109 protein-coding genes (2 of these 109 cut by a window edge) are annotated in these 115,343 nt (G+C 29.6%); 61 read left to right on the forward strand and 48 right to left on the reverse strand.

The features are described 5' to 3' along the window. The 3 genes from F7018_RS05745 to F7018_RS18410 form a co-directional block, all read left to right on the forward strand. Positions 1 to 534 carry the final stretch of an outer membrane beta-barrel family protein gene (locus F7018_RS05745; RefSeq protein WP_150899059.1) on the forward strand. The gene continues 1,965 nt to the left of window position 1, outside the view, so only the last 534 of its 2,499 coding nucleotides appear in the window; its start codon lies beyond the left edge, outside the window; it ends in the stop codon at positions 532 to 534. Positions 535 to 623: 89 nt separating this feature from the next. Continuing rightward, positions 624 to 3,008, forward strand: coding sequence for an outer membrane beta-barrel family protein (locus F7018_RS05750; protein WP_150899060.1), 2,385 nt, complete (start codon positions 624 to 626; stop codon positions 3,006 to 3,008). A 125-nt stretch (positions 3,009 to 3,133) separates the two neighbouring features. After that, entirely contained in the window at positions 3,134 to 3,286 is a 153-nt protein-coding gene (locus tag F7018_RS18410) for a hypothetical protein (RefSeq protein WP_175578663.1), read from the forward strand. Between the two features lie 95 nt (positions 3,287 to 3,381). On the opposite strand, the gene F7018_RS05755 is transcribed toward F7018_RS18410, so the two are convergent. Beyond that, a complete protein-coding gene (locus F7018_RS05755; RefSeq protein ID WP_150899061.1) occupies positions 3,382 to 4,392 on the reverse strand; it encodes a 3-oxoacyl-ACP synthase III family protein in 1,011 nt (336 codons plus the stop codon). A gap of 96 nt (positions 4,393 to 4,488) precedes the next feature. Between F7018_RS05755 and F7018_RS05760 the strand changes: the two genes are divergently transcribed. From F7018_RS05760 to F7018_RS05795, 8 genes are all read left to right on the forward strand, one after another. Next, positions 4,489 to 5,880, forward strand: a complete 1,392-nt coding sequence (locus F7018_RS05760; protein ID WP_175578664.1) for a Gfo/Idh/MocA family protein — start codon at positions 4,489 to 4,491, stop codon at positions 5,878 to 5,880. A 140-nt stretch (positions 5,881 to 6,020) separates the two neighbouring features. After that, positions 6,021 to 7,931, forward strand: a complete 1,911-nt coding sequence (htpG, locus tag F7018_RS05765) for a molecular chaperone HtpG (protein ID WP_150899063.1) — start codon at positions 6,021 to 6,023, stop codon at positions 7,929 to 7,931. An 88-nt stretch (positions 7,932 to 8,019) separates the two neighbouring features. Beyond that, positions 8,020 to 8,574: a nucleotidyltransferase family protein gene (locus F7018_RS05770; RefSeq protein ID WP_150899064.1), complete on the forward strand. Its 555-nt coding sequence runs from the start codon at positions 8,020 to 8,022 to the stop codon at positions 8,572 to 8,574. Between the two features lie 72 nt (positions 8,575 to 8,646). Then, complete coding sequence (locus F7018_RS05775; RefSeq protein ID WP_150899065.1) at positions 8,647 to 9,483, forward strand: helix-turn-helix domain-containing protein; 837 nt, start codon at positions 8,647 to 8,649, stop codon at positions 9,481 to 9,483. Positions 9,484 to 9,567: 84 nt separating this feature from the next. Further along, positions 9,568 to 9,963 (forward strand): DUF4345 domain-containing protein, encoded by a 396-nt coding sequence (locus tag F7018_RS05780; RefSeq protein ID WP_175578665.1) that lies wholly within the window; start codon positions 9,568 to 9,570, stop codon positions 9,961 to 9,963. A gap of 11 nt (positions 9,964 to 9,974) precedes the next feature. After that, positions 9,975 to 10,565: an SRPBCC family protein gene (locus F7018_RS05785; RefSeq protein WP_150899067.1), complete on the forward strand. Its 591-nt coding sequence runs from the start codon at positions 9,975 to 9,977 to the stop codon at positions 10,563 to 10,565. After that, positions 10,565 to 11,494, forward strand: a complete 930-nt coding sequence (locus F7018_RS05790) for an SDR family NAD(P)-dependent oxidoreductase (protein WP_150899068.1) — start codon at positions 10,565 to 10,567, stop codon at positions 11,492 to 11,494. Before F7018_RS05785 ends, F7018_RS05790 begins: the two co-directional genes overlap by 1 nt. Before the next feature lie 317 nt (positions 11,495 to 11,811). Next, on the forward strand, positions 11,812 to 13,812 hold the full coding sequence (locus F7018_RS05795; RefSeq protein WP_150899069.1) for an LTA synthase family protein: 2,001 nt from the start codon (positions 11,812 to 11,814) through the stop codon (positions 13,810 to 13,812). Here the strand turns inward: F7018_RS05795 and F7018_RS05800 are convergent. The 5 genes from F7018_RS05800 to F7018_RS05820 form a co-directional block, all read right to left on the reverse strand. Further along, positions 13,809 to 14,369: a phosphatase PAP2 family protein gene (locus F7018_RS05800; protein WP_150899070.1), complete on the reverse strand. Its 561-nt coding sequence runs from the start codon at positions 14,367 to 14,369 to the stop codon at positions 13,809 to 13,811. The two genes, F7018_RS05795 and F7018_RS05800, sit on opposite strands and share 4 nt — an antisense overlap. 2 nt (positions 14,370 to 14,371) lie before the next feature. Continuing rightward, the gene (locus F7018_RS05805; protein WP_150899071.1) at positions 14,372 to 15,418 is read right to left on the reverse strand and encodes a peptidylprolyl isomerase; all 1,047 of its coding nucleotides are present in this window, start codon (positions 15,416 to 15,418) and stop codon (positions 14,372 to 14,374) included. A gap of 92 nt (positions 15,419 to 15,510) precedes the next feature. Next, complete coding sequence (locus F7018_RS05810; protein ID WP_150899072.1) at positions 15,511 to 16,251, reverse strand: FKBP-type peptidyl-prolyl cis-trans isomerase; 741 nt, start codon at positions 16,249 to 16,251, stop codon at positions 15,511 to 15,513. A gap of 3 nt (positions 16,252 to 16,254) precedes the next feature. Further along, positions 16,255 to 16,788: a gliding motility-associated peptidyl-prolyl isomerase GldI gene (gene gldI, locus F7018_RS05815; protein WP_150899073.1), complete on the reverse strand. Its 534-nt coding sequence runs from the start codon at positions 16,786 to 16,788 to the stop codon at positions 16,255 to 16,257. Further along, a complete protein-coding gene (locus F7018_RS05820) occupies positions 16,778 to 17,806 on the reverse strand; it encodes a DHH family phosphoesterase (RefSeq protein WP_150899074.1) in 1,029 nt (342 codons plus the stop codon). Before F7018_RS05820 ends, gldI begins: the two co-directional genes overlap by 11 nt. Positions 17,807 to 17,914: 108 nt before the next feature. Here F7018_RS05820 and F7018_RS05825 point away from each other — a divergent pair, with 108 nt between their 5' ends. After that, positions 17,915 to 18,334, forward strand: a complete 420-nt coding sequence (locus tag F7018_RS05825; protein ID WP_086030695.1) for a nucleoside-diphosphate kinase — start codon at positions 17,915 to 17,917, stop codon at positions 18,332 to 18,334. Between the two features lie 114 nt (positions 18,335 to 18,448). Here the strand turns inward: F7018_RS05825 and F7018_RS05830 are convergent, their stop codons facing one another. Both F7018_RS05830 and recF read right to left on the reverse strand, forming a co-directional pair. Further along, positions 18,449 to 18,745 (reverse strand): DUF721 domain-containing protein, encoded by a 297-nt coding sequence (locus tag F7018_RS05830; protein WP_150899075.1) that lies wholly within the window; start codon positions 18,743 to 18,745, stop codon positions 18,449 to 18,451. A 68-nt stretch (positions 18,746 to 18,813) separates the two neighbouring features. Next, positions 18,814 to 19,893, reverse strand: a complete 1,080-nt coding sequence (gene recF / locus F7018_RS05835) for a DNA replication/repair protein RecF (RefSeq protein WP_150899076.1) — start codon at positions 19,891 to 19,893, stop codon at positions 18,814 to 18,816. A 116-nt stretch (positions 19,894 to 20,009) separates the two neighbouring features. Here recF and F7018_RS05840 point away from each other — a divergent pair, with 116 nt between their 5' ends. From F7018_RS05840 to F7018_RS05875, 8 genes are all read left to right on the forward strand, one after another. Beyond that, on the forward strand, positions 20,010 to 20,795 hold the full coding sequence (locus tag F7018_RS05840) for a tetratricopeptide repeat protein (RefSeq protein WP_150899077.1): 786 nt from the start codon (positions 20,010 to 20,012) through the stop codon (positions 20,793 to 20,795). Next, positions 20,795 to 21,301 carry a 6,7-dimethyl-8-ribityllumazine synthase gene (ribH, locus tag F7018_RS05845; RefSeq protein WP_150899078.1) on the forward strand — a complete coding sequence of 169 codons (507 nt, stop codon included), beginning with the start codon at positions 20,795 to 20,797 and terminating at the stop codon, positions 21,299 to 21,301. The genes F7018_RS05840 and ribH overlap by 1 nt, the downstream gene beginning before the upstream one ends. A gap of 180 nt (positions 21,302 to 21,481) precedes the next feature. After that, the gene (locus tag F7018_RS05850) at positions 21,482 to 21,766 is read left to right on the forward strand and encodes a riboflavin synthase subunit beta (RefSeq protein ID WP_150899079.1); all 285 of its coding nucleotides are present in this window, start codon (positions 21,482 to 21,484) and stop codon (positions 21,764 to 21,766) included. Next, on the forward strand, positions 21,766 to 23,634 hold the full coding sequence (gene mutL / locus F7018_RS05855) for a DNA mismatch repair endonuclease MutL (RefSeq protein ID WP_150899080.1): 1,869 nt from the start codon (positions 21,766 to 21,768) through the stop codon (positions 23,632 to 23,634). The genes F7018_RS05850 and mutL overlap by 1 nt, the downstream gene beginning before the upstream one ends. 6 nt (positions 23,635 to 23,640) lie before the next feature. Further along, complete coding sequence (locus F7018_RS05860) at positions 23,641 to 24,366, forward strand: rhomboid family intramembrane serine protease (RefSeq protein WP_150899081.1); 726 nt, start codon at positions 23,641 to 23,643, stop codon at positions 24,364 to 24,366. 44 nt (positions 24,367 to 24,410) lie between these two features. Beyond that, the gene (locus F7018_RS05865) at positions 24,411 to 25,277 is read left to right on the forward strand and encodes a rhomboid family intramembrane serine protease (protein WP_150899082.1); all 867 of its coding nucleotides are present in this window, start codon (positions 24,411 to 24,413) and stop codon (positions 25,275 to 25,277) included. Then, the gene (locus tag F7018_RS05870; RefSeq protein WP_150899083.1) at positions 25,278 to 26,291 is read left to right on the forward strand and encodes an endonuclease/exonuclease/phosphatase family protein; all 1,014 of its coding nucleotides are present in this window, start codon (positions 25,278 to 25,280) and stop codon (positions 26,289 to 26,291) included. A gap of 64 nt (positions 26,292 to 26,355) precedes the next feature. Next, complete coding sequence (locus F7018_RS05875; protein ID WP_150899084.1) at positions 26,356 to 27,495, forward strand: geranylgeranyl reductase family protein; 1,140 nt, start codon at positions 26,356 to 26,358, stop codon at positions 27,493 to 27,495. 72 nt (positions 27,496 to 27,567) lie between these two features. Here F7018_RS05875 and F7018_RS05880 read toward each other — a convergent pair whose 3' ends face one another. The 4 genes from F7018_RS05880 to F7018_RS05895 are packed head-to-tail and all read right to left on the reverse strand — an operon-like array spanning position 27,568 to position 30,496. Next, positions 27,568 to 29,196 carry an ABC transporter substrate-binding protein gene (locus F7018_RS05880; RefSeq protein WP_246175068.1) on the reverse strand — a complete coding sequence of 543 codons (1,629 nt, stop codon included), beginning with the start codon at positions 29,194 to 29,196 and terminating at the stop codon, positions 27,568 to 27,570. Continuing rightward, positions 29,159 to 29,671, reverse strand: coding sequence for a DUF4442 domain-containing protein (locus F7018_RS05885; protein WP_150899086.1), 513 nt, complete (start codon positions 29,669 to 29,671; stop codon positions 29,159 to 29,161). The genes F7018_RS05880 and F7018_RS05885 overlap by 38 nt, the downstream gene beginning before the upstream one ends. Positions 29,672 to 29,675: 4 nt before the next feature. Next, positions 29,676 to 29,999: an antibiotic biosynthesis monooxygenase family protein gene (locus F7018_RS05890; protein ID WP_150899087.1), complete on the reverse strand. Its 324-nt coding sequence runs from the start codon at positions 29,997 to 29,999 to the stop codon at positions 29,676 to 29,678. Further along, on the reverse strand, positions 29,996 to 30,496 hold the full coding sequence (locus F7018_RS05895; RefSeq protein WP_175578666.1) for a GNAT family N-acetyltransferase: 501 nt from the start codon (positions 30,494 to 30,496) through the stop codon (positions 29,996 to 29,998). Before F7018_RS05895 ends, F7018_RS05890 begins: the two co-directional genes overlap by 4 nt. A 129-nt stretch (positions 30,497 to 30,625) precedes the next feature. Here F7018_RS05895 and mtaB point away from each other — a divergent pair, with 129 nt between their 5' ends. The 5 genes from mtaB to F7018_RS05920 all read left to right on the forward strand — a co-directional run bounded on the left by mtaB (position 30,626) and on the right by F7018_RS05920 (position 34,868). Then, positions 30,626 to 31,960, forward strand: coding sequence for a tRNA (N(6)-L-threonylcarbamoyladenosine(37)-C(2))-methylthiotransferase MtaB (gene mtaB / locus F7018_RS05900; RefSeq protein WP_150899089.1), 1,335 nt, complete (start codon positions 30,626 to 30,628; stop codon positions 31,958 to 31,960). Positions 31,961 to 32,314: 354 nt separating this feature from the next. Then, on the forward strand, positions 32,315 to 33,052 hold the full coding sequence (locus tag F7018_RS05905; protein ID WP_150899090.1) for a DUF6438 domain-containing protein: 738 nt from the start codon (positions 32,315 to 32,317) through the stop codon (positions 33,050 to 33,052). Next, positions 33,052 to 33,717 (forward strand): alpha/beta hydrolase family protein, encoded by a 666-nt coding sequence (locus F7018_RS05910; protein WP_150899091.1) that lies wholly within the window; start codon positions 33,052 to 33,054, stop codon positions 33,715 to 33,717. Before F7018_RS05905 ends, F7018_RS05910 begins: the two co-directional genes overlap by 1 nt. Positions 33,718 to 33,750: 33 nt before the next feature. Next, complete coding sequence (locus tag F7018_RS05915; protein WP_150899092.1) at positions 33,751 to 34,653, forward strand: lytic transglycosylase domain-containing protein; 903 nt, start codon at positions 33,751 to 33,753, stop codon at positions 34,651 to 34,653. Continuing rightward, positions 34,653 to 34,868 carry a hypothetical protein gene (locus tag F7018_RS05920; protein WP_150899093.1) on the forward strand — a complete coding sequence of 72 codons (216 nt, stop codon included), beginning with the start codon at positions 34,653 to 34,655 and terminating at the stop codon, positions 34,866 to 34,868. The genes F7018_RS05915 and F7018_RS05920 overlap by 1 nt, the downstream gene beginning before the upstream one ends. A 7-nt stretch (positions 34,869 to 34,875) precedes the next feature. On the opposite strand, the gene F7018_RS05925 is transcribed toward F7018_RS05920, so the two are convergent. Together F7018_RS05925 and F7018_RS05930 are read right to left on the reverse strand one after the other, a co-directional pair. Next, positions 34,876 to 35,076, reverse strand: a complete 201-nt coding sequence (locus tag F7018_RS05925; RefSeq protein WP_150899094.1) for a YwbE family protein — start codon at positions 35,074 to 35,076, stop codon at positions 34,876 to 34,878. Positions 35,077 to 35,163: 87 nt separating this feature from the next. After that, entirely contained in the window at positions 35,164 to 35,355 is a 192-nt protein-coding gene (locus F7018_RS05930) for a cold-shock protein (protein WP_150899095.1), read from the reverse strand. A 228-nt stretch (positions 35,356 to 35,583) separates the two neighbouring features. Here F7018_RS05930 and F7018_RS05935 point away from each other — a divergent pair, with 228 nt between their 5' ends. Then, on the forward strand, positions 35,584 to 36,159 hold the full coding sequence (locus F7018_RS05935; protein WP_150899096.1) for a helix-turn-helix domain-containing protein: 576 nt from the start codon (positions 35,584 to 35,586) through the stop codon (positions 36,157 to 36,159). Between the two features lie 41 nt (positions 36,160 to 36,200). On the opposite strand, the gene F7018_RS05940 is transcribed toward F7018_RS05935, so the two are convergent. The 13 genes from F7018_RS05940 to F7018_RS06000 form a co-directional block, all read right to left on the reverse strand. Continuing rightward, entirely contained in the window at positions 36,201 to 38,018 is a 1,818-nt protein-coding gene (locus F7018_RS05940) for an alkaline phosphatase family protein (protein WP_150899097.1), read from the reverse strand. A 151-nt stretch (positions 38,019 to 38,169) separates the two neighbouring features. After that, complete coding sequence (locus F7018_RS05945) at positions 38,170 to 38,847, reverse strand: phosphonatase-like hydrolase (protein ID WP_150899098.1); 678 nt, start codon at positions 38,845 to 38,847, stop codon at positions 38,170 to 38,172. Next, a complete protein-coding gene (locus F7018_RS05950; protein WP_150899099.1) occupies positions 38,837 to 40,003 on the reverse strand; it encodes a TIGR03364 family FAD-dependent oxidoreductase in 1,167 nt (388 codons plus the stop codon). The genes F7018_RS05945 and F7018_RS05950 overlap by 11 nt, the downstream gene beginning before the upstream one ends. Next, positions 39,987 to 41,255: a DUF5690 family protein gene (locus F7018_RS05955; protein ID WP_150899100.1), complete on the reverse strand. Its 1,269-nt coding sequence runs from the start codon at positions 41,253 to 41,255 to the stop codon at positions 39,987 to 39,989. The genes F7018_RS05950 and F7018_RS05955 overlap by 17 nt, the downstream gene beginning before the upstream one ends. 79 nt (positions 41,256 to 41,334) lie before the next feature. Next, positions 41,335 to 44,184, reverse strand: a complete 2,850-nt coding sequence (locus F7018_RS05960; protein WP_150899101.1) for a TonB-dependent receptor — start codon at positions 44,182 to 44,184, stop codon at positions 41,335 to 41,337. Positions 44,185 to 44,486: 302 nt separating this feature from the next. Further along, entirely contained in the window at positions 44,487 to 45,155 is a 669-nt protein-coding gene (gene folE, locus F7018_RS05965; RefSeq protein ID WP_370630563.1) for a GTP cyclohydrolase I FolE, read from the reverse strand. 70 nt (positions 45,156 to 45,225) lie between these two features. After that, positions 45,226 to 46,644 carry a histidine--tRNA ligase gene (hisS, locus tag F7018_RS05970; protein WP_150899103.1) on the reverse strand — a complete coding sequence of 473 codons (1,419 nt, stop codon included), beginning with the start codon at positions 46,642 to 46,644 and terminating at the stop codon, positions 45,226 to 45,228. A 92-nt stretch (positions 46,645 to 46,736) separates the two neighbouring features. After that, the gene (locus F7018_RS05975) at positions 46,737 to 47,666 is read right to left on the reverse strand and encodes a YihY/virulence factor BrkB family protein (protein WP_150899104.1); all 930 of its coding nucleotides are present in this window, start codon (positions 47,664 to 47,666) and stop codon (positions 46,737 to 46,739) included. Next, positions 47,663 to 48,232, reverse strand: coding sequence for a pentapeptide repeat-containing protein (locus F7018_RS05980; RefSeq protein WP_150899105.1), 570 nt, complete (start codon positions 48,230 to 48,232; stop codon positions 47,663 to 47,665). Before F7018_RS05980 ends, F7018_RS05975 begins: the two co-directional genes overlap by 4 nt. Further along, positions 48,233 to 50,353 (reverse strand): M3 family metallopeptidase, encoded by a 2,121-nt coding sequence (locus tag F7018_RS05985; RefSeq protein ID WP_150899106.1) that lies wholly within the window; start codon positions 50,351 to 50,353, stop codon positions 48,233 to 48,235. A gap of 80 nt (positions 50,354 to 50,433) precedes the next feature. Next, positions 50,434 to 50,880, reverse strand: coding sequence for a TlpA family protein disulfide reductase (locus tag F7018_RS05990; RefSeq protein WP_175578667.1), 447 nt, complete (start codon positions 50,878 to 50,880; stop codon positions 50,434 to 50,436). Positions 50,881 to 51,085: 205 nt separating this feature from the next. Continuing rightward, complete coding sequence (gene nadC, locus F7018_RS05995; RefSeq protein WP_150899108.1) at positions 51,086 to 51,946, reverse strand: carboxylating nicotinate-nucleotide diphosphorylase; 861 nt, start codon at positions 51,944 to 51,946, stop codon at positions 51,086 to 51,088. A gap of 79 nt (positions 51,947 to 52,025) precedes the next feature. Continuing rightward, a complete protein-coding gene (locus F7018_RS06000; protein WP_175578668.1) occupies positions 52,026 to 53,372 on the reverse strand; it encodes a glycoside hydrolase family 71/99-like protein in 1,347 nt (448 codons plus the stop codon). 158 nt (positions 53,373 to 53,530) lie between these two features. Here F7018_RS06000 and rlmH point away from each other — a divergent pair, with 158 nt between their 5' ends. After that, positions 53,531 to 54,004, forward strand: coding sequence for a 23S rRNA (pseudouridine(1915)-N(3))-methyltransferase RlmH (gene rlmH, locus F7018_RS06005; RefSeq protein ID WP_150899110.1), 474 nt, complete (start codon positions 53,531 to 53,533; stop codon positions 54,002 to 54,004). A gap of 157 nt (positions 54,005 to 54,161) precedes the next feature. Next, positions 54,162 to 55,001 carry a coiled-coil domain-containing protein gene (locus F7018_RS06010; protein ID WP_150899111.1) on the forward strand — a complete coding sequence of 280 codons (840 nt, stop codon included), beginning with the start codon at positions 54,162 to 54,164 and terminating at the stop codon, positions 54,999 to 55,001. A gap of 82 nt (positions 55,002 to 55,083) precedes the next feature. Here F7018_RS06010 and F7018_RS06015 read toward each other — a convergent pair whose 3' ends face one another. Continuing rightward, positions 55,084 to 55,863 carry a helix-turn-helix domain-containing protein gene (locus F7018_RS06015; protein ID WP_246175053.1) on the reverse strand — a complete coding sequence of 260 codons (780 nt, stop codon included), beginning with the start codon at positions 55,861 to 55,863 and terminating at the stop codon, positions 55,084 to 55,086. A gap of 179 nt (positions 55,864 to 56,042) precedes the next feature. On the opposite strand from F7018_RS06015, the gene F7018_RS06020 reads away from it, so the two are divergent. The 8 genes from F7018_RS06020 (at position 56,043) to F7018_RS18675 (ending at position 64,533) form a co-directional block, all read left to right on the forward strand. After that, on the forward strand, positions 56,043 to 56,615 hold the full coding sequence (locus F7018_RS06020; RefSeq protein ID WP_150899112.1) for a non-canonical purine NTP diphosphatase: 573 nt from the start codon (positions 56,043 to 56,045) through the stop codon (positions 56,613 to 56,615). Continuing rightward, on the forward strand, positions 56,612 to 57,646 hold the full coding sequence (locus tag F7018_RS06025) for a FecCD family ABC transporter permease (RefSeq protein ID WP_150899113.1): 1,035 nt from the start codon (positions 56,612 to 56,614) through the stop codon (positions 57,644 to 57,646). Before F7018_RS06020 ends, F7018_RS06025 begins: the two co-directional genes overlap by 4 nt. 1 nt (position 57,647) lies before the next feature. Beyond that, entirely contained in the window at positions 57,648 to 58,445 is a 798-nt protein-coding gene (locus F7018_RS06030) for an ABC transporter ATP-binding protein (RefSeq protein WP_150899114.1), read from the forward strand. Positions 58,446 to 58,511: 66 nt separating this feature from the next. Continuing rightward, positions 58,512 to 59,555, forward strand: a complete 1,044-nt coding sequence (locus tag F7018_RS06035; protein WP_150899115.1) for a M28 family metallopeptidase — start codon at positions 58,512 to 58,514, stop codon at positions 59,553 to 59,555. Positions 59,556 to 59,735: 180 nt separating this feature from the next. Further along, complete coding sequence (locus F7018_RS06040; RefSeq protein ID WP_150899116.1) at positions 59,736 to 60,395, forward strand: carboxypeptidase-like regulatory domain-containing protein; 660 nt, start codon at positions 59,736 to 59,738, stop codon at positions 60,393 to 60,395. Positions 60,396 to 60,400: 5 nt separating this feature from the next. After that, positions 60,401 to 61,414 carry a transglutaminase domain-containing protein gene (locus F7018_RS06045; RefSeq protein WP_150899117.1) on the forward strand — a complete coding sequence of 338 codons (1,014 nt, stop codon included), beginning with the start codon at positions 60,401 to 60,403 and terminating at the stop codon, positions 61,412 to 61,414. 70 nt (positions 61,415 to 61,484) lie between these two features. Then, positions 61,485 to 63,275, forward strand: coding sequence for a DUF885 domain-containing protein (locus F7018_RS06050; protein WP_150899118.1), 1,791 nt, complete (start codon positions 61,485 to 61,487; stop codon positions 63,273 to 63,275). 85 nt (positions 63,276 to 63,360) lie between these two features. After that, positions 63,361 to 64,533: a nuclear transport factor 2 family protein gene (locus F7018_RS18675; RefSeq protein ID WP_217701357.1), complete on the forward strand. Its 1,173-nt coding sequence runs from the start codon at positions 63,361 to 63,363 to the stop codon at positions 64,531 to 64,533. Here F7018_RS18675 and F7018_RS06060 read toward each other — a convergent pair whose 3' ends face one another. Further along, positions 64,534 to 64,947, reverse strand: coding sequence for a hypothetical protein (locus F7018_RS06060; RefSeq protein ID WP_150899119.1), 414 nt, complete (start codon positions 64,945 to 64,947; stop codon positions 64,534 to 64,536). Continuing rightward, positions 64,934 to 65,518, reverse strand: a complete 585-nt coding sequence (locus F7018_RS06065) for an RNA polymerase sigma factor (protein WP_150899120.1) — start codon at positions 65,516 to 65,518, stop codon at positions 64,934 to 64,936. Before F7018_RS06065 ends, F7018_RS06060 begins: the two co-directional genes overlap by 14 nt. Before the next feature lie 139 nt (positions 65,519 to 65,657). Between F7018_RS06065 and F7018_RS06070 the strand changes: the two genes are divergently transcribed. Beyond that, the gene (locus tag F7018_RS06070; RefSeq protein ID WP_150899121.1) at positions 65,658 to 66,041 is read left to right on the forward strand and encodes a DUF6249 domain-containing protein; all 384 of its coding nucleotides are present in this window, start codon (positions 65,658 to 65,660) and stop codon (positions 66,039 to 66,041) included. 94 nt (positions 66,042 to 66,135) lie between these two features. Beyond that, positions 66,136 to 67,467, forward strand: a complete 1,332-nt coding sequence (locus F7018_RS06075) for a hypothetical protein (protein WP_150899122.1) — start codon at positions 66,136 to 66,138, stop codon at positions 67,465 to 67,467. Positions 67,468 to 67,535: 68 nt separating this feature from the next. Here F7018_RS06075 and F7018_RS06080 read toward each other — a convergent pair whose 3' ends face one another. Beyond that, positions 67,536 to 68,174: a WG repeat-containing protein gene (locus tag F7018_RS06080; RefSeq protein ID WP_150899123.1), complete on the reverse strand. Its 639-nt coding sequence runs from the start codon at positions 68,172 to 68,174 to the stop codon at positions 67,536 to 67,538. A 279-nt stretch (positions 68,175 to 68,453) separates the two neighbouring features. Between F7018_RS06080 and F7018_RS06085 the strand changes: the two genes are divergently transcribed. From F7018_RS06085 to F7018_RS06105, 5 genes are all read left to right on the forward strand, one after another. Continuing rightward, positions 68,454 to 69,791, forward strand: coding sequence for a M28 family peptidase (locus F7018_RS06085; RefSeq protein WP_150899124.1), 1,338 nt, complete (start codon positions 68,454 to 68,456; stop codon positions 69,789 to 69,791). Continuing rightward, the gene (locus F7018_RS06090; protein WP_150899125.1) at positions 69,791 to 70,360 is read left to right on the forward strand and encodes a YdeI/OmpD-associated family protein; all 570 of its coding nucleotides are present in this window, start codon (positions 69,791 to 69,793) and stop codon (positions 70,358 to 70,360) included. The genes F7018_RS06085 and F7018_RS06090 overlap by 1 nt, the downstream gene beginning before the upstream one ends. A 106-nt stretch (positions 70,361 to 70,466) precedes the next feature. Beyond that, on the forward strand, positions 70,467 to 73,067 hold the full coding sequence (locus F7018_RS06095; RefSeq protein WP_150899126.1) for a zinc-dependent metalloprotease: 2,601 nt from the start codon (positions 70,467 to 70,469) through the stop codon (positions 73,065 to 73,067). A gap of 67 nt (positions 73,068 to 73,134) precedes the next feature. After that, positions 73,135 to 74,028 carry a TIGR01777 family oxidoreductase gene (locus F7018_RS06100; RefSeq protein ID WP_150899127.1) on the forward strand — a complete coding sequence of 298 codons (894 nt, stop codon included), beginning with the start codon at positions 73,135 to 73,137 and terminating at the stop codon, positions 74,026 to 74,028. Continuing rightward, entirely contained in the window at positions 74,018 to 74,695 is a 678-nt protein-coding gene (locus F7018_RS06105; protein WP_150899128.1) for a GNAT family N-acetyltransferase, read from the forward strand. Before F7018_RS06100 ends, F7018_RS06105 begins: the two co-directional genes overlap by 11 nt. Positions 74,696 to 74,759: 64 nt before the next feature. Here F7018_RS06105 and F7018_RS06110 read toward each other — a convergent pair whose 3' ends face one another. The 6 genes from F7018_RS06110 to gyrA all read right to left on the reverse strand — a co-directional run bounded on the left by F7018_RS06110 (position 74,760) and on the right by gyrA (position 82,624). Continuing rightward, a complete protein-coding gene (locus tag F7018_RS06110) occupies positions 74,760 to 75,497 on the reverse strand; it encodes a hypothetical protein (protein ID WP_150899129.1) in 738 nt (245 codons plus the stop codon). Positions 75,498 to 75,583: 86 nt separating this feature from the next. Further along, the gene (locus F7018_RS06115; protein ID WP_150899130.1) at positions 75,584 to 76,885 is read right to left on the reverse strand and encodes a dihydrolipoamide acetyltransferase family protein; all 1,302 of its coding nucleotides are present in this window, start codon (positions 76,883 to 76,885) and stop codon (positions 75,584 to 75,586) included. 241 nt (positions 76,886 to 77,126) lie between these two features. Next, positions 77,127 to 78,029: an oxygen-dependent coproporphyrinogen oxidase gene (gene hemF / locus F7018_RS06120; RefSeq protein WP_150899131.1), complete on the reverse strand. Its 903-nt coding sequence runs from the start codon at positions 78,027 to 78,029 to the stop codon at positions 77,127 to 77,129. Between the two features lie 28 nt (positions 78,030 to 78,057). Further along, on the reverse strand, positions 78,058 to 78,804 hold the full coding sequence (locus F7018_RS06125; RefSeq protein ID WP_150899132.1) for an EI24 domain-containing protein: 747 nt from the start codon (positions 78,802 to 78,804) through the stop codon (positions 78,058 to 78,060). Positions 78,805 to 78,867: 63 nt separating this feature from the next. Further along, complete coding sequence (locus F7018_RS06130) at positions 78,868 to 80,103, reverse strand: tetratricopeptide repeat protein (protein WP_150899133.1); 1,236 nt, start codon at positions 80,101 to 80,103, stop codon at positions 78,868 to 78,870. Positions 80,104 to 80,119: 16 nt separating this feature from the next. Next, on the reverse strand, positions 80,120 to 82,624 hold the full coding sequence (gene gyrA, locus F7018_RS06135; protein ID WP_150899134.1) for a DNA gyrase subunit A: 2,505 nt from the start codon (positions 82,622 to 82,624) through the stop codon (positions 80,120 to 80,122). A 295-nt stretch (positions 82,625 to 82,919) separates the two neighbouring features. On the opposite strand from gyrA, the gene F7018_RS06140 reads away from it, so the two are divergent. Both F7018_RS06140 and F7018_RS06145 read left to right on the forward strand, forming a co-directional pair. After that, positions 82,920 to 85,472, forward strand: coding sequence for an ATP-dependent Clp protease ATP-binding subunit (locus F7018_RS06140; protein WP_150899135.1), 2,553 nt, complete (start codon positions 82,920 to 82,922; stop codon positions 85,470 to 85,472). 284 nt (positions 85,473 to 85,756) lie between these two features. After that, positions 85,757 to 87,154, forward strand: coding sequence for a TlpA family protein disulfide reductase (locus F7018_RS06145; protein WP_150899136.1), 1,398 nt, complete (start codon positions 85,757 to 85,759; stop codon positions 87,152 to 87,154). 67 nt (positions 87,155 to 87,221) lie between these two features. On the opposite strand, the gene F7018_RS06150 is transcribed toward F7018_RS06145, so the two are convergent. Continuing rightward, entirely contained in the window at positions 87,222 to 88,022 is an 801-nt protein-coding gene (locus tag F7018_RS06150) for a TIGR00266 family protein (protein WP_150899137.1), read from the reverse strand. A gap of 75 nt (positions 88,023 to 88,097) precedes the next feature. After that, positions 88,098 to 88,553, reverse strand: a complete 456-nt coding sequence (locus tag F7018_RS06155) for a DUF4442 domain-containing protein (protein WP_150899298.1) — start codon at positions 88,551 to 88,553, stop codon at positions 88,098 to 88,100. Positions 88,554 to 88,707: 154 nt separating this feature from the next. Between F7018_RS06155 and F7018_RS06160 the strand changes: the two genes are divergently transcribed. The 4 genes from F7018_RS06160 to F7018_RS06175 are packed head-to-tail and all read left to right on the forward strand — an operon-like array spanning position 88,708 to position 91,990. Beyond that, entirely contained in the window at positions 88,708 to 89,136 is a 429-nt protein-coding gene (locus F7018_RS06160; protein WP_150899138.1) for a DUF4870 domain-containing protein, read from the forward strand. Between the two features lie 17 nt (positions 89,137 to 89,153). Then, the gene (locus F7018_RS06165; protein ID WP_150899139.1) at positions 89,154 to 89,498 is read left to right on the forward strand and encodes a PadR family transcriptional regulator; all 345 of its coding nucleotides are present in this window, start codon (positions 89,154 to 89,156) and stop codon (positions 89,496 to 89,498) included. Beyond that, positions 89,491 to 91,464 carry a PspC domain-containing protein gene (locus tag F7018_RS06170; RefSeq protein ID WP_150899140.1) on the forward strand — a complete coding sequence of 658 codons (1,974 nt, stop codon included), beginning with the start codon at positions 89,491 to 89,493 and terminating at the stop codon, positions 91,462 to 91,464. The genes F7018_RS06165 and F7018_RS06170 overlap by 8 nt, the downstream gene beginning before the upstream one ends. Before the next feature lie 19 nt (positions 91,465 to 91,483). Beyond that, positions 91,484 to 91,990, forward strand: coding sequence for a nuclear transport factor 2 family protein (locus F7018_RS06175; protein WP_246175056.1), 507 nt, complete (start codon positions 91,484 to 91,486; stop codon positions 91,988 to 91,990). A gap of 132 nt (positions 91,991 to 92,122) precedes the next feature. Here the strand turns inward: F7018_RS06175 and recG are convergent, their stop codons facing one another. Next, positions 92,123 to 94,219, reverse strand: a complete 2,097-nt coding sequence (recG, locus tag F7018_RS06180; protein ID WP_150899141.1) for an ATP-dependent DNA helicase RecG — start codon at positions 94,217 to 94,219, stop codon at positions 92,123 to 92,125. 61 nt (positions 94,220 to 94,280) lie between these two features. Here recG and F7018_RS06185 point away from each other — a divergent pair, with 61 nt between their 5' ends. Then, positions 94,281 to 95,492 (forward strand): RsmB/NOP family class I SAM-dependent RNA methyltransferase, encoded by a 1,212-nt coding sequence (locus tag F7018_RS06185; protein ID WP_150899142.1) that lies wholly within the window; start codon positions 94,281 to 94,283, stop codon positions 95,490 to 95,492. Between the two features lie 184 nt (positions 95,493 to 95,676). Here the strand turns inward: F7018_RS06185 and F7018_RS06190 are convergent, their stop codons facing one another. Continuing rightward, on the reverse strand, positions 95,677 to 96,279 hold the full coding sequence (locus F7018_RS06190) for a LysM peptidoglycan-binding domain-containing protein (protein ID WP_150899143.1): 603 nt from the start codon (positions 96,277 to 96,279) through the stop codon (positions 95,677 to 95,679). Between the two features lie 114 nt (positions 96,280 to 96,393). Here F7018_RS06190 and F7018_RS06195 point away from each other — a divergent pair, with 114 nt between their 5' ends. Further along, positions 96,394 to 96,828 (forward strand): hypothetical protein, encoded by a 435-nt coding sequence (locus F7018_RS06195; protein WP_150899144.1) that lies wholly within the window; start codon positions 96,394 to 96,396, stop codon positions 96,826 to 96,828. 44 nt (positions 96,829 to 96,872) lie between these two features. Here F7018_RS06195 and F7018_RS06200 read toward each other — a convergent pair whose 3' ends face one another. The 4 genes from F7018_RS06200 to F7018_RS06215 are packed head-to-tail and all read right to left on the reverse strand — an operon-like array spanning position 96,873 to position 99,510. Further along, positions 96,873 to 97,334: a MaoC family dehydratase gene (locus F7018_RS06200; RefSeq protein ID WP_150899145.1), complete on the reverse strand. Its 462-nt coding sequence runs from the start codon at positions 97,332 to 97,334 to the stop codon at positions 96,873 to 96,875. 13 nt (positions 97,335 to 97,347) lie between these two features. After that, positions 97,348 to 97,968 (reverse strand): trimeric intracellular cation channel family protein, encoded by a 621-nt coding sequence (locus F7018_RS06205; RefSeq protein ID WP_150899146.1) that lies wholly within the window; start codon positions 97,966 to 97,968, stop codon positions 97,348 to 97,350. Then, positions 97,969 to 99,087: a DEAD/DEAH box helicase gene (locus tag F7018_RS06210; protein ID WP_150899147.1), complete on the reverse strand. Its 1,119-nt coding sequence runs from the start codon at positions 99,085 to 99,087 to the stop codon at positions 97,969 to 97,971. A 36-nt stretch (positions 99,088 to 99,123) separates the two neighbouring features. Beyond that, positions 99,124 to 99,510 carry an acyl-CoA thioesterase gene (locus F7018_RS06215; protein ID WP_150899148.1) on the reverse strand — a complete coding sequence of 129 codons (387 nt, stop codon included), beginning with the start codon at positions 99,508 to 99,510 and terminating at the stop codon, positions 99,124 to 99,126. A 101-nt stretch (positions 99,511 to 99,611) separates the two neighbouring features. On the opposite strand from F7018_RS06215, the gene F7018_RS06220 reads away from it, so the two are divergent. From F7018_RS06220 to F7018_RS06230, 3 genes are read left to right on the forward strand one after another with little or no spacing between them, the layout of a single operon-like run. Continuing rightward, a complete protein-coding gene (locus F7018_RS06220; RefSeq protein ID WP_150899149.1) occupies positions 99,612 to 100,958 on the forward strand; it encodes an MATE family efflux transporter in 1,347 nt (448 codons plus the stop codon). Between the two features lie 60 nt (positions 100,959 to 101,018). After that, positions 101,019 to 101,597, forward strand: coding sequence for a TetR/AcrR family transcriptional regulator (locus F7018_RS06225; protein ID WP_150899150.1), 579 nt, complete (start codon positions 101,019 to 101,021; stop codon positions 101,595 to 101,597). A gap of 50 nt (positions 101,598 to 101,647) precedes the next feature. Next, positions 101,648 to 102,397, forward strand: a complete 750-nt coding sequence (locus tag F7018_RS06230; protein WP_150899151.1) for an SDR family NAD(P)-dependent oxidoreductase — start codon at positions 101,648 to 101,650, stop codon at positions 102,395 to 102,397. A gap of 42 nt (positions 102,398 to 102,439) precedes the next feature. Here F7018_RS06230 and F7018_RS06235 read toward each other — a convergent pair whose 3' ends face one another. Together F7018_RS06235 and ychF are read right to left on the reverse strand one after the other, a co-directional pair. Further along, the gene (locus F7018_RS06235) at positions 102,440 to 103,111 is read right to left on the reverse strand and encodes a DUF2461 domain-containing protein (protein WP_150899152.1); all 672 of its coding nucleotides are present in this window, start codon (positions 103,109 to 103,111) and stop codon (positions 102,440 to 102,442) included. An 83-nt stretch (positions 103,112 to 103,194) separates the two neighbouring features. Further along, positions 103,195 to 104,286: a redox-regulated ATPase YchF gene (ychF, locus tag F7018_RS06240; protein WP_150899153.1), complete on the reverse strand. Its 1,092-nt coding sequence runs from the start codon at positions 104,284 to 104,286 to the stop codon at positions 103,195 to 103,197. A gap of 164 nt (positions 104,287 to 104,450) precedes the next feature. Here ychF and F7018_RS06245 point away from each other — a divergent pair, with 164 nt between their 5' ends. From F7018_RS06245 to F7018_RS06260, 4 genes are all read left to right on the forward strand, one after another. Next, positions 104,451 to 105,017 (forward strand): RNA polymerase sigma factor, encoded by a 567-nt coding sequence (locus F7018_RS06245; RefSeq protein WP_150899154.1) that lies wholly within the window; start codon positions 104,451 to 104,453, stop codon positions 105,015 to 105,017. Positions 105,018 to 105,095: 78 nt separating this feature from the next. Beyond that, on the forward strand, positions 105,096 to 106,103 hold the full coding sequence (locus F7018_RS06250) for a FecR family protein (protein ID WP_150899155.1): 1,008 nt from the start codon (positions 105,096 to 105,098) through the stop codon (positions 106,101 to 106,103). A gap of 16 nt (positions 106,104 to 106,119) precedes the next feature. Further along, positions 106,120 to 109,050, forward strand: a complete 2,931-nt coding sequence (locus F7018_RS06255; RefSeq protein WP_150899156.1) for a TonB-dependent receptor — start codon at positions 106,120 to 106,122, stop codon at positions 109,048 to 109,050. A gap of 127 nt (positions 109,051 to 109,177) precedes the next feature. Beyond that, on the forward strand, positions 109,178 to 111,901 hold the full coding sequence (locus F7018_RS06260; RefSeq protein WP_150899157.1) for a TonB-dependent receptor: 2,724 nt from the start codon (positions 109,178 to 109,180) through the stop codon (positions 111,899 to 111,901). 97 nt (positions 111,902 to 111,998) lie between these two features. On the opposite strand, the gene F7018_RS06265 is transcribed toward F7018_RS06260, so the two are convergent. After that, entirely contained in the window at positions 111,999 to 112,349 is a 351-nt protein-coding gene (locus F7018_RS06265) for a 4Fe-4S dicluster domain-containing protein (protein ID WP_150899158.1), read from the reverse strand. A 72-nt stretch (positions 112,350 to 112,421) separates the two neighbouring features. Between F7018_RS06265 and F7018_RS06270 the strand changes: the two genes are divergently transcribed. The 3 genes in view from F7018_RS06270 to F7018_RS06280 are tightly spaced (at most 58 nt apart) and all read left to right on the forward strand, a layout consistent with a single transcriptional unit that may run on beyond the window. Then, entirely contained in the window at positions 112,422 to 113,483 is a 1,062-nt protein-coding gene (locus F7018_RS06270; RefSeq protein ID WP_150899159.1) for an acyl-CoA reductase, read from the forward strand. A 52-nt stretch (positions 113,484 to 113,535) separates the two neighbouring features. Next, complete coding sequence (serC, locus tag F7018_RS06275) at positions 113,536 to 114,600, forward strand: 3-phosphoserine/phosphohydroxythreonine transaminase (protein ID WP_150899160.1); 1,065 nt, start codon at positions 113,536 to 113,538, stop codon at positions 114,598 to 114,600. Between the two features lie 58 nt (positions 114,601 to 114,658). After that, on the forward strand, positions 114,659 to 115,343 hold the 5' portion of the coding sequence (locus F7018_RS06280; protein ID WP_150899161.1) for a D-2-hydroxyacid dehydrogenase. It continues 269 nt past the right edge of the window; only the first 685 of its 954 coding nucleotides appear in the window; the start codon lies at positions 114,659 to 114,661; its stop codon lies beyond the right edge, outside the window.

The following is a 115,343-nucleotide window of genomic DNA, read 5'->3' on the forward strand; positions in this document are numbered from 1 at the left end:
AATTTTGATGACACCAATGCTTATGGTTTAGAGTTTTCTACAAATTATAGAATTACAAAATGGTGGAGAGCAAATGCAAGCATGGATTTTTATTCTCAAAAACAATTTGGAACAAATGACATAAGTAATCCTAATGCTCCAAGAAGAGAAGTTACAACTGAAATCTTTAATGCTAGAATTAGTAATAGTTTTACACTATCAAAGAAATTACGTTTACAATTATTTGCTATGTACAGAGGACCAAGACAAGATATACAATGGGATGTAGATCCTATGACAATGGTTAACTTAGGTGCTAACTATAGTGTACTTAAAGGAAAAGGAAACTTTACTTTTAGAGTAAATGATATATTCAACACGATGAGATTCAAGTTTGATTCAACAAACCCATTTGTACAAAACGGGCGTTTTAAATGGGAAAGTAGAACTACTTATATTGGATTTAACTACAGATTTGGTGGAGGAAAAAACAAAGCGAAACGTAGAAGAAACAGAGATAACAATGAAAAAAGCGGTGGCGGTGGTTTCATGTAAAATCATTTTTCATAATATAAAAAAAAACCAAGGTAATATTGCCTTGGTTTTTTTATATTTAGCTTTCTAATAAAATTAGTTCCCCGAATATGAAAAAATTGTTATTAACTATACTTTTTGCTGTCATAGCAATTAGTAATTATGCGCAAAAACAAGAAATTACTGGTAAAGTTATAAATCCCAAAAACAAGGCTAGCATCCCCTATGCAACTATTACTTGTAAATCTGAAAATGGCACTATAATTACAGGTGCCATAACCAATGATGATGGATATTTTACTTTATCTAAACTTCCAAAAACCAAACTATTATTAAGTTTTCAGTTTATAGGATATAAAACCTTGGTTCAAAGTATTGATTTAACCGAGAAGGATATAAAATACAATATAGGTACTATTTATTTACAAGAAGATAACAACCAACTAAATGAAGTTGAAATACAAGCAGAATCTTCCACAGTAGTCCAAAAAATTGATAGAAAAATTATCAATGTAAATAATGACTTAATAGCTACAGGAGCTAGTTCTTTGGAAATGTTAGAAAATATCCCTTCTGTTGATATAGATCATCTTTCTGGTACAGTTAGCCTTAGAGGTAATGAAAATGTTAGTGTTTTAATCAACGGAAAACCTTCAAATATTAATACCGAACAACTTTTAAAACAACTTCCTTCCAACTCAGTTAAAAGTATAGAAATAATCACAAATCCTTCTGCTAAATTTAATCCAGAAGGAATGAGTGGTATAATTAATATAATCCTTAAAAAAAATACAGAAATTGGCTTTAATGGAAGTATTACAATTGGCATAAAACATAGTAAAAATACCAAACCAGATATTGCTTTAAATACAAACTATAAAGTAGGTATTACTAATTTTTATGCCAATTACAGCACTAGTTGGGGAGATTATGAAACATTCAATAACCTACAAAGAACAGATAAAGATTTATTACAAAACATTGATTTTTTAAACAACTCTAGCAGTCATTTTTTTAAAATTGGTGTAGATATAAATCTAAACTCTAAAAGTATATTATCTCTTTACACTGACCAAAATTTTGATAATAACAGTTTAGCTACAAATACACTCGTAACTCAAAATTCTAATACACAATTTAATAATCTACGTTTTTCAAAATACAAACAAAAAGACGAAACATATAATATTGATTACGTGTATAATTTTGATAAGAAAGGACAAAGTTTAGAATTAGAGTTTAATTATTCTAGTACAAACAATCCAGAAAACACAATCAATTCCGAATTAATTGATAACAGTTCAAAAGAAAACAATTATACTAATAATATATTAGATACTAGAAAATTATGGCTATTCAATATCGATTATACTATACCTATTCAATCTGGTAAAATCGAATTTGGTTTGGAATATAGAAAGCAAAACTTTTACAACAAAATAATAACCGATCAAGAAGCACAAACAAGTAATTCTCCAACACTACAACCTATTGGAAACACCTCTTTAGATTATGATCGTTCAATTTATTCAGGGTACTTCAATTTTAATAAAGAATATGAAAAAATTGCATTTCAAATTGGCTTTAGAGTGGAGCAATTTAATTTGGATGCTTCATTTTTCAATACTAACCAAGGAAATACGAATTTAAAAGATAATCTCTTCAATATTTACCCTTCAGCTTCGATAAACTATTCTCTTAGCGAAAAAGATAATATACAACTAGCCTATAGTAGAAGAGTGGATCGCCCTTCGGCATATCAAGTAACCCCTATTCAAGAATGGGCTTCTCCTTTAACTATTGCTAGAGGAAACAGAAACTTAACCCCTCAATTTACCAATTCTATAGAATTAAACTATACTAAAACAATCACCAAAGGATACATTTCTTTGGGTACTTTCTATAGAAGAACTAACGATAAAATTGGAAGAATTCTTGAAAGAGATGCTCTAAATCCTGACAAATCAATTTCTTCTTTTACCAATTATGATTTTGCTGACAGTTATGGAATAGAACTTTCCAGCAGTTTCAAACCTATAAAATGGTGGACTTTAAGGCCTTCTTTTGAAACCTACATTCAAGATTCCCAAGGTATATTAAACAATCAATTTGAAACAATTAAAAATACAATAACAAAAGCTCGAATTAGTAACTCTTTTAAAGCTTCTAAAAAATTAAGTTTTCAGTTTTCTACAATTTATAGAGGTAAAAGTGAAAATATTCAATATACTGTTCAACCATATACAATGGTAAATATTGGTGCCCGATTAAAAGTACTTGATGGAAAAGGAAAAATTAGTATTAGAGGTACAGATATTTTCAATAACGTTAATTTTGATTACACTACTAATAATCCATTCAACCAAAAAGGAAAATATATTTTAGAATACGATTCAATATATCTAGGCTTTTCATATAACTTTGGAAGTAGTAAAAACAAAAGAAAAGGTAGAAAATATAGAGATAATAACGAATCTCAAGGAGGCATCTTTTAAATCATTTTTACTATAGGTAAATTCACTAATAATATTTGTTTACCTACTTTTTGCTTTGAAAGTAAAATATTATATTTAGGTATTGTTTATGTGAATTTGAAATTATTAATATAAAAACAATTTTTATGAAAAGAACAATTACATCTTTAGGAAGATTATTAAGTAAATCTGAAAAAGAAAAAGTTAACGGTGGTTATATAGAAAAACCTAAGCATCCATGTTGTCACAAACCTAGAGTTTGTGAATGCCCAAAAGAAAATGATTTAGAAGAAATTTAAATTATATTTTCATTAAAACACTAGTCAATTTTAAGATAAACAAAAACCGAAGTTTGAAACTTCGGTTTTTTATTTTTTATAATTTAATTAACTTATTACCAACGAATCACAACAGATCCCCAAGTAAATCCACTACCAAAGGCAGCTAACACTACTAAATCATTATCTTTTATTTTACCTTTTTCCCAAGCTTCAGTTAAAGCAATAATAACAGAAGCAGCAGTGGTGTTACCATATTTCATGATATTATTATATACCTTATCATCAGAAAGCTGGAACTTCTTTTGAATAAACTGCGCAATACGTAAATTGGCCTGATGAGGAATTAACATATCAATATCTTCTTTTTGTAATCCATTTGCTTGTAAACCTTCAACAATTGCTTCAGAAAAACGAACTACAGCATGTTTAAATACAAACTGACCATTCATATATGGGTAATAAGAAACATCATCTGGATCATTTTTCTCTAAAATTTCTGGTACCCAACGCCCAGTAGAAGGTCCTTCTAACATTAACTCTCTAGCGTGTTTACCTTCAGAGTGCAAATGAGAAGATAAAATTCCTTTTCCTTCTTCTTCACAACGAGAAAGAACAGCAGCCCCTGCTCCATCACCAAAAATTACAGTTACTCCTCTACCACGTGTAGAACGTTCTAAACCTCCTGAATGATTTTCAGAACCAATAACTAAGATATTTTTGTACATCCCAGTTTTAATAAACTGATCTGCAACAGACATAGAATATATAAAACCAGAACATTGATTACGTACATCTAATGCTCCAATTGTAGGCATATCAAGTAAATCTTGAATTTGTACTCCTCCTCCTGGAAAATATAATTCTGGGCTTAAAGTAGCAAAAATAATAAAGTCGATATCATCTTTTGTTAATCCAGCTCTTTCTATGGCTATCTTTGCAGCCTTAGCTCCCATAACAGAAGTAGAATCATCAGAGTTTTTTGGGTCAATCCAACGACGTTCTTTAATACCAGTTCTTTCCTGAATCCACTCGTCACTAGTATCCATCCATTGTTTTAAATCTTCATTAGTAACTACATTCTCTGGAACATAATACCCTAACCCCGTTATTTTTGAACTATACATAATTTTTATGTTGATTTTTTAAATTGTTAGCAAATTTACAGCTTGTAAAAGTAGCAATTTATTGATATTTTTACAACTAACACTAATCAACTCATTGTGAATAGAAAAGACTTTTTGTCCCTTTCAACCAAAGCCGCTGTATTTTTAGGTCTATCATCAGCTATTTCTTGTAAAAACGAAATCGAAGAAAAAACAATCTCATTATCCAATTCAAAAGCAAAAGGAACAGCTTTTGGCTTAACAGCTCCCAAGATAGATAAGGTTAAAGTTGGAATTATAGGCTGTGGAAATCGAGGTCAGGTTTTAATACAAATGTTTGATTGGTTGGTAAAAAATAATGATGCAGAAATTATAGCTGTTTCAGATTTACGAAAAGAAAAAACCGATAAACTAAACGAACATTTACAAAAAACACATAATAAAACTGCACAGGCTTATTATGGAAATCCTAATGAATGGAAAAAATTAGTAGATAGAGATGATATTGATTTATTAATCATTGCTACTCCATGGGAATTACATACTCCTATGGCTATTTATGGAATGGAAAAAGGCAAACATGTTGCTTGTGAAGTTCCTATAGCTTATAATCTTGAAGATTGTTGGAAAATAATTGAAACCGCTGAACGTACCCAGAAACATTGTATGATGATGGAAAACTGCTGTTTTAATGGAGAAGAACTTTGGGTTTTAAACATGATTAATCAAGGGGTTTTTGGCGATTTAACACATGCTGAAGGAGCTTATATACATGATTTACGTAAACATCTACTTGATGAAAAATATTATGAGGATCAATGGAGAATTAAACATCATTTAAATAAAGATGGTAATTTTTATACCACTCATGGTTTAGGCCCTATAAGTCAATATATGGATATTGGTCGTGGAGACACCTATGACCATGTAGTATCTATGAGTTCTCGAGAAAAAAGTTTAAGTGATGCTGCAAAACGTGCTGGAATCAATAAATTTTCAAACGTTAAGTGTGGAGATATGAATACTACTATGATAAAAACCAAATTAGGTAAAAGCATCATGCTACAATTTGATGTACATTCTGGTAGACCTTATGACAGACTAAATACAGTTGTAGGAACAAAAGCCGTACACGAAGGCTATCCTTCTAAACTTTATATTAATGAAGATGAATTAGCATGGTGGGGACATAAATGGCTTGAGAAAGAGAAGTACAATGAGTATCGAGAAAAATACAATCATCCTTTATGGGATAAACTAAAAACTCAAATTTCTGATAACTCTGTAGGGCATGGAGGAATGGACTTTGTAATGATTTATCGCCTAATTAAATGTTTAAACAAAGGATTACCTTTAGATATTAACGTATATGATAGTGTTTTATGGAGTTCTATAACTCCCCTATCTGAATTATCTGTTGCACAAAACAGCTCATCTATTAAAGTACCAGATTTTACAGGTGGAACATGGAAAAATAAAAACACAACTGAAATGCTACGAAACATTTAAAAAATTAGAAATTATATAAATTTAAAAGACGCCAACATTTTAAGTTGGCGTTTTTTATGTCATCTTGTCACAAGAATAATTTTGGTATTTTTTTTGACTAATCAATTATCAGAAAATAATATCAAACAAAATATATAATTATGAGCAAAGGAAACATTAATGTATCGGTAGAAAATATATTTCCACTGATTAAAAAATTCTTGTATTCTGATCACGAAATCTTTTTACGTGAGTTAATTTCTAACGGAACTGACGCAACTACAAAACTAAAACACTTAATTTCTATTGGTGAAGCTAAAACGGAGTTAGGTGATGCAAAAATTGAAATCAAAATTGATAAAGACGCTAAAACTTTGACGATTAAAGATCAAGGTTTAGGAATGACAGCTGATGAAGTTGAAAAGTACATCAATCAAATTGCATTTTCAGGAGCTGAAGAGTTCTTAGATAAATATAAAGACGATAAAAACGAAACTGGTGTAATTGGTCACTTTGGTTTAGGTTTTTATTCAGCTTTTATGGTAGCTGATAAAGTTGAATTAATTACAAAGTCTTTTAAAGATGAACCAGCTGCTCACTGGACTTGTGATGGTTCTCCTGAGTTTACTTTAGTAGAGCACGACAAAGCAGATAGAGGTACAGAAATTATCTTACACATTGCTGACGATTCTACTGAATTTTTAGAAGAAAGTAAAATCTCTGGTTTATTAAACAAGTACAACCGTTTTAACCAAGTGCCAATTAAATTTGGAACAAAGAAAGTTAACGATCCAGATTTTACGCCTCAAACTACAACTGATGCGGAAGGTAAAGAAACTACTGAGCCACATAAACAAATTGAAGTTGATAACATTATCAACAATACAAATCCAGCTTGGACTAAAAAGCCTGCTGATTTAGAAGCTGAAGATTATACTAATTTCTACAGGGAATTGTATCCAATGCAATTCGAGGAGTCTTTATTCCACATTCACTTAAACGTAGATTATCCATTTAATTTAACTGGAATTTTATTCTTCCCTAAGTTATCTCAAAACTTAGATATGCAAAAGGATAAAATTCAATTATATCAAAACCAAGTTTTTGTAACGGATAACGTAGAGGGGATTGTACCAGATTTCTTACAAATGTTAAAAGGAGTTATCGATTCTCCAGACATTCCATTAAACGTATCTCGTTCTTATTTACAAGCTGATGGTGCTGTTAAGAAAATTTCTGGTTACATTACTAAAAAGGTAGCTGATAAATTAAGTTCATTATTCAAAAAAGACCGTGAGGATTTTGAGAAAAAATGGAACGACATTAAAGTTATTATCGAATACGGAATGTTATCTGAAGAGAAATTCTTCGATAAAGCTAAAAAGTTTGCCTTATACCCAACTGTAGATGATACATATTTCACTTTTGATGAGTTAATCGAAAAAACAAAAGATGCTCAGACTGATAAAGATGGAAACCATGTAATTTTATATGCTGCAAACAAAGATGCTCAGCACTCTTATATTCAAGATGCAAAAGCAAAAGGATATGAAGTTTTATTATTAGACTCTCCTATCGTATCACACTTAATGCAAAAATTAGAAACTTCTGGCGATACAAAAGTTCAATTTACTCGTGTAGATGCTGACCATATTGATAACTTAATCAAAAAAGATGACACAGTTATTTCTAAGCTTTCTGATGAAGAAAAAGAGAAATTAAAGCCAGTTATCGAAGGAGCTGTTAACAATTCAAGTTATACAGTTCAGTTAGAATCAATGGATTCTTCTAGTTCTCCATTCTTAATTACAGTACCAGAATTTATGCGTCGTATGAAAGAGATGCAAGCTTCTGGAGGTGGAGGAATGATGGGAATGGGTAATTTACCAGAAATGTACAATTTAATTGTTAACACAAATCATCCATTAATTTCTGATATCTTAAATGCTAGCGAAGAAGACCAAAAGCGTTTAACTACTCAAGCATTTGACTTAGCTAAATTATCTCAAAACTTGTTACACGGTGAAGAATTAACAAACTTTATTAAGCGTAGCTACGAGTTAATTAAATAAATACCTTTTTAGGTTAAAATTATAAATTTAAAGCCTCTTTTGTTTCATATCAAAAGAGGTTTTTTTATCAATCTCTACAAATATTTAAATGAAATTAGAAAACGAGTTAATTCAAATTATAGAAAGTGATTCATGGATGATTTCTATTTTAAAAACTGTTAGAGACTTAAATTTAAACGACTGTTGGATTGGTGCTGGATTTATCAGAAATAAAATTTGGGACGAAAAACATGGTTATCAACGAACAAAATTGAACGATATTGATATTATACATTTTGATAAAAGAAATTCTTCTAAAGAGTATGATTTATTAATTGAAAATCAATTAAAAATGATAGACCCCGAATTAAACTGGTCGGTAAAAAATCAGTCAAGAATGCATATTAGAAATAATCACACTTCATATACGAATTGTGAAGAAGCTATTTCATTTTGGCCAGAAACTGCTACTTCAATAGCTATAAGGATAACTCAAAAAAATAAAATTGAATACATAGCACCTCATGGCTTAGAAGATGTTTTTAACCTTATAGTTACTCCAACTCCAAAATTTAATCTTATGATTTATAGTGATAGGATTAAAAAAAAAGAATGGAGTAAGCAATGGCCAAAACTATCCATTAATTTGACACACAAAAGCTAATTTTATTTTCTATTTATTAATTTAGCATTGAGCAAATTCTTTTAAAGAAAATTAACGATCCTCCTACTATAAATGGAATTTAAAGAACAGGTAATTACTTACAAAGACAGAGTTGTATTTATAAAACTATCCATGCCCTCTTTTAATAGAACTTTAAAAGAATATATGGAAGATGAAGCTTGTTTTATGTTTGTAAACAAAGGGGAAGTTAATGTAAGGTCTTCTGAAGATTATTTAACATTGAATAAAAAAACTTCAATGTTGGCTAAATGCTTAAATTATTTCTTTGAACCAAGTAAAGAACCTCATAATTGTGATGAAGGTATTGAGTCTATTGGTATTTTCCTTTATCCATCTCTTGTCAAAGACCTTTTTGAATTTGATATCTCAAACTCAAATTATACTGTTGATTTTAACGTAAAACAAATTCAAGTAGATCGTTTACTAGAAAACTACAAAGAGAGTATTAATATTTTATTAGATAATCCTGAATTGGCTGATGAAAGTATTATAAAAACTAAGCTTAAAGAATTTATTTTATTAATATCTAAATCTCAAGAAGCTCCTTCTCATTTAGATTTTTTAGCGGCTTTATTCAAACCTAATGAAGTAAGTTTTAAATCTACTATACATCATAATTTATACACTAACCTGTCCTTAGATGAGTTAGCTGCACTTTGTCACTTAAGTACCTCTTCTTTTAAAAGAAAGTTTAAAGCAGTATTTAACGATAGTCCTAAAAAATATATAGCAAAGAAGAAAATTGAAAAAGCAGCTACTTTATTAAAAGCAAAAAATGACCGTATTTCAGATATTGCTTATGATGTTGGCTTCGATTCTTTAGCTACTTTTAATAGAAATTTTACCAATATTTATGGTAAATCTCCCTCAGAATATCGATTGGACTAAAATGAGATGTCTTTGAACTAAAACGAGATAACAAAACTCTCCCTTTACATGACCTTTGTTCTAAACAACAAAAAGAACAATATCATGGAAAATTCGAAAGTATTAAAACTATTTTTAATCATCTCTGGATTATTATTAACTTTTATAGGAGGAGCTACTCTTTTTGCTCCTGTGGCTATGAAAGCAAGTGCAGGGATAGATATCTCTCAAAGTACAAGTATAATAAATGACGTTAGAGCATCCAATGCATTAATTCTTGCAGTTGCCTTAATAACTATTCTAGGTGTATTTATTAGAAAATTAACCTTCACCTCTACCCTTATATCATTTACATTATTTCTTTCTCTTGGAATTGGAAGAGCTATTAGTATTCTTATAGATGGCTTCCCTGTTGATGGATTAGTTAAAGCCACTGGTTTAGAATTCGTTTTGGGAATTATTGGTCTAATTCTTTTCAACATTTATAGAGAAAAATATTAAACATTAACCTTATGAAAACAATATTTAAAACATTATCACTAGTACTAGTAATGATAACTGGTCAAAGTGTATTTGCTCAAAAAACTGACAAAAAAACGATCTCTTTTTCTGTAGAAAGAAACATAAACGCTTCCGCCGAAAGAGTATGGAAAGTTGTAGGAGAAGACTTTGGAGCTATAGCCAACTCTCACCCCAAAATAGTAAGTTCTAACTATAACCAAGGTCATATTACTGGTGGAGAAAATGCTTCGAGGAGATGTAATTTTAATGAAGCTGGGACAAAGTTCTTAGAAGAAAAACAAATAAGTTTTGATGCTAAAAATTATACTTTCAAAGTACTAATATCACAAACAGGAGGAATTCCTTTAAACAATGAATATAGCTACGGAATTTACAAAGTAACACCTGTTACGGACAACTCATCTATATTAAAAATGACGATGGTTATAAGAACCAAACCTGCTTTTCTGGGTTGGTTTGCTAAAGGGAAATTCAAACGAGACATCGCAGATTATTTATTAGCAGTAGAACATCATGTTCTTACTGGTGAGAATGTAAACAAAGAAAACTTTAAAAGAATTAAGAAAAAATATACCGAATAATGAAAACAAATAAAATTATAATGATTACTGGTGCCAATACTGGTATTGGTAAAGATACAGCAAGACAATTAGCACTAATAAAAGATACAGAAAAAATATACTTAGCTTGTAGAAACAAAGCAAAAGCGGAAGCTGCCAAAATATCTTTAGAAAAATTAACAGGAAGATTCATTTTTGAAATTTTAATAATGGATGTTTCAAACCCTGATTCAGTTAAAAAGGCAGTTTCTCAATTAAATGAACCTATAGATGCATTAATTATGAATGCAGGTGGTATTGGAGGAAAAACTCCAGAAAAATTAACCAAAGAAGGAGTTACCACTATTACTGCTAGTAACCTTTTAGGACATGTTGTTTTATTAGATGAACTATTAAAAGAAAACAAACTAAAAAATATTGCTTTATATGCTAGTTCTGAAGCAGCAAGAGGTATTAAGCAAACTGGTATGAAACGTCCTAATTTAACAACTTCATCTGTAGATGAATTTATTAAAGTTTTTGACGGTTCTTACTTTGGAAACAACTTTGATGCTATGCAAGTATACGGGGTAATAAAATATGGAGGGACCTTATGGATGTCTGCAATGGCAAGAAAATATCCAGAAATTAAATTTATTAGTATGAGTCCAGGAGGAACTAGAGGAACCGATGGTATGAATGACCTTCCTTTTGTTAAACGTATTTTATTTAAATACATCGGAATGCCTATTTTTATGCCATTACTAGGTTTATCTCATAGTTTAGAAAAAGGTGCTAAACGATTTGTTGACGGCATAAATAATGAAAATTTAAAAAATGGTGTTTTTTATGCTAGTAAAGAAAATGTCCTTACTGGTTCGGTAGTAGACCAAAGTGAAATTTTTCCAGATTTAACTAACATAACCTATCAAAACAATGCCTATAAAGCAATTCATAGCTTTATCAATTAATTAACTATTATCTACCTCTCATCAATTCAAAAGATAGCTCAAAAAGAGCTATCTTTTCTTTCTTATAACTAACTGAATCATCGCTAAAAACTTTATATTTTCTTTAACGCTAATAACAATTTATCTACAATACATTTGTTACATATTTATATAGTAGAGTAAAAATTAATAATAGGATTTTTGGGACCTATTATTAAAACAAAAAGAATTCTGATTTTAAGAGTTCTTTTTTTTTGCCATAAAGTATTTATTCTAAAATAACTATGATAAGTACCTTTAAATTTAAATATCTTTGTCGTTTATAAATTAATATAAGAATGCTAAAAAGAATTCCGAATTACATTAAGTTCCTTTTCACAAATACTTTTTTTTTACTTTTATACATCTTTGCTTTCAGAGTAATCTTTTTTTATTTTTTTACAGATTTAAGTAAAGCTGATCCTTCAGAAATATATAAAGCATTTTCATTAGGGTTACGATTTGATATTAAATTAGCTTCAATCAGTTTTCTACCTTTAGCAATCTTACTTTTCGTTGTAAATTATCGTTTTTTCAAACATCGATTTTACAAAGTTTTTAGCACAATTTATATAGTAGCCGCCTACCTAATTATTACTTTATTTCATTTATTTGATTTTGGTTATTACGATTATTTAAACATTCGTTTAGACGCTGCTTCATTACGATTTTTAAGTAATTTAAAAATATCTACACAAGTTCTTTTTGAGAGTTATCCTGTATTTAAAGGATTATTTGCTTTTATTATACTTACTTACATACTTTACAAATTCTCTAAATGGATATATAATGTATTTAAAACTAACGATGAAGTTAGTTCTAAAAAGAAAAAAGCGTTTTTCATTATTATTCCTTTATTATTATTTGCCTTTGGAATTTATAATAGTTTTACGCATTACCCATTACGTTGGAGTCAAGCTTTCTTTTCAAAAAACACCGCTGTAAATCAATTTGCTTTAAATCCGGTTTTATATTTTTTTGATAGCTTTAAGTTTAGAAATGAAGGATTTGATATTGAAAAAGCAAAAAAGTACTATCCATCAATCGCTAAAGAATTAAACTTACCTAAAAAAGAATTGTCTTTTAAAAGAGTAAATTCTAAAAAAGATACAGTGATAGGTAAACCTAATGTAGTAATTGTTATGTTAGAATCTCTAGGTGTTGTACCAATGAGTTATTATGGAAACCCAATAAATACAACTCCTAAAATAGATAGTTTGATAAAGAAAAGTGTTAGTTTTTCTAATTTTTATGTTCATAAATCTGGAACAGCTGCTAGTGTATTTGCTAGTATTACTGGTTTACCTGACATAGATGGGATTAGAACAGCATCAAGAAATCCAAGAATTATTAATCAGCGAATCATATTTGATCAATTTAAAGGATATGAAAAGCTATATTTCTTAGGTGGTAGTGCTAACTGGGCAAATATTAGAGGTGTTTTTCAATCGAATATAAATGGTTTAAAGATTTTTGAAGAAGGTAGTTTTAGAACAGAAAAAAGAGCTGATGTTTGGGGAATAGATGATTATGAGCTTTTTAAGGAATCTGATATAGAGCTTAGAGAGCTACATCAAGAAAATAAGCCATTTATAGCTTATATCCAGACTGCAACAAACCACATGCCTTTTACGGTTCCTGATGAACAAGAAAGCTATAAACCGTTAAAAGAAAGTGAAATAGCTCCTTCTTTACTTAAAAAAGCTGGTTTTGATGGTATTAAACGTCTAAACGCATTACGTTATTTAGATTTTAATGTAGATAGATTTTTAAAACGAGCAAAAGAATCTGGATATTATGACAACACTATTTTTCTATTTTTTGGTGATCATAATACTTCTATGAGCTATGTTAATGAGTTTAAAGATTTATACGACTATCAATTAAACTTACATAATGTCCCATTTTTTATACATGCGCCTAAGTATATTAAGCCTACTACAATTAAAAAGTACACTAATTTAATTGATGTATTACCTACAGCTGCCGGTTTAGCTAATATTGATTATACGAACTATACACTAGGTAGTGATGCTTTAAATAAAAATAGCAATGCTAATTTTGCCTTTTTATATCAAAAAATTAAAGGAGAGCCAGCTGTAACTGTTCTAAAAGACTCTCTTCTATACTCTAAAGCTGTTTTAAGCGATTACAATCATTTATACAATATGAATGATAAAAGTAACACTAAAGTAGATATCAAAAAAAACTATCCAAATTTATATCAAAAAATGGATAGTTTAACAAATGCTGTTTACCATAGTACAAAGTACTTGTACTACAATAATAAAAAAGATTAATTAAATATTTTTCTATTTAAATATTGATATAAATGGTATGATGAGAAACCTATTATTGTACCATTTATAAATCCACATAGTATATCTGTTGGAAAATGTACTCCTAAGTATAACCTACTATAAGCAAAAATTAAAGGAAAAAGAACCAAATACTTAATGTAACTTGTATATTCCTTTAACAACATAATAATAAAAACAGTAACTACAGTCGATGTTGTAGCATGACCAGACGTAAAACTATAACTTTGAGGGCTTATTAATGTTCTCAATACATCTTTAATTTCAGGGTCGTTATTAGGCCTTAATCTTTCAAAAATCCCTCTAATCACATTAGTAATTTGATCAGAAAAAGTAACCAATAGTGCTATAAATACAACAGTAAATAGCCCTTTCTTAACTCCCAAATATTTAAATACTAAAACAAGTATAACAATAAACAAAGGGATCCATGAAAATTGATTAGTTATAAATAACCAAAATCCATCCCATTGTTCACTACCTAAGCTATTTAAAAAAATTAAAAGCTCTTTATCTTTTTGAATAATACTATCTAACAAAACTATTTACCTACTTTTAATACTTCTATTTCAAAAATTAAATCAGACTTTGAAGGAATAGGTCCTAAGCTTCTCTCTCCATAACCTAAATAATATGGTATAAAAAACCTTTTCTTATCTCCTTCTTTCATTCCTTTTACTCCTTCTTTCCATCCTGCTATTAATGGTAAATTTGGATCGTCTATTGTAAAAGTAAATGGGTTTCCTTTATCTAAACTAGAGTCAATTTTTTTTCCATTCTGTAAATACAATGTATAATGTACTGTTGTTGGTATTGCTGGATTAACCTTTTTGCCATTACCTTTTTGTAACTCTAAAATCTTTAATCCTGAATCAGTTGTTTTTGATTTAAAAAAACCCTTTTCCTCTAAAAATTTTCTTTTCTTTTCTTCTAAAGCCTTTCTTCTTTCTTCCTTTCTAAGGTCTATATTTGCTATTTCTCTTTCGAAAACAACAGGCGCATCAAATTTCTTTGCCTCTTTCCCTACTCTTATGATTTCAACTTTATTGATATAATCATTTTGTTTAATTGTATCTACAATGTTTTGTCCTATTTTAACAATACCAAACACGGTATGTTTTCCATTTAACCAAGGTGTTTCTTTATGTGTAATAAAAAACTGACTTGAATTAGATGCTGGTCCAGAGTTAGCCATAGACAATACTCCAGGACCGTCATGTTTATATATTAGTTTAGCTTCTTTATCTAAAGGAAATTCATCTTCAAACTTATATCCAGCATCTCCAGCTCCAGTTCCTGTAATATCCCCCCCTTGAATCATAAAATCCTTAATTACTCTATGAAACTTTGTTCCATCATAATATGGTTTTCCTTTTAAAGAATCTGTCATTTTAGGATTACTTCCTTCGGCTAACGAGACAAAGTTTGCAACAGTCATAGGGACTTCCTTGTCATGCAATTTTATTAAAATATCACCTCGATTGGTTTGAATATCTGCATAAAGTCCGTTTTCTAAATCTGGATATTTAACTGATTTACAAGCTGAAAATAACAAAACAGCTCCTATTAAAATTTTAAATAATTTCATTTATTGTATTTTTAAGTTTCTCTTATAAACAACCAATTAGGTTAGCATTAAATACTAACCTAATTGATTTTCATTTATTTATATTTTTGTAATTACTTAACTTCAAGTAATTCTACTTCAAAAACTAATGGAGAAAAAGGTTTAATTTTAGCTCCCATCGGTTGTGCTCCATAGGCTAATTCTTGAGGAATAAAAAACTTATACTTAGCTCCAAGTTTCATTAATTGTAAACCTTCAGTCCAACCTTTAATAACTTGATTAACACCAAATTCGCTTGGTTGACCTCTATCTACTGAACTATCAAATACTGTTCCATCCGCTAATGTACCATGATAATGTACTTTTACACGTGAAGTTGGTTTAGGAGATTCTCCCTTACCTTCTTTTAAAACAATATATTGTAAACCACTTGCTGTAGTTTTTACCCCTTCTTTTATTTTGTTTTCAGCAATAAATTTTTCACCTTCTTTTTTATACTCACCAAATTCTATTTCAGCTTTCTTTGCTTGTTCTTCTTGCTGCTTTCTCATTTTTTCAAGTTGTTTTTTCTGAAAAAATGATCTTAAAATAAGGTTAAGATCTTTAGTCTCTAATAATAAACTAGTAGAATCCATACCATTCTTAAACCCTTGCATGAATAAATCTTGATTCATTTCTTCAAAATTAGATTTAATTTTGTTAGCCATATCTAATCCTATAGCATAACTTACTGAATCTAACTCTGAATCTAATGAAGTACTTGACTTAAATTGACCGTTACTATTATTAGTATTATTACAAGATACAATTGATAAACCTATAACTGTAGCTGCTAAAATTTTGGTTAATTTCATTTTTTATTTATTTGATTTTATTTCGATTAACGTTACTGTGCTTATGATTGGCTGATTCACCGCAATCTTATTTCCATCACCTGTAACTCCAAAAGCACTATAAGATGGAATCACAAATGTAATAGTTTCTCCTTTCTTCATCAACTTTATTCCTTCTTGTAATGCTGGAATAAAATCCTCTTTATCTACTTTATAGTTTTTTTCTTGTTTTTCATATATCGTATTACCATTTAAATCGGTAACATCATAGGATATAAGAACTAAATCTTCTAAAATTGGTGTAGCAGAATTAACTGAATCTTTATTCTTATAAGCATACCAAAAACCTAAAGGCGAGATTTCATATTTTGTAATAGTATCTTTTGAAATCCAGTTTTCTAAATATTTTTTCTCTAAAGCATTTAACTTTTTATTCTTTTCTATAACTTCTTTATAAAAATTTTCTGTTCCTTGTTTTTTTGGTCTTCTTGCTTCTGTTTGCTTACAAGAAAACATAACTACAACTACTAAAAGAAAAAAAATAGCTTTAAATTTCATAAGACATCTCTAATTCATTTTTATATTTAGGTAACAACGCTGTAAACTTTGAAATAGTACTTTTCATAGATTCTAAACTTTTACCTCCAGCTGCATTATCATGTCCTCCTCCATTAAAGTAATTTCTAGCAAATTGATTTACTGAAAACTTTCCTTTACTTCGAAGTGACATTTTTATAATACCTTGTTCTTTATCTTCAATAAAAATTGCAGCAAATACAATTCCTTTCAAGGATAAAGCATAATTTACAACTCCTTCTGTATCACCTTTTTCATAACTAAAACGTTTTTTTTCTTCTTCTGATAAAGTTATATAGGCTGTTTTATATTCTGGTAATACTTTCATATTACTCAATGCCTGTCCTAACAATAATAATCTATTATACGAATTTGCGTCATGTACATTACTATGAATTTTATCATTTTCAGCTCCTTTATCAATCAAATCGGCAATAATACGATGTGTAGTACTGGTAGTAGATCTAAATCTGAAAGAACCAGTATCAGTCATTATCCCAGTATACAAACAAGTTGCAATATTCTTATCAATCATATCAACATCTCCCATCATGTCAATAAAATTATAGACCATTTGACAAGTTGAAGACATTGTTGTGTCTGAATACATATATTCAAAATCATCTGGTTGTTGATGATGATCTATTAGAGCAAAACTATTTTCATACTTTTCTAAAGTATTCTTCATATCATCACCAACTCTATGTAATGCATTGAAATCTAATAAAAATATGATTTCAGATTTCCCTAAAGCTTTTACACTTTGTGAATTTTGACGATCGAAACGTTTTACTGTTTCCGAACCAGGAATCCAGTGTAAAAAATCTGGATACTCATTTGGCATTAATACTTGAGTTGTATGTCCTTTTTTATCAAAATAATGTTTCAATCCTAAAGTAGATCCAACGGCATCTCCATCTGGATTTCTGTGACCTATAATTACAATATTTTTAGGTTCTGATAAAAATTCCTGTAGTTCTTTAAAGTGTTTTAAAATCATAAGTGGCGAAGATACAATTAAATTAAAAAATTTATGTAATTTCGCGGCGATTTGTGCGAAGCTCGCACTTACAAATTTTATTTACTTTATTTATAGAAACTTATAATAATGGCAACAAATAGAACTTTTACAATGATTAAACCAGATGCTGTTGAAAACGGACATACTGGTGCAATTTTAGAAAAAATTAACGCTGCAGGTTTTAGAATCGTAGCAATGAAAAAAACTCAAATGACTAAGCGTGATGCTGAAACTTTTTATGCTATTCACAGCGAGCGTCCATTCTTCGGTGAATTAGTTGAGTTTATGACTCGTGGTCCAATTATCTCTGCAATTTTAGAAAAAGATAACGCAGTTGAGGACTTCAGAACTTTAATTGGAGCTACAAACCCTGCTGAAGCAGCTGAAGGAACTATCCGTAAAATGTTTGCTACTTCTATTGGAGAGAATGCAGTACACGGTTCTGATTCTGATGAAAATGCAGCTATTGAAGGTGCTTTCCATTTTTCTGGTAGAGAAATGTTCTAAGAAACTTCTTTTAGATATATAAAAAAACTCGTTACGTAACTGTAACGAGTTTTTTTATTTATAATACTTTAGTTGTAATATCTACATTATCGAAAATAAAAAGCTACCTTCTTATTAAACCAACATTAATTTCTTCACCAAATCCTCTCCCATTTCTTCATTAATCATACGCACAATTTTCTCCTTTCCGTAACTTAACTCTTCTCGCAATACAGAAGATGATAAACAAACAACTAAGGTTCCATTTTGCAATTTAACTTCTGTTGTATAAGAAGCAACACCAGCTCCCATTAATTTTTCCCAAGCTTCTTCAATATGAATTTTTTGAAATCCTTTGTTCAACTTGCTATCTTTAATGTAAGTACCTAATAAGTCTTTTATTGAAAAGCTATCGCTCTCTCTCTTTGTCATTTTACCCTTCTGTTATTTTGTATTTTAGATTAAATATTAACATAAAAGTTATTTACTTAACTTTCTTATTATAATTTAAAAATCTGATATTCTTGATTACTTTGTTTAATTACATTTTCTGTACGTTCAAAATGCGTATCGGTAATAAATATTTGTCCAAATTCATCATTATTTACCAATCCCACAATATGTGCTACCCTATTTTCATCTAACTTATCGAAAATATCATCTAACAATAAAATTGGTGTAACATTAGACTGCTTTTTGATAAATTCAAATTGTGCTAATTTTAACGCTATTAAATATGATTTTTGTTGTCCTTGAGAACCAAACTTTTTAATTGGATGATCTCCTATCTCAAAATTTAAATCGTCTTTATGAATTCCCGTTGAAGTATATTGTAACATTCTATCTTTCTCTAAACTCTGAACAAGTAAATCAGATAAACTTACATCATGCAACTGGCTTTTGTAACGTAAATTCACTTCTTCTTTAGCTCCAGAAATAACTTTATGTTTTTCATTAAAAATAGGAACAAATTCTTCTAAAAAAGTCTTTCTCTTAGAATATATAACGCTACCATACTCAACTAATTGCTCATCATATACCTTTAAATTTAAAGCATCGAAAGTTCTATTTGCAGCAAAATATTTTAGTAAAGCATTTCGCTGACTTATAGTTTTATTATATGAAATTAAAGTTTGTAAGTATTTTTTGTCTTGCTGAGAAATTACACCATCTATAAATTTTCTACGCGTATCACTACCTTCAACAATTAAATCTCTATCAGCCGGAGAAATAATAACCAACGGCAATTGCCCAATATGTTCAGAAAACTTATCATATGCTTTTCCGTTACGTTTTAATACTTTTTTTTGTCCTCTTTTTAAAGAGCAAATTATTTTTTCATTTCTATCATTCAACATATAATCTCCTTCAATCATAAAAAAGTCTTGACCATGTCTAATATTCTGGCCAGCGATAGAATTGAAATAACTTTTTGCAAATGAGAGATAGTAAATTGCATCTAAAACATTAGTTTTTCCAATACCATTATTACCTACAAAACAATTTATTTTCTTTTGAAAATCAAAAGTTTGAGTTTCAATATTCTTAAAATTTACTAAAGATATTTTTTGCAAATACATGTAATGATTGTTATTATCGGAAAAGAAAGCGCAAATTATTGAAAATTTTACGAAAAATCGGCTTTTAAAATCCAATTAAAAAAACTATTTTTGTCGCCACTAATTTTTAAGCAATTATGGCTACATACAAGAAAAGAGGTTATAAACCTAAGAAAGAAAAGGTTGTACAAGAAGTAGAAGAAAATTTTGATGAATCGCAAAGTACTACAGCAGAAGTATTTAACACTTTAGATGAAACTGCGAACAAATCAGAACAATGGATTGAAAAAAATAGCAAACCATTATTTTACGGATTGGTAACTGTTGCAGCTTTAATCTTAGTTTACTTAGCTTATAACAAGTTTATAGCTGAACCTACTGAAAGAGATGCTTCTAACAACTTAGCTTACCCAAGAGCTTTATTTGAAAAAGCAAGCACTTCTGCAGGAGTTAAAGCTGATTCTTTATACAATTTATCTTTAGTTGGAGGTGTTGATGGTAAATATGGATTTACTGACATTGCTTCTATGTACAGCGGTACTAAAGCTGGAAACTTAGCAAACTATTATGCTGGTATTTCTTATTTAAAAATGAAGAAATATGATAAAGCAATTGAGTATTTAAGTGATTTTAGTTCTGATGACGAATTATTAGGCCCAACTGCTTTAGGTGCTATTGGTGATGCTTTTGCCGATATTAACCAACCTGAAGACGCTTTAGAGTACTACGAAAAAGCAGCTAATAAAAAAGACAACCAATTTACATCTCCTTTATTCTTATTTAAAGCAGCACAAATTGCAATGGAATTAAAAGAGTATAGTAAAGCTGAAAAATTATATACAACCATTAAAGAAAAATACGCTAACTCTGACCAAGGTAGAGATATTGAAAAATATATTAATAGCGCAAAATACGCTCAATAATGGCAACAACAAATTTATCTTATTACGATAAAGCTTCAATCCCAAATGCGAAATCTTTTCGATTTGGGATTGTTGTTTCAGAATGGAATCCTGAAATAACAGGAAACATGCACAAAGGTGCAATAGAAACTTTAATTGACTGTGGAGCTGAGAAAGAAAATATTGTTTCTTGGGATGTACCGGGTAGTTTCGAATTAGTTTACGGTTGTAAAAAAATGATTGAAACTCAAAAAGTCGATGCTATTATTGCTATTGGAAATGTGATTCAAGGAGAAACTAAACATTTCGATTTTGTTTGCGATGGTGTTACGCAAGGAATTGTAGATTTAAACATTAAATATGATGTTCCTGTAATTTTCTGTGTTTTAACAGATAATACTAAACAACAATCTATAGATCGTTCTGGAGGAAAACTTGGAAACAAAGGTATTGAATGTGCTGTAGCAGCTGTAAAAATGGCAGCTATTAAAAATTTAGATAGAAAACAAAATACTTTAGGTTTTTAAAAACACTTTCTTTTAAAAACTTACTATACAAAGAAGAGCCAATGCAGTAAAAGTATTGGCTCTTTTTAACTTTAATTTATCTATAAATTTTGACCACCTCTCTTTAATTCAGTAACTTTGATTTTCGTCTTAATTTGGTGTGGTTTTTGCTACACTAAATATTCTAAAGAAGCATTATTTATGGGATTTATTAAAAGAGAAAATAAAAAATTCGAATACAAACCTCGCTATTATAAAGGCGATGGAAATCCATATGAAGTAAAACATAAATTTGATGAATTTCGCTCTACCGTTGGTAAGAAAAAAGGTTTAAAAAAGAAATTTAATCAAGCTTTAGACGAGTTTAAAAACTCTGAATATGGAGGTTTTAACAAAACTATAGTGATCATTATCATTATTTTAGTATTGATATTTTTATTTATCATCGATTTTGATCTTTCAATCTTTTTATCAAAAAACAACTAATGTCAGATATTATTCAATTACTTCCCGATCATGTTGCAAATCAAATTGCTGCAGGTGAAGTAGTACAACGCCCAGCTTCTGTAGTAAAAGAATTGATAGAAAACTCTATCGATGCTGGTGCAACTTCTATTAAATTATTATTAAAAGATGCTGGAAAAACTTTAATTCAAGTAATTGATGACGGGAAAGGAATGAGTGCTACCGATGCTCGTTTAAGCTTTGAACGTCATGCTACTTCTAAAATTAAAGATGCACAAGATTTATTTAATTTAAATACAAAAGGGTTTCGTGGTGAGGCATTAGCTTCTATTGCTGCCATTGCTCATGTTGAGTTAAAAACCAAGCAAGAAGATGAAGAATTAGGGACACAAATAAAAATTGAGGGAAGTAAAATAACTTCTCAAGAAGCTGTTTCTACTTCAAAAGGAACGAGTTTAGCTGTTAAAAATTTATTTTACAATATTCCAGCACGTAGAAACTTTTTAAAATCTGATGCTATTGAAACTCGTCATATTGTTGATGAATTTCAAAGGGTAGCCTTAGCACATCCTGATATTTCATTTTTATTACACCATAATAACAATGAAATATATCATTTAAAAAAGAGCAACTTACGTAAGAGAATTGTAGCTATTTTTGGAAATAAAATGAATGAAAAGTTAGTTCCTATTTCTGAACAAACTGACATCATTACCATCAAAGGATTTGTTGCTAAACCTGAATTTGCAAAGAAAAAAAGAGGTGAACAATTCTTTTTTGTAAACAATCGTTTTATTAAAAGTTCTTATTTAAATCATGCTGTAGTAAACGCTTTTGAAGGTTTACTAGAACACGGATCGCATCCTTCATATTTCTTATACTTAGAAGTACCTGCTAACAGTATTGATATTAATATTCACCCAACAAAAACAGAAATTAAGTTTGACAACGAAAAAGCTTTATATGCAATTTTACGAGCTACCGTTAAACATAGTTTAGGACAATATAATGTGAGTCCTGTATTGGATTTTGACAGAGATGCTACTTTAGACACTCCATATGATTATAGTAAAAAAAGTACTTCTCCTGCATCTATACCACCAATTACAGTAGACCCAACTTTTAATCCGTTTAAAACAGAAACAAGTTATCAATCTACTCCTACTCCAAGTGTTTCTAGCAACCCTTCTAATGGAAGTGGTTCTATGAGTTATCAATCTAACTTTAAAAAAGATACTGGTAGTTGGGAAGCTTTATATACAGATACAACTCCAATAACTCCTATAAAGCAAGAACAGCTTTTTGAAACACAACAAGAAACTGAAACAGGAAAGACTTTTCAAATTCAAAGGAAATATTTGTTGAGTTCTATTAAATCAGGGGTTGTTTTAATCAATCAATCTTTAGCACATCAGCGTATTTTATACGAAGAATTCTTAGAAAATATTACGGTAAAAGAAGCAAGTAGTCAGCAATTATTATTCCCTGTAAGTATTTCTTTTTCTACATCGGATATTGAAATGCTACACTCTATAAAATCAGATTTAGAAAGTGCTGGTTTTATGTTTGATGAATTTACAAAAGATAGCGTAGTTATTGCAGGAATACCAACTTCTATAACAGAAAGTCAGATTACCTTAATTTTAGAGCAATTATTGGATGATATAAAATTAGAAGTTCCAGATACTAGTTTTAGTCATTTTGACGTTATGGCTAAATCTTTTGCAAAATCATTGGCTATTAAAACAGGAACCGTTTTATCAGTTAAAGAACAAGAAAATTTAGTAAACGATTTGTTTTCATGTAAAGAACCTAACACCTCTCCTTTAGGTAAACCTACATTTAAGACATTGACTTTAAATGAAATTGACACCATTTTTAATAAATAATAAACTATGGGAAGATTAACAGAAGCAATAAAACATTTAATAATCATAAACGTGATTATGTATTTTGCTCCACAATTGTTAAACCTAGATTTAACAAACATACTTGCACTACATTATCCTAAAAATGAGCATTTTGGTGTTTGGCAATACCTAACCCATATGTTTATGCATGGTAGTCCAATGCATTTATTATTTAACATGTATGGTTTATGGGCTTTTGGTACTCCTTTAGAACATATGTGGGGTAGAAATAAATTTTTATTTTTCTACTTCTCTGCTGGTATCGGAGCTGGAATTATATATACCATAGCTAACTATTATCAATTTAATGGAATATATGAACAATTGATTTCTATGGGTATTTCTCCTTCTGAAATACAAAGCATTTTAGCGGATGGTAGATATAACGATACTTTAATAACACTTTCTAATAAAACTATGAGTGAGTTTTATAGTCTATACCACACACCTGCTGTTGGTGCTTCTGGAGCTGTTTACGGTGTTTTAGTTGCTTTTGGCTTAGCTTTTCCTAATGCTAAATTAGCACTTATATTTTTACCTATTCCTATAGCTGCTAAGTACTTTATTCCAGTAATGATTTTAGGTGATTTATTCTTTGGAGTTACAAAATACTCTATAGGAAATGTTGCTCATTTTGCGCATGTAGGAGGCGCTATCATTGGTTTTTTAATTGCTTGGTATTGGAAAAAAAATCAATTTAAAATTCGTTAAATTTAGTATATTGAATTTCAATTAAGAAAAAGAGTATATAAGCAATGAACATATTAGACAACCTAAAATATCGATTTAAAAATGCTGGTATCGTTGAACAACTTATTTATGTAAATCTAGCTGTATTTTTACTAGTTTTTATAAGTAATACCTTTGGTTTTTTATTTAAGTCTAATAGTAATTTCTTTATAGAATGGTTTGCTTTACCTGCAAATTTTGATGAGTTTTTATCAAAACCATGGACTATTGTTACTTATGGTTTTTTACATACAAGATTTCTTCATATTCTTTTAAACTTAATAGCCTTGTTTTTTATAGGAAACTTATTCAAACAATATTTCACTTCTAAGCAATTACTTAATTTTTACTTTTTAGGTACAGTTTTCGGAGGTATTGTTTTCATTAGTAGTTACAATTTTTTCCCTGGACTTCAAAGTGTAGCAAACAATAGTGTATTATTAGGAGCTTCAGCAGGAATTTCTGCTATTTTTATAGGAATTGCAACATATATGCCTAATTATGAAATAAAGTTCCCTTTAATTGGCTTTATCAAACTATGGATATTAGCTTTTATTTGGGTTGCCATTGATATTATTCAGATTCCTGCAGGAAATGCTGGTGGTCACTTAGCCCATATTGGTGGTGCTATTTTTGGTTTTTTATATGTAAGTAACGCTAGTAACAAAGAATTAGAAATTTTTAAATCTTTTAGAAGTTTATTCAAGAAGAAAGAAAAACCTTTAAAAACAGTTTATAAATCTGGCAAAAAAACTTCTACTTCTAGATTTTCAAGCAACAAAACAAATAATCAACGTGAGATAGATACTATTCTTGATAAAATAAGTAAGTCTGGTTATGATACCTTAACAAAAGAAGAAAAAGAATTTTTATTTAAACAAGGAAAGAAATAAATGAAGAAATACTCTATTTTAAATAAGCTTTTATTTTTTATCAATTCAGTATTAGCAGCTGTTTTGTTATTCTCGTATGCTCTTCCTTTTATATCTCCTAAAACTATCCCTGCTGTTGCAGTGTTTAGTTTATTTGTTCCTTTATTAGTTATACTTAACCTTTTCTTTTTTGTATACTGGCTTCTTAAACTTCATAAAAATGCTTTATTATCCTTATTAATACTGCTAATAGGATGGTTTGCCTCTCCTCCATTAATTAAGTTTTCTAATAAAGAAATCATCTTAAATAATGATTTAAAAGTAATGAGTTACAATGTACGTCTGTTTAATCATTACAAACACGAAGATGATATTACAACCGAACAACAGATTTACGAGTTTATTAATAATGAGAGTCCTGATATAATAGCAATGCAGGAGTTTTATCAATCTGAATTATTAGATATTAAACTTCCATATAAATACATTAAAACAAAATCTAAAACGAATCAGTTTGGATTAGCTATTTACTCTAAATACCCTATTGTAAACTCTGGTTCTTTAAACTTTAAAAATAGCGCCAACAATACTATATTTATTGATGTAGTTAAGAAAAAAGATACCATACGTATTTATAATGTACACTTAGAATCGCTAAAAATAAATCCTAAAAAAGAAAACTTTGGAGAGAAAAACTCAGAACGTTTATTTAAGCGTTTAGCCAATGGTTTTGAAAAACAAGTAGATCAAACAGAGCTTATTTTACAGCACGAATATTCTTGGAAAGGGAAAAAAATTGTTTGTGGCGATTTTAATAATACTGCTTATTCTTGGGTTTATAATAAACTCTCTAAAAACAAAAAAGATGCTTTTATCGCTTCTGGAATTGGTCTCGGAAAATCTTTCCGTTATATATATCCAATGCGTATTGATTTTATTTTTACTGATAAAGCTGCAACTATAAATCAGTATAAAACTTACAGCGATATAAAACTATCTGACCACTACCCTATTATGACGCGTTTGCACTGGTAATTTATATGGTTTTCTTTAATAAAAACTGTACATTTACCAATACCATAAAACAAATATAAATTCTATGAATCATTACGATGTTGCAGTAATTGGTAGCGGTCCGTCGGGAGCTTCAACAGCATTTCATTTAGCCAAACAAGGCATTTCAATAGTTATTATTGAAAAAGAGACTTTACCTCGCTATAAAACTTGTGGAGGTGGTTTTGTATATAGAGGTAGAAAAGATTTACCTTTTGATATTACTGAAGTAGTAGAAAAAGAATTTCATACAGTTGATGTTTATTTAGGAAAAAAACTTCATTTTAAAACCCATAGAGAAAAGCCAACCATTTCAATGGTAATGCGTGATTCTTTTGATAATTTAATTACTAAAAAAGCAAAAGAATTTGGTGCTACTTTATTAGAAAACCACAAACTAAAAGGCTTGTCTTTTGATAATAATGTGATTACTCTTGAGACTTCTCAAGGAAATTTAACAGCAAACTTTGTTATTGCAGCCGATGGTGCTTTAAGTCCTACAGCTAAGTTAGCCGGGTGGAAAGAAGATACACGTAAATTAATTCCTGCTTTAGAATATGAAGTAGAAGTATCGGAAGAAGATTTTGAACGTTTATCCAAAGAAGTTCGTTTTGATATTGATGCTATTCCTTTTGGATATGCTTGGAGTTTTCCAAAGAAGAATCACTTATCCCTAGGTGTAGCTTCTGCTAGAAGAACTAAAATTAATTTAAAAAAGTTTTACAAAGAATATTTAGAAACTTTAGGAATTAACAACATCGTTAGTGAATCTCAGCATGGTTTTCAAATACCTGTAGCTCCTCGTACCGATGGTTTTGTAAAAAACAATGTATTCTTAATAGGTGATGCTGCTGGTTTTGCTGATCCAATTACAGCCGAAGGTATTTCAAATGCTATATATAGCGGTAAGTTAGCTGCTGAGGCTATTATTGAAACTAATAAGAATCTTGAGTTAGCTGGTAAGTTATATGAAGAGAAATTAGAGAATACATTATTACCAGAAATTAAAACTGGTTTATGGCTTGCTAAATGGTTTTATGAGCAAAAAACAATTCGAAACTTATTGTTATCTAAATACGGGCAACACTTTAGTGAAGCTATGGCTGATGTTTTTCATGGAGACAGAAACTATCCTAAAGATGTAAAAGCAAGTATAAAGAAGAAAATTAAAAGTTTAGTTTTTTAATAAACTAGCTTCTATTTTAATATTTAATAAAAAAGTTCAACAGTTTAAAAATCTCTACTGTTGAACTTTTTTCTATTGCTTACTTACCTTTTTTAAGTTTAATAAATCTATTGGATTAATCCCCAATCCTTTTACATTTTTCTGTGAAAAACGAATCACTTCGTCATAGTATAAAGGTACAATTGGAGCTTCCTTTATAATAATACTATCCATTTTTTGATATAATTGATAGCGTTTATCAATATTTACCTCTTGAATTGATTGTTCATATAACTCATCAAATTTCTCGTTCTTAAAATGCGTATAATTTGGTCCGTTTGGAGTAAAATTTTTACTATAAAACAACGAAACATAATTCTCCGCATCTGGATAATCTGCTATCCAACTTGCTCTAAAAATTGGCAACTTACCACTCGCCTTTCCTTGACGCAATGTTGAAGGCGGAATTACATCAACCTTGGTATCTAAACCTATTTTTTGCAATTCTCTTTGGATAAACTCACATAAATCTAAATAATTGCTATTGGTTGTTATGGTAATTTGTGGAGTATTATTTCCACTTATTGCTTTATACTCTTCTACCAATTCCTTTGCCTTTTGTGGTTGGTATAAATATCCTTCTTGATTATTAAACGATGGTAATCCTTTAGGAATAAATCCACTTGTAGCAGGTGTTCCTATACCATTTCTCAAATAGGTAATCATTTTTTCTCTATCAAACCCGTAATTAATAGCTTGTCTTATTAATTTAGACTGAGTTGGCAAACTTTTTTCTCCATCTAAATAAATTCCTAAATATTCTGTATTTAAGTAAGAACCCGTTTGCATGATTATTTTATCGGCATATTTCTCTTTTAAGGTTCCATCTGTATTTAAAATATCATCTTTATATGAAGCGTCTAAACTCTTCATAAAATCGATATTCCCTTGAATAAACTGTAAAAACTCACTTTGCTTATCTGGTAAAAAAGTAACTGCTACAGCTTCTAAATACGGTAATTGCTTTCCTTGTGTGTCTTTTTCAAAATACAATGGATTTTTTCGTAATACCAACTTGGTATTTTCCACCCATAATTTAAATTGAAATGGTCCAGTTCCTATTGGATTGGCTCTAAACCTATTTCCAAAATACTCAACAGCTTCTTTTGGCATTACCGAACAGTATTTCATTGCTAATAGACCTAAAAAAGGTGGGAATGGTTGTTTTAAATTTATGGTAAAAACAGAATCGTTTTTTGCTTGAAAACTTTCAACATTTTGCAATACCCAGCCTCCTGGAGACACTACATTTTTATCTAATAATCTATTAAATGAATATTCAAAATCTTTTGCTTTTACTGTTCGCGTAGAATCCTTACCAAATAGTTGATGCTTATGAAAATATACATCACCTCTTAAGGTGAACTCGTAGTTTTTCCCATCTTCAGAAATTGTCCAACTCTTAGCAATTGCTGGTTTTACATGCAAACTATCATCCAATTCAACCAATCCATTATACAATTGATTAACCGCCCAAATATTTCGTTGATCTTTAGCAAAAGCTGGATCTAATGATGTAATATTGGAATGTTCGTTATAACGAAAAACTTGTTGATCGCTAAACTTGCTTTCTTTTTTTGAACAAGCGTAAAAAGCTAGTAAAAAGAACCCTAAAACAAGAAAGTTATTTTTTCTTTCTTTTGTTTTTATAATAGTCTTTATCGGCAATGTATATGGTTTTAGACACTTCAGCATAAACCGTTGAAGCATCTTTATTAGTTATTTTAATTTCTTTTATTAAATCTATTTCTTTTTCTTCTTTTACTCTTTCTTTTATCTCTGCTATTTCTTCTTCAGTAAAAGTAAAATCTACATACGAATTTTCTTTGGCTGGTCGTTTAAATTTTATTTCTGCTTTTTTATCCCAAACCACATACGAATCTTCTAAAATATTAATCAATTGCACCATGAATACTGGATCTGTAGCTGAAAACAAACTTCCTCCAAAAATAGAACCTACATAATTTCTGTTTTTATAACTTATAGGTATTTTTACTTGTACTCTTAATAAATCATCAGATACACTTAACACTTTCCCTGTTGATCTACGATACATAGGTGAAATATTAAATCCATATTTGAATATGGTACTCTTCTTAAAAAACTTTTTTAAAATGTTTGATATTGCTGCGTACATCTAATTAATCCTTATTTTCAAATCCATATTCTCGTTCTACTTTACATATTCGCAATTGATATTTTTTATACCATTTTTCTCTCCCTATTTCTCTAGCTTCTGTATGTTCAATATTATTTTTCCATACTGTAATAGCTTCTAAACTTTTCCAATAAGAAACAGTAATGCCTATTTCAGCTCTAGCCGACTCAATTCCTAAATAACCTTCTTGTTGTTTTGCAAGAACCCCCATTCTTTCAGCCATCTCACTATAACCTTCTAAATTATTTGTTAGAATTGTTGTAAAAATCACAGCATAATAAGGTGGAGTTAACGAGTCTTCTATCATAATATCAATTCATATTTAGTTTCTGGTAAACCAATATCGTCGCTAACAAATTTTTCTACTTCTTTAAAATTAAATCGTTTTAAAATTTTAGCTGAAGCAATATTTTCGTCTACTACACAACCTATCAGTTTTTTCATTCCTACTGATTTGCAATAGTTAATTAAAGATTCACAAATCTCTGTAGCATACCCATTCCCCCAATATTCTTGTATAAATCGGTATCCTATTTCATCATTTCCTTCTTCATCTTTTACCAATGCAACTGTTCCTATAAACTCTTTATCTGATTTTCGTTCAATAGTGTAAATCCAAAAATCATTTCCTTCTTCATCATACTTCTTTATCAAGTCTTTAAGTTCAATTTCACATTCAGAAAGCGTTTTGACCTCCCCTGTTGCATATTGTAATACTAACGGATTACTTTCTAATTTAAAAAAGCCTTCTAAATCAGATAATTCCAATTTTCTAATGACTAATCTTTCGGTTTCAAAAATCATGAATAATATCGTATTTTTGCAAATTGTAAAACTGAATACATACAGTTTTAATAACATAAACTATACGAACTTCTAAAAAATTAAAGACTTATACAAGGTTTTTATTTTTTATTAAGGATTGAGAAAAGAATGAATGCAGATAAAAGAGTAGCTTTTTACACTTTAGGTTGTAAATTAAATTTTTCGGAAACTTCTACCATTGCTAGAAACTTTGTAAATGAAGGTTTTGAACGTGTCGAATTTGAAGAAAAAGCAGATGTATATGTGATTAATACTTGTTCGGTAACCGATAACGCCGACAAACGTTTTAAAAGTATTGTGAAATCTGCCTTAAAGAAAAACGACAATGCTTTTGTTATTGGTGTTGGATGTTATGCACAATTGAAACCTGAAGAATTAGCTGCTGTTGATGGTGTTGATTTAGTATTAGGTGCTACTGAAAAGTTTAATGTTACTAGTTATATAAATGACTTAACCAAAAACGATATTGGTGAAGTTCATTCTTGTGAAATTGAAGAAGCTGATTCTTATGTTGGTGCTTATTCTATTGGCGATCGTACTCGTGCTTTCTTAAAAGTACAAGATGGATGCGATTATAAATGTACTTATTGTACTATTCCTTTAGCTAGAGGTATTTCTCGTTCTGACACCTTAGAAAACGTAATGAAAAACGCCAAAGAAATTTCTGAAAAAGGCATTAAAGAAATTGTTTTAACTGGTGTTAATATTGGTGATTATGGTAAAGGTGAATTTGGTAATAAAAGACACGAACACACCTTTTTAGAGTTAGTTAAAGCTTTAGATACTGTTGAAGGAATTCATCGTTTACGTATTTCATCTATTGAACCAAATCTATTAAAAGATGAAACAATAGATTTTGTTGCAAACTCAGATACTTTTGTTCCTCATTTCCATATTCCTTTACAATCTGGTAGCGATACTTTGTTAAAGAGAATGAAGCGTAGGTACTTACGTAAAGTATATACTGACAGGGTTACAAAAATTAAAGAAGTAATGCCAAATGCTTGTATTGGTGTTGATGTAATTGTTGGTTTCCCTGGTGAAACTGATGAATTATTTTTAGAAACATACAACTATTTAAGTGAAATGGATATTTCTTATTTACACGTTTTCACATATTCTGAAAGACCTAATACAGAAGCTGTTGAAATGGACGGAGTTGTTCCTAAAAATGTTCGTGCAAAACGTAGTAAAATGCTACGTGGTTTATCTGTAAAAAAACGTAGAGCTTTTTATGAAACTCAAATTGGAAATACGTTAACTGTATTATTTGAGAGCGAAAATAAAGAAGGATACATACATGGTTTTACTGAAAACTACGTAAAAGTAAAAACTCCTTGGAATCCTGAGTTAGTGAATACTTTACATACAGTTACTCTAACAAAAATTGATGAAGATGGTATTGTACGTTTCGATTTTGTAGAAAACAGTGTTCTTAATTAAACTTAATGAGTTTAGAAAACTGGGCTTTTCTCTTTAAATGTTTTTTTTCCATAGGAATACTTTTCTTTATTATTACTTTCTATAAAAATAGAATTGATATTATTAGAAGTATAAAACCTAAAAGTGTTAAACATTTTTTCGGTATCGAATCATACTCTAGCTTTTTAGACTTTTTATACGACATATTTTTGTCTTCTAGAAGCCCTTTTATAACGACTCTTATAAATTGTATCCTTTTATTCATATGGCTTCCCGTATGGCTAATTGATAAAAAGTTTGATTTATTTATTTTTAATGATAAAAAATAGCTTAATTTTAAGCTATAAATGATATTAATTGATTTTAAATAAAATTATGAGATACCTACTATTATCTTTTTTAGTTTTTGCATTAGCTTGTAACGCCCCAAAAAAGGATAACAAAAGTAACGTAGAAGAAAAAGAAAACGTTGTAAAAGAAGAAGTTAAAAAGCCTGAAATTATTAATAATGAGTTAATTCTTGTTCTAAAAGACCCTCAAAAAGTTAAGGATGCGAAAGCATTGGTAAACAATAGCGGACTTACTTGGAACAATTTAATTTTTGATCAAAAAGATTTAAAAATTGCTTTAATTACTGTTCCCAAAGATAAAGTTGACTTTTGGATACAACGTTTAGAAGAATCTGGTTCTTTCAAGTCTGTTGAAAAAAATAAAACAGTTAGCCTAAACAATATTAAAGAAGAGTATGAAAATAGATTATTATCTATGAGAAAAACTCCTTGTTTTGGCGATTGCCCTGTTTATGAACTATCTATTGACAAAGACGGTAATGTAACTTACAACGGTATTCAATATGTTAATGAAAAAGGAAAACATGAATTTAAACTTTCGGAAGAGCAGTTTAATAAACTTACTAAAATGCTAAACGAGGGAGATTTTGATAGCTTTAAAGACGTATACGACAATGAGCGTATTACCGATTTACCTAGTACTTTTATTACCTATAAAGGAAAACAAATAAAAATTCGTTTGTGGAATGATATTCCAGATGCATTAATTAACGTACACGAATACATTGAAGGTATTTTACTAGATAAAAAATTCTTTAACTAATGGCAAAAACTCATGTGTATTTTGTTCCCGGTTTAGCCGCAAACATTAAAATATTTGAGTATCTTTCTTTATCAGACGAACATTTTGAGCTTCATTATTTAAGTTGGATATTACCAAAATCATTAAATGAAACTATTGAAGAATATGCACAAAGAATGTGTGCTAATATTCAACATAAAAACCCTATATTAGTAGGAGTATCTTTTGGAGGTGTTATGGTGCAAGAAATGAGTAAGCTCATTAACTGTAAAAAAGTCATTCTTATATCTAGCATAAAAACCAACAAAGAACTACCCAAACGCTTAAAAATAGCTCAAATAACAAGAGCTTATAAGCTTTTCCCTTCAAACATTATAGCGAATATTGAAAGCTATGAGCATTATTTCTTTAATGATTATTTAAAGAAAAGAGCTGAATTGTATAAGTTATACTTATCAATAAGAGATAAAGACTATTTACAATGGGCTATTTACAATGTATTACATTGGCAACAAGAAGAGCCTTTAAAAAATGTAATTCATATTCATGGAAATAAAGATGAAGTATTTCCTGTAAAACACATAGAAAACTATATTGAGGTTGAAAATGGAACCCATATTATGATTCTTAATAAAGCAAAAACTATTTCTAAAATATTAGAAAAGGAATGCTTTTTGAATGCTTAATACCAAAGTAACTTCAACAAAAAAATAAAGAGGATGAATAAATCGATACGATTCTTATCGCTCACTACAGTCGTTTTTGTAGGAGTGTTATTTACGAACACCATTAGTCAATCTAATGAACCAGAAGTTAAAAATGTAGCAGAAAGCTATGAAATTAGAGCTGTTAAAGTTCCAAAATACATGGAATTGGCTGGAGAACGTGTTCCCTTAGAAAGAGCAGATATTAAAGAACGAATGGATCGCGAGTTACTTGTTAATACTTACTGGCAATCAAACGGGTTATTATTAATAAAAAGAGCCAACAAGTTTTTTCCTATCATAGAACCCTTACTTAAAGAATATGGTTTACCTGACGATTTTAAATATTTATGCGTTGCCGAAAGTGCTTTAATTAATATCCCTTCTTCTAAAGGAGCTGCTGGGTATTGGCATTTTATGCCAGCAACTGGACGTGAATACGGATTGGAAGTTAATAGAAATGTTGATGAGCGTTATAACTTAGAAAAATCGACAAGAGTTGCTGCCGAATATTTAAAAAAGGCTAAGAAAAAATTAGGCTCTTGGACACTTGCTGCAGCAGCTTACAATGCTGGAAATGGGAGAATATCGCAACGTATGAAGCAACAACAAGTAAGCGATTATTACGACTTACTTTTAAATACCGAAACTGGTAGATATGTTTTTAGAATTTTAGCTTTAAAAGAAGTAATGTCGAATCCTAAAAAATATGGTTTTGTATTTGACAAAGAAGACCTTTATACCTTCCCTGACACTTATGAAATTAAAGTAGACACTGCTATAACAAATATTGCGAGTTTTGCTAAGACTTGTGGTGTGACTTATAAAGATTTAAAGTTGGTAAATCCATGGTTAAGAGAAACAAAACTTAATAATAAAAGTCGTAAAGAATACACTCTTAAAATCCCTATTAAATAATGAAAAAAATATTACCTATTATATATATAGCTATCGGTATTTTTATTCTTGTTAACACTTTTTCTAGGTTTTCTCAAGATTTAGAGAGCTACCGAGTTATTTTAAATTTTAAAACCGAAAACAAGTATATTTTTGTACTTATTAGAATATTATTTGCTGGGTGGTTTTTAATTGATGGTGTAAAAAAATTAAAACAAATTAACGAAGAAGAATAGTTTAGTTTTAATTATCGATTATATTTTTAACTCTTCCTACAATTCCTGATTCTAATTGCACTTTAATTCCATGGGGATGATTTGACGATTTCGTCAATATTCTCCCTACAATTCCTGCAGTTAATTCTCCGGTTCTTTGATGATTTTTTTGAACAACCTCAACTTCTAAACCAATCATGATATCTTTTCTATTTCTTCCGTCTTTCATTTGATTCAATTAAAATATAAAAATAAGAAAGCCTATCAACTATGATAGGCTTTTCTCATTAAAAAGTTTACTCTGGTAATCTATATATTATAATACTCTTACGTTAACAGCGTTTAATCCTTTTCTTCCTTCTTGTAACTCGAATTCTACTTCGTCGTTTTCACGGATTTCATCAATTAATCCAGAAACGTGTACAAAATGTTCTTTGTTTGTTCCTTCTTCAACGATAAATCCAAATCCTTTTGACTCGTTGAAAAATTTTACAGTACCTTTATTCATTATAAAAAATTATGTGTTGTTTGCTTAAGTGCCCACAACTTTTGCCAAAGGTACTGCCATTTTTTATATTTAAACCTAATTTATTGATTTTATTATCATTATTTTATTCACATAAGTTTCTTGAAAAGATTTAGCGCTTTATTTGCTTTAAGTAATATTTTTACTTTTTAAAATAAGTACTCTAAATATTCGTAGTTTTTATTTACATTTAATTTTCAAAATTACTCTATGAATAATTTTTTAATAGGTATTGGTAAACGTATCAAAACCATCAGAAAAGAACAAAAATTAACCATAAGTGAAGTAGCTTCAAACGCAGGTGTTTCTAATGGTTTGATTTCAAGAATAGAAAATGGAAGAACTATTCCTTCTTTGCCTGTTTTGTTAGAATTAATTAGTGCTTTAAAAATTGATGCTAGTACTTTTTTTAGAGGGATTGAAAATTCTCAAACTGCCAATTACATTCATATTTCAAAAGACCAACAACAACTTATTGAAAAAGAAGTAGAAGCAGAAGGTTTTACCTATCATCATTTATTTAGTAAAAGTTTATCTGCTATAGGTTTTGAAGCTGTTATTTTAAACATTAAACCAAATTCTAAAAGAGAAAAGGTTGTTACTGATGCTTGGGAATTTAAATTTATTATTAGTGGTGAATGTACTTATTTAATAAATAATGAGGAAGTATTAGTTTCTGAAGGAGACTCTCTATATTTTGATGGAAGAAATCCTCATGTTCCTATCAACAAATCTGATAAAGATTGCACCATGCTGGTTTTATACTTTTATTCTGAAAATAAATAGGCAGAACTCATTTGATTTCTACCTATTTTAAAAATTTATTTTTAATTATTTAAACCTGGCCATGTACTATTATTTAAAGGCTTGGGATATCCTGAAACTGCACTATCTGTTATTTTACTATACTTTATGTAAGTATTATTATTTAAAAAGAAATAACAAAATGTCGAGTTCCAATCTACAGCAGCAGTAATTTTAGTCTTATAATCTCCTAATCCTGCCCATGTACTATTATTTATTGGTTTTGGATACCCAGAATCAACCTCATCATTACTAATACTATATCTAATATAGGTTCCATCATTTAAAAAGAAGTATGCCTTACTATTATTCCAATTCAGTGCTGCTATTATTTTATTTTTATATGGTTCTAAACCTGGCCAATTTCCATTTGTAATTGTAGTTGGATACCCTGAATCTACTGAATCTGAATTCATATCATAACGTATATATCTACCATCACTCAAAAAAAAGTACCCTTTATTATTATGCCATTTAAAAGCTGCGCTAATTGCTTCTTTATACGCTCCAAGTCCTGGCCATGAACTATTATTTGTTTCCTTTGGATATCCACTATCTGATTTATCCAATGTTTTATTGTAACGCACATACTTATTATCGCTTCTAAAAAAATAAGCTCTGTTATTTATCATATCATTCCAATCTAACCCCGCTATAATTTTTGAATTATTTAAAGCTACCGAACCACTTTGTCCGTTTAACATTAATGTATAATTAACACTTCCATCAGAACTAATATCTGTATACAAACCTTGTGACGCTGAAATAGAACTTAAGAATGAATTATTCTTATAAATTTCAACATTCCCTGATGAATTAGAACTCCAATAAATAGTGTTTAAGTTATGCATCATAACTTTTCTAACTCCAACATTACCAATTAATGAAGTACTATTTAGTTGCCATTCTTTTTGAATTGAAATCCCTAAATGGGTTAATACCGATGGTACTATAGCTGTTTGAGCTACATAACCATAAATTCCTTGATAGTCTTTATTTGGAATTGTAGGTACTGAAGAAGTAAACTCTTCATTTCCCACTTTATTCATTCCCACAAATATAGTTTTCTCTTGAGTAGTTTGTCCTCCATGATTATATCCACCACTTCCTCTACCATGATCGGTAACCACCATAATTAACCAATCTTCATCAGTTCTTTTTTCAATTTCAGCTACAATTCTTCCAAATTGCTCATCTGCTTTCGTTATTGCTTTGTTATATGAATTACCAAACCCCAATGAATGTCCTACTCCATCTACATCATCTAAATGAACAAAAACGAAATCTGATTCTTCATTTTTAATCGCATGAATAGCTCCTGTTACAGTGTTTTCATCTCCTCCGCTCTTAGAATGATAATCGATAAAATTTAATTTATCTCTAAAAAAGTCATGAATTGGAGCCCAAGTAACTACACTTGCTGTTTTTAAATTTGGTTTAGAGTTTTTAATTAACTCAAAAACACTCTTCACTTTAGATTTGTTTGACGTACTATTATCTGCTACACCATGTTTATTTACCCAAACTCCTGTTAAAATAGTAGTCCAACCTGGTCCACTACTTGTTTTTTGCTCTGATGCTGTATTATCAATTCCACCAGCATAAGCTTTCACAATATTTAGCTTATCTAAGTTTGGTGTTGATGTTTCTGTAATTTTCCCAAACTGGATACCATCAAAGCCTACAACCAAAACCTTCTTTTTTAGCGATGATTTTGATCCAACATTTTTACTTGATTTTTTTTGTTTAGAAGTTATCTCTTCCAATCCGTTTTCCTGACAACTTGTAATTGTTAGTGTAAAAGTTAAAGCCAAAAGCTTTAAAAAACAATTTGTTTTCATAAAAAAAAGTTTACTATTAGTTAATTTATTATTTAAATATATACTATTAGTAAACTTTTAAAACCCTACTTTATGAATATTAATCTTATAATAATCTAGCTAACATTAACTTTAATTTTCATAAACAAATGTTTTACAATTATTTAAACTATCAAAAAACTTCATTAATAGCTGTTAACGAATTTAAAATATAGGTTGGTTTTTCTTCTTCTAGTTGTTCTTGAGTTTGTGCTCCAGACAATACACCTATTGTTATTCCACAGCCTGCATTTTTTCCTTCTGCTATATCTATAGTAGAGTCTCCTGCCTTTAAAACTTTAGAAGCATCTGTTATATTAAACAACTCCATTGCTTTAAAAATCATATCAGGATGAGGACGCCCTTTTACTACGTCGCTTGCTGTTATAAGCGCATCGTAATGTATCTTTTCATCCCACTGTAATTTTTCCAATAATAAAGTAGCTACTTCTCTATTATACCCTGTATTTAAAACTACTTTTATACCTTCTTCTCTAAGATTTAATAAAACTCTTTGTACTCCTTTTATTGGTTTTACTTCTAAATCTTTATAAGCTTTATTTAATAAGATTTTGAAAGTTTCAAAAATGGTTTCTGATTCTATTAATTGATTAGGCTTACTATAGTTCAATACATCTTTTATTGCCTGATGTTTTTCTTTACCAGCTCCTAATTTTAAAACTGTAGGTAAATCTACATCAACCCCATAATCATTTAATGCTTTATGTAACGTTTTATAAACTACATTTTGTTCATCTACTGTTGTTCCTGCCATATCAAAAACAACCATTTGTATCTCTTTATTTATCATATACTAAATTAAATACCTTGTTAATTTTTTCTTTTGAAAATCCAGCACTCCCCGTCATGCCTTTCCCTCCTATACCTGTTACTATATGTATATTATCTCCTATAGTGTATTCAAAAATGTCTTTGGTTTTACATTGACTATAAAATCCTGCCCAACGATGCTGGATTTCATAGTTTGGTAGCTCTATAATTTTCTTTGCTTCTTGTAGCATAAAACTGTCTATTTCTTCTTTTAAATCGAAACCTAAACTATCAATATTCTTTGCATCTGCATATTCATGTGAATCGCCTAATATTATAGATCCGTCAGTAGCTTGCTTAAATAATATGTGTACTCCATATTTCTTTTCAAAACTATTTGGATCTTCTTTCGATTTGATTAGATTCCATGATGGACATTCTTCAAAGGCTTCATAACGTCTAATAGTTAAACCTGTTAAAATAGAACCATTTAACTTGTAACTACCTTGTGGTTTTGTCTGCATCATTTGTAATTTAGAAACTACTAAATCACTTTCATTATAAATTGAAGGGTATAAGGTTTTAAAATCTGATCCGTTACATATCAAAACTTTTGATGCTTTATACTCTTCTCCATTTGAAGATGTTACTTGCACTTCTCCGTTTATTTCTTCAGTATTTATTACCGTGGTATTGTAACAAACTTGAACACCTTGCTCTTTCAAAAAAGAATGCAATTGTAAAATCATTGTTCTTGGTTCTACCGTTACTTCTTGAGGAAAATATAAACCTGCTTTACAATAATCACTTCGCAAACCGTCATACTTATTTAAACATTGCTGTTTTGTAAATAGTTCAGAAGTATAATTATTTTGTTTATTAATTTCATGAAGTTCTTCTATCAACTGAACCTCTTCTTCATTTGACGCTAGATATACCGTTCCATTTTGCCTAATGGTAATATCAAATTCTTTTTGAATTTCTTTATAAATAGCTAAACTTTCTCTTCCAAAATTTTGCCATTTCTGATTCATCCCTGAAGGAACTACTTGTCCAAAATTACGTACTGTAGCTCCATTCGGTTTGGCATCTTTTTCTAAAATTATTACCGATAGTCCTTTTTTTATTGCATGATATGCGTGGAAAGTTCCTAAAACTCCACCTCCCACTACAATTAAATCATATTTGTTGTTCATAAATTAATTCTTGTATTTGTATTGGTTTTTTATATTTTTTTCTAAAAAATTGAAAACAATAAGTAGTTATTATTAGTCCTATAAATGCTAAAAAGTATAAAGCTGTTATGAAAAAGCTTAGCCAAGAAATATCTCCTTTTCCAAAGTTTTTATATAGTAAAATGAGTATACTCCCCAAATAACCGAATGCATCTGCTATATATATTAAAAAGCCAACGTTTCCTTTAATTTTAAAAGTTGCTATCATTCTATCAAAGAAAATTCCATTGAATGGTACATAACAACTATACAAACCTAATCCTGAAATCGTCATCCATACTAAGGAAGAAATTAATGACTGTTGAAATAATAAAGTTGAAATAATAATTGAAGTACAGCCAATTATCAATACATAATGATAATACATAAAAGCTTTAAAGTTTTTAGTTACACTTCCTATAAAACCTAAAACTATTAGTACTGTTATTGCTATTGGTATTTCTGATATACTATAAATTGACGCATCTTCATACCCTAATGCATCCCAAATTTCTCTAGCAAAATTGTCTCTAAAATCTCTAATAGATGTCAATAGCATAAAGAAGAAAACTATAAGAGTTAATGGCATTGCAAACTTTTTAAATAACCTCTTTCTTTCAGTTTTATCTAATGGTTTTCTTACTGTTCTAAGCAATTTATCTTCTTTTGTTGGTTCAGGTAGTCTTTCTAATAACCAAGCAAAAAAGATTAGTGGAATAATAAAAAATCCTCCTGTTATAAAAGGCATCCAATATTCATTAAAGTGAAATGTATCTAAAACTATTTTACCTACCGATTTTACAGCGCCTGAAGACACGATAAAACTTGATGATAAAATAACTCCCAATAACTCGGTAGTTTTTCTTCCTTCTAAATAGGAAAATACTATTCCCCAAATCATTCCTAAAGGAAGTCCATTAAAAAATAAACATACTATATTATAAGGAGCAGGAACTGTAGCAAAACCTAAAAGAGCTAATTCAGCAAAAAGAATAAAGCCTATTAAAAACATCATTCTTTTTGAGCTTTTCATCTCAGCGATTATTCTAATTCCTATAAACTTAGATAGTGTATACCCTATTACTTGAGCTATTATGAGTAATATTTTATAATCTATTCCTATGAATGATTCGTTAGCAAATGTTGCTACCGTAAATGGTTTCCTAAATGCATACATACAGAAATAAGTTCCGAATGCGGCTATGGAGGCTTGTAATAAAAATCGTAAACGCATATTTTTTTATTTTACAGAACAAGCTCTCAAGTATTTGAGAGCTTTGTTTTTGCATTTAATTCAAATCTTTACTCATAGCTTATAGACTAAACTTCACACCAATGTTTCCTTTAATACCGTAGTATTCTACTTGTTTAGGACGATCCTCTATTTTCCCATAGTGATAAATTAGAGGATTATTTAAAATGTTATTTACATCAGTATATATAGTCCAATTTTTTCCTATTTGATATGATGCTGAAAAATCTAAAGTATTGTAAGTTCCATAGTATACATCATCGATATCTCTTTCTCCAAACCCAATAGCATAGCTTCCTTTATGATTGAATGCTAATCTTGTATTAAAACCTCCTTTTTCAAAGAACAATTGAGCATTGAATAAAGTTCCTGCTTGGTATGGAGTAGATACTTTTCTACCACTTGGCTTTATCATCTCAGAATCCATAAATGTTACATTTACTTGTGTTCCAAAATATTTTAAGAAACCAGGTAAGAAATCGAAACGCTTATTTATTCCTAACTCCATACCAGCAATCCAAGCATCAGCACCGTTTGTTGGTGTACTAAATTCCACTCCCGCTTGTCCATTATAAGTTCCTTGATAAGTATCATTAAATACTGGATCTGTTATTGATTTATAGAAAAAACCTGCATTGATTACTCCTACATTTTTAAAATAATACTCTCCTAACAAATCGAAATTCCATGAAAATGTTGGATTTAAGTTTGGATTCCCTCCTTTAAATTCGTTATCGAAAGAAATAAAAGTTCCAGATGGTGAAATGTCTCCAAAATTTGGCCTTGAAAAACTTCTTGTAGCTGCAAAACGAATATTCATATCCTTTTTTGGAGAATATTTAATGTGTAACATTGGTAATACTGCCCAATAACTTTTCGTATTCATAGCTTTGGTTAAAACATTGTTTTCAACAACATACCCATCTACTTTTGTTTCAGTTTTTGTAGCTCTTAAACCTCCTAAAATAGTCCATTGTTCAGACGCTTTTAAAGTCCCCATACCATAGAATGATAAATGAGTTTCATCTACATTGAAGTTTCTACCTAAACCGCTATTAAATTGTAAGGCTGATGAATCTCCTGGTAAAACTGATAAATTAGCTTGATTTGTTATCCAAAAGTTTTTCATTCCAGCTTGAGATAGTACTGGACTAAATGTTGATTGAATATTAGATCCCATTTCTTTTAAGAAATCTGCCTTTCCAGGTTGATTCATTAAATACTGTGAATAATCTGATAAAACTGGTGTAGCTCCTGCTCCTGACCATCCATAATACAAATCTTCAAATGTTGCTCTACGATCTTTATCTCTAAACTTTGTTCCTACTTTAATTTTAAAATTATCGTTTACAGTATGTTCATAATTTAATGCAGCTACTATATTATCTCGCTCTTTAATTGAAATTTTATATAACTCTAAATCAGAAAAAGACATTTGTGTTGCATCCATTTTAAAATTTGGGTCACTAAAGAAACCAAATAAGGCGTCTGTATCATTATAGTCTAACAAACCTCCATCTGCTTTCCAATATGCTCTATCATCTCCTGCCCCTCCATTGGCTGTTGGTCTGTTATCTAAGTAAGTTGGTTTTATACCAATACCATCTTGTTTAAACTTAACTACATAATAACTTTTATCTTTTGCTGTAGGAATGTTTCCATATCTAAATTCATTTGAATAAGAAGCAATACTCCAATCAAGCTTACCGTTTATTAATGAATGCTTTCCTCCAAGCTCTCCACCAAACATTTCTGTAATAAGTTCATTATAAATATTTTGCAATTCTACCCTAGCTGTATTGGTACCTGAATCGAATTTATCAAAACGAACTCTGTGCTTGTAATGTGTTTCTGTATCTGATAACGTACCATAAACTCCTCTGAAGTACATTTTATGATCTGGTGTAAAATTATACTCCATAGCTCCATTTAAACCTGTTGTTATTCTTACACCATTATAATCTCTTAACTCCATTCTAAACACTCCTTCATCTCCTTTTCTACGAGCTTCAAAATTATCTGTTCCCCAATTTCTATTCCAATAGGATCCATTGATAATAAAACCAAACTTTCCATCCTTACTTTTATTACCATAAGTTAACGACGCATTATAAATTGGCTTTCCTGATTTATCGTTATAACCTCCTCCAATGTTTATACTTAAAATCTGTTTAGTAGGAGCTGTTTGCGTTATAAAGTTTACTCCTCCTCCAATTCCATCTGCTTCCATATCGGGAGTAAATGCTTTTGCAGCTTGTACATACGATATTAATTCTGAAGGAAAAAAATCGAATGCTGTAGCTCTTGAAGTAGTTTCTTCTTCAGCAGTTGGAATTCTATTTCCGTTAATAGTGGTAGATGTCCAAAATGGTGGCAATCCTCTTACCGATACAAAACGCCCTTCACCTTGATCTCTTTCTATAGATAATCCTTGAATACGTTGAACAGTTTCTGCAGCATTACGATCTGGTAATTTACCTATACCATCGGCTGCAATAACATTCATAATACTCATAGATTTCTTTTGAATACTTAATGCTTTAGCTTCGCTATTTCTTCTCGTACCACCACTAATAATTACTTCATCTAATTCTTGTGAAGAAGAAATTAATGCTACAACTCCTATATTTTTTTGAACTCCTTCCTCTAAGGATACTTTTACTTTTTTTGTTTGAAAACCTATATATGATATTTCTAATTCAATTTCTCCTATATCAACTTTACTCAAGATAAAGTTTCCATCAATATCTGTATTTACCCCTTTTGTAGTTCCTACAACTACAACACTAGCTCCTGGAAGTGGATAACTTCCATCGCTAACTACCCCAGTAATGGTAGATTTTTGTGCTAAAACAGCAGTACTTATAAAAAGAACAAGTATTGTACTTAATAAAAGTTTTAAATAATTCATTTCGTTTAGTTTTACAATAGTTAAATTTAATCACTACAAATCACTATATAATTTTACTATTTGTAAACTTTTTAATATTAAGAAAACTTTTAGAGAAAGCTATTTTAGCGTAATAGAATTGTTAAGTGAAGAAAGTAAACTTTAATTTATTGTAAATAACTATTAATTTATAAATGAGGATAAAAGGATTTTATTATGCCTACTTTCCTTTTATATTAAGCTGTTATCAAACCATACTAAAAACAAAAAACTCTCAACTTTAAAAGTTGAGAGTTTTTTAAATATTTGTAAAGACTTTTTTCCTATTGGAAGTCAGTATTCAATTTTATATAGTCTAAGAACTCACGTTTAGTTTCTTTGTTTTTAAATGCTCCACCAAACTCAGCTGTTACTGTACTACTTTCTATATCTTTAATTCCTCTAGAATTTACACATAAATGTTTTGCATCAATAACACAAGCAACATCATCTGTTCCTAAAGCTTCTTGCATTGCCTGTACTACTTGCATTGTTAAACGTTCTTGTACTTGTGGACGTTTAGCATAATACTCAACAATACGGTTCATTTTAGATAAACCAATAACTTTTCCTTTTGAAATATAAGCCACATGTGCTCTTCCTATAATTGGTAATAAGTGGTGCTCACAAGTAGAATATACAATGATGTTTTTTTCTACTAACATTTCACCGTACTTATAGGTATTATCAAAAGTAGATGCAGCAGGTTTGTTCTTTGGGTTTAACCCCATGAATAATTCATTGACAAAAGCTTTAGCTACTCTTTTAGGAGTTCCTTGCATACTATCATCTGTTAAATCCATTCCTAAAGTTTCTAGAATATCTTTAACACTTTCCTGTATTTTTTCTATTTTTTCTTTATCCGAAATATCAAAAGCGTCTGCTCTTAATGGAGTTTGAGCTGAGGTACCTACGTGGTTCTCCCCAATCTCATCTATTCTTTCGTCATTCATTTTGTTGTTATTCACTTCAAACATTTCTTTCTGTTATTAAGGCGCAAATTTACAATATAATGTTGTTAATTTACTGTAGTTTGTTAATCAATTCGTTGACAGTACAATTAAATTGTTCTCCTGCCTTCATATTTTTAACAACAAGTGTACCGTTTTCTATATCTGTTACTACAAAATCAATTTCTCTATTCGTAGCATACTTCCATTGCTTCTTTTGTTGTTTAATACTTCCAGCTACATCAGGATATAATTCAGATTTTATATTGTTATTTCTTAACTCCTTAATTGCTTTAATCTTAGATAAACTCTGACTTTCATCAAAATTCATGAATAATACTTTTGGCTTAGGTAATTCTACTGCCTCAAATAAATTCAGTTCTTCCATAACTAGGTAGATACGATCTAACCCAAAAGAAATTCCAACTCCACTTACATCCTTAAGTCCAAAAATTCCTGTCAAGTCGTCATAACGACCTCCACCACCGATAGATCCCATTTTGACACCTTTTGGTGCTGCTACTTCATAAATAGCTCCTGTATAGTAATTCAATCCACGTGCTAGTGTTACATCCAACTCCAAAGTAGCTGATGTTAACCCTAACTCTTCAATCATATTTACTACAGTACGTAAGTCATTTACTCCTTGAATTCCTTCTTCAGAGTCTTTTAACATCTCTTCTAATGATACTAACTTGTCTTGATTAGTACCTGAAAAATTAAATAATGGATCTACTTTTTCAATAGCTGCTTCAGAAATTCCTTTTTCAAGCATTTCTTTAACAACTCCTTCTTTTCCAATTTTATCTAACTTATCTAAAGCTACTGTAAAATCTATTAATTTATCAGATGCTCCAATTACTTCTGCAATACCTGATAATATTTTTCTATTATTGATTTTGATAGTCGTTCCTACCAATCCTAACTTACTAAAAACAGTATCGTATAATTGGACAAATTCTACTTCTTGTACTAACGACTTACTTCCAACCACATCGGCATCACATTGATAAAATTCTCTAAAACGTCCTTTCTGGGGTTTATCAGCTCTCCAAACTGGTTGTATTTGATAGCGTTTAAACGGAAAAGTAATATCGTTTTGGTGTTGTACTACATAACGTGCAAATGGTACAGTTAAATCGTAACGAAGTGCTTTTGTTGAAATTCTGTTAGTAAACTTATTTAACTCTATTTTCTCAGAAGTTTCAAGATCATCTAAAGAATTATGCTTTATCTTTTCATAAGAATCAGGTAATTCTATTGTATTTTTTTCAAAAAGAAAATTTCCTGAATTTAAAATCTTAAAAATTAATCGATCTCCTTCTTCTCCATACTTTCCCATTAAAGTTGATGATTTTTCAAAACTTGGAGTTTCAATTGGTTGAAATCCGAAGTTTTCAAACGAATGTCTTATTATATTAAAAATATAATTTCTTTTGGCTACTTCACTTGATGAAAAATCTCTTGTTCCTTTTGGTATACTTGGTTTCATATGAATTATGAATTCTAAATTTAGATATTACTTGTTAACAGAAAAACTACCTTGTTCTTCTGCAAGCGCAAATATCTGAATTTATAGGATAATTATGAAGTTTTATTTCTTCGTTTTAATCGATAAATAGAAGCGTTCAATTCAAAGCCTAAAAGTAGTATAATAGCATTTAACCAGACAAACAACATCAAAACCAATAATGTTCCTATCGATCCATATAATTTGTTATAAGTTGCAAATTTTACTACATATATTCCAAATAAGTAGAATGTAAATAATGATAATATAGTAGTTAATATTGCTCCTGGTGAAAAGAATTTCACTTCCTTTCCTTGTTTGGTACCAAATCTAAACAATAAGGATACAATGGTAAAAATCATTAATAAGAACAGTAAACCACGTCCCCAGTAAAATAAGTTCAAATCTGCTGTGTTTAACCAACCTGCTTGGTCTATTCTTGCTAATGCTAGTTGATAAAAAATAATTAAAACTACAGTTACAATTAAGAAAAGTGACATTAATAATGAAACTCCTAATGAAATGAAATATGCTCTAAATACACTTCTCATTTCTTTTACATGATACGAATATTCAAAACCTCCAAAAATGGCGTTTACACCATTTGTCATTAGAAAAATAGAAGCTAAAAAACCAAAAGATAATAATCCACTATATTGATTATTTACAATATCTTTTAATACAATTGCTACTGCATCAAATGTTTTGGGTGGTAACATTTCTTGAATTAAACTAAAAAGATTGTCTTGAAAACCATCTATTGGAATGTAAGGTATAAGAGATAGTATGAATAGCATAAATGGAAATATTGCCATAAAAAAACTAAAAGCAACTCCTCCTGCTCTTGTTGTCAAAGCTCCTTTTACAATACCTATTACATACATTTCTAATACGTCGTATAAGGACATTCCTTCTAGGCCGGGAATTTTTATTTTTTTCCCAAAGGCCACCAATAAATTTAATACTGGTACTTTTCTTAACTTATCTTCAATTAATTTAGTCATTCAATAACTATATTATACTTCCGTAATAGACCAACACTGTTTTCTAATGAAAATTTTGCTCCTTTTAATCGATTATTTTCTGGATCGATTGAAAAGTTTTTTGCTGACCTAAAATCTGCTTTTTCTATAACTGTTTTTTCAAAAATTGTTCCATTTAAATCGCAATTTTCAAAGGTAGACTGATGTAAATCTCCTTCTGTAAAATCTGCCTCTTGTAAATTACAATTTATAAATTTTGTTTTAGGAACTTTTAACTGATAAAATGACGAAAAGTTTAACTGGCAATTTTTAAAACTAAACTCTAATAAGAATGGATCACATTCATTAAACTTTACTCCAATCATTTTACAATTCACAAAAGACACTTCTTTTAGAGAAGTGCCTTTTATAATAGTGTTGCTAAAATTACAATCGATAAACTCGCATTCTAAGAATTGAATATTAGACGCATGTATACCTTCAAAGTTACAATTTTCAAACGTACAATTGTCATATTCTCCTTTTTTGATTTTGGTTGTACTAAAATCAATTTTAGAAAACGTTTCGCTATCGAAATAATCGTTCATTTATTTTAATCCTCTTGCTTTTAACATCGGAGCTGCTTTTGGATCTCTTCCTGCAAAAGTTTTATACATTTCTGCATAATCCATCGTATTTCCTTTTGACAAGATTTGTTCTCTAAACTTTTGTCCATTTTCACGTGTTAATAATCCATTGTTTTTAAACCAATCGTATGCATCGTGACTTAACATTTCTGTCCATAAGTATGAATAATAACCTGCTGCATATCCTCCACTAAATATATGTGCAAAATATGTTGAACGGTATCTTGGTGGTACCTCAGATACTTTTAATTTCATTTTACTTAATGCTTCTTCTTCAAATTTTGCGACGTCTTCTATTTTATCATCTACTGAAATTGTATGCCATTGCATATCTAAATTAGAAGAACATAAGTTTTCAATAATTGAATATCCTTGATTAAACGTTCCTGCATCTTTTATCTTTTTTAATAATGATGCTGGAATTACTTCACCTGTTTTATAATGTAATGCGTAATTATTTAATACTTCTGGGTGCGTTGCCCAATTTTCATTAAACTGTGATGGGAACTCTACAAAATCTCTCGAAGTACTTGTTCCTGAAATTGAAGCATATTTTTGATTTCCAAATAATCCATGTAACGCATGTCCAAACTCATGAAACATTGTTTCTACTTCATCAAAACTTATTAGAGCTGGTTCTCCATCTGCTGGTTTTGGTGAGTTACATACATTGTAAATTACTGGTTTTTGTCCTCTTAGTTTTGATTGTTTTACAAAAGCACTCATCCATGCTCCTCCTCTTTTACTATCTCTTGCAAAGAAGTCTCCATAATATAACCCTAATGGACTTCCATCCTCTTCGAAGATTTCATATACTACAACATCTGGATGATATGTTGGAATGTCTGTACGCTTTTTAAAAGTAATTCCATATAACTTTGTTGCAGCATAGAAAACACCTTTTTCTAAAACATTTGTTACTTCGAAATAAGGTTTTACTTCTTCTTCATTTAAATTATACTTCGATTTACGAACCTTTTCTGCATAATGATTCCAATCGTATGGTGTTAATTTAAAATCTCCTCCTTCTTTATTTATTTCTGCTTGTATTTCTTTTACTTCTGAAGCTACTTTTTCTAATGATCCTGGAATTAATCCATTAAACATTTCAAAAACCTTAGCTGGTGTAGATGCCATTGTTCCTTGTAAGCTCCAACTTGCATAATTGTCAAAACCTAAAATCTTAGCTTTTTCAGCTCTTAAAGACACCATTTTCTTTACTAGATCGCTAGTGTTATATTCTCCAGCATCTGTTCTATGAATTGATTTTTCAAATAAATCTTTACGAACTTCTCTATTCTCTAATGCTTGTAATGATGGTTGTTGTGTTGTATTAATTAACTGGATTTCATATTTACCATCTTTTTCTATGGATTTAATTTTTTCTTCTGAAAATCCTTTTAATTTCCCCTTATCTTCAACTACAACTCCTCCTTTTTTACTTGCATCTAATAATTTTTTACCAAAATCGTTTGATAAACTTGCTATTTCAGAATTAATCTCTTTTAATTTTTCTTTTTTATCTTCTGATAAATTGGCTCCAGCTTTTACAAAATTCTTGTAATACTCTTTTACTAAATGATTAGACTCTTCATCTAAATTTAAAGTATCTAATGCATTGTAAACTGTTTTTATTTTAGCAAATAGTTCTGTATTTAATAAAATATCATCATTGTGTTTAGAAAACTTCGGTGCTAATTCTTTTTGAATACCTTTAATTGTTTCGTTTGTATTAGCTCCTGCCAATGCATAAAAAACTGCTGTTACATTATCTAATGTTTTACTACTTTCTTCTAAAGCTAGTATGGTATTTTCAAAAGTAGGCGCTTCTTTATTCTCAACAATTTTAGCTATTTCTTCATTTTGCACTTTCATACCTTCTAAAATAGCAGGCATAAAATGCTCGTCTTTTATTTTAGTAAAATCTGGTGCTCCATAATCTAATGTACTTTTTATTAACAAAGGATTATTTGTTGTAGTCACACTCATATCAGTATTTTCTTTAGTTTCCTTTTTGGTTTCTTTGGTATTACAACTCACCATAAAAGTAAGTGCAGCAACAATGACTATATGTTTTTTCATTTTACTTATTTTAAGTTAAACTGAACTATTTATTAATTTGTAAAAAGTTTTACAAAACAGGATTTCACTAAAATATTAAACTATGGTTCAATTAAATATTTAACTGAATAATCCATATATTTTTTCTTATTACCAACCCATCTGTCAACAATAATTCCTTTTTTATCAATTAAAAAGAAAACAGGATATTGATCTATATCATAAATCTTCTTTATTTTTTCCTTTTCATCAACATTCCAAATTGTTGCACTCTTAAAATCTATTTTTAAACGTTTTGCAATTTTATACCAAGTATCCTTTTTTTCATCTCCATGCACAGAAATTACTTTTAAATCTGAAGGATACTTTTGTTGAAGTTTATCCATGTGTGGATATGTTTTCCAACAAGGTCCACAATAGGTTGCTGTAAAGTTTAATAATACATTCTTCTTGTTCTTATACTGAGATAATTTAATTCGTTTTTTTGATTTCACGTCATATCCTGTAAAATCAACAGCTTTACTTCCTACATCAATTTTTTGACTCATTAATTGAAAACAGGAACTAAACATTAATAAACATGTAAAAAATATACGTAATTTTTTCTTCATTGGAGATAAGGGAATTTTATATTAATAATATTTAGCAAACATATTAAAACTCAAGCATAATTTATAATTACATCCTTGAGTTTTTAATCTTTTAACACTATTGAAACCTATTTACAAGGTTTCTTGTACTTTATTCAATTGATTAATCTACAGCTTTTAAGCTTAAATCTAAATTATAAACAGAGTGCGTTAACGCTCCTGATGAAATGAAATCAACTCCACATTCTGCATATTCTCTGATTGTTTTTTCATTGATTCCACCAGAAGATTCCGTTAAACATTTATCACCAATTAACGCTACAGCTTTACGTGTATCTTCATAATTAAAGTTATCTATTAAAATTCTGTATACGCCTTCATTTGATAAAATTTCTTCAATTTCTTCTAAACTACGGGCTTCAACTATAATTTTAATATCTAAATCTTTCTCCGCTAAGTACTTTTGAGTTTTGGTAATTGCTTGAGTTATTCCCCCTGCAAAATCTATATGATTATCTTTAATCATAACCATATCGTATAAAGCAAATCGGTGATTTTCTCCTCCACCTATTTTTACCGCCCATTTTTCCAATGCACGTATACCTGGAGTAGTTTTACGAGTATCTAATACTTTGGTTTTGGTTCCCTCTAATAAGTTTGCAAAAAACTTAGTTTTTGTTGCAATAGCACTCATACGTTGCATAGCATTTAATACTAAACGCTCTGCCATTAAAATAGATTGTGATTTTCCTGAAACATAAAAAACAATGTCTCCATATTCAACTTCATCACCATCATTGATTAATGTTTCCACTTCTAAGGTTTCGTCTACATAACTAAAAACCTTTTTAGCAAACTCTACTCCTGCAATTATTCCTTTGTCTTTTACTAGTAATTTTGCTTTTCCAGTTGCATCAGATGGTATACAAGATAACGAAGTATGATCACCATCTCCTATATCTTCTCGTATTGCATTTTTTATAATTAAATCTAACTCTTTATTAAATTGTTCTTTTGAAATCATAGTACTCTAATTCTTGATGTAAAAATACTATTTTCATCAAGAATTAGGCAATACTATATAAAAAGTTCAAAGTGTAATATTATTGCGAAAAATCACCTCCAAAATAATGGATGGTTATACATACCAAACGCTTTGCTTTTTTTAGTCTATTATTCATTGCATACCAATGAGCCACATCCATTAAAAACTTTACCATATAATTATTAGAATGCTGTTTTCTTAATTTATAGATATAGTATGGTATTCTTAAATCTCCTTTTTTGTATGTCGTCTGAGTATACTCTTGTAATGATTCTAAATGAGAAAAACCATGCTCTTTAGTCGGTTCTATTTGTGTTCCTTCTCCAAAATCATTCCATGTAGCTATCTGGATAAAATCAACAGGATGTCTTAATGATTCATCAAACGATTCTTTAAATACATCAATTCCTCTTCCTTCTATACTCCAATCATCATCTGTTGGCGATTTCCATCCTCCTTCTATATAAAAATCGTCAAATCTTGGATAAGCTACTCCTCCAACAATTTCCCTGTTAAAATCAACATTATTCAAATAATAACCTGACAATGTAGTTAGATGATTTCTATCTATCCATGCATATTCTCCAGATGTGTTAGCGCTCCCCAATGTATTAGTTGCGTTCCATAATGACAATAAACTCATATTAGTGTTTATTGAACTTAAAATGGTATTCCAATCAGCTGGATCATCAATATAACTAGGTCCGAAAATCATTAATAATGGATTATTATCTATACGGGCATAATTTTCTTTGGATAAATATGTATCTTCTATGTATCTTAGGTCTCCTATCGCTTGGTTAATTTGTAATTGTGTTAAACTCCTAGCTTGTTCTCTCACCACCCTATCTTCATACATTACTGCAAAATCTAAATTAGTTTTGTCCAATTCCGAAACAAAACTTTCCATTCCTTGTTTAATTTCTTCAAAATCTAATACATCTCTTTTTCCATACCAATCAAAAATTACCCCATCAACTCCTGCCAATTTCATTAATAATAAATGATACTGTTGTAAGTCTTTATCTTTTGTTGAATATGGTCCTATCAACGGATAATAATGTGAAGCTATTTCTCTTTCTCCTTCTGAATTAATAATATCTGGGTTCTTATTGGTCATAGTCCAGTGTTGCCCCCAGGCTCCATCTACATCTAAAGATCTGAACCAAGGCATATAATGTACTAATATTGGTTTTTCGGAAGTTCTTTTTGCTGATTTTGGTACTGTACTACTACGACTTAGCATCTTTTTTTCTTCTTCATCAATAATTTTTTCTAAATCATAATCTCCTAAGTTTTTCATCCAATCCTTATAGTAATCTATTTTTTCGGGGGATTCTTTTAAACTTTTATTTTCTTCAACTAGGCTTTCTTCGTTACATGAAATGGCGAATAAAATCGACAAAACAAGTAACGTTTTTTTTAATAAACGTACTTTCATTTTTTCTTTAACTTTTTAATAAACAAACAATTAGCTATTATAAAGATATTTAAAAAAAGTTTTTTATCAGTATAAAAAAATGTCTTTTTTTGATTTAATTTTGTCTTTAGAAACAATTAATAATGAAAATAAAATTACTTGCTATTGGTAAAACCGATAATAAAAATCTAATTCAACTTATTGATGAATATCAAAAAAGATTAAAACATTACGTGAAATTTGAATTGGAAATTATCCCTGATATCAAAAATGTTAAAAACCTGAGTGAAGCTCAGCAAAAAGAAAAGGAAGGTCAGTTAGTTTTAGGGAAACTTCAAAATACGGATCAACTTATCTTACTTGATGATAAAGGAAAGCATTTTACCTCTATAGAATTCTCACAATTTCTTCAAAAAAAAATGAATTCAGGAATTAAACAAATAGTACTTGTAATTGGTGGTCCTTATGGTTTTTCTGAGGCTGTTTATCAAAAAGCTCAAGGAAAAATATCGTTATCTAAAATGACATTTTCTCATCAAATGATTCGTTTATTTATAGTTGAACAACTTTATCGTGGTTTTACTATCTTAAAAAACGAACCGTATCATCATGAATAACATAGCCTTACCTTTTCTTATACAGTTATTTATCTTCATTTAAAGCTTTTAAAAAAAAGGTTAATATATTCATTAATAAAGTGTTTGGTATTGTAAAAAAAAGTATAATTTTGTCGCCCCTTGAAAAATATCTAGAAAAATACAATAAATAATTAAAATGAAAAATTTAAAATTTTTAGTAACCTTTATCTTTTTTGTGAATTTTTTCAGTTTACAGCAAATTTCTGCTCAAAACGATATCAAAAAGCTAAAAACAGAGATAAAAAATAAAGAGAATCAAATTAGTGCTAACGAAGAAATTTTAGTTAGTGGTGTTAAAGCTTTAAAACGTGTAAAAGCAAATTTAGAAGATTTTAAAAACAGTAAAAAAGCAACAAGAAAAGAAGTAAATAGAAAAGAAAAGATTGTTGCAAATATGCAAGCTAGATTGAGTAAACTTAATGCTCAATTAGAAAATCAAAAAAAAGGAGTAGCTTCTTTAAAAAGAAAACTAGCTAGAAAAACTAAGCGAAACTCACCTAAAAACACTTCAAGTAATCAAGAAACAGGAAACCCTGTAATTGCAAACAATGATCAAAATGATTTAGCTTCTCGTAAACAAAAATTGGAAGCAGCTCGTAAAAAACTTGAAGAAGAACGTAAAGCTAAGGAACTTGCTTATTTAAAAGAACAAGAAGCTTTACGCTTACAAGCTGAGAAATTAAAAGAGTTAGATAATCAAATTAAAGCTGAAGAGAAATCTATCATTAAAGAAAAAAGTACTTTAATTAGTGACTTAGAAGACGATATTAGTATTAATGAAGAGATTTTAACTAGTAGTAAAGAAGGTTTAGATAAAATGAAAGCAAAGTTAGAAGCTGCTAAAAATGATCCTTCAACTTCTAAAGAAAGTATTTCTCGTAAAGAATCTATTATTATTAAAATTGAAAAGCGTTTAAGCAAAATTCAAAGTGAAATAGATGCTAAAAAAGCAGAATTAATCAAATTAAAAGGCTAAAACAACTTTTAATTTGACAAAAAAGCGAAACTTTATTTGAATAAAGTTTCGCTTTTTTTATTCTTTTATTTTAAGTTCTCAGCTACTTTTTTGCTAACTTATATAGTACAATTACTTCTATTACGACTGTAGGAATTAAAAAAACAGCTCCAAGAGACGCTAGAACAATGGTAGCCAAGCAAACCCCAGTTATTATTTCCATAATTCCATTTATCTGAATCAAGGTTCCTAATTTATCTTTCAATCTTAATAAACTTAATCCAAAAATAATTTGGATAGCTCCAAAAACAACAAACTCTACTATTCCCGTTATAATTATCGTTTCATTAGATGAATTTATTAGAAATATATCATGTATTTCTGAAACTACGTAAGCAATCATCATAACATAAACTACAATTTTTAATAACTTGTAAGTATATATTTTTGCTATTCTTAAAAAACCTGTAAAGAAAATTACAAAAGCCACAGAAGAAATTACTTTAACAACTGTGTATAATACTTTGTTTAAAGTTGATGTATCTTCTGTAAATTGATATATATCAGCAATTGTTTCTATAAAACCAAAAACAAAATATACTATTCCAAACACCCAAGCTAAATTCAATACATTTCGGTCTTGAATAGTTAATTCAGTGTCTTCTTTAAAGGTATTTATATCTGCATCTAATGCCTGTAAAATTGTTTTTATTGTAAAACTTCTTGGAGTTGTTTCACCTGCCTCTATCCTTTGAATAGTTCGAACATTAATATTACATTTTTCTACTAGTTCTTCTTGAGTAAGCCCCTTTTGTTTTCTTAACTCTAAAATCCTTTTTCCTAATTCTGGCTGTTTCATGGTAAGTAAATTTTCATTTCTCATACAATGTTACTTTTGATTTTCTTTTTAATGAAACTTTTTAATTGATTTTAACCCGACATTTATACGACTTTCCTTTATTTACAACACCTTCAGCCTTTTCTCTTTTTTTATAAAAACTATAAATATTAATTACAAAGATGATAAAAAATGATACATTTGTTAATACAAACACGCAATAAATGAAACTTGTTTTCGCTACAAACAATTTAAACAAACTAGCCGAAGTACAAAAAATGCTTCCAAATTCTATTGAATTACTTTCTTTAAAAGACATTAATTGTTTTGATGATATTGAAGAAACTGCAACTACTTTAGAAGGAAATGCAATTATTAAAGCTAATTATATTACACAAAAATTTAAGCTTAATTGTTTTGCTGATGATACTGGCTTGGAAGTTGAAAGTCTCGATGGAGCTCCAGGTGTCTACTCTGCTCGTTATTCTGGTATACCTGCAAACGCAGAAAATAACATGCAAAAACTATTAACTGAATTAGATGGTGAAAATAACAGACTAGCTCAATTTAGAACTTCTATTTGTTTAAACTTAAATGGAGAACAGTTTTTATTTAATGGTATTTGCAAAGGTGAAATTTTAACTCAAAAACAAGGTGAAAAAGGTTTTGGTTACGATCCAATTTTTCAACCAGAAGGATATAAACAATCTTTTGCTCAAATGACTTCAGAAGAAAAAAATAAAATCAGTCATCGAGGTTTAGCTATTCAAAAACTTGTTGATTTTTTAAAGAAATGATAAAAGGTAAGAAAACATATACACAATATTTTTTACTGCTATTTGTTTTACTAATCATTTTCTTGTTTTTAAACATTAGTTTAGGATCTGTTTCCATTCCCTTTAAAGATATTTTCAATTCGTTAACTGGCGGTATTGCCTCTAAAGATAGCTGGCAAACTATCATTTTAAATTTTAGATTACCTAAAGCTATTACAGCCATCATGGTTGGTTCTGGGTTATCTATTTGTGGATTATTAATGCAAACTTTATTTAGAAACCCATTAGCTGGTCCGTTTGTTTTAGGAATTTCCTCAGGTGCTAGTTTAGGTGTTGCACTACTTATTTTAGGAGCTGGCTTGTTTGGAAACTTTCTCACAGCACTTGCTTTTTCTAGCTGGGGAACAGCTGTTGCTGCTAGTTTAGGTTCCTTTTTAATTTTAACTTTAGTTATTATTGCTGCCAATAGAGTTCGAAACACTATGTCTATCCTTATAATTGGTCTAATGTTTGGCTCCTTAACTTCAGCTATAATAAGTGTACTATCCTATTTTAGTGAAGCTGAACAAATACAACAATATATGTTTTGGAGTTTTGGAAGTTTAGGAAATTTGACCTGGACTGAACTCACTATTTTTGGGATAATTTATGGAGTTGGTGTTTTAGGAACATTTACAGTTATTAAACCTCTAAATAGCTTTTTATTAGGTGAAAATTATGCTAAAAGCTTAGGAATAAACATTAAGAGAAGTAGAACTATTATATTACTTATTACAAGTTTACTAACTGGAGTTATTACTGCTTTTTCTGGCCCCATAGCCTTTATAGGATTAGCGGTTCCACATATAGCAAAAATATTTTTTTCTACATCTAATCATAAAACATTATTGCCTGCTTCGGCATTAATTGGAGCTATTATTTTATTAATTTGCGACTCTATAGCTCAATTGCCTACAAGCGAATTTACATTACCAATTAATGCTATAACTTCTTTATTTGGAGCACCTATTGTAATTTGGCTTTTAATTAGAAAAAAGAAAATATACGTATAAATTGACCAACCTTAATAAACATATCGTTCTTAAAACTGAAAACCTTTCCATAGGCTATCAAACCAAAAAGAAACAAACTATTGTTACTTCTAACATAAATTTAGCTATAGAAAAAGGGAAATTTATTGCTTTATTAGGTAAAAATGGAATTGGTAAATCTACTTTATTACGTACACTTTCTAAAGTACAAAAACCATTGGATGGTTCTATCGAAATCAATCAAAAAAACATCCTTAATTATTCTTATCAAGAATTAGCAACTTCTTTAAGTTTAGTTTTAACCGAACGCTTACCACAAAGCCAACTAACTGTTTTTGAGCTAATTGCCTTAGGCCGTCAGCCCTATACTAATTGGATAGATAAATTATCTAAAAACGATTTAAAAAAAATCCTTTGGGCTATAGAGCAAACAGAAATTGTACATTTAAAAGATAAACTATTTCATGAATTAAGTGATGGGCAATTACAGCGTGTACTTATTGCTAGAGCTTTAGCACAGGATACCGAAATTATCATATTAGATGAACCTACAGCCCATCTAGATATTCACCATACTTTTAAGGTGTTTTCTCTGTTAAAAAAACTAGTTAAAAGCACCAATAAAACTATTATTATTTCTACTCATGAGGTAAATTTAGCAATTCAGTTAGCTGACGAGTTTATTTTACTCTCTGAAAAACAAATACATAATGGAACATCACAAGAATTAATTAGACAAGGTGCCTTTGAAGAATTGTTCCCAAAAGAGCTTATAAGTTTTAACAAAACATTAGAACAGTTCATTATAAAGAAGAGTTAAATTTGACTCTAAGTAACATTATGTTATCAAAAAACTAATCAAACTAAAACTTTAATTAAATTATTAATGAGAAAATTACTTTATGTCGCAGGTACTGCTGCCCTTGTAGCTTGTGGAGCTAGTAAAGAAACTGCAAGCACTGATAGCGATTTAAACATAGATTATGCTGAGAAATTTGCAAAAACCATTACAGCCAAAGATCTTGGAAAACATTTATTTGTATATGCTTCTGATGAATTTGAAGGACGTGATACAGGAGAACCTGGTCAGAAAAAAGCTGTTAAATATTTAAAAGATTTTTATGTAAACACAGGCATAGCATCTCCATTAGGAGGTGATGATTATTTCCAAGAAGTTCCTTCTGCTTACTTAAGTAATAATCGTCGAGGAATGAAATTAAAAGATTCTGAAAACGTAGTTGCTTTTATTAAAGGAAGTGAAAAACCTGATGAGATTGTAGTTATTTCTGCTCATTTAGACCATGAAGGTGTAAAAAATGGAGAAATTTACAATGGTGCTGATGATGATGGTTCTGGTACTGTTGCCATTTTAGAAATTGCTGAGGCATTTAAAAAAGCTGCAGACGCTGGTAAAGGACCTAAACGTTCTATCTTGTTTTTACATGTAACAGGCGAAGAAAAAGGTTTATTAGGTTCTAAATACTATACAGAAAACCCTATTTTTCCATTAGCTAATACTGTTACAAATTTAAATATTGACATGGTAGGTAGAGTTGACGATCGCCACAAAGGAAACCCTAACTATGTATATTTAATTGGAGCTGATAAGTTAAGTACTGAATTACATAATATATCTGAGGCAATGAATAAAAAATATACAAACATTGATTTAGATTATAAATATAACGATGAAAACGATCCTAATCGTTTCTATTATCGTTCTGACCACTATAATTTCGCAAAACACAACATTCCTATTATATTTTATTTTAATGGGACACATGCCGATTATCACCAACCAACGGATACCCCTGACAAAATTAATTATGAAATGTTAGAGAATAGAGCTCGTTTAGTTTTCCATACTGCTTGGGAAGTTGCGAATCGTGAGAACCGTATTGTTGTTGACAAAGCAGATACAACAAAATAATTAATTTTATTTTTATAGAAAAAAGACTCTTCAATTAATTGAAGAGTTTTTTTATTCTATTTATCTAAATAAAAAAGTCAATTCACTTACAAAAAAAAGCAGTTAACTAATTATTGATTTTTTACCATCTTAATAAACTTTAGGTTTGATATTATTACATAAACCATAAAAATTAGTATTATGAAAAATCAATTCAATTTAAGTATTAACAAACCTTGTTATGAAAACTTCAATCAATTCAAATCAACATCTTTAGGCGGATTTTGTGAAACCTGTAAAAAAGAAGTCATCGATTTCTCTAAAATGAACTCTAAAGAAATTTCTAACTATATTAACAGCAATAACTCTAAAAAAATTTGTGGCCAATTTAATAAAAGTCAATTAACAAACTACCCAACTTCTTTTAGTAAAAATAAAAAACATACTTTTTTTAGCGCAATAGCTTTTTCTTTAATTTCATTTTTCTCACTTAATTCTCTTTATGCTCAAAAAGAAGATTCTTCTGATAATAAAAAAAGAATTACTCAAAATAAAGAAAAAAGGGATATTCAAGTGAAAGGAATTGTTACAGATGAAGGAGGTGCTTTACCTGGAGTTAACGTTCTTTTACGGGGAACTAACATTGGTGTAGAAACTGATTTTGACGGAAATTTCACATTTCCTAAACCATTAAAAAAAGGTGATGTATTAATTTTTAGCTTTATAGGTTTAGAATCTCGAAAAGTTATAATCGATAATAAAAACTCCAAATCAACAATTAATTTAAAAATAAAAATGAAACCTGATTCTTGTATGCTATTAGGTGAAGTTTCTGTAAAAAAAATCTTTAAATCTAAATAAGTTCTATGAAAAAAACTTTCTATTTATTTTTTATTCTTTTTTCACAAATTATTCAATCACAAGTTTCTGATTTTAAAAATATAGACTTTACAAAAGCCGATAATATTGCTAAACTAAATCATGGAGAAAATTTAATAAATCTTCCTCTTCTCTGTTATAAGCTAACTCATAAATTAAATTCTGATGTTGAAAAATTTAGAGCTATTTATAGTTGGGTTTCAAATAATGTAAAAGTTGATTATCCTATATATAAAAAAGTAATCCAAAATAGAAAAAAACTGATAAAAGACAGTATTTCTTTAAATCTTTGGAATAAAATTTATAAAGAAAAAGTTTTTAAAACATTAATTAATAAAAAAAGAACAATATGTACAGGCTATGCATATCTAATTAAAGAAATGGCTAATATAGTTGATATTGAATGTAGAATTATTGATGGTTATGGTAGAACAGTTACATCAAATATGAACTCTTTAAAAATTCCAAATCATTCATGGAATGCTGTCAATTTAGATGGAAAATGGTATTTATGTGATGCTACTTGGTCTAGCGGTTATATAGATGAAAAAAGACAGTTTATACAAGATTATAACGATGGTTATTTCTTAACTCACCCTGATTTATTTAATAAAAACCACTATCCTTTAAAGAAAAAATGGCAACTTTCTTCTAAACTAACTGAAAATTCATTTGTCGAAGCTCCTATAGTTTATGGTGAAATATTTAAATATAAAATATCTCCTTTAACTCCTGTAGTAATGAAAATAAATACAAATAAAAATATCCCCATAACTTTTAAGTATAAGTTGTTAAATAATCATTTTTCAGAAAAGATATCATTAATCTGTACATATAATCAAAAAGAAAAGAAGTTAAATATTTATGATTTTAAAAATAAAGATGATTTTATCAGTTTTAAATACTGTCCAACCAAAGGTGGGAATTATGATGTTCATTTAAAAATAAATAATGATATTGTTGCTTCGTATATTATAAATATTGATGATGAGAAAAGTTAAAAAGTAAAACCTTTTAACTTTTCTTGGCTTTTCTTTTTGGTATATTTGTTAGCAATCAAAAAACAAAATCATGAAGAAAATCTTCTTAACTATAGTAACTTTTGCTACGTTGCTAGCTTCTTGTAAGCAAGAAAAAAAAGAAGCAGTAAAAAAAATTGTATCAGAAAATACTGAATTTAATCAGCTTTTAAAAGATTACAATGAAGGTAAATTACAGTTAAACCCTATTAATGCAACTTTTGCTGGAGACAACCGTTTTAATGATCAATTTCCAAATACATTGTCTGATGAATACCAAACAAAAAGCAACGAGTTTTACAACTCTTATAAAGCTAAATTAAACAATTTTAAAGATGCCGATTTAACAAAAAGTCAGCAAATGAGCAAAGCTGTTTTAGCTTGGGATTGCGATATGGCATTGGCTCAAAATAGCTTTAAAAACGATTTATTAATGCCTATTAACCAAATGTGGACCGTTAACTTAACAATGGGTACATTAGGTAGTGGTAGTAGTGCTCAGCCTTTTAAAACAGTTAAAGATTACGAAAATTGGTTAAGTAGATTAAACAAATACAATACTTGGTTAATTTCAGCTAAAGAAAGAATGAAGCAAGGAATTAAAGAAGGATATGTACTTCCGCTTTCTTTAATAAAAAAAGTAATTCCTCAATTTGAAGGTTTGGCCACTACAAAAATAGAAGAAAACTTATTTTATTCTCCAATAAATAAATTCCCTGATAGCTTTTCCGATGAAGATAAAAAACAATTAACGGAAGCATATACAAATGTGTTAAAAGACAAGTTAATACCTTCTTTTAAATCAATGTATAACTTCTTAAAAACAGATTATTTAAAAGCTGGAAGAGAAAGTAGTGGAATATCTGATATTCCAAATGGAAAAGCCTACTATGATCATTCTATTAAAAACTATACTACCACAAATATGACTGCTGATGAAATCCATGAATTAGGATTGAAAGAAGTTGCTCGTATTTTAACTGAAATGGAAAAAGTAAAGGAGCAAGTTGGTTTTAAAGGCAGCTTAAAAGAATTTTTCAATTTTGTTCGTGAAAACAAAGAATTAATGCCATATACTACTCCAAAGGAGATTATCGATAACTTCAATGCGATTCATGAAAAAATGAAGCCACAATTAGAAAAGTTATTTGGTAACAAACCAAAAACTCCTTTTGTGGTAAAACAAACAGAGAAATTTAGAGAAGCATCTGCTAGTGCCGAATATAATCCAGGTTCATTAGACGGAACTCGTCCTGGTGTTTTTTACACCCCTATTCCTGATGCTTCGAAGTACAATGTTTTTTCAGACGAAGCTTTATTCTTACACGAAGCTATTCCTGGACATCACTATCAAATTTCACTAACTCAAGAAAATAAAGACTTACCTGATTTTAGAAAAACTTTATGGTACAGTGCTTATGGTGAAGGATGGGCGTTATATACTGAGAATTTAGGTAAAGAGTTAGGATTATATACAGATCCTTATCAATATTTTGGAATGTTAGGTATGGAAATGCACCGTGCCATTCGTTTAGTTGTTGATACTGGTATGCATGCTAAAGGTTGGTCTCGTGAAAAAGCTATTCAATATTCTTTAGATAATGAAGCTGAAGGTGAAGCCAGTATTATTTCTGAAATAGAGCGTTATATGGCTAATCCAGGACAAGCACTTTCTTACAAAATTGGTCAATTAAAAATTAGAGAATTAAGAGCTAAAGCTAAAAAAGAATTAGGCGATAAATTCGATATTAGAGAATTCCACAATCAAGTGTTAGAAACAGGATGTATACCTTTAGCTTTATTAGAAGATAAAATCAATGCTTGGATAGCATCTCAAAAATAAAAATTCAATTTCAATATAATTTAAATCCTCTTTTGAGTTTTCAAAAGAGGATTTTGTATTTTTAAAACTCAAAATTTATACAAACATGAAAAAGCTATTCATATCTTTTTTTATTTCTTCTATTACTTATGCTCAAATCAATACTGAAGTTCATTTATTTGATATAAAATCTGAAAATGATAAATGGATTGTTTCTAATGGGAAAAATATTTCTAATAATAAAGGATATGATAGTCAACCACATTTTTACGATGAAAACACTATTCTATTTTCTTCTAGTAGAAATGGACAAACTGATATTTTAAAATATGATATTAATTCTGGTAAGAAGAATTTTGTAAGTAATACAGCAAATGGTGGTGAATACTCTCCCCAACGTATTCCTAATTCCAAAAATATTTCTGCTGTACGTCTAGATAAAGATGGTTTACAACGATTTTATCAGTATAATTTTAAATCTGGAATCCCTAAAGAATTAATCAAAAATTTAGTTGTTGCATATCCTATGTGGTATAACCAAAATACTATTATTTCATCTGTAATTGTAAACGATAGTCTTCAACTTTTCATAAGTGATTTAAAAAAGAAAAAAAACATCTTTATAACCAAACAAACTGGACGTTCTTTCCATAAAATTCCTAATAGCAATCTTGTTAGTTTTATGAAAAAAAAGGGAAAACAATGGGAAATTTGGTCACTTGATCCTTTAAGCAAAAAAACTAAAAAACTTGCAAAAACAGGAACAAGCGAAGACGTATGTTGGCTACCAAATGGAACCATACTTGCTGCTTATAAAAATATGATTTTAAAGTTTAATCCAAAAACGGATAAACAATGGTCTATATTTCATAGATTTAAAAATGAAAACATTAATAATATTTCAAGAATAATGGTTAATAAACAAGGTAATAAATTAGCATTAGTTGCTGAAGTTTCTCCTAAAATTTTAGCTCAGGAGCAATTAGATGGATATAACAAAAGAGATATTGATGCATTTTTAAAACCTTATGCCAAAAATGTAAAAGTATACACCTATCCTAACCAACTAAATTACGAAGGCATAGAAGAAATGAGAAAGCGTTACGCTCCTATGTTTGAAAAAACAAAAGATTTACACTGTAAAATCCTTAATAGAGTAGTAAAAGGTAATGTTGTTATAGATGAAGAACTTGTAACTGCTAATGGAAATAAATTTAAAGCCGTTGCTATTTATGAAATTACCAATGGGAAAATTAGTACTGTTAGATTTGTTAGATAATTACATATTTAGGTTCCTAGTAAAGTGATTTTTTAGATAATAAATTTGCACAAAAATCATTAGTGTAAAAAAGAAACAAGTATACAATACTGTATTAGAAATTGTAATTCCTTCTAAAAAATTAAAATTCTGAAACTTTGTAAAATAATCAAATTTAATCTTTGGCATTTTTACCCAACTTAAAGATGCTCCTTTTGAAACATAAAAAATACTAATTGTTAAAATACTAAGAAGTATACCCCAAGCCTTTTTAGATATTAATGGTGTTGCTTTGTATAAGGCTACATTTTCTTCCTTGGCTAAAATATTCATTAAGTTAGAAGTAAAATCTAATGAAGGTTGTTCTTCTTCTATTTCTTGTATATATTTTTTTGCAAAAGCATCTAACTCCTCTATATGTTTATTTTCTCCCATAATGCTTAATTAATTCAGGTTCTACTTTTTTTTCTACGATAGTTAACAATCTTTTTCTAGCTCTGTGTAATTTCACTTTAACATTAGATTCAGAAAACTCCGTTAATTCAATAATTTCCTTTAAACTTAATTCTTCAAAATAAAACATCCATAAAATAGATCGTTCATCTTCTGGTAAACTCATCATACAAGTATTTATAATTTCAGCTCGCTCTTTTCTCTCTATACCTTCTAAAATACCTTCTGTAGATTTTATTTTATTTATCGTTATCTCGTCTATTGTTCCTGTTTTATATTTTTCTTTGTTCTTTTTTAAATTATCTAAACAAGCTCTATATCCTATTTTATACAACCATGTAGAGAATTTTGCTTCTCCTTTAAATTTATTCAAATTTTTAAACGCCTTAATAAAAGTATCTTGCGAAATTTCTTCAGCCTCTTCTCTACTTTTTAACATTTTTAATGCCAAAGTAAATATCATCCCCTTATACTTTTCTACTAAAATAGAAAATGCATTAGTATCACCTTTTAATACTTTATCAATATATGTTTGGTCGTTATTAATAGTCATTTCATTCTTTGACTGTACATCATTTAAAAAGGTTACAAGTATTTTAAAAAACTTTTTTTATTTTTTTTGTAACCTTTTTCAGAGTCTTTCTGTCATACTTGCAAACACATTAAAAATAATCATTTTAAAATTAAATAATATGGAAGTAGCAATTGTATTTATGTTCTTATTCGCAGTAATATTTGGAGTTTTTTATTTATTCTATTCAACAAGAAACAAAGAACGTTTAGCATTAATAGAAAAAGGTGTAGATGCTAAAATTTTCATGCAAGGAGAACGAAAAAAATCAACTTTAACTGGTAGAGTTATAGTATTAAACCTAGCTTTATTAGCAATGGGTATAGGTGTTGGTGTTTTACTAGGTGCTATATTAAGTTCTAACTTTGGATATAGCGGTGATTGGGTAAACAGACCTAGCAACGCTATTGATTCAGAAGTTTTCTTTATTTCTTCAATATTTCTTTGTGCTGGTGCTGCTCTATTTGTTGGATTTAATCTTACTAAAAAATTAGACAATGAATAATCACTACTCTAAATAATAACATAAACCACTTCTTGTCGAAGTGGTTTTTTTATTTTTAAAAAGTCTGTACCTTTAAGACGAAATAAAAATAACTATGAGTAACGACTACAAAAACAAAAGTTTTAAACAGCTACTAGACAAACTACAACAAGAAAGTTGGCAATTAGAACTTATTATTTCTGGTTTTGCTATTTTCGGTTTATTTACCGCGCTTCCTCAAATAAAAATTGCTGTAGAAACTGCTAAAAACGATAAGCATATATATGCTTTTGTGTTACTTCTTGTTGCATTAGTTGCTTGTTATATTCTTATTTTCAACTTACTAGTACATGTTGTTCTGAGAGGGCTATGGATTGGCGCTTTAGGACTCCGGTATATTTCTGGAGATATAGAATTTAACGAATTAAATTATCACAATCGTTTTACAAAATATTTAAAAAAGAAAATTGTTTCTTTTGATAAATATGTGGCTACTTTAGAAAATTATTGTAGTGTCCTATTTGCTACTTCTTTTCTGTTAATATTTTATGTTATCTCTATCACAATTATTTTTGTCTCCTTTATATTAGTAGCTACTTATATTTTTTCAAATGATAAACTACCTGAAGGTTTTAGAATATTCTTGGGTATTGTTTTAATGTTATTTTTAGTGATCGGATCAATTTTTATGTTTATTGATTTTATTACACAAGGTTATTTAAAAAAGAAAAAATGGCTCTCAAAAATTTATTTTCCTTTTTATTGGGTATTTAGTTACCTAACACTCTCTTTTTTATATAGACCTCTGGTTTACAATTTTCTAGATAATAAGTTTACACGAAGAATAAGTTTCTTTTTAATTCCAATATATATAGTAATCTCTATTTTTAATTCTGTTAAACTTCAAAAGTCAAATTATATAGATAGCACAAAGTTTAACTCTAATTTATATATCGATAATAGAGAGTATGAAGATTTAAGAATTAAAGAAAATGATTTTGTTAGTAATGCTAGTATTCAATCAAAGGTAATTACAGACCCTTACATCAAATTCTTTAAAGTTTTTAATGAAAATGTTGAAGACAGAGTATACAACTACACTCCTTCTTTAAAACCAAAAGAAGATAAAAGAGGTTTTAAAACAGGAATCCAATTCTCTAGTAGAAAATCTATTTCACGTAAAAAGAGAGATAGTTTGGCTATTAAATATGTTGAAGCTTTAAATGAAATGTACAAGATTCAAATAGATACTACTTTATATGATACAGATTTCTTAATTAGTAAAAACAAACAAAATCAAGTAGGTTTTGAAACATATATCCCGACCAAAACACTTTCAGAAGGAAAGCATATTTTAAGGTTAAAACGTAAAAGAATACGAAAAAAAGACACTCTACAAGTAACAGATATTACGATTCCTTTTTGGTTTTACAAGAAAAATAAATAATATTAAATAATCATAAAAACCTCATTTTACATGTAAAATGAGGTTTAATTTTGTGATTTTATAAAAGCTTATTTTTTAGCGGTTACAACACCTTGCTTCTTTTTAAAAAACTCTACACTGTCGTAATTAGGAGGTACAATTTCTCTACCATTTTCATTTATAAAACCATACTTCTTATTATCTACACATATTTTAGCCCATCCTTTTCTGTATACGCCAAACTCTTCAATCTTTGTATATTTTGGAATTACCACCAAGTCTCCTTTGCTATCTATAAAACCATATTTATCTTTAATTTTTACTAAAGCCCAATTTTTTTTGTATTTATCAAACTCTTGTATTTCATCAAATTTAGTATCTACAATCTTATTTCCATTTCCATCAATAAAACCATAAAATGAATTTTCTTTTACTAAAGCCCAATCCTTATGATACTTACCAAAGTCGCTTATAAAATCATAAACTACTTCTACAACTTCTTTTCCTGATTTATCAATAAAACCTACTTTACCTTCAAGCTCTACTTTTGCCCAATTTTTCTTTATCTCATCAAAATTTCCTATGCTTTGGTATTTAGGCGAAACAATCTCCATTCCTTTGTCATTTACTATACCATAAAGCTCTCTATTCTTAACTATAAAAAATTCTTGTGAAGTGGCATAAAAGCTTGACAATACTATAAACGCCAGTGCTAATTTAAATTTCATTACTCTATTTTTAGGGATTAAAGATGCGAATGTAACAAAAAAACAAACCACAAAACCTAAAAATCAATATCTTAACATTTTAAATTATTGTTATCTTATTATCTCTTTATATAAAATACAATAACCTATGCTTAATATTAAATTCAAATAATTTCTTTAAGCTTTTCTTTAAAACCTCTAGTTTTAAATTAAACATATACCTCAAAAGCGTTAAAGAGAATGCTTAAAGACGTCTTTATTTACATTCTTTCGTATTTTAGATGTCTAAATCCTTAAAAAATGAGAAAATTAACTACTCTCCTATTTTGTTCATTCTTAACATTTAATTTATACAGTCAAACTGATCAGAACATCTACGATATTATCGATTCTATTTCTGCTAAAAGAATTGAAAAAGATATAACTAAACTTGCAAACTTTGGAACTCGACATACCCTAAGTGACACTATATCTAACACAAGAGGAATTGGAGCTGCAAGGCGTTGGATAAAATCAGAATTTGAAAATATTTCTAGAAATTGTAATAATTGTTTAGATGTTTATTATCAAAAAGATCTAGTTACAAAAGGAACAAATAAAAGAATACTTAGAGATGTTTGGGTAGTAAATGTAGTAGCAGTTCAAAAGGGAACTAAAAACCCTAACAATTATATTATTATGAGCGGTGATATTGATTCTAGAGTATCTGATCCTAATAATTTTACAGATGATGCTCCTGGAGCAAATGATAATGCTTCTGGTATAGCTGGAACAATAGAAGCAGCAAGAGTTTTAAGTAAATATAAATTTGAGAATAGTATTATTTACCTTGGGTTATCTGGAGAAGAACAAGGATTGTTTGGTGGTAAAGGGTTTGCCAACTTTGCTAAAAATAACAACTGGAATATTATTGGTGTAATTAATAATGACATGATTGGTAATATTAAAGGAGTTGATAGTGTAATTGATAATAGAACTTTTAGAATTTTTTCTGAACCTACTCCACCAACTGAAACTGAAAGACAAAGAAGATCTAGACGTTTTTATGGTGGTGAAGTAGATGGAATTTCACGTCAGCTAGCTCGTTATATCCATAAAACTACTAAAACGTATATGCCAGAAATGAATCCAAAAATGATTTATCGTTTAGACAGGTTTGGTCGTGGTGGCCATCACCGTCCTTTTAATGATATTGGATTTGCAGGAGTAAGAATTATGGAAGCTCATGAAAATTACACTCAACAACACCAAGATATTAGAACCGAAAATGGGATTGAATATGGTGATAAATTAAAGTTTGTAAACTTTGATTATGCAAAAAAATTAACTGCTGTAAATGCTATCAACTTAGCTAGTATTGCTTCTGCACCAACGGCTCCAAAAAATGTTAGTATAGGAGGAATTGTTGAAGCTTCAGTAAAACTAAAATGGGACAAGGTTGAAGGTGCTAAAGGTTATAAAATTTATTGGAGAGACACCACATCTCCTACATGGGATCACAGTAGATATGTAAACAATTTGAACGAATTTACTTTAGATGGTATTGTTATAGATAATTATTTTTTTGGTGTTGCTGCTATAGGTAAAAATGGATATGAAAGCTTAATTACTTTTCCTTCAAAAATCATAAGAAAATAATGACCAAAAATATACCACAACACTATTTTAAAACTGACACTGAATGGCGAAAATGGCTACTAGAAAACCATGATAAAAGTACAGGGGTTCATCTAATTTTATACAAAGTTGATACTCAAATAACAAGTATGCGCTGGGAAGAAGCCGTTAAAGTTGCTTTATGTTTTGGTTGGATAGATTCTACAGTAAAAAGTTTAGGTGATGGGAAAAGACAACAATATTTTTGCCCTAGAAAAGATAAGAGTATCTGGAGTGCTGTAAATAAAAAATATATCAAAGAACTTACTTCTTTAAACTTAATGCATGCATCCGGTATAAAAAAAATTGAGACTGCTAAAAAGAATGGTTCTTGGACTGCTTTAGATGATGTTGAAAATTTAGTTATCCCTAACGATTTACAAATTAGATTTGACCAAAACCCTACTGCTTTTGAAAACTACCAAAACTTTGCTAAATCATACAAAAAAGGATACTTATACTGGCTTAATCAAGCGAAAAGGGAAGCTACTCGCCTTAAAAGACTTGAAACAATTGTTCAATTATGTGAGGAAAACAAAAAAGAAAGATAGTTTTTTAAGAACTTCACTTAGAATTTTACCAAATTATTAACATCGAAAAAAATAACAAACACTAATTTTCCATATTAAATCAAATCATAACTTAAATAATTTAAACATGCTTAACAGAAAATTAAGGATAGTATGTTCGCTTTTTTTAGCTTTAGCTGTTTTGGGTATTAATGATATAAATGCTCAAAAGAGAAGAAAAAAGAAAGGAAAAAGCAAAACTGAAATCCCTTCAAAAAAGAAAAAGAAGAAAAAAAAGAAAACTATTGCTGACTTAACTAAAAGTAGCAAAAAAATAGATGGTTTATTCCCTATTTATCAAGATACTGTAACAGGGGACATTAAGCTATTACTTAAAAAAGATCAACTTAATAAAGATTACATTTACTTTTCACAAATAGCTGATGGTGTTACAGAAGCTAGAGCTTTTAGAGGTGCTTATCGAGGATCTAGTATTTTTAACATAAAAAAATACTTTAATAAAATTGAATTTATAGCTCCTAATACTTCTTTTTATTTTGATAAGAATAATGCTTTATCAAGATCTGCTAACGCAAACATCAGTAATGCTGTTGTTGCAAGCACTAAAATATTAGCTTCAGACGATAAAAAAGGTGAGTATTTAATTAATGCCAACGATTTATTTCTATCAGAAGCATTAACTAGAATTAAAATGCCTCGTTTTCCTAAAAGTTCTCCATTTGCTTTCAAATTAGGAAGATTTGATAAAAAGAAATCTAAAATAAACAGCATTAAAAACTATCCTGAAAACACAAATATTAAAACAGAATATACATACAACAATCCTTCTGTTTTAAATGGTGGTTCTAATGCTATAACTGATGGTAGGTATGTTTCTATAAAAGTTTTTCACACTTTTATGAATATGCCAAAAGATGATTATACAGTAAGAATGGATGATCCTAGAGTTGGTTATTTCTTAACCTCTACTAATGACATGACATCTACAGAAGCTGTAAACTACAGAGATTTTATTCACCGTTGGAAATTAATTAAAAAGAATCCAGAATTAGCAATTTCAGAACCTGTTGAACCAATTACTTGGTGGATTGAAAACTCTACTCCTGTTGAATTTATTGAAACTATTAAAGAAGGAGTATTAGCTTGGAATGAAGCTTTTGAAAAAGCTGGATTTAAAAATGCAATGGTTGTAAAAGTTCAACCTAATGATGCTGACTGGGATGCTGGTGATGTTCGTTATAATGTTTTACGTTGGACTTCTTCTCCTAACCCACCATTTGGAGGTTATGGACCTAGTTTTGTAAACCCTAGAACTGGAGAAATTTTAGGTGCTGACATTATGCTAGAATATGTTCACTTTACTAACAGAGTACAGTACGACAAAATTTTTGGTGAAGTATCAAAAGCCTCTTCTGAAGAGGAAGCTTATAATATTTTCTCTAAAAAAGATAACCACATGTATTGTTCAGCTGGACATTTAATGCATGAAAACACGATGTTTGGAAAAACTGTTTTAGCTGCTACGGGTGCTTCTGATTTAGAAATGGAAGGAATGAAAAGAGAGGCTATGAAGTCTTTAATTATGCATGAGGTTGGTCATACTTTAGGATTAAACCACAATATGAAAGCTAGTCAGTTATTTTCTCCTGCTCAATTAGCTGATGCTGATTTTATCAAAGGAAAATGTTTAACTGGTTCTGTAATGGATTATGCTGCTATTAATTTAACTTTAGATAGAACAAAGCAAGGTCAATACTATGATACAGCTGTTGGTCCTTATGATATTTGGGCAATTCAATTTGGATATACTCCATTTAAAAATAATTCAGAAATGAAAGCTTTATTAGCTAAATCTACACAACCTGAATTAATTTTTGGTAACGATGCTGATGATATGCGTTCTGCTGGTAAAGCTATTGATCCAAGAGTTATGACTGGTGATTTATCTAATGATCAAATTACCTATTCTATTGATAGAATTAAGTTAGCTAACAAAATGATGCTAAACATTAAAAATAGATTTTCTAAAGATGGAGAAACTTATGAAGAATTAAGAAATGCTTATTATATTTTAAATGGTCAAGCTGCTAGAGCTGGTGAAGTAATTTCTCGTTTCATTGGTGGTGTTTATGTAGATAGAGCTATGGCTGGACAAAATGGAGGTACACAACCTTATACTCCTGTAAGTTTAGTTGATCAAAAAAGAGCTATGAACGCATTAAAAACTTATGTTTTTGCTCCAAATGCTTTTAAAGCTCCTTCAGACTTATATAACTTCTTAGCTAGACAAAGACGTGGTTACAATTTCTTTAGAGGTCCAGAAGATCCAAAAATCCATGCACAAGTTTTAAGGTATCAAAAGAGAGTTTTAAATCACATATTACATAGAAATACTTTACAAAGAATTTCTGATTCTGAATTATATGGTAATAAGTACAAGTTATCTACTTTTATGACTGATTTAAACAACGCTATTTTTAAAGCTGACTTATATACAAATGTAAATTCGTTCCGTCAAAACCTACAAACTGAATACACTAAAATGTTATTAAAAATGGTTGCAGGAAAAACAAGTAGCAGATATACTAATGCAGCTAAAGCAATGGCTTTATATAATCTGAAAAAGATTAAAACTTGGTCTGGAAACGGTTTAGGAAATATTGCTACTAAAGCACATAAAAATCAATTAAAATTATTAATTAACAACTCTTTAAAAGAGGTTAAATAGTAATTTTTATTTAATTCTATAGTAAAACCATAATGCTAAAACATTATGGTTTTCTTATTTTTACTCTATGGATAAAATTTTAATTACTGGAGGAACTGGACTTATTGGAGGGCATTTACAAGCTATTTTAAAAGAAAATAACTTTGAAGTAAATATTCTTAGTAGAAACCCAACAAAAAAGAATGAGTTTTACTGGAATATTTCTGAAAATCATATCGATGAAAAAGCTTTTGAAGGAGTTACTCATATTATCCATCTTGCAGGTGCAGGAATTGCAGATAAACGTTGGACTAATAAAAGAAAAAAAGAGTTAATTGATAGTAGAGTCCAATCTGCCAACCTGTTATTTAAAAAAGTAAAAGAATATGAAGTTCCCTTAAAAGGATTCATTTCTTCATCAGGTATCGGTTATTATGGTGCTATTACCTCTGATAAAATTTTTAATGAAGAAGACACTCCTAATAACGATTTTATTTCCTCTATTTGTGTTAAATGGGAAAAAGCTGCTCGGCAATTTGAGCAACTAGAAATTCCAATAACTATTTTACGTACAGGTGTTGTTCTCACAAGAAAAAGAGGAGCTTTACATAAAATGAATACTCCTATATTTTTATCAGCTTTAGGAACTGGAAAACAATACTTACCTTGGATTCATGTTACTGACTTATGTCACCTTTATTTAGAAGCTATAAACAACCATAATTTTAATGGAATTTTTAATGCTGTAGCTCCTGAACATCAAACCAATGAAAAATTCATGAAAGCTTTAGGAAAAGCATTAAAAAAACCTGTATTTCCTATGAATGCCCCTTCTTTTATTTTAAAAACTGCGCTAGGCGAAATGGCTTATATATTATTAAATGGTAGTAGAGTTTCTTATCAAAAGACTGCTAAATTCTATAATTTCAAATTTTCAAACTTAGAATCTGCTTTAAATAATATTTATAATAATGAACAATAAACTTAAGAATCCTGTTTGGCATTCATTAAACGAAACACATAAGGAATTTGTTATTAATTTTGATGATGTGCAGTTTTATGATCCTAAAATTTGTCCTTTTGGAGCTTTTTTAGACACTAATAAAACTGCTAATGCATTAAATGAATACGCTAAACTAACTGACAGTTTTTTCTTAGTTTCAGAAGATAAAACGCCTTTATACGATGATCGTAATATTTATTTAGATAAGAAAATTGATGGTTGTCAAATGGTATTAGATAATTTAACTGACATTGATTTTACTGAAACTATAGTACCTTTATCTGAAGAACACATAGACGACATATACAACCTTGTTTGGTTAGTAATGCCAGGCTATTATAGAAAAAGAACTTTTGATATGGGAAACTACTTTGGTATTTTTAAAAATAATCAACTTGTTTCTATTGCTGGTCAACGTATGCAAACTGATGACTTTATAGAAGTAAGTGCTGTAGTTACACATCCAAATTATACAAAAAGAGGGTATGCTAAACAGTTAACCTCATATGTTACCAAAGAAATAATAAAAGACAACAAGCTTCCTATTTTACACACAAATAAGGGGAATCCTGCTATAAAACTATATGAAAAACTAGGATTTAAAATTACTCGAGATATGAATTGGTGGTTTTATAAGAAAAAATAAAAACTGTTTATACAAAAAAACTCAGAATTTCTTCTGAGTTTTTGTTTTTTATAAGGTAATCTAATTAGATTTTTTCTATAGTAGACTCTGCTTTTGTTTTCATCATTTGTCCCATCATATCCATTTCTATACTTACTACTGACTTAGATGGAATACCTGTACTTTTCATTATCTCTACAGCACCAGTTATTTTAGCAGTTGGCATAGCTGACATTTTACCGTTTATTTTAGCTATTACTTTTTCTTTTGTAATCTCAGTAACAGTATAAACTAATTCCATTGTTATTCCTCCACTATTTTGTGTATTAGTCCAAGTAGAACCTACTCCAACTTTTTCCTTTGGGTATACTACTGATTGATTGTACTGGTTTGATAACTGATCTGCTCCAGGGAAATTTGGTTCAGTCTTTAAAAATTTTGACTTTCCAAACTTATCTACACTTGAGTAAATCATTGCATCCATCATAGGTTGCATTTGAGCTTTAAACTTTTTAGACTCTTCAGTTAACTCACTATCTTTCATGTTTGTATTAAAGTTTACTTTTTCTTCGGCTCCTTGTAAAACCTTTGTTGACATGTATGTAAACTTTGTTTCTGTTAAATAATCTCCTTCTTTAACACCAGTCACTTTTATGTTCATATCCATATTCATATCCATTAAGGCAGCTCCCATGTCTTGATTCATCTTCATAGACATTTTATAAGTATCACCTTTCTTATAGTTAAGACGTAACAATACTTTTTCTTGTGACATTCCTACAGCTGTTATTCCTAATAACAGTACAATTAAAATTTTCTTCATTTTATTTTTTAGTTTAAACCACGAATATACACAAAACAAAAAAGCTCAGGAAATCCTGAGCTTTTGTATTTAATAATATATTACTTTTAGAAATCTTGATTTGCATCCCAAGCTTCTAAAATTTCTTTTAATGTTTTTATAAACATACCTCCTAAAGCTCCGTTTACCACTCTATGATCGTATGAATGTGATACCATCATTTTATGACGGATTCCAATAAAATCACCTTCTGGAGTTTCTATAACTGCAGGTTTTTTTACTATCGCTCCTAAAGCTAAAATAGCTACCTGTGGTTGGTTTATAATTGGTGTTCCTGTAATACTTCCAAAGCTACCTACATTTGTTACTGTGTAAGTTCCTCCTTGGATATCATCTGGCTTCAATTTATTTGCTCTAGCACGAGTTGCTAAATCATTTACCTGTTTAGTCATACCTACTAAACTTAATTGATCTGCATTCTTTATTACAGGTACAATTAAATTTCCATCAGGTAACGCTGCTGCCATTCCTAAATTAACATTCCCTCTTTTTATAATTTTATCTCCATCAACTGAGATATTAATCATTGGGTGCTTTTTTATTGTTTGAGCAACTGCTTGCATAAAGATTGGAGTAAATGTTAATTTCTCTCCTTCTCTTTTCTGATAAGCATTCTTTACCTTATTTCTCCAATTAACAATGTTAGTTACATCTATTTCAATAAAAGATTGTACATGCGCTGATGTTTGAATAGAATCTACCATATGCTTAGAAATTAATTTCCCCATACGGCTCATTTCTATGATTTCATCTTCTCCACTTAAAGTAACTGGTGCAGATTGAACTTTAGGTTGTGGTTTTTGCTCTTGAATTGGCTCTGCAATCTTTTGTGACTGACTTCCTCTATTTTCTATATAAGATAAAATATCAGTTTTAGTTACACGTCCATCTTTACCTGTTCCTTTTACTGTTTCTAACTCTTCTAAAGAAATACCTTCAGTTTGCGCAATGCTTCTTACTAATGGTGAATAAAAACGCTCGCTAGAAGATGTATCAATAGAACTAGTAATTGTTTCTTTTACCTCTTCTATTGTTTTTTCTACCTCTACAGCTGCAGCTTTAACTTCTTCTTTTATAGTAGTTGTTTCAGAAGACACTTCCTCTCCTCCTTCTGTTTCTATAATAGCTATTGTTTGTCCTACCTGTACTACTGAATCTTTATCAAATAATATTTCTACTAAAGTTCCGTCTACTTCACTAGGCACCTCACTGTCTACCTTATCTGTAGCTACTTCAACTACGGTATCATCAATATCAATCGTTTCTCCAACTTCTTTTACCCAAGAAGTAATAGTTGCTTCTGCAACACTCTCGCCCATTTTAGGCAACTTCAATTCGTATCTAGCCATAGTGTATATTTTTAATGTTTGCGAAGTTAGTAAAAACCAGTGATTTTCTTGCCTTTTTTTATATAAAAAAAATCTATAATTGGATTATTAATTGAATTATTCGTAAAAATACATCTTAAATACATATATTTTTGAATTAAAATAAAATAATATAAAGTTCTATTGCGTTTTCAATAATGCGTTTGATTTTCAATGCTTAGGAACTCTTATCTTAAAAGAATAATTAAATTATTTCTAAGTTTTATACCCAATTTTTAGGTTTTGCTAAAACTTTTAAAAGTTTACTTTCTTCACTTCCCTCTTCTGGGTGATGATTATACTTCCATTGTACAGTAGGTGGCAAACTCATTAAGATACTCTCAATACGTCCATTTGTTTTTAACCCAAACAAGGTACCTCTATCATGAACCAAATTAAACTCTACATAACGTCCTCTTCTTACTTCTTGCCAATCTTTATGTTCTTGATTATAAACTAAATCTTTTCTTTTTTCAACTATTGGTACATATGAATTTAAAAAGCTATCACCTACTTCTGTTACAAAATCATATCTATCTTGCATTGAAAATTTTTCAGTCTTTTTCAAATAATCAAAAAATAAACCACCTATACCTCTTGCTTCATTTCTATGCGCGTTCCAAAAATAATTATCGCAAGTTTCTTTATATTTGGGATAAAAATCTTGATCGTGTTTATCACAAGCTTCTTTACATATTTGATGAAAATGAGTTGCATCTTCTTCAAATAAATAATAAGGTGTTAAATCTTGACCTCCTCCGAACCATTGGGTAACTATATTACCTTTTTCATCATACATTTCAAAATAACGCCAGTTTGCATGTACCGTGGGTACAAAAGGATTTTTTGGATGGATTACTAAACTTAAACCACAAGCAAAAAAATTACCACTTTCTACTCCAAATTGCTTTCTTAGCACTTCTGGTAATTCTCCAAAAACTTTGGATATATTAACCCCTCCTTTTTCAAAAATATTTCCATTTTCTATAACACGAGTTCTTCCTCCTCCACCTTCTTTTCTTTTCCAAAGATCTTCTTGAAATTTTACTCCTCCATCTATTTCTTCTAATTTAGAAGTAATTGTATCTTGTAATTGTTGAATATAAGTATAAAACTGCTCTTTCATTGATTTAATTCTTGATTTACAAAAGTACTTATTCTGGTAATTCTTTTAATTGAATTTTTTTAATAGTTTCTGTAGTTGCTGCTGTAACTGATAATGGTAGAACTAATAATACTCCAACTACGGGTATTAATAAAAAAAGCGTAAAAACAATTCCATTTCCAATAGCCAATCCTTTATTTTCCTTTACAAAACGGACACTCTCTTTATACTTAAAATGACGTTCTAAAGTATAATCCATATTACCAAATCCAGCATAATATGCTTGTACTAAGAATAACAATACTGTAGAAACTATACCTATTACTGGTATTAACCCAAAAAGTAAAATTATTACTGTTAAAAAAATACCTCTAATAAAGTTTCTAATATTTATTCGAATTCCTCTAATTAATTGTTCTTGAAAACTTGTATTTCTATGTTGATTGCTTTCTCCCACCATATAGTTTTCTATTTTCTCAGATACTGGACTCATAAAAGGAGCTGATAATGCCATTACAATATGTTTATACAAAACCAAACCAATTGTTATTATTAACAGTCCACTTAAAAAAGTACTGATTACTTCAAACGTTTCCTTGCCAAATTCCCATTTCCAAAAATCTGCTAAATAGTGTCCTAAATTATCCGATAATCCATAAGCAAAACCTCCAACTGCAATTGCTGTTAATAAACTTATTATAATGGGAATTGTAAAATATTTCCACAATTTTAATTTAGATATTAATTGAAAAGCTCCGAAATAAGCTTTAATTCCTTTTATTATATTCTGAATCATATTATTTTTTTGAAAAAAAAACCGAAACTAAAAGTTTCGGTTTTTAATTTATGAAATATTTTTTTATTTCATTGACTTATATAAATCTCTATATTCTTTAGACTTATCTTCCATTTCTAAAACTTCATATAAATTCATTAAAGTTTTAACAGTATCAATACTTCTATTTAATTCGTCTGCTTTTTCTAAGTATGGTAAAGCTTCTTTATAAACTTCTTTTTGTTTTAATGCTAAAGCATCATACTTTTTAAAATTAGATAAATTTTTATTCATTTCCTCAACAATTGCTTTATCCTTATCTAACACTACTACTGCTAAGTTCATATAAGCGTCACCATAATTTGGCTTTAACTCAACTGCTTTTTCATAGTATTTTCTAGCCTCTTCCATTCTACCTTGGTTAAAGTTAACTACACCTAGGTTATAATATAAAGTTGGATTTTCTGGATCAAGAGCTACAGCTTCATTCATTAATTCACCAAACTTATCCATTTTACCAAGCTTAACATACATATCTGCTTCATTTAATAAAAGGTTTAAATCTTTTGGATTGGCTTTTCTAGCTTCTGCCAAAGCAGTAATTGCTTCATCAGTTTTACCTTGTTCCTTCAATATTAAAGCTATATTTTTAACTATAGTAGCAGTCTTAGATTCAGACATTTTATCTTGAGGCTTAATATATTCTTTAGTTTTAACACCTAAATCTCTTTGAACTTTAGATCCTAAATTCACAACTTTTCCTGTTGCTTTATTTGTTGCTAAATATTGTACTTCAATTCCTGTGTACCCAATTTTTCTTAATTGTTTATAGTACTTTATAGCTGCATCATAATCTTTAGCTTGTGAAGCTGAGATTGCTGCATTATAAACAAAAGAAGTGTCTGTTGGACTTAATACATATGTTAAATAAAAATTATCGGCTGCGTTTTTATAATCTTTCTTATTATTATATAAATCAATCGCTTTTTTTGAAACCTCTTGAATCATTTGATTTAATAATGGTTTAGCATCTTCAGTATACTTGGTTTTACCCATAGCTAATAAAGCATTTAAAGCATCTGCCGCATTCTTGTAATCTTTCTTAGTTGCAAAAGCTTTACCTTTTAAGAAATAAAATTTAGACTTATACTTATCTTCTCCATTCATCATTAAATCTCCCTCGATAGAGTTTAATATTGAGATTGCATTATTAAAATCTTGTTTTTTTATTGCTTTCTCAGCGGCTTTTAACTCAGATTTCTGTGCCATTAATCCTAATGACAATAATCCTAATGAAAGAGTTAATATTTGTTTTTTCATTTTTAATCTAGTTTATTTATTGTTGTTCTTGACTTTCGTTTGATTCTTGATTTTCAATTTCCATGCCATTTTCATCTTCTTCTTTTTCATGCATTACTTTTGCTACGGCAGCTATACTATCTTTACCTTTAATGTTAATCAATCTAACTCCTTGTGTTGCACGTCCCATAACACGTAAATCTTCAACAGCCAAACGAATAGTAAGTCCTGATTTATTAATAATCATTAAATCATTCGAATCATCAACATTTTTAATAGCTACTAATTCTCCTGTTTTTTCTGATATATTTAAAGTTTTAACTCCTTTTCCTCCACGGTTGGTAATGCGATAATCTTCTAATTTAGATCGTTTTCCATATCCTTTTTCAGAAACTACTAAGATATTACTATCCATATCGTTTACTGCAACCATACCTACAACTTCATCATTCTCATGCATTAGAGTAATTCCTCTTACTCCAGATGCAGTTCTTCCCATTGGTCTAGTTTTAGCTTCTTCAAATCGAATTGATTTACCAGATTTTAATGCTAACATTACTTGGCTATCACCCGTAGTTAACTTTGCTTCTAATAATTCATCACCTTCTTTAATTGTAATCGCGTTGATACCATTTGTTCTTGGACGTGAATATTGCTCTAAAGGAGTCTTTTTTACCTGACCTCTCTTAGTTGCCATGATCACATAGTGACTATTAATATAACTTTCATCTTTTAAATCTCCAGTAACTAAGAATGCTTTTACTTTATCATCCTGCTCAATATTAATAAGATTTTGGATTGCTCTACCTTTGGTATTCTTTCCTCCTTCTGGAATCTCATAAACTCTCATCCAGAATACTTTTCCTTTTTGAGTAAAGAATAACATATACTGGTGGTTTGTTCCTACAAATAAGTGCTCTAAGAAGTCCTCGTTACGAGTTGTAGCTCCTTTTTGTCCACGTCCTCCTCTATTTTGAACTTTATATTCGTCTAAATTTGTACGTTTTACATATCCAGCATGAGAAATAGTAACTACTACCTTAGAGTTAGGAATCATATCTTCGATTCTCATATCTCCTCCAGCATATTCTATTTCTGAACGACGATCATCTCCATACTTATCTCTAATTTGGATTAACTCGTCTTTGATTATTTGATAACGTCTAGATTCATTTGCTAAAATATCCTTTAAATCAGCAATAGTTATCATAATTTCATCGTACTCAGCACGTAATTTATCTTGCTCTAGTCCTGTTAACTGACGTAAACGCATTTCTACAATTGCTCTTGCCTGAATTTCTGTCAGTTCAAAACGTTCAATTAATTTCGCTCTTGCTTCGTCTGCATTACTAGAACCACGAATAATAGCAATTACTTCATCAATATTATCAGAAGCTATGATTAGACCTTCTAAAATATGTGCTCTTGCTTCAGCTTTCTTTAATTCAAATTCTGTTCTTCGAACAACTACTTCATGTCTGTGCTCAACAAAATGGTGAATTAATTCTTTTAAATTTAATTGCTCTGGACGTCCATTTACTAAAGCAATATTATTTACACTAAAAGACGTTTGTAATTGAGTATACTTATATAATTTATTTAAAACGATATTAGGAATTGCATCACGTTTTAAAACGTATACAATACGCATTCCTTTTCTATCAGATTCATCACGTATATTCGAAATTCCTTCTAATTTCTTTTCGTTAACTAACTCAGCAGTTTTCTTAATCATTTCTGCTTTGTTAACTTGGAAAGGTATTTCAGTTACAACAATACATTCTCTTCCTTTTACTTCTTCAATAGTAGCCTTACCACGCATTACTATACGCCCACGACCAGTATGAAAAGCATCACGCACACCATCATAACCGTAGATGATACCTCCAGTTGGAAAATCTGGAGCTTTGATGTGTTGCATTAACTCATCAATTTCTATATCTCTGTTATCAATATAAGCAACGGTACCATTTACAACTTCTGTTAAGTTGTGAGGCGCCATATTAGTTGCCATACCTACTGCAATTCCAGACGCTCCATTTACTAATAAATTAGGTATACGAGTTGGTAAAACCGTAGGTTCTTTTAATGTATCATCAAAGTTTAATTTATGATCAACAGTATCTTTTTCAATATCTGCTAACATATCCTCTGATATCTTCTGCATTCTCACCTCCGTATAACGCATTGCTGCAGGACTATCTCCATCTACCGATCCAAAGTTACCTTGTCCATCAACCATCATATAACGTACACTCCAATCTTGAGCCATACGCACCATAGAATCGTATACAGATGTATCTCCATGTGGGTGATACTTACCTAATACCTCTCCTACAATTCTAGCTGATTTCTTATAGGCTCCTGTAGCTTTAATTCCTAATTCATGCATTCCAAATAAAACTCGTCGGTGAACGGGTTTTAAACCGTCTCTAACATCTGGTAATGCTCTTGATACAATTACTGACATTGAATAATCAATGTAAGCTGATTTCATTTGTTCTTCAATATTGATAGGAATCAACTTTTCGCCATCTGCCATATATTTTCTTTTAAAATATTAGTACTCATTTTCGTCAAAAAAGTGAATTTTACACTTGATAAAACCCACTTCTAAAATACAGTTAAACAAACCGTATTTTCTAAAACATTGCAAGATACTACAATACCTATTTATACACAAAAAATATCTTTATTCTTTTACCTATATTTATTAACAATTTTTATCACTCTTTTAAAAAAAACATGACAAGAATAACTTTTTAAAACTATTGGCATCTTTTTTGTATTTTTAAAGAAAAAAACTTACTAACTTTACACAGATACAAATAAAATTTATGGACGATAATTTTTCACCACAAGTTAGAGATGTAATTACTTTCAGTAAAGAAGAAGCCTTAAGATTAGGTCATGACTTTATTGGAACTGAACATCTATTGTTAGGTTTGATAAGGAAAGGAGACGGAAAAGCCATCGAAATATTAACTACTTTCGATGTGGATTTAGATTTGGTACGTAATAAATTAGAAAAATTAAATCCTACGACCCCTTATGTAGCTAACGTAGAAAAGAAAAGTTTGCATCTTACTAGACAAGCAGAGAAAGCTATAAAAACTACATTTTTAGAAGCAAAGTTATACCAAAGTAACTCTATAAATACTGCACATTTATTATTATGTATTTTACGTAATGAAAACGACCCTACAACGAAGTTACTTCAAAAGTATGATGTAGATTATGAACAAGCTAAGGCTTTATATAAACAACTACATGTTGAAGATAATTACTTATCTCCTATGGCAGAAACACCTTCTGATGATGAATTTTCTGAAGAAAAGTCAAATCCATACGGACAACAACCTTCTAAAGGAAAACAACCTAAAAAATCTAAAACACCAGTTTTAGATAATTTTGGTCGTGATTTAACAGCATTAGCTATTAGTGGTAAATTAGATCCTGTTGTTGGACGTATTAAAGAAATTGAGCGTGTTTCTCAAATTTTAAGTAGAAGAAAGAAAAATAATCCAATGTTAATTGGAGAGCCTGGTGTTGGTAAGTCTGCTATTGCCGAAGGACTAGCTCTTAGAATAGTAAACAGAAAGGTTTCTAGAATTTTATTCGATAAACGTATTGTTTCTCTTGATTTAGCAAGTTTAGTTGCTGGAACAAAATACAGAGGTCAATTTGAGGAAAGAATGAAAGCCTTAATGAACGAACTTGAAAAAAATGATGACATCATTTTATTCATTGATGAAATTCATACAATTGTTGGTGCTGGTGGAGCTACTGGATCACTAGATGCTTCAAACATGTTAAAACCTGCTTTAGCAAGAGGTGAAATCCAATGTATTGGTGCTACTACTCTAGATGAATATAGAACTAATATTGAAAAAGACGGTGCATTAGAACGTCGTTTCCAAAAAGTAATTGTCGATCCTACTACTGTAGAAGAAACTGTTCAAATTTTACACAACATAAAAGGTAAATACGAAGCGCATCACCACGTTGATTTTACAGACGAAGCAATTGAAGCTTGTGTAAAGTTAACCAATCGTTATATGACTGATAGGTTTCTTCCAGACAAGGCTATTGATGCTTTAGATGAAGCTGGATCTAGGATTCACATTACAAATATTGTTGTTCCTCAACAAATTTTAGAGTTAGAATCTAAGCTAGATGAAATCCGCGAACGCAAAACAAAGGCTGTAAGCGGTCAAAAATACGAAGAGGCAGCTAAGCTTAGAGATGACGAGAAAAACATAGAAACAGCATTAGAATCAGCTCAAAACCAATGGGAAGAGGATTCCAAACTACATAGAGAAACTGTTACTGAAGATAATGTAGCTGAAGTAGTATCAATGATGACAGGAATTCCTGTAAATCGTGTAGCTGAAGCTGAGAGTAATCGTTTAGCCGATCTTCCTAACTTAATTAAAGGAAAAGTAATTGGTCAAGACGAAGCTGTTGCTAAAGTTGTTAAAGCTATACAACGTAACCGAGTTGGATTGAAAGATCCTAACAAACCCATTGGTTCATTTATTTTCCTTGGATCAACTGGTGTTGGAAAAACTCAATTAGCAAAAATATTAGCACGTGAGTTATTTGACTCTGACGATTCGTTAATCAGAATTGATATGAGTGAGTATATGGAAAAGTTTGCTATTTCTAGACTTATCGGGGCACCTCCAGGATATGTAGGATATGAAGAAGGTGGACAATTAACTGAAAAAGTTCGTCGTAAACCTTATTCTGTAATTCTTTTAGATGAAATCGAAAAAGCACATCCAGATGTTTTCAATATGCTTTTACAAGTTTTAGATGATGGACATATTACAGACAGTCTTGGTAGAAAGATTGATTTTAGAAACACTATTATAATAATGACATCTAATATTGGTGCTCGTAAAGTAAAAGAATTTGGTGCTGGTGTTGGTTTTGGCACTACTTCTAAGAAAGATCAAGAAGATGCTCATGCTAAGAGTATTATTGAAGGAGCTTTAAAAAAGTCATTTGCACCTGAATTCTTAAATCGTATTGATGATGTTATCATCTTCAACTCTCTAGAACGTAAAGACATTCATAATATTATCGATATTGAATTAGATAAACTATTAAAACGTATTGCTGACTTAGGTTACAATTTAACTTTAAGCGAAAAAGCTAAAGATTATATCGCTGACAAAGGTTATGATAAACAATACGGAGCAAGGCCTTTAAAAAGAGCTATTCAAAAATATATTGAAGACTCTTTAGCTGAAGAGATTGTAAACTCTAAACTAGATGAAGGTGATTCTATCTTTATGGATTTAGATGAAAAAGACAATAAACTTGTCATTAAAATCGAAAAAGGTGATAAACCTGAAGAATCTAGAACAGAAATAGATGAATAATATTTTCCTAAAAAAACCTAAGTTAAATTACTTAGGTTTTTTTATACTTTCTCTTTATATGCAAAGAAAAACAGTATGTTCTTTCCTTTTTTAAAAGCACAAATTAAACTAACTTATCTGTTTAATTTATTTTAAAAAATTAACAAAGCCATACCTAAAAAACTTTTAAAATCAAACTTTTAAATCGTAAAATATTTTTTATATTTTATTTTTTTTGTTAAAATCTTTGATAAAAAAACTAAAAAAACTAACTTCGACGCCTTATTCACCTTAAAAACTAAACAATGAAAAGAATAGTACTTTTAGCCCTCATAGGAGTTACCATAATTTCATGTACAAAAGAAAAACCTGTAAAAGATTATTTAATTTTATCAGGAAAAATTGAAAATTATAAAAAACGAGATGTTACTTTAGAAGGCTTCAATTTTAACAAGAAAATAAAATTCGACAAGAAGACTGGTACTTTCTCAGACACAATACGAATTGATAGAAACGGAAACTACACTTTAAGAACTAACAAAAAACACTTTAACTTATACCTTAACGATACTGTAAATACAGGAATTGTTTTTGATTATAAAAAAGGAGATCCTAGCAACTTTAATGGAAAGTTTGAAGGAACTAATGAAAAAATCAATACATACTTCGTTAAAAAAAGAGCAAAGTTTCCAGAAATATTAATAAATGCAAATGAACTTTTCTCATTAGAAGAAGGAGAGTTTTTAGATAGAATGGATGAGTATAAAGATGCTTTAACTGAATTATCTATTTCTAGTAATTTGCCAGCTGACTTTCTTAAAAACGAAGTTAGAAATATAGATTACGAATATTTAAGAAACTTAAACAACTACCAAGATTACCATAGAACTTTAACTGGGAATTCGGATTTTGTTGTTTCTGAAGATTTCCCGAACCCTACAGAAAACTTTAATTTTAGTAGTGGATATGATTACATGAATTCATATTCATACAGAAAAATGCTTTTAGAATTATTAGACCTGAAAGCTAAAGAGAAGAACAAAGACGGTGAAGATTATTACTTAACTTACTTGGAAACTGTTCAGACAGAAGTTAACGATTCAATTGCTAAAAACGATTTATTATACACTAGTGCTAAAAACAGTATTACCTATACTGATAATTTAAAAGAGTTCTATAATAAGTTCATGGCTTACTCTACAAATAAGAAACATAAAGATGAAGTATCTAAAAGTTACAACATCTTAAAAACAACTGCCAAAGGACAACCAGCTCCTAAATTTGAAAATTTCAAAAATTATAATGGAGGTACTACTTCTTTAGACGACTTATTAGGTAAAGGAAAATACTTATACATTGATGTTTGGGCTACTTGGTGTGCTTTCTGTAAAAGAGAAATTCCTTTATTAAAAAGATTAGAAGAAGAATATCACGGAAAAAACATTGAATTTGTTAGTATTAGTGTTGATGATAGAAGAGACTTTGAAAAATGGAAGCAAACTATTGTTGACCGAGAAATGACTGGAATACAATTATTCAGCGGAAAAAAACAAGACGATTTAGAGTGGGCTCAAAAATTCTTAATCAAAGGATTACCTAAGTTTATCCTTATTGATCCTGATGGAAAAATTGTAAACCCTAATGCTCCTGCTCCATCACAAGGAGAAAAATTAATCAAAATATTTGATGATTTAGGAGTTTAAAAAATTCTTTTCACCATAAAAAAAACCGCTATTAAGCGGTTTTTTTTATATCTCTCATTTATTGTAATTAAAACCTATTATCTCCATCAATAATATCACCTAAGCCTCCTAAAATACTCCCTTCACCTTTATCTCCTCTTCCTGTTTGTGGAGCCATAGCTAATACTCTACCTGCTAATCTACTAAATGGTAATGATTGAATATAAACAGTTCCCGGTCCTTTAAGCGTAGCAAAAAATAAACCTTCACCACCAAAAACTGTATTTTTAATTCCTCCTACAAATTCAATGTCATAATCAACATCTTGAGTGAAACCAACAATACAACCAGTATCTACTTTTAAGACTTCTCCTGGTTGCAATACCTTTTTTGCCATTGTTCCTCCAGCATGTACAAATGCCATACCATCACCTTCCAATTTCTCCATAATAAAACCTTCACCTCCAAACAAACCTCTTCCTAAACGTTTTGAAAATTCTATACCTATAGAAACTCCTTTAGCAGCACATAAAAAAGCATCTTTTTGGCAAATGAACTTACCATTATATTCAGTCAAATCAATTGGAATAATTTTTCCTGGATAAGGAGATGCAAATGAAACTTGTTTCTTTCCTTGACCATCATTAGTAAAAACAGTCATAAACAAACTTTCTCCAGTTAAAATTCTTTTTCCAGCAGAAAATATTTTTCCCAATAAACCTTTTTCTTGGTTTGAACCATCACCAAAAATAGTATTCATTTTAATTGCTGAATCCATCATCATAAAACTTCCAGCTTCCGCTACCACGCCTTCTTGAGGATCTAATTCAATTTCTACATATTGCATTTCTTCTCCAAAAATGCGGTAATCTATTTCATGTGCATTCATAAGTATTTTGTTTAATTAATCTATTTATTAGAATAATGTTTCTCTTTTTTGTTACACTCTAATTTTAAAATAAGATTAATTTTTCACTTTTAAACTCCATTCAAATTCAAATTTAGAAACAGAAACACCTTCCTTATTAATTCCTTCAGAAGTAACTAAAACCGTTTGCCCCTCTCCTGTTTCAACAGATTTTTGAATTGCTTTTTCTATTGCCAAACCATCATTACATTCAAATCTAATTTTTCCTGTTGCCTTTTTAGTAAAAGTTGCATTCATATTGGTAACTAACATTGAAACTTTTTTTCCTGAGTTATCAATTGCTTGCATTACCAAAATACCAGTAGATAGTTCTGCTGCCATTCCTTGAACCGCCCAAAACATACTTTTAAATGGGTTTTGATTAATCCATTTATGCTTAACTCCTACCAGAGATTTTTCATTAGAAATTGATTTTACCCTTATTCCACATAAATATGCAGATGGTAATTTGAATAATGTAAAAAAATTAATTTTTCGAGGTGTAAACTTCATTTTATCAGTATTTACAGGCAATTTACAGCTTTTTTGTTAAAAAAACTCATGATTTCAAATGTTAAATTTTGTTAAATTTTAGTACTATGTATTGCATAATACCTTTTAAAAGATATATATTTGCATAGTCAAGTATTATATAATTCATTTTATTATGCAACAGAACAAAGAAAATACCAATGCTTTTTTAATACATATATCAGCTTTCGCAGGATACTTTTTCCCGTTAGGAAGTATTATTACTCCTTTAATTTTATGGCAAACCTTAAAAGAAAGAAGTACATTTTTAGATAATCATGGAAAAGAAGCAGTCAATTTTAACATAAGCTTCGGCTTATATATTTTTATACTAAGTGCTTCATTCTTCTCTTTCTTCTTTGGAAACTTTATAGATATTTTTAGAGGAATCGATGTAGATTTTGGCGGACATCATTCCTACGACGGTCTTTTTGGTTTCATTGGAATAGCATCATTAGTAAGTATCGTAACACTTATCAAAATTGCCTTAATTATTATTGCGGCAATGAAAGCTAACAAAGGAGAGGAATACAAGTATCCTTTTACAATTAATTTTATAAAATAACCTATAAACCGCATTACATGAAGATAGAAAATACAAAAGCACAAATGCGCAAAGGTGTTTTAGAGTATTGCATCTTATCTATTTTACAAAAAGGAGACGCATACACATCTGAAATACTTTCAACCTTAAAAGGTGCAGAAATGATTGTGGTTGAAGGAACTATTTATCCGTTATTAACTCGCTTAAAAAATGCAGGATTATTAACATATAGATGGGAAGAATCAACCTCTGGACCACCAAGAAAATACTATGTTTTAACAGAAAACGGTGGGATGTTCTTAAAAGAATTAGACAAAACATGGAATAATTTAGTAAATGCAGTAAGCCAAGTAACAAGTACAAAATCAACTAAAAATGAATAAGACAATAAATATAAATTTAGGCGGATTTTTCTTCCATATAGATGAAACTGCTTATCAAAAACTAAAACGCTATTTAGACGCCATTTCTCGTTCTTTAAGCGATGATCCTCAAGGAAAAAATGAAATTATTTCTGACATAGAAGCACGTATTAGTGAGTTATTATCAGAGAGAATTACTGACGCTCGTCAAGTGGTTAATGAAAGTGATATTGATGAAGTTATTACTATTATGGGACAGCCAGAAGATTATGCTGAAGCTGAAGATAGTTTTAATGATAGCACCTCTTATTCTCAAAGAAGAAACAGAACTAGTAAAAAACTTTTTAGAGATGGTGATGATAAATTTTTAGGTGGAGTTTGTGCTGGTTTAGCTCATTATGCTGGTATAGATGTAATCTGGGTAAGATTATTAACTTTAGTTTTAATGTTTGGAGCTGGATTTGGTTTTATCGCTTATTTTATCCTTTGGATATTATTACCTGAAGCTAAGACCACTACTGAAAAATTACAGATGGAAGGTGAAGCTGTAAATATTGATAACATTGAAAAAAAAATTCGTAACGAGTTTGAAAACCTATCATCAAAGTTAAAAGATGGTGCTAATGACCTATCTGATAAAATTTCGAGTGCAGATTATGAAAAGTTAAAAGCTAAAACTTCTTCTGGATTTCAAGATTTTATAGATACTATGGGTAAAATATTACTAGCTGTATTTAAAGTTTTTGGAAAATTCATGGGAGTTTTACTAATCTTTATTGCTGGTATAACAATCATATCATTATTATTAGGAATATTTTCAATTGGAAGTTTAGAATTTTTGGACTTTGATAATGATATGGTTCATTACCCTCCATTTTTCTATGGATCAACTTTACCTAAATGGTTATTATCAATATTCTTATTTATTTTAATAGGAATTCCATTTATAGTTCTATTCATCTTAGGATTAAGAATCTTATCTCCTAATGTAAAAAAACTAAGCACTCCAGCTATCTTAACTTTATTTGGAGTATGGTTAGTATCATTATTAGCTGTAGGCTTCTCTGGTATAGAATATGCTACAACACATGCATATGAAGGAACCAATGTAACTAAACATAGTATAACTTATACTAAAGAAGAACCTTTAAAACTACGAGTTGTTAATGATGATAATATATATTACAACCATAACTTACGTAACAGAAGTAATTCTGTAGGTGTATATGTTAACGATAAAGAAATGAAATATTCTAATGATATTAATATTGATGTTCGCAAGAGTGAAACAGGAAATGCTTATATAGAAATTAAGAAAACATCAAAAGGAAGAAGAAGAAGCAAAGCGAATGATAATGCTGAAACCATTCAGTATAACTTTAAATCTGCCAACAACACTATTGTTTTTGATGCATTCTTTTTAAGTGAATATAAAAACATGTGGAAAGACGAAGAAATTAGAGCTACTTTATTCATTCCAGAAGGTACAACAGTTTATTTTGAAGGATCAACACGTAGATTTTTAGACGATGTTAGAAATACTCAAGATATTTATGATAGAGATATGGCTAATCATCATTTCAAAATGACTTCTAAAGGTTTTGAATGTACAGATTGTGACTATAATAGTAATGATAATAACGAAGAAGAAAATGACAGAAATTCAAATAATGATGAAGATATCAGTTTTCTATTCGATAGCACAATTAATGATTTAAAAGCTGAATTTATTATCAGTAAACAAACAACTAAAAATGAATTAGAAAAATTAGTTACATGGTTTAAAAACAAAAGAAACATTGATATTGAAATCATCAATCCGAAATATGATTTAGACAATATGATAGACAAGGTATTGTTAAAAATAAACTGTAACGATGGATACATTGGAGAAATCAGGATTTCTAACAACACTTTAGAAACTATTCCAAAAGGATTTAGAAGACTTTATAACGAAGACGGTCAATTAGCCTTTAAAACTTGGTAATAATTTAAAATAAAAAACTATGGATGCTATTTTCGATTTCTTTTTTAACGGAAACTTTTTTCTAAAAATCTTAACCTATATATATACGTTTTTTATATCGTTTTTTATGAATGGACAGGTTAAAGAAATTCCTGAATACAAACCTGCTGATGTTAATTTACATAACCAAATTGTAAAAATGGATAGTATCTATTTTAATGCTTACAATACATGTGATATGAAAACACAAGCAAATATTATAGATGAAGATATTGAGTTTTTTCATGATAAAGCTGGATTAGCTACTTCTAAAAAAGAACTATTAGAAGCTTTAGAAAAAAATATTTGCGGTAAAGTTACACGTACTTTAATAAAAGGAAGCATAGAAGTATACCCTATTGAGAACTATGGAGCTGTTCAAATAGGATACCATAAGTTTTTTAACAAACAAGAGTCCAATCAAAAATCAATACCAAGCAAATTCATTAATATTTGGAAAAAAGAAAACAATAACTGGAAAATAACAAGAGTTATTAGCCTACATTAAAATATAGTTCACGCTAAAAACATTAGTTCATTAGTTAGCTAACTCTAATGATACTAATACTTGGTTTTATTAGTTTACTAGCCAAAGCTTTACAGCTTTGGCTTTTCTTTTTCAATCTATTTCAGTAAGTAATTAGCTAATATTACTCCAAAGACCACTTGTTTTTTGAAGCTGAGTATACGTTTTTAATAACCCTCTGTGTTCTGGTTTAGACAAGGCTGCGTCTTCTTGTAAAACCTTTATAGCTATTTGCCTTGCTACATGCAAAATAGGACTATCTTTAACTACATCGGCTATTTTTAAATTGAGCACACCACTTTGTTGAGTTCCCATAATATTTCCGGGTCCTCGAAGTTTCAAATCTACCTCTGCAATTTTAAAACCATCTGTGGTATCAACCATAGTTTGCAAACGAGTTTTACCGTCTGAAGACAATTTATAACTGGATAATAAAATACAATAACTCTGTTCTGCTCCACGCCCTACTCTACCTCTTAATTGATGCAACTGACTTAAACCAAAACGCTCAGCACTTTCTATGACCATTACCGATGCATTAGGTACATTTACCCCCACCTCAATAACTGTAGTAGCCACCATTATTTGCGTTTCACCATTTACAAAACGATCCATTTCATATTCCTTATCAGCAGGTTTCATTTGACCATGAACAATACTGATTTGATATTTTGGAGAAGGAAAATCGCGAACAATACTTTCATAACCATCCATCAAATCTTTATAATCCATTGCTTCTGACTCTTGAATTAACGGATATACTACATATGCTTGACGTCCTTTGGCTATTTCATCTTTTAAAAATTTAAAAACTCCTAAACGATTGCTATCATATCTATGAACTGTTTTAATTTCCTTACGCCCTGGAGGGAGTTCATCAATTACAGAAATATCTAAATCGCCATACACAGACATTGCCAATGTTCTTGGAATTGGAGTAGCCGTCATTACCAATACATGTGGAGGTAAATCGTTTTTTTGCCACATTTTAGAACGTTGAGCAACCCCAAAACGATGTTGTTCATCAATAATAGAAATACCTAAATTTTTAAACTGAACCTTATCTTCTAAAATAGCGTGTGTGCCAATTAAAATATGTAAAGTCCCATCTTCTAATCCTTGATGAATTTCTCTTCGTTTTTTAGTTTTACTCGAACCAGTTAATAGCTCTACTTTTATAGAAGTTTCCGATAATAATTCAACAATTCCATTATAATGTTGAATTGCCAAAATCTCTGTAGGTGCCATAATGGTAGCTTGATAGCCATTATCAATTGCAATTAGCATCGATAATAAAGCTACAATTGTTTTTCCAGAACCAACATCACCTTGTAATAACCTATTCATATGGGCACCAGAACCAACATCTTTTCGAATCTCTTTTAGTACTCTTTTCTGAGCATTGGTTAAACTAAAAGGTAGGTGATTATTATAAAAATTCGTAAACTCTTCACCAACATGTTCAAAAACATATCCTTTTATTTTTGATTTTCGTATCAGTTTCTTTTGTAGCAACTGTACTTGAATAAAAAATAGTTCTTCAAACTTTAATCGATATTGAGCTTTTGCTAATAACTCCTGACTCTTTGGAAAGTGAATATTTAATAGCGATTCTCTTTTTCCTAATAACTGGTTTTCATTTAACATATAAGTTGGAAGCGCTTCTTCAATACTACTATAAACCTGTTGTAACAAGTTTTGAATCATAGTACGCATCATTTTATTGCTAATTCCTTTGTTGGTCAGTTTTTCGGTAGAAGGATATACAGGTTGCATAGACATTTGCAACTTACTTTTATATTCTCTCACTGTTTCCATCTCTGGATGAGGCATGCTAGCACTACCATTATACCAGTTTAGCTTTCCATAAATTACATAAGGAGTATCAATTTTTAAACTATCCTTTATCCATTTAGCTCCTTTAAACCAAACCAATTCAATAGAACCAGTAGCATCATAAAATGTAGCAACTAACCTACTCCCTCTTTTTTGCTTTACAGTTTTAACACCTCTTATCTTCCCAACTATCTGAACTTCTGATGAATTTTGCTGTAGTTGATTAATTGTATAAAATTGAGTCTTATCAATATATCTAAAGGGAAAAAGGCTTAATAAATCATTGCAAGTTCTTATACCTAGTTCAGAATATAATAACTCTGCTCTAGCTACACTAACACCTTTTATATATGTTATTGGATGATTTAAATTCATTAAAAACGAAAATACAAAAAGCCATTAAAATCAACTATCTTTGCACTCTTAAATTCATCAAATGAGATTACATAGAAATTTAGTTTACGCAGTAATAGATAGTTTGCGTGACGTTTTTAATGAAGAGGTTTATGCTGATAAAGCTGTAGAGAAAGCATTAAAGAGAGATAAGCGATGGGGAGCACGTGATAGAAAGTTTGTTGCTGAAACAATTTATGACATTGTACGATGGAAACGATTATATGCAGAAATTGCCAATGTAAAGGCTCCATATTCGAGACCAGACCTTTGGCGTTTGTTTGTAGTTTGGTGTGTATTAAGAGGTATTAAATTACCAGATTGGAATCAAATTGAAGAAACTCCAACTAGAAGAATTAAAGGGAAATTTGATGAACTTTCTCAAATTAGAAAATTTAGAGAGTCTATTCCTGATTGGATTGATGAACTTGGAGTTCAAGAATTAGGAGAAGAAGTTTGGACGAAAGAAATTGCAGCTTTAAATAAAAAAGCAGATGTTATTTTACGTACCAACACTTTAAATATATCTAAAGAAAGTTTACAAAAACAATTAAGATCTGAAAATATAGATACTGAATTTGTTAAAGGATGTGATGATGCTTTACGTTTAGTTGAAAGAGCTAATGTATTTAAAACTGAAGCTTTTCATAATGGACTTTTTGAAGTTCAAGATGCTTCTTCTCAATTAGTAGCTTCTTATTTAGATGTTGAACCAGGTATGAAAGTAGTGGATACTTGTGCTGGAGCTGGAGGAAAAACATTGCACTTAGCTTCTTTAATGAAAAACAAAGGGCAAATTATTGCTATGGATATTTATGAAAGTAAATTGAAAAAACTAAAAATTAGAGCTCGTAGAAACAAAGTTCACAATATTGATACTAAAGTTATCGATTCTACCAAAGTAATTAAAAAATTACACGGAAAAGCCGATAGAGTATTAATTGATGCTCCTTGTTCTGGTTTAGGTGTTATTCGTAGAAATCCAGATAGTAAGTGGAAATTACAACCTGAATTTTTAGATAACATTAAAGAAGTACAACAAAAAGTTTTACAACAATACTCTAAGATGGTAAAACCTGGAGGGAAATTAGTTTATGCTACTTGTTCTGTTTTACCTTCTGAAAATCAACAACAAGTTGAATTCTTTTTAGCTTCTGACGAAGGGAAAGATTTTACTTTTGTAAAAGATCATAAAGTCTTAGCACATCAATTTGGCTTTGATGGTTTTTACATGGCTTTATTAGAAAGAAAATAAGAATTAAATTATTTCTACATAAAATAAAAAGGCTCGAGATTTCTAAATCTCGAGCCTTTTTTCAATCAACTATTAAAAACTAACTAATCACTAAACTAACTGTTAAGTAATTACACTTATATGACGACAACTTTTTCAAATTGTTACAGTTATTGTTTTTAGTTTAACACTATTTTAAGATTGATTATTTAACTCTTAATTTTTGACCAACCATAATAGTTGCTTTTTTTAAGTTATTTAGTTTTTTTAATTCTTCTACCGATAATTTATAATTCATAGCCACTCTATATAATGTTTCTCCTGATAAAACGATATGGTACTTAAATCCAACATTCTTTTTCTCTGTTTTATCGTAATACCCATAATCATCGTCGTGATCATGGTCATGGTTTAAAACATTAACATCTCCATTATAAAAAGCTTTCTTTTCTTGCTGATTGTGAGCATATCCTAAAATAACTTCCTCTCCTACTTCTATTTTAGATTTAGAAAAACTGTTCAACTCATGAAGCTTTGCAATATCAAAACTATATTTTTTTGCTATTGAAATTAAAGTTTCGCCCTCTTTTACAATATGAATTATTGTTGGATCAAATACAGTGTCTTCTATAGGTTTTAATGCTGGAGTTTTTGGATATCTTTTTGAAATTTTACCTGTTACCAAATTTTTATAAGCTCTTTTTCCATTTTGTTGAATTCTGGTCCATCCTTCTGGTAATCCTTTTTTTTGTGCATAACTATTAACCCCCATCAATAGCAAGAGTATAAAACTCAATTTTATTTTCATTGCTTTATTTTTTAATCCCCTTTTGTTGTTCTTCAAATATATAATAATTTTTAAATTTTGATTTATAGCTCTTTATAAGTATTTTTAGAAATCAACTAACGTAAATTTCAACTTATGACTAATTCAAACAAACCTCAAAAACGATTCTGGGTTATTGCTGTTATTTCTCTACTATGGAATGGTATGGGAGTAAATCAATACTTACAGCAAGCATACAACACTGATGCTTTTAAAGCCATGTATCCTGATGAAAAAGTAATGGAGATGGTACAAAACACCCCTTCTTGGGCAATGGCTGCTTTTGCTCTTGCTGTTTTTGGTGGCTTTATAGGTAGTATCTTTTTATTACTTCGCAGAAAATTAGCAAAACCTATGTTTTTAATTTCTTTAGTAGCTATTGTAATACAAATGTTTTACAATCTTTTTATGAGTGGAGCTATGGAAGTTTATGGTCCAGGAGCTGTAATTATGCCTATTATGGTTATTGGCTTTGCTTTATTTATCTTATGGTATACTAAAAGATCTGAAGCTAAAGGGATATTGTCTTAGAAAATTATAAAATATAAAAGCTGTCTTTTACAAGACAGCTTTTTTTATTCTAATAAAACAAAAATAAACTCCGCTACACAGGCTGGTTTTTCTTGTCCTTTTATTTCTACTAAGCAATCAAAAGTTAGTTTTTTACCATTACTAAAATCTTCAATTTCCTTTAAAGAACTGACCAATCTTAATTGACTATTAACTGGGACTGGGTTGGGAAAACGAACTTTATTTAAACCGTAATTCAATCCCATTTTTACACTTTTAATTTCTATTAAATCTGAAATTAACTCAGACAACATCGAAACTGACATAAATCCATGTGCAATAGTTGTTCCTGTTGGTGAATATTTAGCTGCTTTTTCTTCATCTACATGAATCCATTGTTTGTCTAAAGTAGCATTTGCAAAATCATTTATCATTTCCTGAGTTACTGTAAACCATTCTCCTACTGGTAATGATTTTCCTTTTAAACTATGCAATGCATCTAAATTTTCAAATACTAATTTCTCCATTTGTTATAACTAATTATTTACCAAGTATATCCTTTTTTATTTTTGGTAACTCTAATTCATATTTAACAACAACGGTTCTTATTATTATGATAGCTGCTGCCGATAAAATAAATCGCAAATCTTCATTCAGATTAAAATTACCTAAAATTAAATATATAACTCCTCCTGCCAAACAAGCAGAGGCATAAATTTCTTTTTTAAAGATTAGAGGAACTTTTCTAGTAAGAACATCTCTAATTACTCCTCCAAAAACAGCAGATACCATTCCCATAACTAAAGCTACAAACGGATGCAATTCATAACTCAATCCTTTTTGTAGGCCTAATAAAGTGAACACACTAATTCCAATAGTATCAAACAGAAACATTGTTTTACGCAAAGGAGCTATTTTACTTCTAAATAAAAATGTTACTCCTACAGCAGTTAAAATTGTCCAGATATAATTAATATCACCAATCCAATTTATAGGATGCGCATTAATTAAAACATCACGTATCATCCCACCTCCTACTGCGGTAACAAAAGCAATAATAATGACTCCAAATACATCGAAGTCTTTTTTCATTGCTACCAATGCTCCACTTATTGCAAAAGCAAAAGTTCCTGCGATATCTATAGCATAAATGATACTCATTTATATATTTATTTCAGAAAATTCAATTTTTAGTTTTCTTTCAACTTCTTTAATATTATTTCTTTCATTATTAAGAATTAATACTAAAGAAACTCCTTTTTTTCCAGCTCTGGCTGTTCTTCCACTTCTGTGTGTATAATATTCTAGTTTTTCTGGCAATTGATGGTGCAATACAAAACCTAAGTTTTGTACGTCAATTCCTCTGGCAGCAACATCTGTAGATACAATAACTTGAAGATTTTCCTTTTTAAAAGCACGCATTACTTTATCACGTTCTTTTTGTTGCATATCTCCTTCTAAAGCTTCAACTGAAAAACCTTCCTCTTTCAACTCTTTTGCTAACTTTTGTGCACCCGCTTTTGTTCTTGAAAAAATGATTCCTCTTTCCGATTGTCTTTTTTCTAAAAACTTAATAATTACATCAACTTTCTCAGGTATTGTAGTTTGTACAAACTGATGAATTATGTTTGCATTTACCAATGAGTTTTTATTTATTTCAACTTGTTTAGCTGAAGCATTCATATATTTTTTAATTATGCTTCTAATCTCATCGGGCATCGTTGCAGAAAACAACCACGTTTTTCTAGTTCCTGAAGTATATTTTAAAATACGATTCAATTCTAATTTAAACCCCATACTCAACATTTCATCAGCCTCGTCAAGTACTAGCATTTTAATATCCTTTAAATTTACCTCACCTCGCTCTATCAAGTCAATTAAGCGTCCAGGTGTAGCTACTATTACATGTGTAGTTCTTTGTAAATTTTTAATCTGGCGATCTATTTTCTCTCCTCCATAAACAGCTTCAACAAAAATTTTACCATCTACATATTTAGTAAACTTAAATAACTGCTTTTTAATTTGCTGAACTAACTCTCTTGTTGGCGATAATATTAAGGCTTGAGTTGTATTTTTTGAAGGATTTATTTTATGTAAAACTGGTAAACCATAAGCTGCAGTTTTTCCTGTTCCAGTTTGTGCTAACCCAATAAAATCTGAGTTGTTTTCTAATAAATATGGTATCGTTTCTTTTTGAACTTCGGTAGGAGTTGTTATCCCTAACTCTTTTAATCCTTTAACATATTCCTTTCGTACTCCTAAAGCTGTAAATGTTGTCATACTATTAATTTATAAGTGCAAAGATATTGCTTATTTTTATCCTAAAAGTAGGTTTGTTACTTCTTTAGTTATTCTTCTAGGTCTTTTCGTTTCTGCATCTAATAAACAAAATGTTGTTTGCGACTTTACAAGTAATAATTCTTCTTTATAAATTTCAAAATGACGCACCGATTTAATACCTTCTGTCTTTCCAACCCAAGTTTTTACAGTTATCTCATCTCCTAAAACTGCTTGATTTTTATAGTCAACTTCATGTCGAATTACAAACCAAACATAATCAGGTTTTGGAACATTTTTTATAAGTTGAGTCCAATGAGCATTTGATGCGTCTTGCATCCATTGTACATAAACTACATTATTCACATGATTATACTCATCAATATCTTTTGATGTTACTATAATTTTTTTTTCGTAAAGATTCATTTAACAAACTTACAAGAATGATGTTAATTATTACTTAAATCTTTGTTTCATTTCTTTCAAGTATGATAATATTTAAGATATTCGAATGCTAGAATTTAATTATGAATAAAATAACCAACAAATTTGGTACTGAAAAAATTAGTAAACTTCTTTTAAAGCAAGCTATCCCTGCTTCTATTGGGATTTTAGTAATGTCTTTAAATATGATTGTAGATACCATTTTTGTTGGTAGGTGGATTAGCGTTATGGCTATTGCCGCTATTACTGTTGTATTACCTATAGCTTTTTTCATCTCTTCTATTGGTATGGGAATTGGAATTGGAGGTAGCTCCATCATATCAAGAGCATTAGGTAGAAAAGACACTTTTAAAGCTTTTGAAGTATTTGGAAATCAAATAAGTTTAACAGTTGTTTTATCTATTCTATTTGTTTTAATAGGAACCTTTTTTTGTTTCCCTGTTTTACAATTATTTGGTGCTAATGGTAATATTGTAGCTCCGGCTGCGGAGTATTTTCACGTAATCATATGGGGAGTTCCTTTTTTAGCCTTTGCTATGATGGGGAATCCAGTAATTAGAGCCGTTGGCAAACCTAATTACGCTATGTTTACTTTAATATTTCCTGCTATTTCAAATATTGTTTTAGATATTTTATTTATAAAAGTTTTTAACCTTGGAATGTTTGGTGCTGGACTTGCTACATCTATTTCTTATGGAGTTAGTGGTTTATTCGTCTTATGGTTCTTCTTATCAAAAAACACCGAATTAAGAATTATTCCTAAATTCTTTATGATTAATCCAGTAATTTTAAAAGAAATTGTTGCTTTAGGAGGAATTACAGTAGTACGTCAAGGAGTAATTAGTTTACTTATAATTATTTTAAACTTTACATTATTCAAATATGGTGGTGAAATAGCAATTGCTGTTTATGGTATTATAAATAGAGTAATGATGTTTGCACTATTCCCTGTTTTGGGTGTTACACAAGGTTTTTTGCCTATTGCAGGTTATAATTATGGAGCTAATGATTCTGAAAGGGTTAAAGAAACCATTAAAACTTCTATACTATTTGGTACTATTATAGCTTCTGTGATTTTTGTTCTAATTATGTTATTTCCTTCTCAATTGGTAGGACTTTTTACAAACGATAAAGAATTATTAAGTAGTACTCCTAATGCTTTAATTATTGCTTTCCTAGCTACTCCTGTTATTACAACACAATTAATTGGATCGGCTTATTTTCAAGCTGCCGGTAAAGCTTTACCTGCCTTAGTATTAACTTTATTAAAACAAGGTATTTTCTTAATTCCATTAGTTTATATTTTACCAAGATTTTATGGAGTTAATGGTGTATGGATGTCGTTTCCAATTGCTGATATTTTATCTACTTTAGTTACTTTCTTTTTCTTACAAAGAGAGATTCGATTAAACCTACAAAATAAAAATTAACACTTCTTTTTAATTCAATATTAAAAAAACACATATCTTTGAAACGTTCATTTCAAATAAATGCCAAAAGTAGAAACATTTAATAAAGAAGAAGCAATAAAGCAAGCTACTGGAGTTTTTCATCGTAAAAGCTACAGTTTGACTTCTATGCAAGATTTGGTAGATGCTACTGGTTTAAACAGATCTAGTATTTACAATTCATTTGGTAGTAAACTCGATCTTTATATGCTGTGCTTAAAATATTATCAATCAACATTTAAGTGTAATGTTGATGAAGTTACTAGTAAAGCAGCAACTCCAATAAAAGCTATTGAAGCTATTTTTTTATTGAATGTTAGAAACAATATTGATAATAAAAACATAGGTTGCCTTATTAATAATTGTACTTCTGAAATGGCCAATCAGGAAACAGTTATTGAAGGTTTTTTAAATAATAATTATAATAATATGATTCAATTATTAGGAGACCTTATAGAAAAAGGACAGTTGGAAGGTTCTATTAACACTAATAAGTCTTCAGATCAATATGCACATTACTTACTTAACTCTTTACAAGGCTTAGGTATTTCTGGTATCATAATGAATGATTATAGTCGTTTAGAAAGTATCGTAAAAACAACACTTTCTATATTAAATTAATTTTTTTTAACTCATTTTGAAACGAACGTTTCAAATAAAAACAACTAAACATGAATAAATTACAAAACAAAGTAGCAGTAATAACAGGAGCTAATAGTGGAATTGGATTAGCAACAGCAAAATTATTCTTAGAAAACGGAGCTAAAGTAGTATTAGCAGGAAGAAGAGAAAGCGCTTTAAAAGAAGCCACTACTGATTTAGAAGGTGACTTTATTACTGTAGTAGCTGACGTATCTAAAGAAGAAGATAATACACAACTAATAAAAAAAACTGTTGATAAATATGGAAATATTGACATTTTATTTTTAAATGCAGGTATAGCTCCAGTTACTCCTACTACAGATATCACAGCTGAACATTATAATGAAGTTTTTGATATTAATGTAAAAGGACCAATACTAGCTACAAAAGAAGCTTTACCTTTTATGAATGATAAAGGAAGTATCTTATTTACAAATTCTATAGTTCATCAGAAAGGCTTTGATGGACTAGCTGTATATTCAGCAAGTAAAGGAGCATTAAGAGCTTATGCTAGAGTTCTTACTTCAGAAGTAAAATCGAGAGGTATACGTGTAAACTCTATTGCTCCAGGACCAATTGACACTCCTATTTATGGAAAAATGGGATTACCACAAGAGGTAGTAGAAGAAATGGGGAAAGGTTTCGCTACACAAGTACCGTTAGGTAGATTTGGAACTTCGGAAGAAATCGCAAATACTGCATTATTTTTAGCTTCTGATGAAGCATCATTCATTAACGGTGTAGAATTAGAAGTTGATGGTGGTTTAAGCCAAATATAATTCTATAAAAACAAAAAGCTGAGATATATTCTCAGCTTTTTCTTATAATAATGACTCTCCATTTAAATTTGTGGTAAGAATATCACTCATCAAATTAAAATAAGGTCGCAATGCTTTAAATGAATTATCTACTTCTTCTGCAAAATTACTTGACAATACCTCTTCATCAGTAAAATTTCTGATAGCTATAAAACCTTTCTTTTTAATTAAATCAATTGCTTTATGCTCTTTATCAAATCCTTTGGGAGCTGTTTTTAACTCATCTCCTTCTAATTTCCCTCCAAAATATTTAACAAATTTCTCTTCAGATAAAATTTCTCTAATTTCACTATCATCCAGTTCAAATTCTTTTCTTATTCGAAACAAGTCTTCTTTTTCTGGTTGCCAAAAACCACCTCCTAAAACAGTATCACCTGGCTTTACTTGTAAAAAATAACCTCCTCGTAATTCTTTACCATTTCTTGAATACGAAACTGCAAATCGAGGATTGTAAGGTGTTTTATCTTTTGAAAAACGTACATCTCGATAAATTCGATATATTTTCTGTTTAGCTATATCATCATGCATTTCTAAATTTTCATAAATTTTAGAGAATACATCTTTAGCGTTACCAAGAGAGGCATCGTATAATTTTTTATTCTCAGCAAACCAATCTCTATTATTATTAGCTTCTAATTTTTTTAAAAACTGAAATGTTTGTTTTTCAAATTGCATAAATCCTAAATTAAAAAATCTAAGGTACAAAAAAACTCTATCGAATTGCTTCAATAGAGTTTGTAATATTATCTTAAAATTGATTACACATTAAATCTGAAGTGCATTACATCTCCATCTTTAACAATATAATCTTTTCCTTCAATTCTCATTTTTCCAGCTTCTTTTACTTTCGCTTCACTACCGTAAGTTTCATAGTCATCAAAAGCAATAGTTTCAGCTCTAATGAAACCTTTTTCAAAATCTGTATGGATAACTCCAGCAGCTTGAGGCGCTGTAGATCCAACAGGAATAGTCCAAGCTCTTACTTCTTTAACACCAGCTGTAAAATATGTTTGTAAATCCAATAATTTATAAGCCGATCTAATTAAACGAGAAACACCTGGCTCTTCTAAACCGATATCAGCTAAGAACATTTGACGCTCTTCATAATCTTCTAATTCAGTAATATCAGCCTCTGTTCCTACTGCTAAAACAATAACCTCAGCATTTTCATGAGCTACAGCTTCTTTTACTTTACTTACATAATCGTTTCCAGACACAGCTGAATTTTCATCAACATTACATACGTATAAAACAGGTTTAGATGTAATGAACTGTAATGGCTTTACAAATTCCTCTTCTTTTTCTGTAAACTCAATAGAACGAACAGATTTACCTTCTAATAAAGTAGCCTCTACTTTCAATAAAATTTCTAACTCAACTTGAGCTTCTTTATTTCCAGTTTTAGCAGTTCTTTTTACACGCTCTAAACGTTTTTGAACTGTTTCTAAATCTTTTAATTGTAATTCTATATCAATAGTTTCTTTATCTCTAACTGGATCTACAGAATTATCTACGTGTACAATATTATCATTATCAAAGCAACGTAATACATGTAAAATTGCATCAGTTTCTCTAATGTTTGCTAAAAACTGGTTTCCTAACCCTTCTCCTTTACTTGCTCCTTTTACCAATCCAGCAATATCTACAATCTCTACAGTAGCAGGTATTACTTTTTCAGGAACAACTAATTCTTCAAGTTTTTCTAACCTAGCATCAGGTACGTTTACTACTCCTAAGTTTGGCTCAATAGTACAAAAAGGAAAGTTTGCACTTTGTGCTTTTGCATTTGATAAACAATTAAACAATGTTGATTTTCCTACATTTGGTAGTCCTACAATTCCAGCTTTCATTCTATTCTTTTATTGAAAATTTTGCGATTGCAAATATACATATTTGGTTTCTATTTTTATCTAATTATCAATTCTGAATTCTCTTAATTTTAGTTTTAAATATATACCCTTTACATTTTTTTTATTTTTTTGTGTACTTTTAACTGCAAACTAACTTCTCTATAATGAAGAATTTATCTGATGAAATCTTATGGAAATCTTTAAAAGATGGAGATTTAAAAGCCTTTGAAGTGCTCTTCAAAAGTTATTATAGTACACTTTATTCATATGGTTTAAAAATTTCAAAAGATCCTATTTTAACAGAAGATTCTTTGCAAGATTTTTTCATTTACATTTACGAGCACAGACAAAACCTAAGTGATTTAAACAGTATTGCTCCTTATCTATTTGCATCTTACAGAAGACTGATAATTAAAAAATTACAAAAAAACCAAAAAAGACGTTTTGTTAGAGATATTGATGAGAAGATGGTTGATATTCAATTTACTGCTGAAGAAACATTAATTCACCAAGAATCTGAATCTTTTAGAGATAAAAACTTGGCAGTACTTTTAAACAAACTACCTAAACGACAACGAGAGGTTATTTTTTTAAAATTTCATTGTAATCTTAAAACAGCTGAAATAGCTGACACTATGGAAATTAACTATCAGAGCGTTGTAAACACATTACATAAAGCTTTAAAAAGCTTAAGATATAACATAAAAATTTCTCAATTATTTAATTTGTAAATTTGCCCTCCCAAAAAGAGTATATAATTTATTAGAAACTCTTATTATAGATGCAGGGAAACTTGTTAAGTTAAGAATATGACAAAAAAAACATTCAATATTATAACAGACTTTATAGAAGATCCTTCTTTTGTAAACTGGGTTAAAAAAGAAAAGCTTTCTGATGAAACTTTTTGGGAATATTGGCTGGAAAACAACCCTGATAAAAGAGAAATTGTTGAAGAAGCTAAGGACATTGTCTTGGGTATTCAATTAAAGAAAACAATTGTTCCTGAAGAAAAAATTGATTTTGAATGGAATAAGTTTAAATCCGCAATAAAAGAAAAGCAAGAAAAAACTACAGTTAAAAAAGAAACAATTTCTAAACCTAATTATAATAAATGGCTAGGTATTGCTGCTAGTTTTATTTTAATTTTAAGTGTTGTTCTTCTTAAACTTTCTGATTCTGGCACTATAACTCATGAAACTGGTTATGGAGAAATTTTAGACTTAAAATTAAAAGACGGAAGTTTAGTTACATTAAATGCAAATTCTTCTCTTTCTTACAAAAAGGATAATAGTAGAAAAATTTGGTTAAAAGGTGAAGCCTATTTTCAAGTAGACAAAAAACAAACTACCAATGCTAAATTTTGGGTAATTACGGATGATTTAGAGGTTGAAGTATACGGAACTGTTTTTAATGTAAACACTAAAGAAGAAAAAACACAAGTATATTTAGAAGAAGGAAATATATGGCTAGCTTTAAAGAATGGTGACTCTAAAAAAATGCTTCCTGGCAACTTTATATCTTACTCTTCTAAAGAAAATAAAATCTTAGTTGAACAAGAAAATATTTCAGCTGAAGAACAGACTTCGTGGAAGAATGGTACTTTAACGTTTAATAATTTATCATTAGAAGATGCTTTAAAAAAGGTTACTGAAACTTATGGTTATGAAGTAATCTTTAGAGACAATGAAAGTAAGCATAGTTTAATTACAGGAACTGTACCTACAACCAATATTGATATTTGCTTACAAGCCATTAAAAAATCAGTAAATGTTGAAATAATTAAAGAAAACAGTAAATTAGTCGTTACTAAAAAATAATTATGTAACCTATTTAATGTCTTTCAATAAACATTTTTTCTTATTATTACTGCTGATAGGTTTATATTCTACAAAAGTTTTTTCTCAAAAAAAAAGGCCTGTTACTCAACTATTAGACTCATTAAGTAAAAGGCATAATATTCATTTTACCTATAAATCAGATTTACTTAAAAACAAGACAGTCGATTTAAATACTTTTGACAATTTACCTTTAAATAGATCTATTGAATTATTAAAGCAAACTACTTCTTTAACTTTGGATTACTTAGGAAATAATTATTATGTTATCTATGCCAAAGACACTCCAAAATCAAACAATACTTCAGAAGTACAGGATACCTCAACATTAAATCAAATAATTAATGATTCTATTCAAAAAGCTAATAGTATTTTCTTAGTAAAGGGTATTGTACTAAATAAAAACCTACAGCCTATTGAAGGAGCTAGTATTATTGAAGATAATACACAAAACGGAACCATTAGTCTTCCAAACGGAACATTTTCTCTAGCACTAAAAAGTGTAAGTAATTTAATAAGAATTAGTCATGTAGGATACCTTAATCAAACTATTGAGTTTCAAAAAAAACAACTACAAATTATTCTTAAAGACGATTTGTTTTTAGAAGAAGTACATATTGTAGGGTCAAGAAATAAAAACAGATCTAAAAAAGATGCACCTGTTGCTACCGACATTATTAATATTGACAAAACAATAGATAATAGTGGACTCACAGAGGTTAATGAACTATTAGAATTTGCTGTCCCTTCTTTTAATGCTACTAAACAATCAGGCGCCGATGGTGCCGATCATATTGTTCCAGCAACTTATAGGGGGTTAGGTCCAGATCAAACCTTAGTATTAATTAACGGTAAAAGAAGACACCAAGCTTCTCTAATAAATCTATATGGAACAAGAGGAAGAGGAAACTCTGGCACCGATTTAAACGCTATCCCTAGTTCGGCCATCAAACGCATAGAAATTTTAAAAGATGGTGCTTCAGCCCAGTATGGTTCAGATGCCATTGCTGGAGTTATTAATGTTGTTTTAAAAGACACTACTAATATTTTATCGGCCAATACAACTTTTGGCTTTCATAATGCAAATCCAAGCATTCAAAATATAGCACCTATAAATACCATAGATGGTCTTACCTATAAAGTAGATGTAAACTATGGCTTCAAAATAAAAGAGAAAGGATTTATCAACTTTAGTACAGAATTTCTATCAAAAGACCACACATTTAGAGCTCCAACTGAATTAAGACAAAAATATGGAGAAGCAGCTTCTCAAAATGTTAGTTTATTTTTTAATTCTGAAGTTCCTATCAAGAGAAATATTTCATTTTATGCTTTTGGAGGTTATAACTATAGAAATACAGAAGCTTTTGCTTTTTCTCGAGATGCTGATAGTGAAAGAAATGTTTTAGCTATTTACCCAAATGGTTTTAATCCTTTAATTACCTCTGATATTTCAGACAAATCTATGTCTGTAGGTATCAAAACAAACTTTAAAAATTGGAATATTGACTTTAATAACACCTATGGAAGTAATAACTTTCATTACACTATTAAGGAAACCTTAAATGCTACATTACAAGAAAACTCTCCTACAGAATTTGATGCTGGTGGGCATCAATTAATGCAAAATACCACCAGTATAGATTTCTCTAGATATTTTATGCAGTCATTAAAAGGTATAAATGTTGCTTTTGGTTTTGAGCATAGAATTGAAAACTATCAAATATTTGCAGGAGAAGAAAGTTCTTACAGTGCTTACGATATAAACGGAAACCTTGTAAATTCTCAAACTCCAAACTCAGACTTAGTAATTTATAACGGTTTTGTAAGACCGGGAGGATCACAAGGTTTTCCTGGATATTCCCCCATGAATGAAGTCAATGAAGACAGAACCAATTTTAGTTTCTATATTGATACTGAGTTTGACTTTACAAGAAAGTGGATGTTAGCCACAGCTATTCGATATGAATACTATAATGATTTTGGCAGCACATTAAATACCAAGCTTGCTACTCGAATAAAATTATCTCCTAACATAAACATACGAAGTTCTTTTAGTACAGGTTTCAGAGCTCCTTCTTTAGCTCAAATTTATTATAATTTAACTTTTACAAACTACTTAGGAAATTTACCCGTTGAATCTTTATTAGTAGCTAACAACAATCCAATCACACAAAAACTAGGAATTGATAAACTCAAAGAAGAAAAAGCCATAAACACTAGTTTCGGTTTTGCTGCAAATTATAAAGACTTTAGTTTTTCTGTAGATTCTTATTATGTTTCTATTAAAGATAGAATTATTTTAAGTGGTATTTTCGATGCCACTAATTTAGGTGTAGGTAATGTAGATAACATACAGTTTTTTGCCAATGGAGTTGATACAGAAACTGTAGGTTTGGATTTAAAAGCTAGATGGTTAAAAAAAATTGGTGATTCAAAATTATCCATAAACTTTAACGGTAATATTAATAGAATGTCTATTAGTAGAATTAAAAATCAAAATTTAGACAAAGAAACTTTCTTTGGAATTAGAGAACAACATTTCTTATTAGCCTCTGCTCCTAAAAGTAAATTCAACTTAGGTATAAATTATCAAAAAAATAAGTTTAGTTCTAATTTGAATATTACAAGATACAGTGGCTTAAAACTTATTGATTGGCAAATTCAAGAACCTATTTACTACTTCAATAATTCTGAAGAAGAGAGAATTGCTGCGGCTACAGATATCTATGAACCTAAATATACTGTTGACATTAATTTTAGATATCAATTATTTAATTTTTTAAACTATCAATTAGGAATTAATAACTTATTTAACACCTACCCTACTGTTCAAGGAAGCCATGTAGATAGTGGAGGTCTATGGGATGCTACTCAAATGGGAACAAACGGTACATTCTTCTATACTAAGTTAAGTTTTAAACTTTAAAATATTTTTTTCATAAAAAAAGAGTATAAAAAAATATTCTTCGCTTATTAATAGTATAACGTACAACTCAATTAAGAATAAACTTCTTAAATAACTAACGTTTTTTCTATTAATCAATCATATATTCATGAAAAAAATTACATTACTAATTTTCACAATACTATTTACTAGTGTTACTTGGGCTCAAACAAAAATAACTGGGTCAATAAAAGATACTAATAACAATCCATTGCCTGGAGCAAACATTTTAGAGAAAGGAACTTCTAATGGAACTAGCTCAGATTTAGATGGAAATTTTAATTTAACAGTTAAAGATGGAGCAATATTAATTATTAGTTTTTCTGGTTTTGAAACCAAAGAAGTCCCTGTAAATGGAAAAACTAGTTTTAATATTACTTTAAATGAAGGACTACAATTGGATGAAGTAATCATAGTAGGTTCAAGAAATGCGAAAAGAACTGCTGTTGATACTCCTGTACCTGTAGATATTATTGATGTACAAGATCTAGCTACTAAAAATGGTAAGGTTGAAGTAAATGACATTTTACAATTCGCTGCTCCTTCATTTAATGCTACTAAGCAATCTGGTTCAGATGGAGCTGACCATATAGTTCCAGCATCATTACGTGGTTTGGGACCTGATCAGACATTAGTTCTTATTAACGGAAAAAGACGTCATCAATCATCATTAGTAAATATTTTCGGTACAAGAGGACGTGGAAATTCTGGAACAGATTTAAATGCTATTCCTGCGGCTGCAATAAAACGAATTGAAGTATTACGTGACGGTGCTTCTGCTCAATATGGTTCAGATGCTATTGCTGGAGTTATCAATATTGTTTTAAAGGATAACACAGACGGAGTAACTGGAAGTTTCGGATATGGAATATACAGTACAAACGTTGGTAGTGGTTGGGAAGCTGCAACAGGAGAAACCTTATACAATGTAAATGGTAAAAACAGATTAGACGGAAAAGATAAAAGTTTTGATGGAGGTACCTTTAAATTTGACTTAAACTATGGAGCTAAATTAAATGACAGAGGTGGTTTTGTTAACTTTACTACTGAATTGTTATCGAAAGATAGAACCTTAAGACCAGGGTTTTCATGGAGAAAAGGATATGGTAGCGCAGCTATTGATGGTTTTAACTTCATGGTAAATTCTAGTTTACCTATTAACGACAACACAGAAGTTTATGCTTTTGGAGGTAGAAACTTTAGAGATACTGATGCTTATGCTTTTTCTAGAAGTAGTTTTGCTGATGGAGATAATAGATCTGTTCCTAGTCTATATCCTAATGGATTTACTCCTAGAATTACCTCTAATATTACAGATATTTCTATTTCTGCGGGTATTAAGCACAAATTGAACAACGGATGGGAAGTAGATTTTAATAATACTTATGGAGAAAATAAATTCCATTACTTTATAAAAGATTCAAATAATGCTTCTTTAAAAGATGCTTCTCCTACAGATTTTGATGCTGGAGGGCATAGTTTATCACAAAATACCACAGGTATTAATTTTACTAAATACTTAGAAAATACTTTAAATGGTATCAATTTAGCTTTTGGTATCGAATATAGAACTGAAAACTTTATTATATTTTCAGGTGAAGAGGCTTCTTACGGGCTTTATGACAACAACGGCGTTTTAATCACAAATCCTGCTACTCAAACTGTTGCTACTGATAGTAATGGAAATGATTTACCTGGTGGTTCTCAAGGATTCCCTGGATATAGTCCAGATAATGAAATTGACAGGTCTAGAAGTAATGTAGGTATGTACTTCGACTCAGAATTTAATTTTTCAGAAAAGTTTTTAGTAGGAGCTGCTCTTAGATATGAAGATTATAGTGACTTTGGAAGTACTTTCAATTTTAAACTAGCTTCTAGATTTAAAGCAAGTGAAAACTTAACTTTCAGAGGATCTATTTCATCAGGATTTAGAGCTCCTTCATTAGCTCAGTTATATTACAACTTAAAGTTTACAAACATTGTTAATGGACAATCTTTACCATCTTTATTATCTGCTAATAATAGTACTGTTACAAGAGCTTTTGGTATTCAACAATTAAAAGAAGAAAAAGCTTTTAATACAAGTTTAGGCTTCACATATAAAATTGGTGGATTTACTGCTACTATTGATGCTTATTCTATTACTGTAGATGATAGAATTATTTTAACTGATAATTTTGATGCTTCAAGTTTGAACTTGGGAGTTGATGCTGCTCAATTCTTTGCAAATGGTGTAGATACAAAAACACAAGGTTTAGATATTGTATTAAACTATAAAAAGAGTTTTAATGATCATAAAATTAATATTGGTTTAGTAGGAAACTTCAACGATACAAAAATCAAAAGCATAAATACTCCTACAACTTTACAAACAACCTTAGGGTTAAGCGCTGAAGAAGCAGAACTAACGTTCTTTAGTCCTTTCTCTCAAGCTTACTTAAGAGCTTCAGCACCTGATCATAAATTTAATTTAAACTTAGGATACTCCTATAAAAAATTCGATACTAATTTAACTTTTACAAAATTTAGTGAAGTACAATTATATGATTTCCAATGGGTAGATACTCCCCCAAAATCACAAGCAGACGTTGCTGCTTTATTAGATCCAGCAAAAGGTTCAGTAGATACTTATGAATCAGCTATTACAACCGATTTAAGTTTTAGTTACGCTTTTACAGATAAGTTAAAATTTACCATTGGAGGTAATAATATTTTTAACGTATACCCTACTCCACAATTTGATGGATGGACTGACCAAGGAGGTTTAGCAGACTCTGTGCAAATGGGCTCAGATGGAGCTTACTTTTTTGCAAGATTAGGTTTTAAATTATAATCCCCACTTCTCATTTACTTGTGTTATTATATGTAATGAAAAACACCCAAACTAGTTAGTTTGGGTGTTTTCTATTATTAGATGAATAATAAATTATCTATTCATTATGCATAAAACTTTGTTTTGCTAATAATTCTTCTTCAGTTTCAACATTATCATCATCAGGCACACAACAATCTACAGGACAAACTGCAGCACACTGAGGCTCTTCATGAAACCCTTTACATTCTGTACATTTATCAGCTACGATATAATAAATTTCATCAGATATAGGTTCTTGTTCTTCATCTGCATTAGCATTTTTACCATTAGGTAACACTATATCTCCTTCCAAATCAGTACCGTCTGCATACTTCCAATCTTCAGCTCCTTCATAGATAGCTGTATTTGGACATTCTGGTTCACATGCACCACAATTTATGCATTCATCAGTTATTATAATTGCCATAATTAATCTGTTTCAGTTTTTGTAACTTTGCAAGCGCAAAAATAGTTCCAAATTAATTTAGAAACAAAATAAATGGATACAATCCAAAATAGAATCGCTGCTTTTGTAAAATTAGGAGAATTTTTAAGTCAATTCACTCAAAAGAATGTAGCACAAAAAGATACAGTTGAATTTAACGACATTTTTTTTGATGGTTTTAAACATCAATTAAAAATTGCTGGAGAAAATAATACTTGGTTTACGAAAGATCAATTATTATTCGCTACCGAAAATTGGTCTAAGGCATTAACTGAAACTTCTATACAAAAATGGATTTCTAATGAAAATTTAGGTCATAATGAAACTAAACAAGTTGCTATTATTATGGCTGGGAATATTCCTTTAGTTGGATTTCATGACTTCTTATCTGTTTTAATAGCTGGACATTCTGTTTTAGTAAAGCAATCTTCTAACGATAAGCACTTATTACCTTTTTTAGCTAAATATTTAGAATTTGTTGAACCAGAATTTAAAGATAAAATTACTTTTACCGAACAAAAATTAACTGATTTTGATGCTGTAATAGCAACAGGAAGCAACAATACTGCTCGTTATTTTGAATACTATTTTAAAGACAAACCTAGTATTATCAGAAAAAACAGAAACTCAGTTGCTATTTTAACAGGAAATGAAACCAAGGAAGATTTTGAAAAATTAAGTGAGGATGTTTTCCGTTATTTTGGATTAGGGTGTCGTTCTGTTTCTAAATTATTTGTTCCTAAAAACTATGATTTCGATTCATTCTTCAAAGGGATGTATAATAAACATGAAATCATTAACAATGTTAAATATGCTAATAACTACGATTATAACAAAGCGGTATATTTAATGAGTGAATTTGATATTTTAGAAAATGGGTTCCTTATGATTAAAGAAGATCAAAGCTATGCCTCTCCTATTGCTTCAGTTTTTTATGAATATTATGAAAATGCTGATGATTTAAAAATTAAACTTTGGGAAGATAAAGATCAAATTCAATGTGTAGTTGCTAACAATTTTATTGATAATGAAATTGCATTTGGCCAAACACAACATCCTCAATTATGGGATTATGCAGATGGTATAAATACTCTTGAATTTTTAGCAAAAATTTAAAGATTAAACTCCATAAATTTGCACCTTTGCTATTAACAAACACAACTACAAAATGAAAAAACATAACTTTAGCGCAGGACCATGTATTTTACCAAAAGAAGTTTTAAAAAAAGCTTCTGAAGCGGTTATAAATTTTAATAACGATAATTTATCATTAATTGAAATATCGCATAGAAGTAAACCTTTTGTTGATGTTATTGAAAATGCAAGAAGTTTAGTTTTAGAATTGTTAGGTCTTGAAAATAAAGGTTACAAAGCTTTATTCTTACAAGGAGGTGCCAGTAATCAGTTTTTAATGACAGCTTATAATTTACTAAATAAAAAAGCTGCCTATTTAAATACAGGAACTTGGAGTTCTAAAGCAATTAAAGAAGCAAAGTTATTTGGAGAGCTAGTTGAAGTAGCCTCTTCAAAGGATAAAAACTTTAATTATATTCCTAAAAATTATACAATTCCTACCGATGTAGATTATTTTCACTGTACTAGTAACAATACTATTTACGGAACGCAAATGAAAAGTTTTCCTGAAACTAATGTTCCTTTAGTTTGTGATATGAGTTCAGATATTTTTTCACGTCAATTAGATTTTTCAAAATTTGATTTAATCTACGCGGGAGCACAAAAAAATATGGGTCCAGCGGGTACTACATTAGTTGTTGTAAAGGAGGTGATATTAGGAAAAGTAGAAAGAATTATTCCTTCAATGTTAAACTACCAAGTTTTTATTGATAAAGAAAGTATGTTTAATACACCACCTGTATTTGCAGTATATACTTCTATGTTAACATTAGAGTGGTTAAAAGATTTAGGAGGAATCGAATTTATTGAAAAAGTAAATCAGCAAAAATCAGCTCTTTTATATAATGAGATTGATCGCAATCCTTTATTTAATGGAAATGTAGCAAAAGAAGACAGAAGTCATATGAACGCTACTTTTACTCTAGCTGATGAAAAATTAACAGAAAAGTTCAACACTATGTGGCATGAAGCTAATATAAATGGTTTAAATGGTCATAGAAGTGTTGGTGGATATAGAGCAAGCATGTACAATGCATTACCCTTATATAGTGTACAAGCTTTGGTAGATGTAATGCAAGAACTAGAAAGAACAGCATAAAAAAGTTATTGGAAGAATTAGGTTAAACTATTTCTCGTAATAACAATATAGATTTAAGATGAAGATATTAGCAAATGACGGAATTTCTAAAAGCGGAATAGAAATTTTAGAAAGTAAAGGATTTGAAGTAATCAGCACAAAGGTTGCTCAAAATCAGTTAGAAAACTATATAAACGACAATAATATTGATGCTATTATTGTTAAAAATAACACACAAGTTCGTCAAGAATTAATTGAAGCATGCCCAAGTATTAAATTAATTGGTTGTGCAGGTGTTATTATGGATAATATTGATGCTGATTATGCGGTAGATAATGGTGTTCATGTAATAAACACTCCCTCTGCAATTTCAAACGCAATTGGAGAATTAGTTTTTGCACATCTTTTCGGAATTACCCGTTTTTTACATCAATCAAATAGAGATATGCCTTTAGAAGGTGATTCTCGTTTTAACACCTTAAAAAAACAGTATGCAAAAGGTGTGGAGTTAAGAGGTAAAACAATTGGTATTATTGGTTTCGATAGTATCGGACAAGCCGTAGCTAAAATAGCTTTGGGAGTTGGTATGAACGTAATAGCAACAGATTCAAATGTAGAAAGAGCTACAATTAACATTCCTTTTTTCAATGGACAATCGGCAAATATTGAAATAGAAACTACTTCTTTTGATGAAGTTATCAAAGAAGCCGACTTTATCAGCTTACATCTTTCTAACCAAGAAGATTATATTCTTGAAGAAACTC

Source organism: Tenacibaculum aiptasiae (assembly GCF_008806755.1).
GTDB classification, from domain to species: domain Bacteria; phylum Bacteroidota; class Bacteroidia; order Flavobacteriales; family Flavobacteriaceae; genus Polaribacter; species Polaribacter aiptasiae.

What these genes read in the sequence shown, in the direction of transcription:
- F7018_RS06105 (WP_150899128.1), top strand. Translation starts at nt 74,018, where the DNA reads ATGAACAATAAACTTAAGAATCCTGTTTGGCATTCATTAAACGAAACA.
- F7018_RS05785 (WP_150899067.1), top strand. Translation starts at nt 9,975, where the DNA reads ATGAAAACAATATTTAAAACATTATCACTAGTACTAGTAATGATAACT.
- F7018_RS06200 (WP_150899145.1), bottom strand. Translation starts at nt 97,334, where the DNA reads ATGGAGAAATTAGTATTTGAAAATTTAGATGCATTGCATAGTTTAAAA.
- F7018_RS05820 (WP_150899074.1), bottom strand. Translation starts at nt 17,806, where the DNA reads ATGATTTTAAAACACTTTAAAGAACTACAGGAATTTTTATCAGAACCT.
- F7018_RS05840 (WP_150899077.1), top strand. Translation starts at nt 20,010, where the DNA reads ATGGCTACATACAAGAAAAGAGGTTATAAACCTAAGAAAGAAAAGGTT.
- F7018_RS05940 (WP_150899097.1), bottom strand. Translation starts at nt 38,018, where the DNA reads ATGAAAACAAATTGTTTTTTAAAGCTTTTGGCTTTAACTTTTACACTA.
- F7018_RS06060 (WP_150899119.1), bottom strand. Translation starts at nt 64,947, where the DNA reads ATGGGAGAAAATAAACATATAGAGGAGTTAGATGCTTTTGCAAAAAAA.
- gyrA (WP_150899134.1), bottom strand. Translation starts at nt 82,624, where the DNA reads ATGGCAGATGGCGAAAAGTTGATTCCTATCAATATTGAAGAACAAATG.
- F7018_RS18675 (WP_217701357.1), top strand. Translation starts at nt 63,361, where the DNA reads ATGAAAAAGCTATTCATATCTTTTTTTATTTCTTCTATTACTTATGCT.
- mutL (WP_150899080.1), top strand. Translation starts at nt 21,766, where the DNA reads ATGTCAGATATTATTCAATTACTTCCCGATCATGTTGCAAATCAAATT.
- F7018_RS06265 (WP_150899158.1), bottom strand. Translation starts at nt 112,349, where the DNA reads ATGGCAATTATAATAACTGATGAATGCATAAATTGTGGTGCATGTGAA.
- F7018_RS06230 (WP_150899151.1), top strand. Translation starts at nt 101,648, where the DNA reads ATGAATAAATTACAAAACAAAGTAGCAGTAATAACAGGAGCTAATAGT.
- F7018_RS06165 (WP_150899139.1), top strand. Translation starts at nt 89,154, where the DNA reads ATGAAGATAGAAAATACAAAAGCACAAATGCGCAAAGGTGTTTTAGAG.
- F7018_RS05770 (WP_150899064.1), top strand. Translation starts at nt 8,020, where the DNA reads ATGAAATTAGAAAACGAGTTAATTCAAATTATAGAAAGTGATTCATGG.
- F7018_RS05795 (WP_150899069.1), top strand. Translation starts at nt 11,812, where the DNA reads ATGCTAAAAAGAATTCCGAATTACATTAAGTTCCTTTTCACAAATACT.
- F7018_RS06065 (WP_150899120.1), bottom strand. Translation starts at nt 65,518, where the DNA reads ATGACTATTAATAACGACCAAACATATATTGATAAAGTATTAAAAGGT.
- F7018_RS05890 (WP_150899087.1), bottom strand. Translation starts at nt 29,999, where the DNA reads ATGATAGAAGACTCGTTAACTCCACCTTATTATGCTGTGATTTTTACA.
- F7018_RS05895 (WP_175578666.1), bottom strand. Translation starts at nt 30,496, where the DNA reads ATGATTTTTGAAACCGAAAGATTAGTCATTAGAAAATTGGAATTATCT.
- F7018_RS05990 (WP_175578667.1), bottom strand. Translation starts at nt 50,880, where the DNA reads ATGAGTCAAAAAATTGATGTAGGAAGTAAAGCTGTTGATTTTACAGGA.
- F7018_RS05750 (WP_150899060.1), top strand. Translation starts at nt 624, where the DNA reads ATGAAAAAATTGTTATTAACTATACTTTTTGCTGTCATAGCAATTAGT.
- ribH (WP_150899078.1), top strand. Translation starts at nt 20,795, where the DNA reads ATGGCAACAACAAATTTATCTTATTACGATAAAGCTTCAATCCCAAAT.
- F7018_RS05905 (WP_150899090.1), top strand. Translation starts at nt 32,315, where the DNA reads ATGAGATACCTACTATTATCTTTTTTAGTTTTTGCATTAGCTTGTAAC.
- F7018_RS06080 (WP_150899123.1), bottom strand. Translation starts at nt 68,174, where the DNA reads ATGAAATTTAAATTAGCACTGGCGTTTATAGTATTGTCAAGCTTTTAT.
- F7018_RS05955 (WP_150899100.1), bottom strand. Translation starts at nt 41,255, where the DNA reads ATGCGTTTACGATTTTTATTACAAGCCTCCATAGCCGCATTCGGAACT.
- F7018_RS05910 (WP_150899091.1), top strand. Translation starts at nt 33,052, where the DNA reads ATGGCAAAAACTCATGTGTATTTTGTTCCCGGTTTAGCCGCAAACATT.
- F7018_RS06175 (WP_246175056.1), top strand. Translation starts at nt 91,484, where the DNA reads ATGGATGCTATTTTCGATTTCTTTTTTAACGGAAACTTTTTTCTAAAA.
- F7018_RS06170 (WP_150899140.1), top strand. Translation starts at nt 89,491, where the DNA reads ATGAATAAGACAATAAATATAAATTTAGGCGGATTTTTCTTCCATATA.
- F7018_RS06155 (WP_150899298.1), bottom strand. Translation starts at nt 88,553, where the DNA reads ATGAAGTTTACACCTCGAAAAATTAATTTTTTTACATTATTCAAATTA.
- F7018_RS05960 (WP_150899101.1), bottom strand. Translation starts at nt 44,184, where the DNA reads ATGAATTATTTAAAACTTTTATTAAGTACAATACTTGTTCTTTTTATA.
- F7018_RS06115 (WP_150899130.1), bottom strand. Translation starts at nt 76,885, where the DNA reads ATGGCTAGATACGAATTGAAGTTGCCTAAAATGGGCGAGAGTGTTGCA.
- F7018_RS06145 (WP_150899136.1), top strand. Translation starts at nt 85,757, where the DNA reads ATGAAAAGAATAGTACTTTTAGCCCTCATAGGAGTTACCATAATTTCA.
- F7018_RS05925 (WP_150899094.1), bottom strand. Translation starts at nt 35,076, where the DNA reads ATGAAAGACGGAAGAAATAGAAAAGATATCATGATTGGTTTAGAAGTT.
- F7018_RS05780 (WP_175578665.1), top strand. Translation starts at nt 9,568, where the DNA reads ATGGAAAATTCGAAAGTATTAAAACTATTTTTAATCATCTCTGGATTA.
- F7018_RS05935 (WP_150899096.1), top strand. Translation starts at nt 35,584, where the DNA reads ATGAATAATTTTTTAATAGGTATTGGTAAACGTATCAAAACCATCAGA.
- nadC (WP_150899108.1), bottom strand. Translation starts at nt 51,946, where the DNA reads ATGATTTCAAAAGAACAATTTAATAAAGAGTTAGATTTAATTATAAAA.
- F7018_RS06010 (WP_150899111.1), top strand. Translation starts at nt 54,162, where the DNA reads ATGAAAAATTTAAAATTTTTAGTAACCTTTATCTTTTTTGTGAATTTT.
- F7018_RS06210 (WP_150899147.1), bottom strand. Translation starts at nt 99,087, where the DNA reads ATGACAACATTTACAGCTTTAGGAGTACGAAAGGAATATGTTAAAGGA.
- F7018_RS05980 (WP_150899105.1), bottom strand. Translation starts at nt 48,232, where the DNA reads ATGAACGATTATTTCGATAGCGAAACGTTTTCTAAAATTGATTTTAGT.
- F7018_RS05950 (WP_150899099.1), bottom strand. Translation starts at nt 40,003, where the DNA reads ATGAACAACAAATATGATTTAATTGTAGTGGGAGGTGGAGTTTTAGGA.
- F7018_RS05865 (WP_150899082.1), top strand. Translation starts at nt 24,411, where the DNA reads ATGAACATATTAGACAACCTAAAATATCGATTTAAAAATGCTGGTATC.
- F7018_RS06270 (WP_150899159.1), top strand. Translation starts at nt 112,422, where the DNA reads ATGGATACAATCCAAAATAGAATCGCTGCTTTTGTAAAATTAGGAGAA.
- F7018_RS06095 (WP_150899126.1), top strand. Translation starts at nt 70,467, where the DNA reads ATGCTTAACAGAAAATTAAGGATAGTATGTTCGCTTTTTTTAGCTTTA.
- F7018_RS05870 (WP_150899083.1), top strand. Translation starts at nt 25,278, where the DNA reads ATGAAGAAATACTCTATTTTAAATAAGCTTTTATTTTTTATCAATTCA.
- F7018_RS06100 (WP_150899127.1), top strand. Translation starts at nt 73,135, where the DNA reads ATGGATAAAATTTTAATTACTGGAGGAACTGGACTTATTGGAGGGCAT.
- F7018_RS06110 (WP_150899129.1), bottom strand. Translation starts at nt 75,497, where the DNA reads ATGAAGAAAATTTTAATTGTACTGTTATTAGGAATAACAGCTGTAGGA.
- recF (WP_150899076.1), bottom strand. Translation starts at nt 19,893, where the DNA reads ATGTATTTGCAAAAAATATCTTTAGTAAATTTTAAGAATATTGAAACT.
- F7018_RS06150 (WP_150899137.1), bottom strand. Translation starts at nt 88,022, where the DNA reads ATGAATGCACATGAAATAGATTACCGCATTTTTGGAGAAGAAATGCAA.
- F7018_RS06190 (WP_150899143.1), bottom strand. Translation starts at nt 96,279, where the DNA reads ATGAAAATAAAATTGAGTTTTATACTCTTGCTATTGATGGGGGTTAAT.
- F7018_RS05930 (WP_150899095.1), bottom strand. Translation starts at nt 35,355, where the DNA reads ATGAATAAAGGTACTGTAAAATTTTTCAACGAGTCAAAAGGATTTGGA.
- F7018_RS05825 (WP_086030695.1), top strand. Translation starts at nt 17,915, where the DNA reads ATGGCAACAAATAGAACTTTTACAATGATTAAACCAGATGCTGTTGAA.
- F7018_RS05850 (WP_150899079.1), top strand. Translation starts at nt 21,482, where the DNA reads ATGGGATTTATTAAAAGAGAAAATAAAAAATTCGAATACAAACCTCGC.
- F7018_RS05915 (WP_150899092.1), top strand. Translation starts at nt 33,751, where the DNA reads ATGAATAAATCGATACGATTCTTATCGCTCACTACAGTCGTTTTTGTA.
- F7018_RS18410 (WP_175578663.1), top strand. Translation starts at nt 3,134, where the DNA reads ATGAAAAGAACAATTACATCTTTAGGAAGATTATTAAGTAAATCTGAA.
- F7018_RS05775 (WP_150899065.1), top strand. Translation starts at nt 8,647, where the DNA reads ATGGAATTTAAAGAACAGGTAATTACTTACAAAGACAGAGTTGTATTT.
- F7018_RS05945 (WP_150899098.1), bottom strand. Translation starts at nt 38,847, where the DNA reads ATGATAAATAAAGAGATACAAATGGTTGTTTTTGATATGGCAGGAACA.
- F7018_RS06255 (WP_150899156.1), top strand. Translation starts at nt 106,120, where the DNA reads ATGTCTTTCAATAAACATTTTTTCTTATTATTACTGCTGATAGGTTTA.
- F7018_RS06045 (WP_150899117.1), top strand. Translation starts at nt 60,401, where the DNA reads ATGAAAAAAACTTTCTATTTATTTTTTATTCTTTTTTCACAAATTATT.
- F7018_RS06015 (WP_246175053.1), bottom strand. Translation starts at nt 55,863, where the DNA reads ATGAGAAATGAAAATTTACTTACCATGAAACAGCCAGAATTAGGAAAA.
- F7018_RS05860 (WP_150899081.1), top strand. Translation starts at nt 23,641, where the DNA reads ATGGGAAGATTAACAGAAGCAATAAAACATTTAATAATCATAAACGTG.
- F7018_RS06215 (WP_150899148.1), bottom strand. Translation starts at nt 99,510, where the DNA reads ATGAATCTTTACGAAAAAAAAATTATAGTAACATCAAAAGATATTGAT.
- F7018_RS06025 (WP_150899113.1), top strand. Translation starts at nt 56,612, where the DNA reads ATGATAAAAGGTAAGAAAACATATACACAATATTTTTTACTGCTATTT.
- F7018_RS05790 (WP_150899068.1), top strand. Translation starts at nt 10,565, where the DNA reads ATGAAAACAAATAAAATTATAATGATTACTGGTGCCAATACTGGTATT.
- F7018_RS06020 (WP_150899112.1), top strand. Translation starts at nt 56,043, where the DNA reads ATGAAACTTGTTTTCGCTACAAACAATTTAAACAAACTAGCCGAAGTA.
- F7018_RS05875 (WP_150899084.1), top strand. Translation starts at nt 26,356, where the DNA reads ATGAATCATTACGATGTTGCAGTAATTGGTAGCGGTCCGTCGGGAGCT.
- F7018_RS06250 (WP_150899155.1), top strand. Translation starts at nt 105,096, where the DNA reads ATGACAAAAAAAACATTCAATATTATAACAGACTTTATAGAAGATCCT.
- F7018_RS06090 (WP_150899125.1), top strand. Translation starts at nt 69,791, where the DNA reads ATGACCAAAAATATACCACAACACTATTTTAAAACTGACACTGAATGG.
- F7018_RS06225 (WP_150899150.1), top strand. Translation starts at nt 101,019, where the DNA reads ATGCCAAAAGTAGAAACATTTAATAAAGAAGAAGCAATAAAGCAAGCT.
- F7018_RS06040 (WP_150899116.1), top strand. Translation starts at nt 59,736, where the DNA reads ATGAAAAATCAATTCAATTTAAGTATTAACAAACCTTGTTATGAAAAC.
- F7018_RS06185 (WP_150899142.1), top strand. Translation starts at nt 94,281, where the DNA reads ATGAGATTACATAGAAATTTAGTTTACGCAGTAATAGATAGTTTGCGT.
- htpG (WP_150899063.1), top strand. Translation starts at nt 6,021, where the DNA reads ATGAGCAAAGGAAACATTAATGTATCGGTAGAAAATATATTTCCACTG.
- gldI (WP_150899073.1), bottom strand. Translation starts at nt 16,788, where the DNA reads ATGAAATTTAAAGCTATTTTTTTTCTTTTAGTAGTTGTAGTTATGTTT.
- folE (WP_370630563.1), bottom strand. Translation starts at nt 45,155, where the DNA reads ATGAATGACGAAAGAATAGATGAGATTGGGGAGAACCACGTAGGTACC.
- F7018_RS06140 (WP_150899135.1), top strand. Translation starts at nt 82,920, where the DNA reads ATGGACGATAATTTTTCACCACAAGTTAGAGATGTAATTACTTTCAGT.
- ychF (WP_150899153.1), bottom strand. Translation starts at nt 104,286, where the DNA reads ATGAAAGCTGGAATTGTAGGACTACCAAATGTAGGAAAATCAACATTG.
- F7018_RS06205 (WP_150899146.1), bottom strand. Translation starts at nt 97,968, where the DNA reads ATGAGTATCATTTATGCTATAGATATCGCAGGAACTTTTGCTTTTGCA.
- recG (WP_150899141.1), bottom strand. Translation starts at nt 94,219, where the DNA reads ATGAATTTAAATCATCCAATAACATATATAAAAGGTGTTAGTGTAGCT.
- hisS (WP_150899103.1), bottom strand. Translation starts at nt 46,644, where the DNA reads ATGAAACCAAGTATACCAAAAGGAACAAGAGATTTTTCATCAAGTGAA.
- F7018_RS06050 (WP_150899118.1), top strand. Translation starts at nt 61,485, where the DNA reads ATGAAGAAAATCTTCTTAACTATAGTAACTTTTGCTACGTTGCTAGCT.
- F7018_RS06220 (WP_150899149.1), top strand. Translation starts at nt 99,612, where the DNA reads ATGAATAAAATAACCAACAAATTTGGTACTGAAAAAATTAGTAAACTT.
- F7018_RS05885 (WP_150899086.1), bottom strand. Translation starts at nt 29,671, where the DNA reads ATGTACGCAGCAATATCAAACATTTTAAAAAAGTTTTTTAAGAAGAGT.
- F7018_RS06130 (WP_150899133.1), bottom strand. Translation starts at nt 80,103, where the DNA reads ATGAAAAAACAAATATTAACTCTTTCATTAGGATTATTGTCATTAGGA.
- F7018_RS06160 (WP_150899138.1), top strand. Translation starts at nt 88,708, where the DNA reads ATGCAACAGAACAAAGAAAATACCAATGCTTTTTTAATACATATATCA.
- mtaB (WP_150899089.1), top strand. Translation starts at nt 30,626, where the DNA reads ATGAATGCAGATAAAAGAGTAGCTTTTTACACTTTAGGTTGTAAATTA.
- F7018_RS05985 (WP_150899106.1), bottom strand. Translation starts at nt 50,353, where the DNA reads ATGAAAAAACATATAGTCATTGTTGCTGCACTTACTTTTATGGTGAGT.
- F7018_RS05755 (WP_150899061.1), bottom strand. Translation starts at nt 4,392, where the DNA reads ATGTATAGTTCAAAAATAACGGGGTTAGGGTATTATGTTCCAGAGAAT.
- F7018_RS05920 (WP_150899093.1), top strand. Translation starts at nt 34,653, where the DNA reads ATGAAAAAAATATTACCTATTATATATATAGCTATCGGTATTTTTATT.
- F7018_RS06075 (WP_150899122.1), top strand. Translation starts at nt 66,136, where the DNA reads ATGAGTAACGACTACAAAAACAAAAGTTTTAAACAGCTACTAGACAAA.
- serC (WP_150899160.1), top strand. Translation starts at nt 113,536, where the DNA reads ATGAAAAAACATAACTTTAGCGCAGGACCATGTATTTTACCAAAAGAA.
- F7018_RS05975 (WP_150899104.1), bottom strand. Translation starts at nt 47,666, where the DNA reads ATGACTAAATTAATTGAAGATAAGTTAAGAAAAGTACCAGTATTAAAT.
- F7018_RS06070 (WP_150899121.1), top strand. Translation starts at nt 65,658, where the DNA reads ATGGAAGTAGCAATTGTATTTATGTTCTTATTCGCAGTAATATTTGGA.
- F7018_RS05805 (WP_150899071.1), bottom strand. Translation starts at nt 15,418, where the DNA reads ATGAAATTATTTAAAATTTTAATAGGAGCTGTTTTGTTATTTTCAGCT.
- F7018_RS06035 (WP_150899115.1), top strand. Translation starts at nt 58,512, where the DNA reads ATGAGAAAATTACTTTATGTCGCAGGTACTGCTGCCCTTGTAGCTTGT.
- F7018_RS06195 (WP_150899144.1), top strand. Translation starts at nt 96,394, where the DNA reads ATGACTAATTCAAACAAACCTCAAAAACGATTCTGGGTTATTGCTGTT.
- F7018_RS05810 (WP_150899072.1), bottom strand. Translation starts at nt 16,251, where the DNA reads ATGAAATTAACCAAAATTTTAGCAGCTACAGTTATAGGTTTATCAATT.
- F7018_RS06085 (WP_150899124.1), top strand. Translation starts at nt 68,454, where the DNA reads ATGAGAAAATTAACTACTCTCCTATTTTGTTCATTCTTAACATTTAAT.
- F7018_RS06235 (WP_150899152.1), bottom strand. Translation starts at nt 103,111, where the DNA reads ATGCAATTTGAAAAACAAACATTTCAGTTTTTAAAAAAATTAGAAGCT.
- F7018_RS06125 (WP_150899132.1), bottom strand. Translation starts at nt 78,804, where the DNA reads ATGATTCAGAATATAATAAAAGGAATTAAAGCTTATTTCGGAGCTTTT.
- hemF (WP_150899131.1), bottom strand. Translation starts at nt 78,029, where the DNA reads ATGAAAGAGCAGTTTTATACTTATATTCAACAATTACAAGATACAATT.
- F7018_RS05830 (WP_150899075.1), bottom strand. Translation starts at nt 18,745, where the DNA reads ATGACAAAGAGAGAGAGCGATAGCTTTTCAATAAAAGACTTATTAGGT.
- F7018_RS06260 (WP_150899157.1), top strand. Translation starts at nt 109,178, where the DNA reads ATGAAAAAAATTACATTACTAATTTTCACAATACTATTTACTAGTGTT.
- F7018_RS06245 (WP_150899154.1), top strand. Translation starts at nt 104,451, where the DNA reads ATGAAGAATTTATCTGATGAAATCTTATGGAAATCTTTAAAAGATGGA.
- rlmH (WP_150899110.1), top strand. Translation starts at nt 53,531, where the DNA reads ATGAAAATAAAATTACTTGCTATTGGTAAAACCGATAATAAAAATCTA.